Annotated in this window: 95 protein-coding genes and 1 riboswitch (2 of these 96 running past the window's edge); of the genes, 47 read left to right on the top strand and 48 right to left on the bottom strand. The window is 73.3% G+C overall.

All coding sequences use genetic code 11. The features are described 5' to 3' along the window. Positions 1–1,099: the 5' portion of an NERD domain-containing protein gene (locus tag MNY60_RS01350; protein WP_308197108.1), read on the bottom strand. 527 nt of this gene lie to the left of the window's left edge; only the first 1,099 of its 1,626 coding nucleotides appear in the window; it begins with the start codon at positions 1,097–1,099; the stop codon falls past the left edge of the window. A 156-nt stretch (positions 1,100–1,255) separates the two neighbouring features. Between MNY60_RS01350 and MNY60_RS01355 the strand changes: the two genes are divergently transcribed. Both MNY60_RS01355 and MNY60_RS01360 read left to right on the top strand, forming a co-directional pair. Beyond that, a complete protein-coding gene (locus tag MNY60_RS01355) occupies positions 1,256–1,684 on the top strand; it encodes a hypothetical protein (protein ID WP_242359877.1) in 429 nt (142 codons plus the stop codon). A 26-nt stretch (positions 1,685–1,710) separates the two neighbouring features. Further along, positions 1,711–2,019, top strand: a complete 309-nt coding sequence (locus MNY60_RS01360) for a hypothetical protein (protein ID WP_242359878.1) — start codon at positions 1,711–1,713, stop codon at positions 2,017–2,019. Positions 2,020–2,086: 67 nt separating this feature from the next. Here MNY60_RS01360 and MNY60_RS01365 read toward each other — a convergent pair whose 3' ends face one another. Then, positions 2,087–3,004, bottom strand: a complete 918-nt coding sequence (locus MNY60_RS01365; RefSeq protein WP_242359879.1) for a YihY/virulence factor BrkB family protein — start codon at positions 3,002–3,004, stop codon at positions 2,087–2,089. An 89-nt stretch (positions 3,005–3,093) separates the two neighbouring features. After that, positions 3,094–3,711, bottom strand: a complete 618-nt coding sequence (locus tag MNY60_RS01370; protein WP_242359880.1) for a TetR/AcrR family transcriptional regulator — start codon at positions 3,709–3,711, stop codon at positions 3,094–3,096. Positions 3,712–4,021: 310 nt separating this feature from the next. On the opposite strand from MNY60_RS01370, the gene MNY60_RS01375 reads away from it, so the two are divergent. After that, on the top strand, positions 4,022–5,113 hold the full coding sequence (locus MNY60_RS01375; RefSeq protein ID WP_242359881.1) for a nitronate monooxygenase family protein: 1,092 nt from the start codon (positions 4,022–4,024) through the stop codon (positions 5,111–5,113). Positions 5,114–5,155: 42 nt separating this feature from the next. Here MNY60_RS01375 and MNY60_RS01380 read toward each other — a convergent pair whose 3' ends face one another. Then, positions 5,156–6,598, bottom strand: a complete 1,443-nt coding sequence (locus MNY60_RS01380) for a GAF domain-containing protein (protein WP_242359882.1) — start codon at positions 6,596–6,598, stop codon at positions 5,156–5,158. 187 nt (positions 6,599–6,785) lie between these two features. On the opposite strand from MNY60_RS01380, the gene MNY60_RS01385 reads away from it, so the two are divergent. The 5 genes from MNY60_RS01385 (at position 6,786) to MNY60_RS01405 (ending at position 19,260) form a co-directional block, all read left to right on the top strand. Beyond that, on the top strand, positions 6,786–8,444 hold the full coding sequence (locus tag MNY60_RS01385; RefSeq protein WP_242359883.1) for a B12-binding domain-containing radical SAM protein: 1,659 nt from the start codon (positions 6,786–6,788) through the stop codon (positions 8,442–8,444). Between the two features lie 167 nt (positions 8,445–8,611). Further along, positions 8,612–16,924, top strand: a complete 8,313-nt coding sequence (locus MNY60_RS01390; protein ID WP_242359884.1) for a GH36-type glycosyl hydrolase domain-containing protein — start codon at positions 8,612–8,614, stop codon at positions 16,922–16,924. Positions 16,925–17,005: 81 nt separating this feature from the next. Then, positions 17,006–17,097, top strand: a riboswitch (SAM riboswitch). A 481-nt stretch (positions 17,098–17,578) separates the two neighbouring features. After that, a complete protein-coding gene (locus MNY60_RS01395; RefSeq protein ID WP_242359885.1) occupies positions 17,579–18,190 on the top strand; it encodes a tetratricopeptide repeat protein in 612 nt (203 codons plus the stop codon). A gap of 51 nt (positions 18,191–18,241) precedes the next feature. Next, entirely contained in the window at positions 18,242–18,775 is a 534-nt protein-coding gene (locus tag MNY60_RS01400; protein ID WP_242359886.1) for a cyclin-dependent kinase inhibitor 3 family protein, read from the top strand. 53 nt (positions 18,776–18,828) lie between these two features. Then, on the top strand, positions 18,829–19,260 hold the full coding sequence (locus tag MNY60_RS01405; protein ID WP_242333291.1) for a GTP pyrophosphokinase: 432 nt from the start codon (positions 18,829–18,831) through the stop codon (positions 19,258–19,260). Between the two features lie 211 nt (positions 19,261–19,471). On the opposite strand, the gene MNY60_RS01410 is transcribed toward MNY60_RS01405, so the two are convergent. Continuing rightward, positions 19,472–19,774, bottom strand: a complete 303-nt coding sequence (locus MNY60_RS01410) for a DUF86 domain-containing protein (RefSeq protein WP_242359887.1) — start codon at positions 19,772–19,774, stop codon at positions 19,472–19,474. A 22-nt stretch (positions 19,775–19,796) separates the two neighbouring features. Then, positions 19,797–20,096 (bottom strand): nucleotidyltransferase family protein, encoded by a 300-nt coding sequence (locus MNY60_RS01415; protein WP_242352085.1) that lies wholly within the window; start codon positions 20,094–20,096, stop codon positions 19,797–19,799. Between the two features lie 199 nt (positions 20,097–20,295). On the opposite strand from MNY60_RS01415, the gene MNY60_RS01420 reads away from it, so the two are divergent. After that, positions 20,296–20,841: an SEC-C metal-binding domain-containing protein gene (locus MNY60_RS01420; protein ID WP_242352083.1), complete on the top strand. Its 546-nt coding sequence runs from the start codon at positions 20,296–20,298 to the stop codon at positions 20,839–20,841. Between the two features lie 110 nt (positions 20,842–20,951). Here MNY60_RS01420 and MNY60_RS01425 read toward each other — a convergent pair whose 3' ends face one another. From MNY60_RS01425 to MNY60_RS01440, 4 genes are all read right to left on the bottom strand, one after another. Next, positions 20,952–21,755, bottom strand: a complete 804-nt coding sequence (locus MNY60_RS01425; protein ID WP_242359888.1) for a hypothetical protein — start codon at positions 21,753–21,755, stop codon at positions 20,952–20,954. A 184-nt stretch (positions 21,756–21,939) separates the two neighbouring features. Continuing rightward, positions 21,940–23,124 (bottom strand): efflux RND transporter periplasmic adaptor subunit, encoded by a 1,185-nt coding sequence (locus MNY60_RS01430; protein WP_242359889.1) that lies wholly within the window; start codon positions 23,122–23,124, stop codon positions 21,940–21,942. A 152-nt stretch (positions 23,125–23,276) separates the two neighbouring features. Beyond that, on the bottom strand, positions 23,277–25,646 hold the full coding sequence (locus MNY60_RS01435; protein ID WP_242359890.1) for an ABC transporter permease: 2,370 nt from the start codon (positions 25,644–25,646) through the stop codon (positions 23,277–23,279). 4 nt (positions 25,647–25,650) lie between these two features. Continuing rightward, positions 25,651–26,310 carry an ABC transporter ATP-binding protein gene (locus MNY60_RS01440; RefSeq protein WP_242333278.1) on the bottom strand — a complete coding sequence of 220 codons (660 nt, stop codon included), beginning with the start codon at positions 26,308–26,310 and terminating at the stop codon, positions 25,651–25,653. Between the two features lie 326 nt (positions 26,311–26,636). On the opposite strand from MNY60_RS01440, the gene MNY60_RS01445 reads away from it, so the two are divergent. Beyond that, positions 26,637–27,773 carry a beta-propeller fold lactonase family protein gene (locus MNY60_RS01445; RefSeq protein WP_242359891.1) on the top strand — a complete coding sequence of 379 codons (1,137 nt, stop codon included), beginning with the start codon at positions 26,637–26,639 and terminating at the stop codon, positions 27,771–27,773. A 35-nt stretch (positions 27,774–27,808) separates the two neighbouring features. Then, positions 27,809–28,687: a DMT family transporter gene (locus MNY60_RS01450; RefSeq protein ID WP_242359892.1), complete on the top strand. Its 879-nt coding sequence runs from the start codon at positions 27,809–27,811 to the stop codon at positions 28,685–28,687. Positions 28,688–28,753: 66 nt separating this feature from the next. Here the strand turns inward: MNY60_RS01450 and MNY60_RS01455 are convergent, their stop codons facing one another. After that, a complete protein-coding gene (locus MNY60_RS01455) occupies positions 28,754–30,259 on the bottom strand; it encodes a PLP-dependent aminotransferase family protein (RefSeq protein ID WP_242359893.1) in 1,506 nt (501 codons plus the stop codon). An 84-nt stretch (positions 30,260–30,343) separates the two neighbouring features. Here MNY60_RS01455 and MNY60_RS01460 point away from each other — a divergent pair, with 84 nt between their 5' ends. From MNY60_RS01460 to MNY60_RS01470, 3 genes are all read left to right on the top strand, one after another. After that, the gene (locus tag MNY60_RS01460; RefSeq protein WP_242333271.1) at positions 30,344–30,727 is read left to right on the top strand and encodes a hypothetical protein; all 384 of its coding nucleotides are present in this window, start codon (positions 30,344–30,346) and stop codon (positions 30,725–30,727) included. Between the two features lie 77 nt (positions 30,728–30,804). Next, the gene (locus MNY60_RS01465; protein WP_242359894.1) at positions 30,805–32,169 is read left to right on the top strand and encodes a TAXI family TRAP transporter solute-binding subunit; all 1,365 of its coding nucleotides are present in this window, start codon (positions 30,805–30,807) and stop codon (positions 32,167–32,169) included. Positions 32,170–32,398: 229 nt separating this feature from the next. After that, positions 32,399–32,803 carry a DoxX family protein gene (locus MNY60_RS01470; protein ID WP_242359895.1) on the top strand — a complete coding sequence of 135 codons (405 nt, stop codon included), beginning with the start codon at positions 32,399–32,401 and terminating at the stop codon, positions 32,801–32,803. A 48-nt stretch (positions 32,804–32,851) separates the two neighbouring features. Here the strand turns inward: MNY60_RS01470 and MNY60_RS01475 are convergent, their stop codons facing one another. Then, positions 32,852–34,360: a nitrilase-related carbon-nitrogen hydrolase gene (locus MNY60_RS01475; RefSeq protein ID WP_242359896.1), complete on the bottom strand. Its 1,509-nt coding sequence runs from the start codon at positions 34,358–34,360 to the stop codon at positions 32,852–32,854. Between the two features lie 133 nt (positions 34,361–34,493). On the opposite strand from MNY60_RS01475, the gene MNY60_RS01480 reads away from it, so the two are divergent. After that, complete coding sequence (locus MNY60_RS01480) at positions 34,494–35,516, top strand: AraC family transcriptional regulator (protein ID WP_242359897.1); 1,023 nt, start codon at positions 34,494–34,496, stop codon at positions 35,514–35,516. 148 nt (positions 35,517–35,664) lie between these two features. Continuing rightward, positions 35,665–36,828 carry a triacylglycerol lipase gene (locus MNY60_RS01485; RefSeq protein ID WP_242359898.1) on the top strand — a complete coding sequence of 388 codons (1,164 nt, stop codon included), beginning with the start codon at positions 35,665–35,667 and terminating at the stop codon, positions 36,826–36,828. A 43-nt stretch (positions 36,829–36,871) separates the two neighbouring features. Here MNY60_RS01485 and MNY60_RS01490 read toward each other — a convergent pair whose 3' ends face one another. From MNY60_RS01490 to MNY60_RS01520, 7 genes are all read right to left on the bottom strand, one after another. Next, positions 36,872–37,582 carry an SDR family oxidoreductase gene (locus MNY60_RS01490; RefSeq protein WP_242359934.1) on the bottom strand — a complete coding sequence of 237 codons (711 nt, stop codon included), beginning with the start codon at positions 37,580–37,582 and terminating at the stop codon, positions 36,872–36,874. After that, complete coding sequence (locus tag MNY60_RS01495) at positions 37,582–37,986, bottom strand: VOC family protein (RefSeq protein ID WP_242359899.1); 405 nt, start codon at positions 37,984–37,986, stop codon at positions 37,582–37,584. The genes MNY60_RS01490 and MNY60_RS01495 overlap by 1 nt, the downstream gene beginning before the upstream one ends. Before the next feature lie 69 nt (positions 37,987–38,055). Then, positions 38,056–38,724 (bottom strand): NADPH-dependent F420 reductase, encoded by a 669-nt coding sequence (locus MNY60_RS01500; protein ID WP_242359900.1) that lies wholly within the window; start codon positions 38,722–38,724, stop codon positions 38,056–38,058. A 938-nt stretch (positions 38,725–39,662) separates the two neighbouring features. Continuing rightward, positions 39,663–40,136: a VOC family protein gene (locus MNY60_RS01505; protein WP_242359901.1), complete on the bottom strand. Its 474-nt coding sequence runs from the start codon at positions 40,134–40,136 to the stop codon at positions 39,663–39,665. A gap of 16 nt (positions 40,137–40,152) precedes the next feature. Then, on the bottom strand, positions 40,153–40,569 hold the full coding sequence (locus MNY60_RS01510) for a VOC family protein (RefSeq protein WP_242333254.1): 417 nt from the start codon (positions 40,567–40,569) through the stop codon (positions 40,153–40,155). 217 nt (positions 40,570–40,786) lie between these two features. Continuing rightward, on the bottom strand, positions 40,787–41,737 hold the full coding sequence (locus MNY60_RS01515; protein WP_242333252.1) for a sigma-70 family RNA polymerase sigma factor: 951 nt from the start codon (positions 41,735–41,737) through the stop codon (positions 40,787–40,789). A 63-nt stretch (positions 41,738–41,800) separates the two neighbouring features. Beyond that, positions 41,801–42,001 carry a hypothetical protein gene (locus MNY60_RS01520; RefSeq protein ID WP_242333250.1) on the bottom strand — a complete coding sequence of 67 codons (201 nt, stop codon included), beginning with the start codon at positions 41,999–42,001 and terminating at the stop codon, positions 41,801–41,803. Between the two features lie 422 nt (positions 42,002–42,423). On the opposite strand from MNY60_RS01520, the gene MNY60_RS01525 reads away from it, so the two are divergent. After that, a complete protein-coding gene (locus tag MNY60_RS01525) occupies positions 42,424–42,612 on the top strand; it encodes a hypothetical protein (protein WP_242333248.1) in 189 nt (62 codons plus the stop codon). A gap of 27 nt (positions 42,613–42,639) precedes the next feature. On the opposite strand, the gene ppk1 is transcribed toward MNY60_RS01525, so the two are convergent. Next, positions 42,640–44,877 (bottom strand): polyphosphate kinase 1, encoded by a 2,238-nt coding sequence (gene ppk1 / locus MNY60_RS01530; protein WP_242359902.1) that lies wholly within the window; start codon positions 44,875–44,877, stop codon positions 42,640–42,642. A gap of 287 nt (positions 44,878–45,164) precedes the next feature. Beyond that, entirely contained in the window at positions 45,165–46,415 is a 1,251-nt protein-coding gene (locus MNY60_RS01535) for a DNA polymerase domain-containing protein (protein ID WP_242333244.1), read from the bottom strand. Between the two features lie 91 nt (positions 46,416–46,506). Between MNY60_RS01535 and MNY60_RS01540 the strand changes: the two genes are divergently transcribed. The 5 genes from MNY60_RS01540 (at position 46,507) to MNY60_RS01560 (ending at position 51,112) form a co-directional block, all read left to right on the top strand. After that, positions 46,507–47,607 carry an ATP-dependent DNA ligase gene (locus tag MNY60_RS01540; protein WP_242359903.1) on the top strand — a complete coding sequence of 367 codons (1,101 nt, stop codon included), beginning with the start codon at positions 46,507–46,509 and terminating at the stop codon, positions 47,605–47,607. A 99-nt stretch (positions 47,608–47,706) separates the two neighbouring features. After that, positions 47,707–47,913: a hypothetical protein gene (locus MNY60_RS01545; protein ID WP_242333241.1), complete on the top strand. Its 207-nt coding sequence runs from the start codon at positions 47,707–47,709 to the stop codon at positions 47,911–47,913. Positions 47,914–48,179: 266 nt separating this feature from the next. Continuing rightward, a complete protein-coding gene (locus MNY60_RS01550; protein WP_242333239.1) occupies positions 48,180–48,728 on the top strand; it encodes a rhodanese-like domain-containing protein in 549 nt (182 codons plus the stop codon). 91 nt (positions 48,729–48,819) lie between these two features. Beyond that, positions 48,820–49,545 carry a rhodanese-like domain-containing protein gene (locus MNY60_RS01555; RefSeq protein ID WP_242333237.1) on the top strand — a complete coding sequence of 242 codons (726 nt, stop codon included), beginning with the start codon at positions 48,820–48,822 and terminating at the stop codon, positions 49,543–49,545. A 13-nt stretch (positions 49,546–49,558) separates the two neighbouring features. Continuing rightward, the gene (locus MNY60_RS01560) at positions 49,559–51,112 is read left to right on the top strand and encodes a methyl-accepting chemotaxis protein (RefSeq protein ID WP_242359904.1); all 1,554 of its coding nucleotides are present in this window, start codon (positions 49,559–49,561) and stop codon (positions 51,110–51,112) included. A gap of 136 nt (positions 51,113–51,248) precedes the next feature. Here MNY60_RS01560 and MNY60_RS01565 read toward each other — a convergent pair whose 3' ends face one another. The 3 genes from MNY60_RS01565 to MNY60_RS01575 all read right to left on the bottom strand — a co-directional run bounded on the left by MNY60_RS01565 (position 51,249) and on the right by MNY60_RS01575 (position 52,332). Then, entirely contained in the window at positions 51,249–51,464 is a 216-nt protein-coding gene (locus MNY60_RS01565) for a hypothetical protein (RefSeq protein WP_242352057.1), read from the bottom strand. A 68-nt stretch (positions 51,465–51,532) separates the two neighbouring features. Then, positions 51,533–51,970, bottom strand: a complete 438-nt coding sequence (locus tag MNY60_RS01570) for a co-chaperone YbbN (protein WP_242333231.1) — start codon at positions 51,968–51,970, stop codon at positions 51,533–51,535. Positions 51,971–52,074: 104 nt separating this feature from the next. Further along, positions 52,075–52,332: a hypothetical protein gene (locus tag MNY60_RS01575; RefSeq protein WP_242333229.1), complete on the bottom strand. Its 258-nt coding sequence runs from the start codon at positions 52,330–52,332 to the stop codon at positions 52,075–52,077. Between the two features lie 102 nt (positions 52,333–52,434). Between MNY60_RS01575 and MNY60_RS01580 the strand changes: the two genes are divergently transcribed. Further along, the gene (locus MNY60_RS01580) at positions 52,435–53,073 is read left to right on the top strand and encodes a DNA-3-methyladenine glycosylase I (protein WP_242333228.1); all 639 of its coding nucleotides are present in this window, start codon (positions 52,435–52,437) and stop codon (positions 53,071–53,073) included. A gap of 54 nt (positions 53,074–53,127) precedes the next feature. Here MNY60_RS01580 and MNY60_RS01585 read toward each other — a convergent pair whose 3' ends face one another. After that, complete coding sequence (locus tag MNY60_RS01585) at positions 53,128–53,610, bottom strand: VOC family protein (RefSeq protein ID WP_242333226.1); 483 nt, start codon at positions 53,608–53,610, stop codon at positions 53,128–53,130. Next, positions 53,598–54,899, bottom strand: coding sequence for a phosphatidylserine/phosphatidylglycerophosphate/cardiolipin synthase family protein (locus MNY60_RS01590; RefSeq protein WP_242333224.1), 1,302 nt, complete (start codon positions 54,897–54,899; stop codon positions 53,598–53,600). The genes MNY60_RS01585 and MNY60_RS01590 overlap by 13 nt, the downstream gene beginning before the upstream one ends. Positions 54,900–55,197: 298 nt before the next feature. Here MNY60_RS01590 and MNY60_RS01595 point away from each other — a divergent pair, with 298 nt between their 5' ends. From MNY60_RS01595 to ureG, 6 genes are read left to right on the top strand one after another with little or no spacing between them, the layout of a single operon-like run. Continuing rightward, entirely contained in the window at positions 55,198–56,805 is a 1,608-nt protein-coding gene (locus MNY60_RS01595; protein ID WP_242333222.1) for a PocR ligand-binding domain-containing protein, read from the top strand. A 57-nt stretch (positions 56,806–56,862) separates the two neighbouring features. After that, complete coding sequence (locus tag MNY60_RS01600) at positions 56,863–57,756, top strand: urease accessory protein UreD (protein ID WP_242359905.1); 894 nt, start codon at positions 56,863–56,865, stop codon at positions 57,754–57,756. A gap of 13 nt (positions 57,757–57,769) precedes the next feature. Further along, positions 57,770–58,543, top strand: a complete 774-nt coding sequence (locus MNY60_RS01605; RefSeq protein WP_242333218.1) for an urease subunit gamma — start codon at positions 57,770–57,772, stop codon at positions 58,541–58,543. A gap of 1 nt (position 58,544) precedes the next feature. Beyond that, entirely contained in the window at positions 58,545–60,260 is a 1,716-nt protein-coding gene (ureC, locus tag MNY60_RS01610; protein ID WP_242359906.1) for an urease subunit alpha, read from the top strand. Further along, positions 60,260–60,916 (top strand): urease accessory protein UreF, encoded by a 657-nt coding sequence (locus MNY60_RS01615; protein WP_242333214.1) that lies wholly within the window; start codon positions 60,260–60,262, stop codon positions 60,914–60,916. Before ureC ends, MNY60_RS01615 begins: the two co-directional genes overlap by 1 nt. A 2-nt stretch (positions 60,917–60,918) precedes the next feature. Further along, the gene (gene ureG, locus MNY60_RS01620; RefSeq protein WP_242352051.1) at positions 60,919–61,623 is read left to right on the top strand and encodes an urease accessory protein UreG; all 705 of its coding nucleotides are present in this window, start codon (positions 60,919–60,921) and stop codon (positions 61,621–61,623) included. A 70-nt stretch (positions 61,624–61,693) separates the two neighbouring features. On the opposite strand, the gene MNY60_RS01625 is transcribed toward ureG, so the two are convergent. Both MNY60_RS01625 and MNY60_RS01630 read right to left on the bottom strand, forming a co-directional pair. Beyond that, positions 61,694–62,410, bottom strand: coding sequence for a PolC-type DNA polymerase III (locus tag MNY60_RS01625; RefSeq protein WP_242352050.1), 717 nt, complete (start codon positions 62,408–62,410; stop codon positions 61,694–61,696). 11 nt (positions 62,411–62,421) lie between these two features. Beyond that, positions 62,422–64,347, bottom strand: a complete 1,926-nt coding sequence (locus MNY60_RS01630) for a DUF294 nucleotidyltransferase-like domain-containing protein (RefSeq protein ID WP_242352049.1) — start codon at positions 64,345–64,347, stop codon at positions 62,422–62,424. Between the two features lie 203 nt (positions 64,348–64,550). Here MNY60_RS01630 and MNY60_RS01635 point away from each other — a divergent pair, with 203 nt between their 5' ends. Next, positions 64,551–66,284 (top strand): cache domain-containing protein, encoded by a 1,734-nt coding sequence (locus MNY60_RS01635; RefSeq protein WP_242352048.1) that lies wholly within the window; start codon positions 64,551–64,553, stop codon positions 66,282–66,284. Between the two features lie 25 nt (positions 66,285–66,309). On the opposite strand, the gene MNY60_RS01640 is transcribed toward MNY60_RS01635, so the two are convergent. From MNY60_RS01640 to MNY60_RS01650, 3 genes are all read right to left on the bottom strand, one after another. Beyond that, entirely contained in the window at positions 66,310–66,792 is a 483-nt protein-coding gene (locus MNY60_RS01640) for a hypothetical protein (RefSeq protein ID WP_242333204.1), read from the bottom strand. After that, a complete protein-coding gene (locus MNY60_RS01645) occupies positions 66,789–68,639 on the bottom strand; it encodes a glycoside hydrolase family 15 protein (protein ID WP_242359907.1) in 1,851 nt (616 codons plus the stop codon). The genes MNY60_RS01640 and MNY60_RS01645 overlap by 4 nt, the downstream gene beginning before the upstream one ends. A gap of 142 nt (positions 68,640–68,781) precedes the next feature. Next, positions 68,782–69,996 carry a pectin acetylesterase-family hydrolase gene (locus MNY60_RS01650; RefSeq protein ID WP_242359908.1) on the bottom strand — a complete coding sequence of 405 codons (1,215 nt, stop codon included), beginning with the start codon at positions 69,994–69,996 and terminating at the stop codon, positions 68,782–68,784. Positions 69,997–70,089: 93 nt separating this feature from the next. On the opposite strand from MNY60_RS01650, the gene MNY60_RS01655 reads away from it, so the two are divergent. Next, the gene (locus MNY60_RS01655; protein WP_242359909.1) at positions 70,090–72,837 is read left to right on the top strand and encodes a DEAD/DEAH box helicase; all 2,748 of its coding nucleotides are present in this window, start codon (positions 70,090–70,092) and stop codon (positions 72,835–72,837) included. An 81-nt stretch (positions 72,838–72,918) separates the two neighbouring features. Next, entirely contained in the window at positions 72,919–73,731 is an 813-nt protein-coding gene (locus MNY60_RS24110; RefSeq protein ID WP_242352044.1) for an SWIM zinc finger family protein, read from the top strand. A gap of 19 nt (positions 73,732–73,750) precedes the next feature. On the opposite strand, the gene MNY60_RS01665 is transcribed toward MNY60_RS24110, so the two are convergent. After that, entirely contained in the window at positions 73,751–74,467 is a 717-nt protein-coding gene (locus tag MNY60_RS01665; protein ID WP_242359910.1) for a succinate dehydrogenase, read from the bottom strand. Between the two features lie 259 nt (positions 74,468–74,726). On the opposite strand from MNY60_RS01665, the gene MNY60_RS01670 reads away from it, so the two are divergent. Beyond that, positions 74,727–75,677, top strand: coding sequence for an NAD(P)-dependent oxidoreductase (locus MNY60_RS01670; protein ID WP_242333192.1), 951 nt, complete (start codon positions 74,727–74,729; stop codon positions 75,675–75,677). Here MNY60_RS01670 and MNY60_RS01675 read toward each other — a convergent pair. After that, positions 75,631–76,593, bottom strand: a complete 963-nt coding sequence (locus MNY60_RS01675; RefSeq protein WP_242333190.1) for a sigma-70 family RNA polymerase sigma factor — start codon at positions 76,591–76,593, stop codon at positions 75,631–75,633. The genes MNY60_RS01670 and MNY60_RS01675 overlap by 47 nt on opposite strands. 264 nt (positions 76,594–76,857) lie before the next feature. On the opposite strand from MNY60_RS01675, the gene MNY60_RS01680 reads away from it, so the two are divergent. After that, positions 76,858–79,197, top strand: a complete 2,340-nt coding sequence (locus tag MNY60_RS01680) for a malate synthase (protein ID WP_242359911.1) — start codon at positions 76,858–76,860, stop codon at positions 79,195–79,197. Positions 79,198–79,336: 139 nt separating this feature from the next. Further along, positions 79,337–79,753, top strand: coding sequence for a hypothetical protein (locus MNY60_RS01685; protein ID WP_242352039.1), 417 nt, complete (start codon positions 79,337–79,339; stop codon positions 79,751–79,753). 69 nt (positions 79,754–79,822) lie between these two features. Here MNY60_RS01685 and ettA read toward each other — a convergent pair whose 3' ends face one another. Further along, positions 79,823–81,487, bottom strand: coding sequence for an energy-dependent translational throttle protein EttA (gene ettA, locus MNY60_RS01690; protein WP_242333184.1), 1,665 nt, complete (start codon positions 81,485–81,487; stop codon positions 79,823–79,825). A 105-nt stretch (positions 81,488–81,592) separates the two neighbouring features. Next, complete coding sequence (locus MNY60_RS01695; protein WP_242359912.1) at positions 81,593–82,447, bottom strand: NmrA/HSCARG family protein; 855 nt, start codon at positions 82,445–82,447, stop codon at positions 81,593–81,595. A 221-nt stretch (positions 82,448–82,668) separates the two neighbouring features. On the opposite strand from MNY60_RS01695, the gene MNY60_RS01700 reads away from it, so the two are divergent. Next, a complete protein-coding gene (locus tag MNY60_RS01700; protein ID WP_242333179.1) occupies positions 82,669–82,869 on the top strand; it encodes a hypothetical protein in 201 nt (66 codons plus the stop codon). Positions 82,870–83,079: 210 nt separating this feature from the next. Here MNY60_RS01700 and MNY60_RS01705 read toward each other — a convergent pair whose 3' ends face one another. Beyond that, positions 83,080–83,316 carry a hypothetical protein gene (locus tag MNY60_RS01705; protein ID WP_242341555.1) on the bottom strand — a complete coding sequence of 79 codons (237 nt, stop codon included), beginning with the start codon at positions 83,314–83,316 and terminating at the stop codon, positions 83,080–83,082. A gap of 32 nt (positions 83,317–83,348) precedes the next feature. Then, complete coding sequence (locus tag MNY60_RS01710; RefSeq protein ID WP_242359913.1) at positions 83,349–83,774, bottom strand: universal stress protein; 426 nt, start codon at positions 83,772–83,774, stop codon at positions 83,349–83,351. Between the two features lie 287 nt (positions 83,775–84,061). On the opposite strand from MNY60_RS01710, the gene MNY60_RS01715 reads away from it, so the two are divergent. From MNY60_RS01715 to MNY60_RS01745, 7 genes are all read left to right on the top strand, one after another. Next, positions 84,062–84,766: a hypothetical protein gene (locus MNY60_RS01715; RefSeq protein ID WP_242359914.1), complete on the top strand. Its 705-nt coding sequence runs from the start codon at positions 84,062–84,064 to the stop codon at positions 84,764–84,766. Continuing rightward, a complete protein-coding gene (gene groL, locus MNY60_RS01720; RefSeq protein ID WP_242359915.1) occupies positions 84,763–86,373 on the top strand; it encodes a chaperonin GroEL in 1,611 nt (536 codons plus the stop codon). Before MNY60_RS01715 ends, groL begins: the two co-directional genes overlap by 4 nt. A 90-nt stretch (positions 86,374–86,463) precedes the next feature. Next, on the top strand, positions 86,464–86,847 hold the full coding sequence (locus tag MNY60_RS01725; RefSeq protein WP_242359916.1) for an RtcB family protein: 384 nt from the start codon (positions 86,464–86,466) through the stop codon (positions 86,845–86,847). Continuing rightward, complete coding sequence (locus tag MNY60_RS01730; RefSeq protein WP_242359917.1) at positions 86,844–87,299, top strand: MarR family winged helix-turn-helix transcriptional regulator; 456 nt, start codon at positions 86,844–86,846, stop codon at positions 87,297–87,299. Before MNY60_RS01725 ends, MNY60_RS01730 begins: the two co-directional genes overlap by 4 nt. A gap of 111 nt (positions 87,300–87,410) precedes the next feature. Continuing rightward, positions 87,411–88,160 (top strand): hypothetical protein, encoded by a 750-nt coding sequence (locus MNY60_RS01735; protein ID WP_242359918.1) that lies wholly within the window; start codon positions 87,411–87,413, stop codon positions 88,158–88,160. Between the two features lie 151 nt (positions 88,161–88,311). Beyond that, positions 88,312–90,690, top strand: coding sequence for an alpha-amylase family glycosyl hydrolase (locus MNY60_RS01740; protein WP_242359919.1), 2,379 nt, complete (start codon positions 88,312–88,314; stop codon positions 90,688–90,690). Between the two features lie 119 nt (positions 90,691–90,809). Then, positions 90,810–92,828 (top strand): PAS domain-containing protein, encoded by a 2,019-nt coding sequence (locus tag MNY60_RS01745; RefSeq protein ID WP_242359920.1) that lies wholly within the window; start codon positions 90,810–90,812, stop codon positions 92,826–92,828. A gap of 6 nt (positions 92,829–92,834) precedes the next feature. Here MNY60_RS01745 and MNY60_RS01750 read toward each other — a convergent pair whose 3' ends face one another. From MNY60_RS01750 to MNY60_RS01770, 5 genes are all read right to left on the bottom strand, one after another. Next, positions 92,835–94,127, bottom strand: coding sequence for an acetyl-CoA hydrolase/transferase family protein (locus MNY60_RS01750; protein ID WP_242359921.1), 1,293 nt, complete (start codon positions 94,125–94,127; stop codon positions 92,835–92,837). A gap of 42 nt (positions 94,128–94,169) precedes the next feature. Then, positions 94,170–96,173: an acetyl-CoA carboxylase biotin carboxylase subunit gene (locus tag MNY60_RS01755; protein ID WP_242359922.1), complete on the bottom strand. Its 2,004-nt coding sequence runs from the start codon at positions 96,171–96,173 to the stop codon at positions 94,170–94,172. A gap of 17 nt (positions 96,174–96,190) precedes the next feature. Beyond that, on the bottom strand, positions 96,191–97,798 hold the full coding sequence (locus tag MNY60_RS01760) for a carboxyl transferase domain-containing protein (RefSeq protein ID WP_242359923.1): 1,608 nt from the start codon (positions 97,796–97,798) through the stop codon (positions 96,191–96,193). 136 nt (positions 97,799–97,934) lie between these two features. After that, positions 97,935–99,104, bottom strand: coding sequence for an isovaleryl-CoA dehydrogenase (locus tag MNY60_RS01765; protein WP_242337755.1), 1,170 nt, complete (start codon positions 99,102–99,104; stop codon positions 97,935–97,937). Positions 99,105–99,171: 67 nt separating this feature from the next. Then, a complete protein-coding gene (locus MNY60_RS01770) occupies positions 99,172–100,329 on the bottom strand; it encodes an acyl-CoA dehydrogenase family protein (protein WP_242337753.1) in 1,158 nt (385 codons plus the stop codon). Between the two features lie 298 nt (positions 100,330–100,627). Between MNY60_RS01770 and prpR the strand changes: the two genes are divergently transcribed. The 4 genes from prpR to MNY60_RS01790 all read left to right on the top strand — a co-directional run bounded on the left by prpR (position 100,628) and on the right by MNY60_RS01790 (position 104,460). Beyond that, the gene (prpR, locus tag MNY60_RS01775; protein ID WP_242355135.1) at positions 100,628–102,607 is read left to right on the top strand and encodes a propionate catabolism operon regulatory protein PrpR; all 1,980 of its coding nucleotides are present in this window, start codon (positions 100,628–100,630) and stop codon (positions 102,605–102,607) included. A 163-nt stretch (positions 102,608–102,770) separates the two neighbouring features. Next, positions 102,771–103,511, top strand: a complete 741-nt coding sequence (locus MNY60_RS01780; protein WP_242337749.1) for a sigma-70 family RNA polymerase sigma factor — start codon at positions 102,771–102,773, stop codon at positions 103,509–103,511. 29 nt (positions 103,512–103,540) lie between these two features. Next, positions 103,541–104,017: a type II TA system antitoxin MqsA family protein gene (locus tag MNY60_RS01785; protein WP_242337746.1), complete on the top strand. Its 477-nt coding sequence runs from the start codon at positions 103,541–103,543 to the stop codon at positions 104,015–104,017. Between the two features lie 158 nt (positions 104,018–104,175). Next, positions 104,176–104,460 (top strand): hypothetical protein, encoded by a 285-nt coding sequence (locus MNY60_RS01790; protein ID WP_242355132.1) that lies wholly within the window; start codon positions 104,176–104,178, stop codon positions 104,458–104,460. 37 nt (positions 104,461–104,497) lie between these two features. Here the strand turns inward: MNY60_RS01790 and MNY60_RS01795 are convergent, their stop codons facing one another. The 6 genes in view from MNY60_RS01795 to hpnH are tightly spaced (at most 11 nt apart) and all read right to left on the bottom strand, a layout consistent with a single transcriptional unit that may run on beyond the window. Further along, positions 104,498–105,991: a carotenoid biosynthesis protein gene (locus tag MNY60_RS01795; protein ID WP_242359924.1), complete on the bottom strand. Its 1,494-nt coding sequence runs from the start codon at positions 105,989–105,991 to the stop codon at positions 104,498–104,500. 7 nt (positions 105,992–105,998) lie between these two features. Next, entirely contained in the window at positions 105,999–107,963 is a 1,965-nt protein-coding gene (gene shc, locus MNY60_RS01800) for a squalene--hopene cyclase (RefSeq protein ID WP_242359925.1), read from the bottom strand. Continuing rightward, positions 107,960–108,895 carry a phytoene/squalene synthase family protein gene (locus MNY60_RS01805; protein ID WP_242337738.1) on the bottom strand — a complete coding sequence of 312 codons (936 nt, stop codon included), beginning with the start codon at positions 108,893–108,895 and terminating at the stop codon, positions 107,960–107,962. The genes shc and MNY60_RS01805 overlap by 4 nt, the downstream gene beginning before the upstream one ends. Further along, complete coding sequence (locus MNY60_RS01810; RefSeq protein WP_242337736.1) at positions 108,883–110,607, bottom strand: NAD(P)/FAD-dependent oxidoreductase; 1,725 nt, start codon at positions 110,605–110,607, stop codon at positions 108,883–108,885. The genes MNY60_RS01805 and MNY60_RS01810 overlap by 13 nt, the downstream gene beginning before the upstream one ends. After that, positions 110,604–111,656: a type 2 isopentenyl-diphosphate Delta-isomerase gene (gene fni / locus MNY60_RS01815; protein WP_242359926.1), complete on the bottom strand. Its 1,053-nt coding sequence runs from the start codon at positions 111,654–111,656 to the stop codon at positions 110,604–110,606. The genes MNY60_RS01810 and fni overlap by 4 nt, the downstream gene beginning before the upstream one ends. An 11-nt stretch (positions 111,657–111,667) precedes the next feature. Continuing rightward, positions 111,668–111,901 carry the end of an adenosyl-hopene transferase HpnH gene (gene hpnH, locus MNY60_RS01820; protein ID WP_242359927.1) on the bottom strand. Its footprint extends 777 nt past the window's final position, so 234 of the gene's 1,011 nt are visible here — the last part of the coding sequence; its start codon lies beyond the right edge, outside the window; it ends in the stop codon at positions 111,668–111,670.

A 111,901-nucleotide genomic window follows, 5' to 3' on the forward strand; every position in this document is an offset into this window, starting at 1 on the left:
CGAACAGGTCGGGGACCGGCGCACGATCGGGCCAGAATCCCTGGCCGGGATCGTGGAAGGCCCACAGCCGCGCGCCCTCGGCGAGCCCGCGGACGAGATACCAGGCCTCGAAGGTGAGGTCCTGCCCCTCGTCCACGACGACGGCGTCCCAGCGCGCCTCGCAGAGATCCGCCGCGCGCTCGTAGGTCGCCTGCCAGTACTCGTTCGCGGTGAGATCTCCCTGCCGGTTCGGACCGTCCGCCGCGTCGGCGATGGACTTGGCGAGCCCGCTCACCGTCTGGACCTCGACGCCGCTGCCGGCGAGCCGCACCTCGAGCCACTTGCGCAGCGGCTGCGTGAAACACAGGAGGAGCACGCGCTTCCCCTCCCCCGCGTGGCGCCGCGCCGCCTCGACGGCGAGGAGCGTCTTGCCCGAGCCGGCGCCGCCGCGGACGAGAACGCGATCGTTGTCGAGGAGGCCGTCGAGCGCAGCCAGCTGGACGTCGTCGAGCGCGAACTGCCGCTCGCCCAGGGAGCGGAGCCTGGTGCCGAGCGAGAGCGCCGGGACCCACGTCTCGCCCCACATCTGATGGAGCCGGTCCATCCAGCCGGACGTGCCCGGCTGCGGCGGCGGCAGGGCGCGCTCGACGACGCCGGGGAGCGCCTCCCCGAGCCAGCGCAGCTGCATCCGTCCCAGGACGACGCCGCGCAGCACGTCTTCCTGCGGTTGCTCGTCGAAGTCGGTGTCCGGCAGAGCCAGCGCGGCGCCGAATGCTGGCGGATAGCACTTCCAGTCCTTCAGGCGCTGCTCGAGCTTGTGCATGAACCCGTGCGCCTGATCGAGGGGAGTCGTGTCGAACGGGATCCCATTCGTGAACCAGCGCCCGTCGCGCTGCTCGATGCGGCCGCCCTTCACCTCCAGGATCAGGAACCCCCGCTGCGGGTGAGCGAGGACGAAATCCCCCTCTCCCAGGTAGTTCCTGCCGTCGCGGATGCGGAGCGAGTGCCAGGCGGTCCAGCCGGACGGCAGCCCGTTCTTCAACGCCTTCCAGACGGTTCGCTCTGCTTCGGACTTGGCGGGGCGCGGCGCTTCGGCGGGGTTCAGGCGCGGGGGCGGCACCGGGACAGGGTGCCAGAAGGCGGAAGCGAGTCAAACGGTGCTGGCCGAGAGTGCAATCAGGCGGAAGAGCGTCGTAGCGAACCCAAACCGCCGCGAACGTTCTCGGCACCGTGTTCGTCGACTCGGCCGTGTCCGTCGCTCGGGTATGCTTGTGCCATGGCAGCAGGCAAAGCACTCCTCTTCGCCCTCTTCGCCTCCGCAGCGGCCCCCGTCGCCGCTCGCGCCGAGCTCGACGTACGCGTTGACGGCCGCGCCTGGGCGACCATCGAGGACGACGGCACGGTTCGCGTGAACGGTCGCGGCGTCGGGCGCATCCAGCCGGACGGAACGGTGCAACGCGACGGGAGGAGCGTCGGGGACGTCGAGGACGACGGGACGATCCGCGCTTCCGGGAAGTTCATCGGTCGCGTGGAGCAGGACGGCACCGTGCGCCGGGGCGGCCGGGCCATGGGCGCCATCGAGGACGACGGAACGCTGCGCCTCGACGGCCGCGCGTGGGGGAGCGTCCGGAACTGCTGCGGCGACCCGGCGTCGAAGCGGACCATTGCTGCGTTGCTCGCGTTCTTCGCGGAGGGATGGTTCTGACATCCCGCACAGGAGGCTCAACGGTGTTGAACGATCCCGACTCCACGAAGAAGCTCGAGCTGGTGCGTGTTCAAGGACCGACCGCGATAAATGTCGACGCAGCTATCGATGACAAGGGCGATCTGGTCCTGTCCGGGCAGGACATCGGACGGGCGCCCCGGGAGGTCTTCGGGAGGGGCGACCTCGAGTATTTCCTGAAGGTCCGCCACGAGCACAAGGACGCCCTTCTCCTCGCGTTGCTCGAGCGGCTCTACCGAGACGACGCTTGCGCCGTGAGCCGGCTCAGGGAACTGCTCGAGGCGAAGGGGATACCGGGCGAGTTCTTCAGCTTCTAGGTCTGCACCGAAAAGCCACGCCACCCTGACGCAATGACCGGGCTCTCGAGGAGGTGCGTCGCCGTCGTCAGCGGCGGGCGCCGGCCCGGCCCGTCTCCTCGCGTGCCTTCTCGTACCAGCGCACTCCCGCGGCGGAGCTGGCCTCGAGCTCGGCGATGACCTGCGCGCCGAGGAGCAGGATGACGAAGACGATCTCGAGTGAGACCAGGACGACGACGACGGTCGCGAGCGATCCGTAGAGCACGTTCACCATCGAGAGGTTGGTGAAGAAGTAGACCATGAACAACGCGGTGAGCCGCCATAGCGCCGCCGCGGCCAGGCCTCCGACGAACGCGCGCCGAGCGGAGATCCTGACCACCGGCAGGACGCGGTAGATGCCGGCGAAGACGGCGACCAGCCCCAGGAACCCCGACGCCCGCAGGAGCAGCTTGATCCCGGACGCGAGCGGGCGCTGCAGGCCGAACATCCGCAGGTGGTGCTCGCCGAGGGCGTCGACGGCGGCGGTGAGCACGGTGACGCCCAGGAGCGCGACCATCAGCACCAGCATGAACAGATAGGGAAGCAGGGCCGAGACCCAGAAGCTCCGGTGCGCGGCGTGGCCCGACGAGTGGAAGATCGCGGCGACTGCCTGCTCCAGCATTCGAAACGCGATCGAGCTGAAGAAGAGCATGCTCACCACGCTGAGCGCGCGGGTCGGCGCCTCGGTCTCGAGGAACGTCCGCGCAGCCTGCAGGACGGCGTCCGCGTGCTGAGGAACGAGGGCCGTGAGCTCCGGGCGCAAGATGTCGATGATGCGAGCCTCGTCGAACAGGATCGAGAGCGCGGCCACCACCAGCGTCAGGAAGGGCACGAGCGAGAGCAGCGCGTTGTAGCCAACCCCGCCGGCGAGCAGGATGCCGCGGTTGCGCGAGAACGCGCGCAGGGTTCGCCCTGCGAAGCGCAGCAGCCGCGTGACCCATCTCGACGCGTCACCCACCGGGCTCATGGCCTCACCTCGCCGTCGTCTCCTACTCGCAGCGCCGGGAGCAGGCTCGCGACCTCGCGCCGGTTGGCCACGAAGTCGTCGTCCACGAATCAGGTCCTCACGGCGAGCGTCGGCTTCTTGGGCAGGTGACGCAGGCCCATCCACGCGAGCGCCGCGAGGTGATTCGCGACCTCGTCGACGCTGGGCTCGCGGGTCTCGGTCCACCACTGGCCGACCGACGTCACCATCCCGATGAGCGCGTGCGCGTAGATGGGCGCGGCCTTCGGGTCGTACCCCGCGTCCTTGAACGTCGCGCTGAAGATGTCGCCGACGCGTTCCGCCACGTCGTTGAGGAGGCTCGACATGCCACCCGTCGCCGAGGCGGCGGGCGCACCGTGAGCCAGGACGGCGAATCCGTCGGGGTGATCCCTCACGTACGTGAGGAAAGCCAGCGCCGAGCGCTCGACGCGCTGACGTGGCGAGCCCGTCGCGATGGCCTCGGCGATCCGCCGCACCACGTACTCCATCTCGCGATCGACCACGACCGCGTAGAGCCCCTCCTTCCCCCCGAAGTGCTCGTAGATGATGGGTTTGGAGATCTTCGCGTGCTCCGCGATCTCCTCGACCGACGTCGCCTCGTACCCGCGCTTCGCGAACACCGCGCGCCCCACGTCGATGAGCTGGGCGCGACGGGCCGCCGCGGTGAGTCGTCGACCCCGTTCAGACATGGGAGGATCGTATTACCACTAAGTAACCTACTCAATCGTAAGGGCGCCTGGACGCTCGCACCCTCGCATCGGTGTGCCCCTTGCGCCGGGCGGGCTGCGCTTGTTACGGTATGGTAACCTACTGGACAGTAACCCGTTCGCGCCGCGGCGCCTCCGGCCTGCGCCGGGCGCTCCGAGCCGCCGCGGCATCGACTCGCCTCACCAGCACGGAGCGGACATGCGAATCGAAGACGCAACCCCGGGGACGAAGCCTCGCCCGGGATCCCGGCCCGCCCTTCCGCCACTCTTCGTGAAGGGCAAGAAGCTCAGCGTGCCCATCGTGCAGGGGGGCATGGGCGTCGGCGTGTCGCTTCACCCCCTCGCCGGCGCGGTCGCCCGCGAGGGCGGGCTCGGCGTCGTGTCGAGCGCGGCCATCGATCGGGTGGTCTCGAAGCGGCTGGGCAGGAAGGTCGGCACGTACGAGGCGGTGCGCGAGGAGATCGCCGCGTCCAGGTCCCAGGGCGGCCTCGCGGGCATCAACATCATGGTCGCCCTGCAGCGCGACTTCGCCGACTCGGTCCGGGGCGCCATCGACGCCGGCGCGGACGCCATCATCTCGGGCGCCGGTTTGCCGACGTCGCTGCCCGCCATCCAGGCGCCGCGCGACACCGCCCTCATCCCGATCGTCTCCTCGGCTCGCGCCCTCGAGATCATCATCAAGAAGTGGGAGAAGCTCGGCTACCGCCCGGACGCCGTCGTGCTCGAGGGCCCGCTGGCGGGCGGCCACCTCGGCTTCAAGTTCGACGAGATCGGCCTGCCCTCGAATACGCTCGAGGCCCTGCTCCCGCCCGTGAAGGACATGGCGCGCCGGCACGGTGACTTCCCGGTGATCGCCGCCGGCGGCATCTTCACGCACGAGGACATCGTCAGCATCCTCCGGCAAGGCGCCGACGGGGTGCAGATGGGGACGCGCTTCCTCGCGACGGAGGAGAGCACCGCCGACGACGCCTACAAGCAGGCGGTCGTGAACGCGACCCAGGACGACATCGTGGTGACCCGCGATCCCGGGTCGCCGTGCGGCCTACCGTTCAGGGTCCTGAAGCAGTCGCCGATGTTCCGCGCCACGCTGGAGGGGAGGCGCAAGCCGGCCTGCAACAAGGGGTACGTGCTGCTCAAGGACGGCGACGGCAAGTTCAATCGCTGCCTCGCGAAGGAAGACGGCGACCACTACTTCTGCATCTGCAACGGGCTGCTCAGCTCGGCGGGCTACAACCCCGAGGACGAGGAGCCGCTCTACACCGTCGGCAGCAACGCCTATCGCGTCGAGGGCGTCGTGCCGGTCAAGGCGCTCATGGACGAGCTGCGCGGCGTCGCGACGTCGCGCGCCCGCGCTGGCGACGCCTGCTTCGCGCCCGGGAATTGAGCTCCGCTGCGGCAGGTGGTCCCCGCCGATGCGTGCACGCCGTCACCCCGGCAGGTCGATCTCGACCGAGGTCAGGGGACGGGTCACGTCGAGGCTCCACGAGGTGATCGACGCGTGACACACGAGGGAACGCGCGCGGTCGAGCTCCCGCAATGCCTCGCGCGCGGTCGCCTCGGAGGAGAAGACCCCCAGCACGCGCGTCACCGGCCCCGTGGCGCCGTCCTCCTCGTACTGCACCACGAACGCGCTCGCAGGCTTAGCGATGTCAGCCTGGGTCGCAGCGGCTTCGCGCGCGGCGCATCGCGCAAGCACCGACGCGCTCTCGCTCGCGAGGAGGAGGAGGCGCGTGCGATCGCCTGGAGTGAACGCGCGCTCTTTCGGAAACGCGATCGACAGCACCGCGTGGGCCGAGTCCTCGTCCGGAACAGGTACTCCCAGCCAGGCGCCGGCGCCGCGGGCGAGCAACGCCGCGGAGGTCTCCGGAAAGCGCACGGCCAGCTCCTTCGGATCGAGCCAGAGCGGCTCCTCGAGTCGTGCCACCTCCGCCTCGGCGGCCTGCGGCCCCGCTCCGTCTCGGCCTTCGCCGGCAACGTCACGAGGCGTCAACTCCACGCCGAGAGCGCCGAATGCGTCAGGACCGAAGTCCACGAGCGCAGCGACGACGTCCTTCGCGGTCTCTGCACCGAACAGCGCGCTGGTGAATGGCTGGACCCGCTCGAGATCGTCCGCCGCGTGCACCGCGGTCACCGCCTCCGCCTCGGCGCGCGCTCGCGCGAAGCGCTCCCGCTCGTACAGGTGAGTGCGATCCTCGAACTGCTTGTCGCTGCGGCGCTGCCGGACCCCACACGCAGCGAGCGCCTTCTCCGAGGCGTTCGCGCGTGCGCGCTCCTGGGTGAAGAGACTTCCTCGCGCGAGCGCGTTTCCGCATGCTGCCGCGACCTCGCCAAGAAATGCGCGCGCGTGGGGGTCGAACTCCTGCTCTGCGTCGAACGCGAGCGTCAGGACTCCGTTCGTCTCATCGTCCGCGACGAGAGGCAGGAATGCCCACGACGCGCCGAAGGGTCCCCCGGTGAGTGCGTCGAACTCGATGCCCGGGTAGTGCTGGGGTGCTTCCGCCAGCGAGCTGATCCAGAGCGGCGCGCCGGCGCGGGCGGCATGCTGCTCTGGCCCCGTTGAGCCGATCGAGGCCTCTTCCTCGTCGCGACGGGTCGCCGCAGCTCCCGTCGCCTCGGCAACCAATGCGAGCGTGGCGTCATCGCGCAGCTCCATGACCTGCGTGACGGACGCGCCGGTGAGCGCACCCGCTCGTTCGGCCGCGATGACCGCGATGTCCGCGTGCTCGCAGGCAACGGCGAGCGCTCGAGACAGGTCGAGCAGCCGAGCGAGGTCGTCTGGGGTGAGCACCACCCCGTTCTTCTGTGTGGCGTCCTCGGCGACGTGCGCAGCCGAGCTCGCGCGATCGCGCTGAGCGTGAGTCGTCGCCATGTGCTGGCTCCGGGAGCCGCCACGGCGCGAGCGAGATGCGGGTGAGGGGCGACTGCTGGGTGGATGTATATGCGTCCGCGTGCCGCGCCGCTGGATCTTCTGTCTCACCCGCGCGGAAGTCCCCTCCACCGAGGGCTCGCCCTCCAGGGGCCGTCCCCTCTCTCGACCCGCGTGGCGTGACGGACGCATGGCTTGGCTCGTCTACGATCGATCCGTGCGCGCCCTCCTCGTCCAAGCCCGCAGCCCGGAAACCTACTGGAGCTTCGAGCACGCCCTGCCGATCATCCGGAAGGACGCCACCTTTCCCCCGCTGGCCATCGCGACGCTCGCCGCGCTCCTGCCGGACGGCTGGGAGCTGCGCCTCCGCGACCTCAACGTCGGCCCGCTCGACGACGCCGATCTGGCGTGGGCCGATGCCGTGCTCGTCTCTGGCCTGCTGGTGCAGGCGCCATCGGTGCGGGAGGTCCTCCGCCGTGCGCGCGCCATGGGCCGTCGCACGGTGGTGGGCGGCGCCGCCGTGAGCAGCGCGCCCGAGCTCTTCGAGGAGGCCGACCACGTGTTCTGCGGAGAGGCGGAGGGGAGGCTCGACCTGCTCGTGCGCGTGCTCGAGTCGCCCGCGCCCGATTCGCCGCGCCTGCTGTCGCCCGAACGTGACGATCGCCCCGACCTGCGCCTCGCTCGCGTGCCGCGCTTCGATCTGCTCGACCTCTCCCGCTACGGCAGCCACGCGCTTCAGTTCTCGCGCGGCTGCCCTTACAGGTGCGAGTTCTGCGACATCATCGAGATCTTCGGCCGCGTACCCAGGGTCAAACCGCCGGATCAGGTCCTCGCCGAGCTCGACGCCCTGCGCGCGCTGGGTGCCCGCGGCACGCTGTTCTTCGTGGATGACAACTTCGCCGGGAACCGGCGCGCGATCGCGCGCCTGCTCCCTGCGCTCCGAGCGTGGCAGGAGCGGAACGGCTTTCCGTTCGCGTTCTGCACCGAGGCGTCCGTCGACCTGGCGATGCACCCCGAGCTGGTGAAGGCCATGGTCGACGCGGGATTCGGGCAGGTCTTCCTCGGTCTGGAGACACCCTCTCGCACGGCGCTCGCGCAGGCGGGAAAGACGCAGAACCTGCGCATGCCGCAGGAGCAGGCCGTCGAGGAGCTGACACGGGCGGGGCTCGAGGTTTACGCGGGGTTCATCATCGGCTTCGACACCGATGGCCCGGACATGTTCGATCGGCAGCTCGCGTTCATCTCGGGCCTGCCGATCCCGCGGGCCATGGTGAACCTGCTGATCGCCCTCCCGGGAACGCGGCTGTGGCGGCGCCTCGAGGAGGAGGGTCGCTTGCGAGGCGTGCCGTCCGGCGACTCATTCGAACGTCCGAACTTCGTGCCCGCGCTCGACGAGCGGGCGCTGCTCGCGGGGTACCGTCGCCTCCTCGCGTCGCTGTATTCACCCGCCGCATATTACCGGCGCTGCGCGCTCCACCTGGACCAGGCGCCGCAGCCGCGCCGTGCCGTCGCGCACAGCATCAGCAACGGATCGCTCGGGACGCTGGGCCGGGCGATCTGGCGGCTCGGCATCCGCGGCCGTCGCAGGCAGCTCTTCTGGAGGCTCATGGCGCACGCGCTGCGCCGCGGCACGGCCGCATTGCCGCGCGCGGTGATGTTCGCGATCGTCGGGGAGAGCCTCATCCGCTACACGGAAGAGGTCGTGCTCCCGCGCATCGATGCATCGCTCTCGGAGCTGAACGCGAGCAGCGCATCGCTTCCGAAAAAGGAGGAAGCGAGCAGCGCCTTGCGCGCCCCGCGCCCTCGGCACGTCGACGGCAGCAGCACCCTGCTCACGAACGGGCCGTAGGGGTTCCGCACCAGCCCGCTCTTCCCCGGACGGGGCAACCCTCGGCGCTGTTCCGGATGCGCTGGAGCGAATATCGCAGGGGCGCCGCGACGAACGTCCCGTTAGACTGATGTCATCAGCCCCGCCGCATCGTCCCGATGACGCGCCGCTGCCGGTCGGGAGGGGCGTTGTTCGGTTCGTCCAGGTTCGAGTCGTCCTTCTTCCGCAGGACTCGCGGCGGCGCGTTCGCCGCTCCCCTGCTGCCGTTTCGCGACGAGCTGCTCAGCCTCGAGCGCCTCGACGAGCGCGCCCGTTCGCTCGCCGCGCGCTTCACGGTGGACCCGTCGGGCCGTTCGGCGCGGACCGTCTTGCCGCGCTTCGAGGACAACGTCCGGGTCCTGCGGGATGGTTACCGCTCGCTCGCCGGCGACGTGCGCCGCGCCGAGTTCGTGACCCCCGCCGCCGAGTGGCTCCTCGACAACTATCACCTCGTCGCGTCGGAGATCCGCGACGTGCGGCAGAACCTCCCGCGGCGCTACTACCGCGAGCTGCCCAAGCTCGCCGCCCGCGAGCAGGCAGGGAGCGCCCGCGTCTACGCGCTCGCGGTCGAGCTCATCCGCCACAGCGACAGCCGCCTCGATCGCGCCCAGCTCCAGCGCTGGCTCGACGCGTTCCAGACGGTGGCGCCGCTCACCCTCGGCGAGCTCTGGGCCTGGCCGAGCATGCTGAAGCTGGCGCTCGTCGAGAACCTCCGCCGGCTCGCGGACGAGACGCTCGTCGCCCGCGCGGCCCGCCGCCAGGCGGACGCGTACGTGGCGCGCTTCGAGACCGAGGGGAAGGGCTCCGCGACGCCGCTGCCGCGCGTCCTCCACCCCGCGTTCGTCGTGCAGCTCCTCCAGCGCCTGCGCGAGTACGGGCCGCGCCTCTCTCCCGTCCGAAGCGACCTCGACGCACACCTCGCCTTCGACCGACAGACCGCGGAGGAGGCCATCCGGAGCGAGCACCAGCGCGAGGCCGTCGCCCAGGTGTCCGTCGCGAACGTCATCACGAGCCTGCGGCTCTGCTCCACCCTCGACTGGACCGAGTTCGTCGAGAGCGTCAGCCTGGTGGAGCGGGTGCTGCAGCGGGATCCCGCCGCCGTCCACGCGCGGATGGAGTTCCTCTCCCGCGATCGCTACCGGCAGGCGGTCGAGGAGCTCGCCGGGGGCACCGCGGAGGCCGAGGTTCGCGTCGCGCTGCGCGCGGTCGAGAGCGCGCGGGAGGCCGCCGAGGTCGAGGGTCCCGGCGCGCGCGCCGCGCACGTCGGGTATCACCTCATCGGGAAGGGGCGCCGCGAGCTCGAGGCCGACGTGGCCTGGCGGCCCGGTCCGCGGAAGTCCCTGCGGCGGCTCGCGTTCGCGCACGCGACCGCGGCGTACCTCGGCGCCATCGCGCTCGCGACGGCGGCGCTCGCCCTGGCCGGAGCCGCGTACGCGCGGCACGCGGGCGGCTCGCCGTGGGCGCAGCTCGGGGTGGCGCTGCTCCTCGTCCTGCCCGCGAGCGACGTGGCCATCGCGCTCGTCCAGCGCCTCGCCGCGCGCTTCGCTCCGCCCCGACGGCTCCCACGCCTGGACCTCACCGCGGGGATCCCCGAGGACGCCCGGACGCTCGTGGTCGTCCCGACGCTGCTCACGAGCGTCGCGGGCGTCGAGCGGCAGCTCGAGCACCTCGAGGTCCTCGCGCTCGGGAACCTCGATCCCCGCGTGCACTTCGCGATCCTCGGGGACTTCACCGACGCCGCAAGCCGCGACGAGCCCGGGGACGCCGCCATCCTCGCCGCCGCCCGGAACGGGATCGAGGCGCTGAACGCCCGGCTGGGAGAGGGAAGGAACGATCGGTTCTTCCTCTTCCACCGCACGCGCCAGTGGAACCCCGCAGAGGACGTGTGGATGGGCTGGGAGCGGAAGCGTGGAAAGCTCGAGGAGCTGAACCGCCTCCTCCGCGGCATGACCGACACGAGCTACGACGTGCAGGTCGGCGACGTCGGCGTATTGCCCAGCGTGCGCTACTGCATCACGCTCGACTCGGACACCCGCCTCCCCCGGGACGGCGCGAAGAAGCTCGTCGGCGTCATCGCCCACCCCCTCAACCGCCCCGTGCTCGACCGCCGCTCCGGCCGCGTCACCGAGGGCTACGGGATCCTGCAGCCGCGCGTCAGCGTCACGACCTCGAGCGCAGCCGGCTCGCGCTTCGCCCGGATCTTCGCCGGCCACACCGGCCTGGACCCGTACACGACCGCGGTCTCGGACACCTACCAGGACCTCTTCGGCGAGGGCAGCTTCACGGGCAAGGGGCTCTACGACGTGGACGCCTTCACGGCGGCGCTCGCGGGGCGCGTCCCGGACAACACCCTCCTCTCGCACGATCTGTTCGAGGGCCTCCACGCCCGCACCGGGCTCGTGACGGACGTCGAGGTCGTCGACGACTACCCCTCGAGCGTGCTCGCCCACGCCCGCCGCCAGCACCGCTGGACGCGCGGTGACTGGCAGATCCTCGGCTGGCTCCTGCCGTTCGTGCGGACGACGCAGGGCCTCGCCCGGAACCGCCTCCCGCTCATCGCGCGCTGGAAGATCTTCGACAACCTGAGGCGCGCGCTGCTCGCGCCCGCGACGCTCGTCCTCCTCCTCGCCGCGTGGACCGTGCTCCCGGGCAGCGCCGTGCTCTGGACCGCCGCCATCGTGACGTCCCTCGCGTTCCCGCTCTTCCCGCTCGCGCTCGAGGCCCTCGGCGGACCGAGGCGACACCAGCCGATGCGGGCGTTCGTGCGCGGGCTCTACGAGGACGGGGCGGCCACGGCGGCGCGGGTCCTGCTCCAGGTCACCTTCCTCGCGAACCAGGCCTGCGAGATGGTGCACGCCATCGTCGTCACGCTGGTCCGCCTCGCGATCACGAGGCGTGGCCTGCTGGAGTGGGAGACCGCCGCCGCGAGCGCCGCGCGAGGGACGGGGCTCGGAAGGCGATCGTTCCTCGTCGCCATGGCGGCGAGCCCCGCGATCGCGCTCGCGAGCGCGGTCCTCGTCGCGGTGTGGCGTCCGGAGGCGCTCCTCGCCGCCGCGCCGCTGCTCGTCCTGTGGGCGGCCGCGCCGCTCGTCGCGCATCGGCTGTCGCAGCCGATCGGGGAGCGGGACCGCGGGCTCGGCGAGGAGGACCGGCGCTTCCTCCTCGGCGTCGCGCGCACGACCTGGAAGTACTTCGAGGCGTTCATGGGGCCGGAGGATCACCACCTGCCCGCGGACAACTTCCAGGAGGTGCCCGAGCGGATCGCGCACCGCACCTCGCCCACGAACATCGGCATGGGGCTCCTCTCCACCCTCGCCGCGCACGATCTCGGCCTCGTCCCCACCGGCGAGCTCATCGAGCGGATCGACGCCACCCTCACGACCATGGAGGGCCTGGAGCGGCTCGAGGGGCATCTCTTCAACTGGTACGACACGAAGACGCTCGCGCCGCTCCCGCCCCGCTACGTCTCGACGGTGGACAGCGGCAACCTCGCCGGCGCGCTCATCGCGGTGTCCGAGGGGCTGCGCGCGCTCGGTCGCGGCCCCGCACCGCGCGAGGCGGGCCCGAGCGATCCGCTGCAGCGGCTGGAGACCCTGGCGCAGCGCGCGGCCGCCTTCGCCGACGGCATGAGCTTCGGCTTCCTCTACGACCCGCGCCGGAACCTGCTCGCGATCGGTTACCGCGCCGCGGACGCGGAGGGGCCTGGTCGGCTCGATCCCGCCCACTACGATCTCCTCGCCTCGGAGGCCCGCCTCGCGAGCTTCATCGCGATCGCGAAGGGCGATCTGCCGGAGAAGCACTGGTTCCATCTGGGCCGCGCGGTGACGAGCGTGCACGGCAGCCCGACGCTCCTGTCCTGGAGCGCGACGATGTTCGAGTACCTGATGCCGCTGCTCCTCATGCGCAGCTTCCCGGAGACCCTGCTCGACGAGAGCTGCCGGATGGCGGTGCGGCGGCAGCGGGACTACGCGGCGACTCGCGGAGCACCGTGGGGGATCTCCGAGTCCGCCTACGACCTCGTCGATCACCACGGCAACTACCAGTACAAGGCGTTCGGCGTCCCCGGGCTCGGCCTGAAGCGGGGCCTCGCCGACGAGCTCGTGATCGCGCCCTATGCGACCGCGCTCGCCGCGCTCGTCCACCCCACCGCGGCCGCGGAGAACCTGCGCCGCCTCGAGCGCGAAGGCCTCCTCGGCGAGTACGGCTTTTTCGACGCGGTGGACTACACGCCACGGCATCCCGAGGAGTCCGACGCGGTTCCGGAGCGCGCCCGCCCTTCGGGCACCATCGTCCGGACGTACCTCGCCCACCACCAGGGGATGACGCTCGCGGCCATCGCGGGGGCGCTCCAGGGAAACCGCATGGTGGAGCGCTTCCACGCCGATCGCCGCGTGCAGGCGACGGAGCTGCTCCTCCAGGAGCGCGTGCCGCGCCAGGCGGCGGTCATCCTGCCCCGTCCGGACGAGACGGCGCGCGTCGCCGCGCCGGTGCCGCCGGCGGCCGCTCGCCGCTTCCGCTCGCCGGACACCACGTTCCCGCACGCGCAGTTCCTCTCGAACGGCAGCTACACCGCCGTCGTCACGAACGCGGGCGGCGGCGCGAGCTTCTGCGGCGAGCGCGCCGTCACGCGCTGGCGCCGGGACGCGACGCGCGACCTCGGAGGCCAGTACCTCTACCTCCGCGACGTCCGGAGCGGTCGGGTGTGGTCCGCGACGCACCAGCCGACCGCGCGGGCCGGCGGGGACGATGTCGTCACGTTCACGATCGACAAGGCGACGTTCCAGCGGAGGGACGATGACCTCGCGACCCGGCTCGACGTCGCGGTCTCGCCCGAGGACGACGTCGAGGTGCGCCGCCTCGAGGTGACGAACCTCGGCGATCGCCCTCGCGAGCTCGAGGTGACGAGCTACGCCGAGATCGTCCTCGCGCCGACCGCCGACGACCTCGCCCACCCCGCCTTCGGCAAGCTCTTCGTCGAGTCGGAGTACGTCCCGGAGTGCAACGCGCTCGTCTGCCGGCGTCGGCGGCGCGCCCCGGACGACGCCGAGGTCTTCGCGGTGCACGTGATCGGCCAGGAGGGCCGGACGCAGGGACCGGTGGAGTGGGAGAGCGACCGCGAACGCTTCCTCGGCCGCGGTCGCGGCCCGGAGGATCCGCAGGCGCTCGACGGCCGCGCGCTCTCCGGCACGACCGGCATCCTGCTCGATCCCATCGTGAGCCTGCGGCAGCGCGTGCGGCTCGCGCCCGGCGGCGTGGTGAGGCTGTCGTTCGCGACCGGGATGGCGACGAGCCGGGAGACGGCCCTCGCGCTGGCGCAGCGCTACCACGACCCCACCGCCGCAGCGCGCACGTTCGCGCTCGCGTTCGCGCACGCGCGCAGCAGGCTCCACCACCTCGGCATCTCGAGCGAGGAGGCCCTCCTCTTCGAGCGCCTCGCCTCGCGCGTGCTCTACGCCGACGCGTCGCTGCGGCCGGGCCCGGAGATCCTCGCCCGGAACGAGCTCGGCCAGGAGGGGCTCTGGGGACACGGCGTCTCCGGCGACCTCCCGGTCCTGCTCGTGCGGATCGTCTCGGAGGCGGATCTCCCCCTCGTCCGCCAGGTCCTCCAGGCCCAGGAGTACTGGCGCCTCAAGGGACTCCGCGCGGACGTGGTGCTCCTGAACGAGCACCCGGTGAGCTACCTCGACGAGATGCACGCGCGGCTCGCGGCGCTCCTCGACGAGGGGCCCTGGCGGACGTGGAAGCACAAGCCGGGCGGCGCGTACCTCCTGCGCGGAGACCGGATGAGCGAGGCCGAGCGCCTCCTGCTCTCGTCGGTGGCCCGCGCGATCCTCCTGGGAGGAGCCGGATCGCTCGCGCAGCAGCTCGAGCGCCACGCGCCCCAGCCGGCGGAGCCTGCAGCGCTCGCGCCCGCCCCGCCTGCGAGGCGCGGCTCGGCGCCCGAGCACGGCGCGCCTCCCGAGGTGCCGCCGCTCGCCCTCTGGAACGGCACAGGGGGCTTCGCCGATGCCGGGCGGGAGTACGTCATCGTCCTCGAGGGGGCCGAGGAGACGCCGCTTCCGTGGGCGAACGTCATCGCGAGCCCGGTGTTCGGGACGGTCGTCACGGCGTCGGGGTCGTCCTTCACCTGGTCCGAGAACAGCCGCGAGAACCGTCTCACGCCGTTCGCCAACGATCCGGTGAGCGATCCGACCTCCGAGGCCATCCTCCTCCGCGATGACGAGAGCGGCGAGGCGTGGTCGCCCACGCCGGGGCCGCTGCCCCGCACCGGCGCGTCGGGCCGGTTCGTGATCCGCCACGCGGCGGGCGTGACCCGCTTCGAGCGGGCGACGAACGGCGTGCGCCACGCCCTCGACGTGTTCGTGGACGGCGCGGATCCGGTGAAGCTCTCGCTCCTCACGCTCACGAACGAGAGCGGCGCGCCGCGACGCCTCTCCGTCTTCGGGTACAGCGAGTGGGTCCTCGGCCCCCCGCAGGCCGGTCAAAACCAGCACGTCGTCACGCGGCAGGACGCGCAGACCGGCGCGGTCCTCGCGACGAACGCCTGGAACCACGAGTTCGCCGGCCGGGTCGCGTTCGCCCACGCGAGCGAGGCGCTCCGCTCCGCGACCGGCGACCGCACCGCCTTCCTCGGCCGGAACGGCTCGCTGGCACGGCCCGCCGCCCTCGGCCTCGTGGAGCTCCCCGCTCGCTTCGGCGCGGGGCTCGATCCCTGCGCGGCGCTGCACGTCGCCATCGAGCTCGAGCCGGGCGAGACCCGGCGGGTCGTGTTTCTCCTCGGCGAGGGGAGAGACGTGGCGCAGGTTCGGGAGCTCATCGGACGCCACGGCCGCGCCGAGGCCGCGGAGGCCGCGCTCGCCGCCGTGAGGCGGACGTGGGAGGACACGCTCGGTGCGGTGCAGGTCCGGACGCCCGACGACTCCTTCGACGTCCTCATGAACCGGTGGCTCCTGCAGCAGGACCTCTCCTGCCGGATGTGGGCGCGGACCGGCTACCATCAGCCCGGCGGCGCGTTCGGGTTCAGGGATCAGCTCCAGGACGCGATGGCGCTCGCGATGGCGCGGCCGACGCTCGTCCGCGAGCACCTCCTCCGCGCCGCGGCGCGGCAGTTCCGCGAGGGAGACGTGCAGCACTGGTGGCATCCGCCGAGCGGGCGCGGGACGCGCACCCGTTGCTCGGACGATCTCGTCTGGCTGCCGTACGCGGTGGCGCACTACGTCCGCACGACGGGCGACGCCGGCGTGCTCGACGAGCGCGTCCCGTTCCTCGAAGGTGAGCCGCTCGCGCCGGGCGCTCACGACGCGTACGCCCAGCCCCGCGTCTCGGAAGAGGACGCCTCGCTCTTCGAGCACTGCGTGCGCGCCCTCGAGCGCGGGCTCACCTCGGGCGTCCACGGCCTGCCGCTCATGGGGAGCGGCGACTGGAACGACGGGATGAACCGCGTGGGCAGGGAGGGACGCGGCGAGAGCGTCTGGCTCGGCTTCTTCCTTCACGCGGTCCTCAAGGACTTCGCCACGCTCTGCGCGGCGCGTGGCGAGGCCGATCGCGCGGGGCGCTACCGCGCCGAGGCAGCCCGGCTCGCCGAGGCGCTCGAGCGGAGCTGGGACGGGGAGTGGTACCGGCGCGGCTACTACGACGACGGCTCACCGCTCGGCTCGGCCCAGAACGACGAGTGCTCGATCGACTCGATCGCCCAGTCCTGGGCGGTGCTCTCCGGAGCCGCCCCGGCGCGTCTCGCCGACCGCGCGATGGATTCGGTCCGAACTCACCTGGTGCGTCGAGGGGCCCAGGTCGTCGTGCTGCTCACGCCGCCCTTCGATCGGTCGAGGCAGGAGCCCGGCTACATCAAGGGCTACCCGCCCGGCGTGCGCGAGAACGGCGGTCAGTACACGCACGCCGCCGCGTGGATCGTGATGGCGCTCGCGAAGCTCGGGAGCGGCGACGAGGCGGCGGAGCTGTTCCACATGCTGAACCCGGTGAACCACACCCGCACCGGCGCGGACGTCGCGCACTATCGGGGAGAGCCCTACGTCGTCGCGGGCGACGTCTGCGCCCACCCCGAGCACGCGGGGCGCGCGGGGTGGACCTGGTACACGGGATCGGCCGGCTGGATGTACCGCGCCGGGCTCGAGAGCATCCTCGGGCTCCGGAGGCAAGGCGAGACCTTCGAGCTCGATCCCTGCATCCCGGCGTCCTGGCCCGGCTACGGGATCACCTGGCGGCTCGGGTCGACGCGGTACGAGATCACGGTCGACAACTTCGAGCGGCGGTGCCGCGGGATCGCCCTCGCGGAGCTGGACGGCGTGGCGGTCGATCCGCGGGCGATCCCGCTCGTCGACGATGGCGGGACGCACGAGGTGCGGGTCGTGATGGGAGTCGCCGGGCAGCCGGACCTCACCGGCCGGGAAGCGGCTGGCTCTGCAGCTCGTCCCGGGAGGGCGGGACACCGGGATGAACGGTGAGCTCCCTATTGGGCACGATTGGTCCGCAGATTGACATTTCTCCACGAATGGTATAAATACGTGCCTCCGATGTTCGATGTCATTCCATCAAGACGAGGCGAGGGCGGCGGCCCGATGACCCTCGGCCAGCTCCCGGTATCCCGGGGATGTGGCAATGCCGCCTGCGATGGAGGCCCCATGACCCACGAGAGAGCGACGTAACCGGGACCCCGGGCGTGATCCTCGCGGCGCCCCACGGGCGCAGCGATGCCACGTCGGCCGTACGGGTCGCCCGGGCAGCCTGCGCCCGGTTCGGCCTGTCCGTGCGCCGTGTAGGGTGTTCCTGCCGGCGCCCCTGTCCTCGCCCAGACCATCGAACCCGCTGCCCGGCAGCGGGACGGGACCCGTGCGTCCCGGGAAAGACGATTGCGCAATGATCTGCTATCCGCTCGGCGTCGCCTCGCACCTCGCCATCGCCTGCGATTGCATTCGACGTGGCGACCTCGACGGCGCGCAGGCGGCGCTCGCGCGCGCGACCGCCCTCGCTCGCGACGAGCGCTCCGGGCACGCGGCGGCTTCCCCCGCGCGTCCGGCACGGCAGTCCTGAAGCGTTCACCGGCCCGGGATCGACCGGTCCGCAACCGACGACGCCGCGACGGCGCAGGAGGAGACGAGATGCCCCCCAGGAAGACGACGGACCGACTGCTGGGAGAGATGCGCCGCGCCTACGACCTCGTGGAGCAGCGGCGGGCGGACGAGGCGGTGAGCGTGTACCGCGAGGTCCTCGCCGAGGCCCGCAAGGTGGGGCTCGACTCCGCCCACCTGCACTGGGCCTTCGCGGTGGCCTGCGACTACTCGGGAGAGATGGAGATGGCCTTCGAGCAGATCAGCATCGCCATCGGGAAGGACCCGCTGGTGCCCCCGTTCCGCCACTCGTTCGAGGTGATCACCGGTCGCATCCAGGCGGCGCTCGCCGACCTGGAGCGCGCCGCGGACGATGCGTCGACGCCTCGGCTCTACGCGCTGCTGCAGCGGGGTGGGACCGTCGACGTGCCGTCGCACCTCGCGATGGTGCGCTACCACCTCGCCACCGGGAAGCCGGCCGAGGCGCGCGCGCTCGCCGACGCCGTCACGCTGCTCCACCCCGCCTCGCGCGAGGCATGGGAGGCGAAGGCGGCGGTCGCCAAGGCGACCGGAGACGCGGCCGGCGCCGAGCAGGCGCGCCTCGAGGCGGCGGCGCTCCAGGAGGAGCCCGCGTTCGCGATCCCCGGGCCGGCGTCGGCCTGAGCCGTGTGTCGGCTCGGGCCTCGCCCCACTCTCGACGAGAAAGGAGACCTCATGGAACCGTACGCGCTTCGCGTCGACTACCTCCCCGCGTCCGCGCTCGCTCTTCCGGGCCGGCTCGGCCTGACGCGCGCGCCCGGCCGCTGGGTGGCGGGACGAGACCCCGACTCCGACGTCCGGCTGCGCGAGGACGTGGAGGCGATCGCGCGGGTGCACGGTGCGAAGGTGCTCGTGACCCTGCTCGAGCGGTTCGAGATCGCGGAGCTCGGCGACCTCGACGGCGAGGCGCGCCGGGAACGGCTCAGGTGGATTCACTATCCCATCGCGGACATGTGGGCGCCCACGGATCTCGCCTCTGCCCGCCGGCTCGTGGGCCGCATCCTGCACGCGCTCGAGCGGGGGCAGGACGTGGTCGTGCACTGCTGGGGCGGCGTCGGGCGAGCGGGCACCATCGCCGCGTCCTGCCTCGTCGCGCGCGGCACGCCTCCCGCGGAGGCCATTGCCGTCGTGCGCGCAGCCCGCGGTCGCGCGATCGAGAACGCCGCGCAGGAGCGTTTCGTCCACGAGTTCCGAGGTGACGTGGAATGAGCCCGTGGATTGCCGGCAGCCGAGACTTGACCCGCACACAGGAGAGACTCGCCATGCAGACCCCCACCGTCGCGGACGCAGTCGCGCTCGCGGCCGGGAAGCACCGGAACGCCGTCGACAAGGGCGGCGCCCCGTACATCCTCCACCCGCTCCGCGTCATGCTCGCGATGACCACCGACGAGGCGCGGCGCGTCGCCGTGCTCCACGACGTGCTCGAGGACACGGACATCACGCCCGACGAACTGCGACGGCGCGGGTACCCAGAGCGAGAGGTGACCGCGATCGTTGCGCTGACGAAGCGGCCCGGAGAGGACTACGCAGCGTTCATCGAGCGCGTTTCCCTCGATGAGCTCGCCGCGACGGTGAAGCGCGCAGATCTCCTCGACAACATGGACGTTCGCAGGCTCGCGACGTTCGGGGACGCGGACGCGGAGCGGATGGCGCGGTACCTGGCTGCGTGGAAGCGGCTTTCGGGCGGGAAGTAGGACGCACCACACGACACGCGGCTCACGTTGACAATGGCGGCGATCGAGCGTGTCCGTACTGCCGCTAGCCTCGACGCATGCACGATGAGAGCGCAGCCGAAGGTTACGCGGGCTTCCCGGACGACCAGGACTCGTCGCTTCGGCGGGCGGGTCGTCCGTGACGGCACCCGTGAATGAAGTCGCTCAGCGCGGGTTCTCGCACCTTGCCGCATTACGACGGCACGAAAGGCTCCAGCAGACGGACGAGCTGCGGGAGGTCATCCGTCACCGTGTCCCAGACGACCTGAAGGTCCACGTCGAAGTACGCATGAATCAGACGGTTGCGCGTCGCGATGATCTGCGCCCACGGGATCTCCGGGTGTGATGCCTGCATCGCAGGGCTGACCCGCGCGGCAGCCTCGCCGATGATCTCGACGTCTTTGACTATCGCCAAGACCAGCATGCGATCGCGCTCGAGATCGCCCCGCGAGCGTCCAGCCGCGAACGACATCGCCTCGCGCGCGGCGTCCAGCATGTGCCGCAGCCGGATGACGTCGTCAGGTCGCAAACTGGACCTCGGCGTTCGCTAGAACTTCGTCGCGGAAGTACCGGCTCAGCTCTCCCGGTGTCCTCAGATCGACCTTCCGGCCGAGCATGGCGCCGAGCTCGAGCTCCATCTCGGCGAGCTTCAGGAACCCGGCCCGGGCCCCTGGCTGGAACTCGACGAGAACGTCCACGTCGCTGTCTGGCCGGAAGTCGTCTCGTAGAACGGATCCAAACAGCGCGAGCCTGCTGACGCGATGTTTCCGGCAAAACGTCGCCAGCGCCTCTTCCGGCATGTGGATCCGTACGGTCATCCCTTTGAATCATAACCGCAGTTCGCGAGGTCAGCACAGTCCTGTCGTTTGCCGACGGCACGCGAATTGCTCATGCACCCGCCGTCCGAGTCGCTTCGCGTTCCAGGACCGGAATGGCGGCGGACACGCCGTCGGGACCGCGGACCCTTCGTCCGCAGACTGGACGACGCGGGAGGCTCACCTCTTCGCCGGAGATCTCATGCCGACTCGCCCGAAGCCATCGCTGGATTCCCTCCTCGCCTCCTTCCACGCGGCGCGAGATGTCGCGGAGCGCACCCGGCTCGCGATGGCGCTGGTCCGAACGCAGGCTCGCGACGATCGGATTCTTGCTGCTCTCGTTCGAGTGCTCGACGAGAGTCCCGTCGGTGGCGCTGCCTTCCTCGCGAGGTACGGCGACGCCCGGGCGATTCCACACCTCGTTCGCGCGCTCGAGTCCGATGACCTGGTCGCGAAGGCCGACTGTGCCATCTGCGCGGCGGAGCAGCTGAGCGCGATCGCGCACGCGATCGAGGAGCTCGGTGGGGCGCTGACCGATGCACAGCGCGCGCATATCGACCGGATCGAGCGCGAGACAGCTCGATTGTGGCAGCCCGGCCCCGACGCGCTTCCCTCGGCGAAGTCCGCGCGGCGGCCCGCGACGCGCGAGGCACGCCCGGGCCGAAATGCATCGTGTCCCTGCGGTAGCGGCCAGAAGTACAAGCGGTGCTGCGCCCTCGGAGCCGATGCCACGCGTCAGCTTCACTGAACATAGGCGGACGACGCTCCCGCCTCGTCCGGCATCCCCGATCACGAAACGACAGCGGGGAGCCCCGTGCCCCGGGCTCCCCGCCGCGTGAAGCTCACTCCAGTTGCGCGTCAGTCCCTGTGACCGCGCCCGCGCCCCTCGTCCTCGTGCCGCCGGCCGTGGTCGTGGCGCCCACGGTCGTCCCGACGATCGTCGTCGTGCCGTCCACGGAAGTCCCCGCGATCATCGTTCTGCGGCGGCGGAGCCGACCAGCGCTGGTGATCGGACGGCTGCGGATACGGCTGCGCCCGCTCGGGCCCCCGGTCCCGGCCGTACGGCTCGAAGCGCGTCCGCGTCACCTCCTCGCGCGGCCGGTAGCGATACTGCTCGGAGCGAATCGAGTGCTGCATCTCGGGCGCGCGGGGATAGCGGTCACCCACGTAGCCCCGCTGGTAGACGGGCAGCGGCGCGGGGCGCGGGGCGGCGCGGCGGTCCCATCGATCCCACCCGCGGTGACCCCGCTCCCAGTCGTGGCCGAAGCGGTGTCCCCAGCGAGGCGGCGCGTCGGCGCGCCACCCGCGGAAGTACGGGGGAGGCTGCCGGTAGTAGCGCACCGGGACGCGCAGCACGTAGAGCGGGACGTGCGCGGGCTCCACGACGTACCACGGCCCGTCGTACCAGCTGCTCACGTACCACTCGTCGCCCTGGAACGCCCAGTAAGCGCCGTCATAGAAGAAGTAGTTCGAGCTCGCTCGAGGGGCGTAATAGACGGGATACCCCGGCACGGGGACGAGCTCCGGATAGGCCGGCACGTTGATGCCGATCTGGATGCTGGGGATCGCGATGCCGACGCCGACGGAGACCTGCGCCTGGGCCGAGGTGGCCAAGGTCACCGATCCGAGCAGCAGCGACGATGCAACGAGCAGGTAGCGCATTCTGTCCTCCTGAGATCCGACGAGCTGCCACCGGGGCGTATTCTCTCCGGGCAGGCTCAGCAGCTTTCGAGCCAGCGAGCCTACCCGAGCAAGATCGCGCACTTGGAGCGGCAACGCGTGCTGCGCGTGTGCCTCGCGGCAACAGGTACTTGGAGGGGGGTGTAGGTCCGGTGCGCTCTCGCCTCTACCGGCGCACCTCCACCCTGCCGCCGTCCTTCACCCGATCGCCGGGATGCACCGCCACCACCGCGCCGGCGTCGACGCCGCCGAGCACCTCGACCTCCGTCTCGCCGCGGTGTCCGATCTGCACCGACGTCAATCGCGCCTTGCCGCCGTCCACGCGGAACACCGCCCACCCATCGCCCTGGCGGAACGCGGCGCCCTGCGGGACCTTCAGCACGTCATCGCCTCGCCACAGCACGAACCGCGCCTCGACGCGGAACCCGTCGCCCAGCGCGCTCCAGGCTTCTCGCGGATCGGTGAAGACGGCGATGACGTTGACCCGCTGCTCCTCCACCCCGAGCGCCGAGAGCTTGGTGAACGCGGACGGCTCGACCCTGCGCACACGGGCCGCGAGCGCGCGGTCGCCACCCCATCCCAGGATCGTCACGAGCGTCCCGGGCTGGACGCGGACGGCGTCGGTGGTCAGCAGATCGACGACGAGCTCGAGCGCCCCCGGATCGCCGACCTCGAGCAGCGGCGTGCCGGCCTGCACGACGCCCTCGCTCTCTTGCAGCACCCGCAGCACGCGGCCGGAGGCGGGGGCGAGCACGTCCACGTGCCGCTCGCGCCAGGCACCCTCCCCCCCCAGCGACGCGCGCGCGACGCGCACCTGCTCGGCCGCGACCTTCACCGCGAACACCGCCGAGGAGAGCTCCTGCGTGCGCATCCGCGCCTCGAACTCGGCGCGGTCGAGGCCCTGGCTCGGCAGCGATCCCCCGGCCGCCAGGGACCGGGCGCGAGCGAGATCCTCCCGGGCGAGCCCCTCCGCCGCCCTCGCGCGTCCCTCCTGCGCCTGCGCCTGCCCCAGCGCCGACACGGCGGCGCTCAGCCTCGCCTGCGCCTCGGAGCGCGTCCGCGCGTCGAGTAGGGGCGAGGGAACCGCCGCGATCTCCGCCACCACGTCCCGCTCGCCGACCATGTCTCCGGGCTCGAGGAGCTGGCGCGAGACGGTGCCCGTGACGGGCGCGGAGACGACGTAACGGTCCTTGACCCGGGCGATGCCGGTCTCCTCGATCGCCACCACGAGGCTGCCGCGCGCCGCGGTGGCGACGTCCACCGGCACGGGGCTCGGCCGCAGCGCCCGCACCGTGGCGAGGGCGGCAGCGAGGACGAGGACGAGGAGAAGCCCTTGCCGGGCCCCGCGCATGAGCTTCCGTCGATGCTCGCGGGCGTGTCGTGCCTCGTCCCCGGGCGCGCCGCGTAGCCCCGATGGCGCTGGCGCGGGCGGCGCACCCGCCGGCTCGTCGGCCGGGAGCGGCTGGGTGGGCTGCGTGCTCTGCTCGCCGATGGCGCCCATGCTCACTCCCTCGTCTTGAGGACGCCGATCAGATCCAGCCGATCGACGTTGCGGCGCACCCACAGCGCGCTCGCCGCGGCCGCGAGTAGTCCGACGGCCGCCGCCATGAGGTACGTGCTGGGCGCGACGAACACCTCCCAGCGGAACTGCTCCTGGTCGACGGACCGCATGAAGAGCCGCCCCCACGCGAGGCCCAGATAGAGGCCGATGGGGATGGCGATGGCCAGCTCGATCGCCATGCTGCCGATGAGGATCCAGGAGATCTCGTGCCGGGAGAACCCCAGCACGCGCAGGCTGGCGAGGTCGCGGGCCCGCGTCGCGAGGGCGATGCGCGCGTTGTTGTAGACGACCCCGAAGATGACCGTGGCCGCGAGCACGATGGCGACGGTGGTCCAGACGTTCATCATCGAGGCGTTCATGTCGCGCAGGCGGCGGGTGTCTTCGCGCACCTCGGAGACGTCGATGACCCGGGGCACCCGACGGAGCCGCTCCTGCAGCGCAGCAGCCTCGAGCGGATCGACCGTGAGCAGGGCCGAGCCGAGCGCCCCGAGATCGCCCTCCAGCCGCGCGACGAGCTCCTCGCGCGCGTAGAGCTGCAGGCCCACCGACTCGTCCACGAACCCCGCGATGACGGGCCGGACCACCGGCCGGGCGCCTTCGCGGATCTCCACCTCGGCCCGGTCGCCGACGCGCAGCCCCAGCACCTCGCCGAGCTTGCTCGTGACGAGGATGCCCTCCGGCGGCAGCCCGACCTCCCGGCCGCCCCGCTCGACGAGGCGGCGCAGCGTCGCGCCGGCCGGCAGCCCGATGAGGACGGTGTCGCGCGTGCGATGGAGGTGACGGATCCGCACCGGCATGGCGCGGACGCCCTCCACCTGGCGCACTCCCGGCATCGCGGCGAGCTCCCGCAGCGCCCGCGGCGAGACGGGCCGATCGAAGGAGACCGCCAGGTCCTGGCGCTGCTCGCGCCGCAGCGTCGACTCGAGGTAGCTGTCGAGGGAGTCGATGCCGAAGCGGCCCAGCACGACCAGCGCGAGCGCGCCGGCGATGCCGAGGGACGAGAGGAGCGTGCGCAGCGGGCGGCGCTCGACCTCGCGCACGATCATCATGCCCGCCGGCCCGACGAGCGCCGAGAGCCTGAGGCGCTCGACGAGGCTCTTGCGATAGAGGGCGGGCGAGGGCGGCCGCATCGCCTCCGCGGGCGGAAGCCGCACCGCCGCGCGGACCGCCGCGAGCGCGCCGGCGAGCGCCGCGACGCCGCTCATCAGGATGCCCGTGGCGACGAGCGAGAAGCTCGGTTGGAAGGCCGCCTCGGGGAACCGGAACACGCTCGTGTAGAGGCCCAGCACGGCGTCCCCCATCCACCAGCCGCCGGCGAGGCCGAGCAGGGTGCCGGGCACGAGCACCACCGCGACCAGACCCGCGTAGTGAGCGCGCAGGGCGTGGTTGCCGTACCCGATGGCCTTGAGCGTCGCGATCTCCGGGCGTTGCAGCGTGACGAGCCGGCCGAGCACCATGTTCACCAGGAAGGCGGCGACGCCGAGGAAGATCATCGGCACCATGCCCGCCAGCGCCTCCAGCTGCGCGAGCTCGCCGGTGAGGATCTTGTTCGACTGCTGGTCCTTGCGGCCGATGGCCCCGTCGCCGCCGTACGGCAGGAGCAGCCGATCCAGCGCGGCGCACACGGCAGGCTCGGAGGCGCCCGGCTGCAGGAGGAGGCTCGCCTCGTTGAACGCGCCCTCCAGCTCGTAGGCGGCCGCGAGCGGCGCTCGGTTCATCCACAGGATGGCGTAGCCAGCCGCGTCCTCCGCGATCGACCCAGGCTTGAGCGCGTAGATGAACTCCGGCGAGAGCGCCACGCCGACCACCCGGAGCTTGCGCAGCTTGCCATTGATCACGGCGGGGACGTGGTGACCCGGCTCGAGCCCGTGCGCCGTCGCGAAGGCCTCGAGCACCACCACCTCGTCGTCGCGGTCGCGCTCGGGGAGGCGCCCGCTGCGCAGGTGGATGGCGTTGGTGGCGGGTTCGCCCGCGGCGGGGAGCGAGAGCAGCCGGCCCGACGCCGGTCGCGACCTCCCCTCGATCGGCAGCAACACCTCCTTGGAGATGCGCGTCTGGACCGAGGCGACGCCCGGCAGGACCTCGATGCGCCGGGCGATGGACTCGGGCGCCCGCTCGAGCAGCACGAACACGTGCGCGAACCGCTCCCGATCGTAGTAGGAGTCGCGCGCGCGCAGGAGCGCGGCGTAGGTGCCGCGGAGCCCGATGAAGCTGGTGATGCCCCCCGCGAGCACGAGCGCGATCGTCAGGACCTGTCCCCTCAGGCGGCCGACGTCGCGGAGCAGCTTGCGGTTGAGCGCCGAGATCAGCATCGCGTCACCAGCGCAGGTCGCGCGCCCGGGCGACACGGCCGGAGCTGCGCTCGCTCTGCACGCGTCCGTCTCCGAGCGTCACCACGCGGTCCGCGATGTCGGCGATGGGTGCGTTGTGGGTGATGAGCGCGGTCGCCGTCCCGAGCTCGCGGTTGACCTGCTCGATCACCTCCAGGACCAGGATGCCGGTGCGGAAGTCGAGCGCGCCGGTCGGCTCGTCGCAGAGCAGGACGGACGGCCGCTTGGACACGGCCCGCGCGATCGCCACGCGCTGCTGCTCGCCCCCCGAGAGCTGCGCCGGGAAATGGTCGAGCCGGTTGCCCAGCCCGACCAGCGCCAGCGCCTCCTCCGGCTCGAGGGGGTCCTCGGCGATCTCGGTCACGAGCGCGACGTTCTCTCGCGCGGTGAGGCTCGGGACCAGGTTGTAGAACTGGAAGACGAACCCGACGTGGCGCCGCCGGTACTGCGTCAGCGCCTCCTCGTCGGCGGCGGTCATGTCCTCTCCGGCGAAGAAGACGCGCCCGGAGGTGGGGACGTCGAGGCCACCGAGGATGTTGAGCAGCGTGGACTTGCCGCTGCCGGAGGGGCCGAGCAGCACGAGGAGCTCGCGCTCGTGCAGCCGGAAGTCCACGCCGTCGAGCGCGCGGACGTCGACCTCGCCCATTCGATAGACCTTGCGCAGCTGCTCGCAGGAGAGAATCGCTTCCGCAGGTCTCGCGAGCTGCGCACGGGTCTGTGCGGCAGCGAAGGACACGACGAAGCGTAGCGCATCCGGGTTGCACGCCCGGGAGCACATCGGGGGTCCCCGCACGGAGCGGCTCCGGTTCGTGCACTCACGCGGCGTCTCGCCCCGCGTCAACCCGCCATCGTCTCGCACCCACGTCGTCGGGTGGGCGGCTCGCTCGGCCCGTCCCTCGCCGCGCAGCGTCCTGTAACGCGCCACCCCGGGGACACACTGCTCAGCCGAACCCCGAACTGGAGGTCGGTACCATGCACCCACGAAGCTCCCTCTTCGCAGCCCTCGTCGTCTCCACCCTCATCGCGTCGGGCGGCAAGGCGGAAGCCGCCGCAGCCGTTCTTTCCACGACCGGGGAGGCGCCCGGCACCGCATCCGCCAGCGACGCTGGCACGGTCTACGCGCTCTCGAACGATCCCGCCGGCAATGCGGTGGTGGCGTTCGCGCGCGCGCCCGACGGCACGCTCGCCCCTGCCGGCTCGTTCTCGACGGGCGGGACCGGCACCGGCGCGGGCCTCGGCTCGCAAGGTGCGCTCACCTTCTCGCGCGACGGCCGCTGGGCCCTCGCGGTCAACGCCGGCAGCGACGACGTCTCGATCTTCGCGGTGTCCGACAGCGGTTCGCTCCGGCTCGTCGACCGCGCTCCGTCGGGCGGCGACATGCCCATCAGCGTCACCGTGTCGAACGGGCTCGTGTTCGTGGTGAACGCGGGCGTGCCGAACAGCGTGACGGGGCTGCGGATCGGCCAGGACGGCGACCTCCACCCCATCCCGAGCTCCACCCGGCCGCTCAGCGCAGCCGACAGCGCACCCGCCGAGATCGCGTTCGATCCGGGGGGCGACTTCCTCGTGGTGACCGAGAAGAGCACGAACCGGCTCAGCGTCTACGCCGTCGGCGAGGGCGGCGATCTCGACGGCCCGCGGGTGGTCGAGTCGAGCGGCCAGACGCCCTTCGGCTTCGCGTTCACGCGGAGGGGTCTGCTCGTCGTCTCCGAGGCGGGAGGGAGCACCGTCTCGTCCTACCGGCTGAGCGACGACGTCCTCGACGTGGTCACTGCGTCCGCTCCCAACTTCCAGAGCGCCGCCTGCTGGATCGCGATCACCGGCGACGGTCGCTTCGCGTACTCGGCCAACACGGGCGCCGACGACATCTCCGCCTTCGCCATCGCTCCGGACGGTACGCTCGCGCTCCTCGAGGCGAGCGGCGTGGCGGCCTCGGCCGGCGACGCCCCGGCCGACCTGGCCATGAGCCGCGGGAGCGGGTACCTCTACGTGCGCAACGGGCGCGACGGCTCCATCTCGGGTTACGCGGTCCAGAGCGACGGCGCGCTCGAGCAGGTCGAGCTCGTGAGAGGGCTCCCCGCCGGCTCGGCAGGGCTCGCCGCGCGGTAGCGCATCGTACGCTCCGGCGACCTCGAGCCGAACGCATGGCCACGAAGCGCATGGCTCGCCCTCACCTGCTGCTCGCGCTGCTCGTCCTCGCCTGGGCGATCAGCTGGCCCGTGATCAAGATCGGCGTCACGACCGTGCCGCCGATCTGGTTCGGGGTCCTGCGCTACGTGCTCGCCGCTTCCTGCCTGTTCGGCCTCGTCGCGCTCCGCCGCGAGCTCGCCGTTCCACCGCGGTCGGATTGGCCGCTCATCGCGGTCTCCGCCGTGTTCCAGATGGGCGCGTACTCGGCGCTGACCGGGCTCGCCCTGACGGTGCTGCCCCCGGGTCGCGCGTCGGTCCTGGCGTTCTCGACACCGATCTGGGTCCTGCCGCTGTCCGCGTGGTGGCTTCACGAGCGGCCCGCGCGCTCGGGGCTGCTCGGCGTGTGCGCGGGGCTGCTGGGGGTCGTCGCGATCGCCGCTCCCTCGCTGCGTCCCGCCGGGAGCCGCCAGCTCCTGGCCTACGGCATGCTCATGGGTGCGGCCGCCGCCTGGGCGATCTCGATCGTCTTCGTCCGCCGGCACCGCTTCACCGCGACCGCGCTCGCGCTCGCGCCCTGGCAGGCGCTCGCCGCCGCCATCCTGCTCCTCCCCATCGCGGCATTGAGTGAAGGCGCGCTGCCGCCCATCGGCTGGGGCGGCGCGGCGTCGCTCGCCTATGTCGGGCCGGTCGCGACCGCCTTCGGCTACTGGGCGGTCGTGGAGGCGGGTCGTCACCTTCGGGCGAGCACGATGTCCACGGCGCTCCTGGCGGCTCCGAGCCTCGGCATCCTGTTCTCCGCCGTGACCCTCGGCGAGGTCATCGGGCCGTCGCTCGTCGCGGGCGTCGCGCTGATCGGCGCCGGCATCCGGCTCGCGACGACTGCCGCCGCCTAGCGCGGCCCCGGCGCCGTCGTGCCGGACGCGCGGCGCGGCAGCGGAATCGACCGGCCGACCTCCGTGTCAGGCCCGCCGCCCCTTTGTGCGACCGCCGCTCTCCGCCGGTCCCGGCCTGCCCGCCGCCTCGAGCGCGACCGCCATCCGTCGCACCGCCTCGCCGAGCTCTCGCTCCTCCAGCAGCGCGAACCCGAGCTGCAGCGCGGGATAGGGCTCGCGCTCGAACGTGAAGTCGCTCCCGGCGTGGAACAGCACGCCCGCGCGCGGGCCCTCCTCGGCCCAGCGATCGGCGTCGAGGTCCGGCGCCGTCCTGCACCACAGCGCCATGCCGCCGGCGGGCACCGCGAACTCGAGCGCGCCGGCGAGCCGCGCGCGCAGCGCCTCGGCGAGCGCGTCGCGGCGCGCGGCGTAGCGGCGGCGCATCCGCCAGACGTGCTGCTGCAGCTCCCCGTCCTCGATCAGCTCGGCGACGGCGACCTCGAGCGCCCGGTCGCCCTGGCGGTCGACGTAGCGGCGGTGCTCGGCGAGGCACCGGATCACCTCGGGCGCCGCGTGCACGTAGCCGATGCGCAGGCCGGGCGCGAGGATCTTGGATAGCGTCCCGACGTGCACGACGACGCCGGCCGGGTCGTTCGCGGCGAGCGGCAGCACCGGCGCGCCGTCGTAGTGGAACTCGCTGTCGTAGTCGTCCTCTAGGACGGCGAGGCGCTCCACGGCCGCGAGGCGGAGGAGCGCGATGCGGCGCGCGGCGGGGAGCGTCACCGTGGTCGGGTACTGGTGGTGCGGCGTCAGGTAGACGGCGCGCACCTTCCCGCGCCGGGTCAGCGCCTCGAGCGCGTCCACCCGGAGCCCCTCCTCGTCCACCGGGAGCGGCACCACGTGCGCGCCCGCGGCCCGGAAGACGTCCCACGCCGCGGCGTACCCGGGCGCCTCCACCGCGACGACGTCCCCGGGGCGGAAGAGCGCCCGCGCCGTCACGGTGAGCGCAAGCTGGCTCCCGCGCGTCACCATGAGCCCGGCGGGATCCGGCTCGAGGCCGCGGGTCGAGCGGAGCATCTGGCCGATCGCCGTCCGGAGCCGCTCCTCGCCGGCGGGGTCGCCGTAGCCGAGGATCCCGGGGCGCCGCAGGGCCCGGCGGTAGGCGCGCGCGATCGCGTCCACCGGCACGAGCCGCAGATCCGGGATGCCGCTCACGAGGCTGAGCACGCCGGGCTGCGCCGCGATCGCGCTCCGCGGCGAGGGCGCCGGCCCGAGCGCGAAGCCGGGATTCCGATGTCCAGCTCCCGAGCCGCCAGCCCGCCGCCGGAGCGCGGCCGGGATCTCGGGCGAGACGAAGGTTCCGCGGCCGCCGGACGACTGCACCCATCCCTCCGCGAGCAGCTCGGCGTAGGCGGCCACCACCGTGTTGCGGTGCACGCCGAGGATGCGCGCGAGCTCGCGCGAGCCGGGGAGTCGCTCGCCGGGGCGGAGCCGCCCCGCGGCGACGTGCGAGGCGATCCCGCGCGCGACCTGACGCACCACCGGCGCGGGGTCGGCGCGGTCGACCGCGAGGGCGAGAGACCAGGTGCGCACTGGCACATCGATAATGTCGGATCCGGTCCTTTTTCAACGACCAGTCGCCGAGCATCCTCACGTCGTACCGAGGAGGATGCGACCATGGCGACACGGGTGCTGGTGGATCGGGGCAGCTGGGGTGAGGCGGACGGGATGTGCCCCCCGACGGGGGTGGACGGTTGCACGCCGTGGGTGGAGCTCGTGGCGAGCACCGCGGGTCCCACGGTTGACGGAGCCGGCGTGGCGCCGACGGGGGTGCTCGGCGGAGCCGGGACTTTCGCTCGAACGCGGCCGGCGCTCGGCACGGCTCGGGAGCGGAGCCCGGGCGCGCTCCAGTGCCTCCGGTGCCAGCTCCTCGGCAGGCGGCAGCTCACCTGCGCCCGCCGCGATCTCTGCCTGGAGATCCCGCACGTCTACCCGCTCGGCCCGATCCTGCTCCTGGGCTGGCTCGCCACCGCCGCCGCGTTCGTCGTCTCGGTATGGTGAGCGGGAGCCCGGGGCGCGCTTTGCGCCCCCGGGCTTGCGGGCGGCCCGCGGCTCTGAGAAAACGCGCGAGAGCCGCCATGGACAAGATCGAGAAGCCTCACCGCTGGGCCCGCTTCCGGCGCGTCTCGTCGCGCGACCTGTTCGTCACCGTGGTACCGGTCGCGCTCGCGCTCTCGGCGGCGATCTGGGCGGTGCTGCACTTCGTCCGCCCGGCGGCGCCGTCCACGATCACCATCTCGACCGGGCCCGACGGCTCGAGCTTCCAGCGCGCGGCAGAACGCTACTCGAAGGCGTTCGCCGCGAACGGCGTCACCCTGAAGGTCAGGCCGTCGAACGGCTCGCTCGAGAACCTCAGGCGGCTCGCCGATCCGGACGCCGGCGTGGACGTGGGCTTCGTCCAGGTGGGGGTGAAGCTGCCCGACCCGCAGCCCGGAGAGCGGCGACGCGAGCTCGCCTCGCTCGGCACCATCTCGCGCCAGCCGCTCTACATCCTCGTGCACGGCGCGGCGCCGCCCGACCGGCTCTCGGCGCTCGCCGGGAAGCGGCTCGTCATCGGGCCGGAGGGCAGCGGCACCCGGGTGCTCGCGCTCGCGCTGCTCAAGGCCAACGGCATCGAGCCCGGAGGGCCCACCACGATGCTCGACCTCGACGACGACCTCGTCGGAGACGCGCTCGAGCAGGGCTACGTCGACGCCGCCTTCCTCATGGGCGACTCGGCGTCGCCGCGGGTGATCCGCAGCATCATCGAGCGTCCGGGCGTGCACGTGCTGCAGCTCTCGCAGGTCGAGGCGTACCTGAGGAAGTTCCAGGACCTCGATCGCGTCGTCATCCCGATGGGCGCCTACGATCTCGCCCACAACATGCCCGCCACGGACCTCGATCTGGTCGCGTCGTCGGTGGAGCTGGTCGCGCGCGCCGACCTGCACCCGGCCATCTCGGACCTGCTGATCGAGACGATGCGCGAGGTCCACGGCCGTCCGTTCCTGCTGCAGAGAGCGGGCGAGTTCCCGGTGGCCCGCGAGCACGATCTGCCGCTCAGCGCCGATGCCCGGCGCTACTACGAGTCCGGCAAGCGCTGGCTCTACCGCATGCTGCCGTTCTGGGCGGCGAGCCTCGCCGATCGTTTCCTGATGGTGCTGGTGCCGCTCGTGCTCCTCCTCGTCCCGGTGTTCCGGCTCGTGCCCCAGGTCTACGCCTGGCGCGTGCGGGCCCGCCTGTACCGGATCTACGGCTCGCTCCTGGAGCTCGAGCGCGACGTGCTGGACCACGCGGCCGAGCACCAGGCCGGGCTCCTCGACCGGCTCGACGCGATCGAGCGTCGTGCCGACGCGCTCAAGCTCCCCGTCGCCTTCGCCGACCAGTTCTACGTGCTGCGGGAGCACATCGGCTTCGTCCGGCGGCGGCTCACCACGCTCGCGGGCGAGCGGCGCCGAGCGCTCTGAGAACGCCATCGGCGACCGTGTTGGCGAGCGTGTGATCCACGTTCTCGGCGCGTAGGGATTCTTTACGTCCCTGTCGGAAAGGCGACGTTCCCGACCCCCGACGCCGGTAGGCCAGCCCCTCATCCACGCCTGGTGCGAGGAGGTGGACCGGCACGCCCAATGCTCCCCTTGCGCCCAGGGCGGCGCGGACGCCGAGCGAAGCGTTCATCCGCCTGACGTCGGAGGAGTCATGCCGGACCTCGACAGCCGCGCCGCCTCGCGACGGCGCGCCATCGCGTATTGGGTCACGACCCTGCTCGTCGCCATGGAGCTGGCGTTGGCAGGAGTGTGGGACATCCTGCGAATACCGTACGTCCGCGGCGTCATCGAGCACCTGGGCTACCCGGCCTATTTCCTGGTCATCCTCGGAGTCTGGAAGGTTCTCGGCGCGGTGGCGCTGCTCGTCCCGCGCTTTCCCCGGCTCAAGGAGTGGGCATACGCCGGCGCGGTCTTCAACTACACGGGAGCAGTCGTCTCCCACCTGGCCGTCGGCGATGGCGCCGTCGCTCTCGTCTACCCGATCATCCAGCTCGGCCTCGTCGGCGGGTCTTGGGCCCTGCGTCCGCCGGCTCGCCGCGACCTCGTGCCGAGTTGAGCGCCAATCGAGAAGCCGTCGGATACCCGCTGCCGTCACCATTGACCTCTAGCTCGATCGGGTTGCGTGACGGCCGAGTCGGCGGCGCACGCCCGCCGCCGCCGCTCCGCCCAGGAGCGCGAGCGCCGCGAACACCACCGGCGCATCCCCGAGCGACGCGTAAACGGTCCTGACCTGCGCAGTGGGAACCGTCGCGAGCATGACGCGCTCGTTCCGCTCCCAGGCCGACAGACTCGCGCGCACGCGGCCGTACGGGTCGAAGGCCATCGACGTGGCCGCGCGTACGGCGCGGACCACCGACATCCCGCCCTCGATGGCGCGCACGCGCGCCATGAGCGTGTGCTGCGGGTCGATGCCGCGCCAATCCGAGGACGGCAGGGCGACCACGCCGGCGCCTCCGCGGGCGTGGGCGCGCGCGAGCGCCGGGAAGTCATAGTCGTAGCAGATCGCGCCGGCGGCCCGGCCCCACGAACGATCCAGGACGCGCAGCGGCTCCTCGCCGCGCAGCGACGGCTCGCCGGGTGGGAGGACATGCTTGCGGTACCGCTCGAGGGTCTCGCCCTTCGTGCCGAGCCACACGTAGGCGTTGTCGATGACGAACGGCGCGCTCGACACGACGACGCCGTAGGCGAGGACCAGGTCGACGCCTTCCCTGCGGGCGAAGTCGGCGCCGCGCGCGAGGAGCGCCGCCTCCTGGCTCGGTTCCACGAGCGTCGCGACCTCGTTCCAGACGACGAGCTCGGCGCCGCGGCGGGCGGCGAGCTCGGAGCGGGCGAAGAGCACGTCCACGTTCCCGCGAAGGTCCTCCATGCTCGTGAGCGGCTCGGGGAAGTCGACCGTGACTGCGGCGACGCGCACCGTCGGCCCTGCGTCCGCGGCATCGAGGCGCAGCGATCCCCAGACATGCGCCGCGACGACGATCGTGGCGGCGGCGATGGAGGTCCGCCAGGGTCGGTCCGGCGCGGAAGAGGCGAGGAGCGCCGCGGCGGCGCCGGCGGGCAGGGCCATGACGAAACCGACGAAACCGAGGCCGCCGAGTGAGGCGAGCTGAAGGAGCGGCAGGTTGTCGGACTGGCTCGCCGCGAAGGCCGCCCAGTGGCCCGCGGGCGACAGCGCGAAGCCGATGACGTCCCCGAGGGCGGTCAGCGCGGCGAACGCGAGGATCGACCACGCCGCCCCGGCATGCCGGCGGATCGCGTCCCAGAGGACGAGGGTGAGCCAGACGAGGGCGCCGAGCGGCACGCCGAAGAGGAGCGCGAACGGCGCGGCGACGGGAGGCGTCACCATCTTCAGCGATTGCAGCGAGAGGGCCGCGGCGCATACCGCGAGGAGCACGAGTCGGCGGCGCCAGCCGCGGAGGCGCACTGCGGCGAGAGCGAGCGGGACCGGAGCGACCCAGGCGAGGAGCGCCGTCCCCCCGCGATTTCCGGCGAGGAAGACGAGGACGATGCCCGCGAGGGACAGCGCCCAGGCGGGGACGCGGTCGGCGAGCGAGTCGCCATCGCGCTCGGCAGGCGACGCGATGGCGATGGGGCCGGAGGCGGCGAGGCTGGTCACGGGGTTTCTCCTTTCTCGCGGCGGTTGCCGCGGCTTCATGGGCGGAACCTACGCGCGAGGGGCGCCGACCGTCTCGACCGAGGGCGCCAACCGTTCGGCCGTGCGCGCCAGGCGCGGTGCTAGGCTCGGCGCCGTGAGCGTCACCGTCCTCCCTGTCGCGACCCGCGCGCTCGTGGAGGCATGCGCGCGGCTCGGGCTCGATACCGACGCCCTCCTCGCGCGCGCCGGGGTGGGCCGCGCGCTCCTCGACGACCCGGACGCGCGGATCCCCGCCGCGCGCGCGGACGCCGTCTGGCGGGAGGCGTACGGCGCAGCCGCGGACCCGGCCCTGTCGCTCCACGCCGCCGAGCAGACGCCGTTCGGCGCCTTCCGCGTCCTCGACTACCTTGGGGCGAGCGGCGCGACGGTGGGCGAGGGGCTTCGCCGCGTCGCCGCGTACTTCCCGCTCGTGGATCCGCGCGCCTCGCTCGCCGTCGACGAGGAGGAGGACGCGGTCGCGCTCGTCTTCCGCGGCACCCGCGTGGCGCTGCCGCCGCAGGCGGAGGAATACACGCTCGCGATCCTGGCCTCGCGCGTTCGCCACGTGGCGCCCGGTGCGGTCGTGGCGGTGCGCCTTGCGTTCCCGCGCCCGCCGGACACGCGCGAGCACGCGCGCGTCTTCGGCGCCGAGCCCGCTTTCGGCGCCGCCGCCCCGGCGCTCTCGCTGCCGCGAGCGGCTTGGGACGCGCCGACGCGCACGGGCGACCGTACGCTGTTCGCCGCCCTGGACGAGCACGCGCGCGCCCTCCTCGCCCGCGCGTCGCCACCGGAGAGCGCAGCGGCCCGGGCGCGGGACGCCATCGCCGCCGACCTGCCCGGGAAGGAGCCGTCGCTCTCCCGCGTGGCGCGCTCGCTGGGCACTTCGTCCCGGACCCTGCAGCGGAGGCTCGGCGCCGAGGGGACGAGCTTCGCGGCCGTGGTCGACGAGGTGAGGCGCGAGCGCGCCCGGGTCTACCTCGAGGCGCGCGACGTCTCGATGGCGGAGGTGAGCTGGCTCCTCGGCTTCGCCGAGCAGAGCGCCTTCGCCCGCGCGTTCAGGCGCTGGACGGGCGAGACCCCGACGCGCTGGCGCGGCACCCGGGCCGAAGCCGCGGGACGGCGGCGCCCCGCCCGCTGAGGCATCCGCCGCTTCGTGGGGGGCCTTCGTAGGGCCGCTCCACGCAGCCTCTCGGTCTGGCGTTATCGTCTTTGCGATGCCGCCGCGCGAACGATCCCCGAAGGCACCGCGCAGCCCGATCCTCGACCTGCGGGGCGCGAGTCGTCTCGTGATCGAGGCGACGAACCGCATCGCGGACGTCGTCGAGGCGATGCACCTCGGAATCGGCGCCGGCCCGGCCGTCCTCGGCCGCCCGCTCGAGCGCCCCGTCCAGCTCCTCACCCGCCCGGTCTACGGGAGCGTGCGCGGGGTGACACGGCTCGTCGGCGACGGGATCGACGCGGCCCTCGCCCGGCTCGAACCCCTCGCCGCGCCGCTGCTCGGCGACCGCCCGCCGGGGCTCGGACGTGAAGCGGTGGTGGCCGCGCTGAACGGTGTCCTCGGCGACTACCTGGCGGCGAGCGGGAACCCGCTCGCGATCGAGATGCGGCTCCGCAGCGACGGTCGCCCGCTGGAGCTCCACCAGGACGCGCTGCGGCTCGCGTTCCCGCGGGCGACCGGCAAGCTCCTCGTCCTCGTGCACGGCTCGTGCGTGAACGATCGCCAGTGGACCCGGCGCGGGCACGATCACGGCGCGGCGCTCGCCCGCGATCTCGGGTTCACGCCGATCTACCTCCACTACAACTCCGGCCTGCACGTGTCGGTGAATGGGCGCGCCTTCGCCGGGCTGCTCGAGCAGCTCGTCGCGGCCTGGCCCACGGCGGTCGACGACCTCGTCCTCCTGGCGCACAGCATGGGCGGGCTCGTGGCGCGCAGCGCGTGCCACTTCGGCGAGGCGGAGGGCCACGCGTGGCGACGAAAGCTGCGCGCGCTCGTCTGCCTCGGCACGCCTCATCACGGCGCACCGCTCGAGCGCGGCGGCCACTGGATCGATCTGTTGCTCGGCGTCAGCCGGTACAGCGCGCCGCTCGCGCGGCTCGGCAAGCTCCGGAGCGCCGGCGTCACCGACATGCGCCACGGCAACGTCCTCGACGCGCACTGGGAAGGCCGCGACCGCTTCGCGCACGGTCGCGACGACCGCGTCCCGCTCCCGCTGCCGCAGGGCGCGCGGTGCTACGCGATCGCCGGGAGCGCGGCCGTGCAGGGCGCCGCGAGGAAGCGCCCGACCGACGGACTCGTCCCCGTCGACAGCGCGCTCGGCGTGCACGAGAGACCGGAGCTGACGCTCGGGTTCCCGGAGGCGCACCGGTGGATCGCCCACGGGACGAAGCACCTCGACCTCCTGAGCCGACCCGAGGTGTACGCGAAGCTCCGCTCCTGGCTGTCCTCCTGACGGCGCTCTCGCGCTGCCTCCCGGCGGCGTGCTCGTCGACTTCTCAGGCGCGCCCGTAGACCGGCACGACCGCGCCGCTCACGTCCCGTGCCGCGTCCGAGAGCAAAAACTCGATGACCGCGGCGACCGACTCCGGCTCCACCCAGCGCGACGCGTCGGCGTCCGGCATCGCGCCGCGGTTCGCGGCCGTGTCGATCGTGCTGGGGAGGACGGCGTTCACCCGAACGCCGGCGTCCAGGACCTCCGCGGCGATCACGCGTGCGAGCGCGACGACGGCGCTCTTCGCGACGGTGTAGGCGGCGGCGCCGGCGCCCGACCACGGCCGCTCGACGTTGCGGGACCCGATCACGACCACGCTGCCCGCGCGCTGCGCGACCAGCCGCGGCAGCAGCGCGCGAAGCGCCCGCTGGGCCGACTCGAGGTTCTCGTCCAGCATGCTTCGCCAGGTGTCCTCGTCGCCTTCCTCGTGGAAGCGCCGGCCACCGCGCCAGCCGCCCGCGACCAGCGCCGCGCCGGAGATCGGGCCGAGGCGCGCGCTCACCGCGCCGAGGGCCGCGTCCCAGGCCGCGGTCGAGTCCTCCTGGAGCGGGAAGCCGGCGAAACCCGCCCCGAGCTCCTGCTCGAGCTTGCGGAGGCGCTCCGCGTGACGGGCGAGCCCGACGCCGGCCACCCGGTACCCGCGCTCCACGAGGTAGCGACAGAGAGCGGTCCCGAGCGCTCCGACCGCTCCGCTGATCACGATCACGCGCGGCATCATCGAGCAGGCTCGAAGAGCTCGATGGGATTCCCATCTGCGTCCTCGATCTGGATTTGTCGTCCGCCAGGGCCTGTTTCCATCTCGTTGCGAAAGTGAACCCCTGCTTTCTTCAGTTCAGTGATGAATCCGGGAAGATCCGCGACCTTCAGCACTACCCGGTTCCAGCCGCCCGGCTCCTGCTGCTGCCCATTCGGCATCGGCCGCGAGCCTGACGCGCCTGGACCGCTGAGCAGAAGCTGCGCGTCACCCAGAGAGACGCTCGCAAACGCGGGGAGCTGCTGGTGCTCCAGCTCGAACCCGAGATGTTGCGTATAGAACGCTACAGAGCGAGCGACGTCTTTCACCTGATAGCGAACGCCGTGAATGCTCTTGACGAATGACTTCGTGGCGGCCTGGACCACGTGCGTCTCCTTCCTGGTCCGTCTCCATGATTACTGTGCTCAGCTCCCGCAACACTGACGAGTCCAGACCTAGTGCTGCCGCTCGGCTCCCGACGTGCTCCCGCTGCGCGCCTCGTCTCCGCGCCGGAGCGCCGCCTGGGCGTCGGTGCCGGACACGATGCGGCCATAGAGTGGGCTGCCCGGCTCCTGGAGGCGACCGCCGTAGCGGAGGGAGCCCGTGTCCACCGGAGCAAACCCGATCTCCTCGACGAGGTTCGCGACCGCCCGCTTCGCGTCCGGGTCGTCCCCGGCGATGAGCAGCGCGACCCGCTCCTCGGGCGGAAGGTCGCGCCTGCCACGGGTTGCGAGGTCGTTCGCGTACAGGTGGTTGAGCGCCTTGACGAGCCGCGCGCCGGGGATGACCCGCGCGACCTCCTCGCTCGACGTCGAGTCCCCCAGCTCGTAGAGCTTGAAGTCGGGACGATACGGGTTCATCGCGTCGATGACGATCTTGCCCCGCAGCCGCTCGGCGGGGAGCTCCCGCCGGTTGCGCCATGGGATGGCGATGAGCACGACCTCGCCGAACTCCGCCGCCTCATCGACGGTCGTGGCCCTCGCCCTTGGTCCGGGCGCGGCGACCTGGTCGCGCAGCGAGTGGGGACCGCTCGCATGACTGAGCGCGACCTCGTGGCCCGCCTCCGTGAACAGCCTCGCAGCCGTCCCGCCGATGTTCCCCGAGCCGATGATCCCGATCCGCATGGCACGCCCTCCCGGAGCGGAGAGATGCGAAGCGCGCGCCCTGCCCGCAACAGCCAACTTGGCCACGGCTCTCGCGGCCCACGCCCGCCGCGGTGACGCCCTCTCATCGGACAAACGAGACTGCATGGAGGAGAGCTGCCCGCTATGCTTTCAGGCGGGGAGGTCATGACGAAGCACCCTCGAGCTGTCGTCTTCAGCGCGGCGCTCGCGCTGTTACCCGGCCTCGCCAGTGGGAACGACGAAGGCGCGGATCTCGCAGCACGCGCGGGTCCGCTCATCACCACGGTCCCCGAGCTGGCGCAGGCTGGGGAGTCCGGCCTGCAGACGGAGCAGGAATCGCCCTCTCCTCCGACCGCCCCGCTCGAAGAGGCTCCTCCGCCCGCTCCGTCGAAGCTTCCGCCACCGCCCTCCTCGGTTCCGGAAGGCCAATGGGTCTACACGGCGCAGTACGGCTGGATCTGGATGCCGTACGCGGACGCCTTCACCTATGTGCCGCCTTCCGGTTACGGCGCGCCGTACATGTACGTTTACTATCCGTCATACGGCTGGTCATGGGTCGTCGCACCGTGGGTCTGGGGCTTCGGACCGTGGCCGTACTTCGGGTTCTACGGCGCGGCGCGCTTCGGCTGGTACGGGCATGGCTGGTGGCGGTACCCGGGGCAGTGGCACTACGGGCCTGGGCCACATCGCGGCGTCTGGCCCTCGTACGGTGGCCGTCCCGGCCCCTACTTCGGTGCGCGCCCCGCCCCGCCCCCGTCCGGCGGCAGCTTCCCCTCGCGCGGTATCGCGCCCGCGCCGCACCGCGGGGGCGGTGTCGCCGCGGGCCCTCACGCCGCACCGCCACGTCACCGTTAGTCAGCGCTCGTGCGGCTCGGGCTCGAGTGCGCCGTTGCTCGGAGAGCTCCCACTCTCCGAGCAACGGCGTGAGCCGGGCTCGACTATCCCTGCCGGTAAGCCCGCTCCAGACCCGCGATGTCGAGCTTCGTCATCTGGAGCATCGCCTTCATCACGCGGTTCGCCTTCGCCGGATCCGGGTCCGACATGAGCCGCTCCATCGCGGTCGGCACGATCTGCCAGGACACCCCGTACCTGTCGGTGAGCCAGCCGCACTGGTTCGTCGAGCCGCCCGCGGAGAGCTTCTCCCAGTACTCGTCCACCTCCTGCTGCGTCTCGCAGTTCACGACGAACGAGATGGCCGGCGTGAACTTGAAGATCGGTTCGCCGTTCAAGGCGATGAACTCCTGCCCCGCGACCTCGAACATCGCGGTCATCACCGACCCCTTGGGCCCGGGGCCTGCCTCTCCGTAGCGCGTGATCGCTCCGAGCTTCGAGCCCTTGAAGACGGACGTGTAGAACCTCGCGGCCTCCTCGGCCTTACCGTCGAACCACAGGAACGGGGTGATTCCCTTCATCGCATCCGTCCTTTCCTCAGCGCTCGAGCGCCTTGGGGTCCATCCACAGCACTTCCCAGTGGTGGCCGTCGGGGTCGTAGAAGCTCCAGCCGTACATGAAGCCGTGATCCTGCGGCTCCATCGCGTGCTTGCCTCCCGCCGCGACCGCCTTCTTCACGAGCTCGTCCACCTCGGCGCGGCTCTCGCACGAGAGCGCGCAGAGCGCCTCGTTCTGCAGGAGCGTGTCGCAGAGGCCCTTCTTCGTGAACGTCTTGAAGAACGGCTCGGTGAGGAGCATCACGTACGCGTCCTCGCCGACGAGCATGCAGGTGGCCTTCTCGTCCGTGAACCTCGGGTCGAACTCGAAGCCGAGCTTGGTGAAGAACTCCTTCGAGCGGTCCAGGTCGCGCACGGCCAGGTTCACGAAGAGCTTGCGGGGACGCCTCGTTGCCATGTCTGCCTCCAGGGGTTCGTCGGAGTCGCGCGTCGCGTCGAGCTCGACCCCGATGTCGTCTGATCCCTGGACCGCGTGCGCGCCGCCGACTCATCGGTGCACCCCGATCGGCACCTCCGGCAGACATCGGCCTTCATGCCGTCGGCCAGGGCAGGAGCCGGTGCGCGAAGCTACCGGCGAGCGCCCGCCGCACCGAGCCGCCCTTCCGCGCCGCTTCCTACGGAGGGAGCACGAGCGGAAGCCCGAACCTCGGGAAGAGCGTCGCGGTGTCGAGGAACGAGGTCCAGGCAGAGACGCGATCGCCCTCGAGCTCGAGCACGATGAGCCCCCACGCCTCGTGGCCCCCGTGCTCGGCGGGACGGTACTGCGCGAACGCGGGCGAGCCGGAGGCCGCCGTCGGGACGAGCCGCGACCCGCGGCAGCCACAGCCCCGGCCGAGGAGCCAGTCGCGGATCGCCGCCGGGCCGCGGAGCCACAGCGTGTAGGGCGGCATGGACAGGGTCGCGTCCTCGTGCAGGAGCGCGGTGAGCGCGTTCACGTCGTAGCGCTCGAATGCCTCGACGTAGCGAGCGAGCAGCGCGGACTGCGCTGCGGAGAGCGAGCCGCTCGACTCGCCGAGGTCGCGCGCGGCGAGCGTGGCGCGCGCCCGCTGCAGCGCGCTGTTCACCGCCGGGATCGAGGTGTCGAGGCTCTCGGCCACCTCCGCGGCGGACCAGCCGAGCACCTCCGTGAGCAGGAGCGCGGCGCGCTGCCTCGGGGGAAGGTGCTGGAGCGCCGCCACGAACGCGAGCCGGATGCTCTGGCGGAGCACCGCCCGCTCCGCCGGGCCGGCGTCCGACGGCACGACGTGCGCGTCGGGGACCGGCTCGAGCCAGTGCGTGCGAGGGTGCTCGACGAGCGGGTCGTCCACCGTTCCGGCGGGACCCTCCTCGACGGGACGCTCTCGCCGGGAGCGATCGGCGAGCGCGTCGAGGCAGACGTTCGTCGCGATGCGATAGAGCCAGGTGCGCAGCGAGGAGCGCCCGTCGAAGCGCTCGAGGCCTCTCCACGCCCGGACCATCGTCTCCTGGACCGCGTCGTCGGCGTCCACGGCCGAGCCCAGCATCCGGTAGCAGTGCCCGGTGACGGCCGCGCGGTGCTCCTCGAGCTCGGTGACGCTCTCTGGCATCGCCCGGACATAACGAGGGGAGCGCGTCCCCGCTCTCCCCCGCTCGCCTCGCGCGCCCTTGCGCTACCGCCGCGAGCCCGACGCCTCGTGGGCGACGAAGTCGAGCCGCCGCGCCTCGAGCCGGCCCGCCGCCCGCGCGCGGCTCTCGGAGCAGAAGCTCGCGAACCGCTGCCCGTCGACCGTGACGACGTAGCGATTCTTCTCGATCTGCTCGATGCCTACGACGTGCGCTCGAACGGCGAAGCTGGCGCGCGGGGGATTCATCTATGAAGTGTAGCGCGATCCTCGCGAATAAGCCCGACACATCACGCGCGCCGGCCGATCGCAGAGGATCATCGCGGGTGGCCCGCACGCGCGACGCGGTCCGCGGCGCGCCGCGACCTCCTCGGCGGTCTCACGCCGGGCACGGCGCCGCTTCGCTGCGATCGGCGGAGCGGGGCGCTCGATGGTCGGACGGCGCGGAGCACGGCCGGCGGTCGGCACGGGAACCCGGCCGGGCGATGACCCAATCGTTGCTCCGAGAACGGGGGAGCCCACGCTCGCCCGTGGCCAACGGCCCGCTGGCACGGCAACGATGCGACGGACGCGTGACGAACTCGTGACGGTCGGCGCGGACACCTCGAGGGCTGGCGCGCCCGGAGCGACGCGGATTAGAACCGGGCCTCGTTCTCGCCCGAGGAGCTCGCATGCTGCGCGAATCCGTCTTCGTCTGCTCGTATGGCGCCGAAGGCGCAGAGCACGTCGGTCACGTCCTGGCCTGGGATGATCGCGAGGCGGCCGAGCTCTTCGCGCGCGAGCTCGAGCCGGACGTGGGGGAAGTGCGCGTGGCGGACATCCGCGTGGAGTCCGTGGACGGCGCCGCGCTGGGTGAGTGATCCGGCGCCGCGCAGCGCCGGGACGCATCAGCCCTCGCGAGCGTCCGGCGCGGCCGGGGCCGACGGGGAGGCGAGCAGCCGCGCCTGCGCGTCCACCTGCGGCTCGCCCTCGGCCGGACGGAGCCGCTCGTACTCACCGTCCGGCCGCATGCGACGCGCCCGGCAGTTGTCGGCGAGGTAGAGGGCCAGCACGCCGTCGCGCAGGTGGCGCACGAGCGCGGGATCCCTGACCGGGAACAGCACCTCGACCCGCCTCGACAGGTTCCGGCGCATGAGATCTGCGCTGCCGAGGTAGACCTCCTCCGCCCCGGCGTTGCGGAACCAGAAGATCCGGCTGTGCTCGAGGAACCTTCCCACGATGCTCGTGACGCGCACGTTCTCGGTGTAGCCCGGGACCTCCGGGCGCAGGCAGCAGATCCCGCGCACGAGCAGGTCCACCTTGACGCCCGCCTGGGCCGCGCGGACGAGCGGCTCCGCCATCTGCTCGTCGGCGAGCGCGTTCACCTTGAACACGAGGTGCCCGCCGCGGCCGGCGCGCGCGTGGGCGATCTCGCGGTCGATGAGCTCGACGAGCCGCTCGCGCAGGTTCACCGGCGCGACGAGCAGGCGCTGGAACACCTTCGGGTGCGCGTAGCCCGTGAGGTAGTTGAAGAGCTGCGTCGCGTCCTCGCCGATCTCGGGGTCCGCCGTGAAGAGCCCGAGGTCCGTGTACGCGGTGGCGGTGACCGCGTTGTAGTTCCCGGTGGACAGGTGGACGTAGCGCGCGAGCCGGTCGCCCTCGCGCCGGACGACGAGCGCGATCTTGGAGTGCGTCTTCAGCCCGAGGAGCCCGTAGATGACGTGGACGCCGTCGGCCTCGAGCGCCCGCGCCCACCCGATGTTGCTCTCCTCGTCGAAGCGCGCCTTCAGCTCCACGAGCACCGCCACCTGCTTGCGGTTCTGGTTCGCCTCGAGGAGCGCCTCCACGACCGGCGAGTTCCGCCCGACGCGGTACAGCGTCATCTTGATGGCGAGCACGTCGGGATCCCGCGCGGCGGCCCTCAGGAACTCGACGACGGGCCCGAACGACTCGAACGGATGGTGGATGAGCACGTCCCGGCGCCGGATCGCGGCGAACACGTCCTCGTCGCCTCGCGCGAAGGCGGGCGGGACGGCGGGGGACAGCGGCGGGAACTTGAGATCGCTGCGCTCCACGGCGGCGAGCGCGCCCACCCCGGACAGCCCCAGTGGCCCCTCGAGGACGTGCACGTTCCGCGGCTGGATCTCGAGGTTCTGGACGAGGAGGTCGCGGACGGGCTCGGGCATGCCGGGCGTCACGACGAGCCGCACCACCGAGCCGAAGCGGCGCTCGCGCACCCCGTGCTCGACCGAGGCGAGCAGGTCCGCTGCCTCCAGCTCCTGCAGCTCCATCTCCGCGTCGCGGGTGACGCGGAACGGGTGCACGCTCTTGACGCGCACCCCGGGGAACAGCCGGTCCACGTGCGCGGCGACGAGCTGCTCGAGCCAGACGAACGCGTGGTGCCGGCGGGCCGTCCCCGACGCGTCGAAGCCCGCGCTGGAGCGGCCGATCGGCACGAGCCGCGGGAGCGTGTCCGGAACCTTGATGCGCGCGAACCGGGCGACGCCCTCGTCCTCCACGACCACGGCGAGGTTGAGGCTCAGGTTCGAGATGTGGGGGAACGGACGGCCAGGGTCGAAGGCGAGCGGCGTCAGGACCGGCATCACCATCTCGTCGAAGTAGGCGCGCGCCCACGCGGCCTGCTTCGGGTCGAGCTGGGAATGATCGAGGACGTGGAGGCCGGCCGCGTCGAGGGCGGGCAGGAGCTCGTCCTGCCACGCCACGCCGAGCTCGCGGTTGAGCCGCAAGGTCTCGCGGCGCAGCTCGGCGAGCTGCTGCAACGGCGTCAGCCCGTCGGACGAAGGCTCCGTCACCCCGGAGGCCACCTGCTGCTCGAGGCCGGCGACGCGGATCATGAAGAGCTCGTCGAGGTTCGACGACACGATGGAGAGGAAGCGCACCCGCTCGAGCAGCGGGTTCGCGGGGTCGCGGATCTCGTCGAAGACGCGCCACTGGAACGCGACGAGCGAGAGCTCGCGGTTGACGAGCAGCGCAGGGTCGAGCTTCGCGGTGGGGGCCGCGAGCTCGCGCGCGACCGCCGCGGCGGCGTCGGCGGCCACACCCGCGGCTCCGCCGGCCGGCGCCACGTCGGCGCCGGTGCGCGGGGTGAGCACCTCCTTGGGCACGGCGTGCGCCGGGCTCTCCATCCGTCCTCCGCGATGACCTCGCGCCTCGACGGGCGAGCGTAGCGCCGCGCCGGCGGGAGTGCACGCGACCGCAGGTGACGAACGCGTGAAGGCGTGCGCGAGCGCACGGGGACCTCCCGGCGAGCCCGTGCGCTCGGCGCCTCGGACGCCGCGCGGGGGGTTCGGCGCAGGCCGGCGCGCTCCGCAAGGGGGAGCTCGCCCCGGGCAGGTGAGACGACCGCGGCCTCAGGGCGCGGGCGATCTCGAGGACGCGTCTTGAGGCACGGCTCGCGAGGATCGCCCGGGCCTCACTGGCGCGGATCCCACATCGCCTGGTCGAAGTCCGGGTCGGGCGGCTCGTCGCGAGGCCGCTCGCCCTCCGGCACGTTCCTCAGATTCACGCGCACGCGGGTCCAGGTCGTGTACCGGCCGCGCATCGCGTCCACGAGCACGTCCTCGGGCGCGAGGCGCGCGGCGGCCTCGGGGTGGCGCGCCTTCCAGCGCTCGAGACCTTCGAGCGCGTCCTCCTTCCTCGCCGCGCGCGCGACGACGGCGAGCGGATGGCTCGGGCGGCGCGGCGCCCCCTTGCGCCGGGACGGCGCGACGCGCGCGGGCTCCTCGGCTCCCTTCGCGTAGTGCGGCGGCCACGGCGCGTCGCCGAGGCCGTCCGCACGCTGGCGCGCCGCGAGCTCGAGCAGCGGCTCGAGCGAGCCTGCCGCGTCGTCGATGCCGGCCCCCACGTCCCCGAGCCGCGCGAAGCGCGCCGGGACCGTGCGCAGCGTGAAGTCGGCCGGGTCGCAGGCGGGCAGCTCGGCCCAGGTGATGGGCGCGGACACCCGCGCGTCGGCCGTGGGCCGCACCGAGTACGCGGAGGCGACGGTGCGGTCCTTCGCGTTCTGGTTGTAGTCGATGAAGACGCCGTGCCGTTCCTCCTTCCACCACTTGCTCGTCGCGAGCTCCGGCGCGCGCCGCTCCACCTCGCGGGCGAGCGCCAGCGCCGCCTGGCGAACGTCGGTGAAGGTCCAGCGCGGCTCGAGGCGCGCGTTCACGTGGATGCCGCGCGAGCCGCTCGTCTTCGGCCAGCCCACGAGGCCGTGCTCGCGCAGCACCTCGTCCACGAGCAGCGCGACGCGCCGGAGCTGGTCCCACTCCACGCCCGGCATCGGGTCGAGGTCCACGCGCAGCTCGTCGGGGTGCTCGAGATCGGCGGCGCGCACCGGATGCGGGTTGAGGTCGATGCAGCCCAGGTTCACCACCCAGGCGAGCTGCGCCGCGTCCCGGACCACGATCTCCTCGGCGCTGCGACCCGAGGGGAACCTGAGCTCGACGACCTCGACCCAGGGCGGCCGCGACTCCGGCGCGCGCTTCTGGAAGAAGAACTCGCCCTCGGCCCCGTCGACGTAGCGCTTCAGCGCCATCGGCCGGCCCCGCACGCCGCGCAGCGCGCCCTCGGCCACGCTCAGGTAGTACTGCACGAGCTCGAGCTTGGTGACGCCCGCCTCGCGGAAGTAGAGCTTGTCCGGATTGGAGATGGCGACCTCCCGTCCGGCGATCTGCAAGTGTTCTTTCTTGCGCGGTGACATGGCTCTGGCGGGTGTTCTTGCTCGAGCGGCTCGCGCTTCGCCACGCCCATGGCGTTATCTCCCCGCGATGGCCTATCCGATCGCGCCCCCCGTCGAGCCGATGCTGGCGAAGGCCGCGGAGAGCCTGCCCGAGGGGGACCGCTGGCTCTTCGAGCCGAAGTGGGACGGCTTCCGCGCGCTGGTCTTTCGCGACGGTCCCGAGGTGTACCTCCAGTCCCGCGAGCTGAAGCCGCTGAACCGGTACTTCCCCGAGCTCGCCGAGCCGCTCCTCGCGAGCCTCCCCGAGCGGTGCGTGGTGGACGGCGAGATCGTCATCGCCGGCCCGGCGGGCCTCGACTTCGAGGCGCTCCTCCTCCGCATCCACCCCGCGGCGTCCCGGGTGAAGCTCCTCTCGCAGGAGAGCCCCGCGGGCATCGTGCTGTTCGACCTGCTCGCCCTGGGCGACCGCGACCTGCGCGCGTCCCCGCTCTCCGAGCGGCGCGCGCTGCTCGAGCAGCGCCTCGCCGGCGCGGCGCCCCAGGTGCACCTGACGCCCGCCACGCGGGATCGCGCCGTGGCGCAGGACTGGTTCGCGCGCTTCGAGGGGGCCGGGCTCGACGGCGTCGTCGCGAAGCGGCTCGACTCGACGTACCAGCCCGGCGTCCGCGCGATGGTGAAGGTGAAGCACGCGCGCACCGCCGACTGCGCGGTGGCCGGCTTCCGCTGGCACAAGAACGGGCCCGGCACGATGGTGGGCTCGCTCCTGCTCGGGCTCTACGACGAGGCCGGCAAGCTGCACCACGTCGGCATCTGCAGCAGCTTCACCACCGCGCGCCGCAAGGAGCTCGTGGAGGAGCTCTCGCCCCTGCGCGAGAACGCGATGGAGGGCCACCCCTGGCGCGACTGGGCGGAGTGGTCCGACGCGGACGCCGAGCCCGCGCAGCGCATGCCTGGCGCGAGCAGCCGCTGGAACCGCGGCAAGGACCTCTCCTGGGAGCCGCTGCGGGTGGAGCGCGTCTGCGAGGTCGCCTACGACCACCTGCAGGGCGATCGCTTCCGGCACGCGACCCACTTCCTGCGCTGGCGTCCGGACCGCTCGCCGCGCGAGTGCCGCTACGACCAGCTCGAGGAGACCCCGGCGTTCGAGCTCTCCCGCATCTTCGGGGTGCGGCCGCAGGCGCCGCGATAGATCCCGAGGCGGACGGGTCTCGCGCCCGCGAACCTCGCGGCGCGCCGAGACGAGGCAGGAGCCGGCGGCGGTCGGAGCGCCGGCTCGCGGAGGTGAGCGATGGCTGGGGCGCCGGAGAACGACAGGGCCACTCCGAGCCGGCAGGAGCCGGAGCCGGAGCGCGAGCGGGAGCAGCGCCGCGGAGCGAGCGACCGCCCCGCGAGCGAGCGCGCGGAGGGGTGGGAGGACATCGATCCCCGCGAGGAAGAGGGCTGGAGCCAGCCCGAGTCCTCCGCGCAGAAGGGAGCCCTCCCCGACGAGGGCTGAGGCGCGGCCGGCGCGTCCCCGCGCCCTCTACGCCGATTGCACGCTGAGTGAGGCGCCCGAGCCCGCGCGGGCGCCGCTCCTGCTGCGCGCGTTAACGTTAACGAACCGTTAACCCGTTAACGCTGCGCAGATTTCGGGGTCTTTCACCGTCCGAAAATGAACACTCCGGCGCGCATTCCAACCCACACGCGACGTGTGCACTACTCCCGCGCGAACCGCGGCTCATCCCCGCCGTCGCGGCGAGCCGCGCCCAGGAGATCGACCCCATGAGAAAGCTCGTCGCCGTCCTCGCCGCCCTCGCGTTCGCCGCTCCCGTGCTCGCCCAGGAGGTGGGGGCGGGCGAGTACGCGTCCTCCGTGTCCGCGGGCCGCCCGCTCGACGTCCCGCCCGGCATCTACGCGAACACCGCCGCGCGCCTGGCCGAGTTCTTCGCGGCCACGGGCGGCGCCCGCACCGTCTTCGCCACCGACCTCAAGGCGCGGATCGACGCCGGCGCGAACCAGCTCGTCATCGACGTCCGGCCGGCCACCGACTACGCGGCCGGCCACATCCCAGGCGCGATCAGCATGCCGCTCGCGGCGCTCTTCCGGTCGGAGAACCTGGCGCAGCTTCCCACCGACGGCACGCCGCTCATCCTCGTCTGCCACACCGGCCACACCGCCTCCATGGCGCTCGGCGGCCTCGTGTCGCTCGGCTACAACGCCTACGTGCTGCGCTTCTCGATGATGGGCTGGAACGCGAGCTCCAACCAGAAGATCTACTCGCCGTCGCAGGTCCAGACGATCTTCGGGCTCGCCGGTCCGCTCGTCCGGTAGCCCTCGCCGTCCTCGCCGCACCCGCGCCGCGGCCGCCCCGTGGGACGGCCGCGGCGCCTCGTTCCGCCTCCCCTCCCCACGGAGCCGCACCATGCGCATCGCAATCCTCGCCGCCGTCCTCGCCGCGCTCGCCTCCGGTGCGCGCGCGGAGGAGCACCGCGTGATCTCCACCGAGGCGCTCGCCGCCCGGATGAAGGGCGCCCCCGCGAGCTGGGACTTCACGCTCGTCGACGCGCGGACCCGCGTCGAGTTCTCGGAGTCGCGCATCCCGGGCGCGGTGCTCGTGCCCGCGCGCGCGGTGGAGGCCGAGCTACCGCGCCTCGTGAAGGACCGCGCGCGGCTCGTGGTCTTCTACTGCAACGGCCCGAACTGCACGAAGACCGTGGTGGCGGCGAAGGCCGCGGCCGCCGCGGGGTACACCAACGTCGCCGAGTACAGGGATGGGTTGCCGGGCTGGGGGAAGTCCGGCCGACCGACGGCGGGGAAGCGCATGCGGGCGTTCGACGCCCCCGCGATCGCGCCCGCCGCGCTCCAGGCGGCGCTCGCGTCGAGCCGCCCGCCGTTCGCGATGGACATCCGCGACGCGCAGGAGTTCGGCGCGTTCCACCTCGAGGGCGCCGTGAGCATCCCGCTCGACGACATCGAGGCGCGCCTGAAGCAGGTCGAGCCAGGCCGCGCCATCGTCATCGTCGATCACGCCGGGCACCAGGCGCCGATCGCCGCCCGCCTGCTCCGGCAGCTCGGGCGCACCGAGGTGAAGCGGCTCGACGGCGGGATGCTGCGCTGGCAGGCGGACGGCCTGCCGGTCGCGCGCTGAACGGGAGGACGCCTTGCGACTCACCCTCGGCAGACGCGTCGCCGCCACCTTCGCCGGGCTCCTGCTCGTCGTCGCGGGGCTCGGCACGTTCGGGCTCGCCTCGAACCAGGCCACCGCCACGCAGCTCGGCGCGGCCGTCCCCGCCGCCGTGGAGCGCGCCGTCGCGGCGAGCGAGCTGGAGCTGTTCGCGCGGACCGCGCTCCAGCTCCTCGCCGGCCAGGCCGCGGCCGGCACCTCGGACCTCGCGGACCTCGGCCCCGCGCGCGACGGCTTCGGGAAGGCGCTCTCCCGGTTCGAGGCGGCGGGCGGCGCGACGGCCGCCTCCGCCGAGGCGAAGCGGCTGTTCGGCGCCGTCGTCGAGGACGGCGAGCGCATGGTGCGCGCCACCGCCGACCAGGAGTGGCTCGAGGCGGGGCAGCGGACGAAGGCGTTCAAGGCGGCGTCCGCCGCGGCCGTCGCGGGCCTGGAGCGGCTCCGCACGGACGAGGCGGCGGCGGTCCAGGAGACGCTCGCGGCGACGCGAGACACGGCGCACCGGCGCGGCGCGCTGTTCACCGCCGCGCTCGCGGCGGCGCTCGCCGTCGGGGCGGCGCTCGCGTTCCTGCTGCACCGCCGCGTCGCGACGCCGGTGGTCGAGCTCTCGAGGCTCGCCCGGCGCGTCGCGGACGGCGACCTCGCGAGCGACGCCGCCGCGGGCCACGCGCCGCGGTCGGACGACGAGATCGCGGACCTCCAGCGCGCCATGCAGGGGATGACCGAGAACCTGGGGCGCGTCCTCGGGCAGCTGCGCGCCGGCGCCGACGGGCTGCTCGCGGCCTCCGGGCAGGTCGCCGCGACGTCGCAGGCGCTCTCGCACGGCACGGGAGAGCAGGCGGCGTCCGTCGAGGAGACGACCGCGAGCCTCGAGGAGATGAGCGCCTCCATCGCGCAGAACGCGGACGGGAGCCGCGAGACGGAGCGGGTGGCGCTCGACGCCGCGCGCGACGCCCGCGAGAGCGGCGACGCGGTGCGCGACAGCGTCGCGGCGATGCGCTCCATCGCCGAGCGGATCGGCGTCGTCGAGGAGATCGCCTACCAGACGAACCTGCTCGCGCTGAACGCCGCGATCGAGGCCGCCCGTGCCGGCGATCACGGCAGGGGGTTCAGCGTGGTCGCGAGCGAGGTGCGCAAGCTCGCGGAGCGCGCCCAGAAGGCCGCGAAGGAGATCGGCGGGGTGGCCACGACCAGCCTGGAGGTGGCGGAGCGCTCGGGCGAGCGGCTCGCGCGCCTCGTGCCCGCGATCCAGCGGACGGCCGCGCTGGTGCAGGACGTGGCGGCCGCCTCAACCCAGCAGACCTCGGCGGTCGGGCAGATCAACCGCGCGATGGCCTCGGTGGACCAGGTGACGCAGCGCAACGCCTCCGCGGCAGAGGAGCTCGCCACGACCGCCGAGCAGATGGCGGCGCAGGCCGAGGCGCTCCGCGAGCTCGTCGGGTTCTTCCGCACCGACGGCCGCGACGGGCCGGTGCAGCCCGGTCTCGCGCTCGCGCCGGAGCGGACGGGAGCTTTGCGGGTCGCGGAGGGGTAGCTCGCGGCGACGCGAGCCCCGGGGCTCCGGTCGCGCTCGTCCGGGACGAAGCGCGCCGAGGCCTCCGGTCCCTCGCGAGCGCGAGAGCCGCCGGCCCCGAGTCCCCGCGCCTCGCGGTGGCGAGGCGCTCGCCGCGCTACGTGCGCGTCGGCCCGCCCTTCGCCTCGTTCGCGGCGGGGGCCGGCTTCGCGGCGGCCTCCTGCGCCCTGGCCTCACGCTGGGTGGCGTTCTTCGCGGCCTTGGCATCCGCCCTGGTCTTCTGGTCGGCGGCGGCCTGGGCCCTCGCCTCGGCCTGGGCCGGCGTGTCCACGTGCGGCGAGACGCTCTTGTTCGACAGATCCTTGAAGCTCATGGTTCACCTCGATGGTGCGCGGGTTTCGTTGCAGAGGGACTCGAAGCAGGCGGCGGACGGATCGTCCGTCACTTCGCCGCCGGGGTCCCCAGCATCGCCTCGACGCGCGCCTTGAGCGCCGTCCGCTGGATGTCCTCGCCGCTCAACCGCTCCCCCTTCTCCTTCCCGCCCTGGAGGAAGACGAGCGTCGGGCTGACGGTGACGCCGAGCGTCGCCGCGAGCCGCGGGTTCGCCTCCCGCTTGACCTTCAGGAAGCGGACCTTGCCGGCGTAACGCTCCGCCACCGCCGCGAACCTGGGGGCGAGCGTCTCGCAGGCCTTGGACTCCTTGCCGCCGTGGAAGTCGAGCACCACCGGCAGCGCCGTCGCGACCACCTCGGTTTCGTAGTCCTTCTCGGCGATCTCCTTCACGTGCAGCGCCTCGGTCTCCTTGCCGTTCGGGTCCTCGGTCACGGGGAGCTTCACGTTGAAGCGATTTCCCTTTCCGCTGCTGAATCGGCTTCCCATTCGACGTCCTCTCGGCGCGGACGGGTCCAGGCCGGGCGCAGAGGCGCCCACGCTCGTCGCGCGTGCTGCGGTGATCCAGGAACGGCCGCGGATCGCGACCGCTTTCAGCTCGTCGCGAGCGGCGCTTCGACCGCCGCCGCCACCGCTCGCAGGTACGCCAGCCGGCCCGCCCACTCGAGCTCGAAGAAGCCGTGGTCCACGCCCCAGAGCGCCCACGGCATCTTCTCGCCGTCGTGCACCCACACGATCTTCCGATCGGGCGAGCGCAGGCGGCTTCGCTGCTTCGTGCACCAGGAACGGCGCGACAGCTCGCGCCAGCCGGGGATCGCGTTCATCAGCAGGGCTGCGATGAACGCGGTCATCTCCCTTTCGTAACACCTTTCGACGAGCGGCGCCGGGAACCGACCCATGATGCCGCCGGGCCGTGCCCGTCCGTTCCCTCCGCGCTAGGACTCATGCCCGCGATGCCCACCCCTCCCGAAGGCCTGACCCCCGGCCCCGATCGAAAGCTCCGCTGCGTGTGGGGCGCCTCCGCTCCGGAGTACCTGGCCTACCACGACGAGGAGTGGGGCCAGCCCACCGCGGACGACGTGCGCCTCTTCGAGAAGGTCTGCCTCGAGGGCTTCCAGGCCGGCCTCTCCTGGCTCACCATCCTGCGCAAGCGCGAGGCCTTCCGGCGCGGCTTCGCCGGGTTCGACCTCGAGGCGGTGGCGCGCTTCGGGGCGCGCGACGTGGCGCGGCTCCTCGCCGACGCCGGCATCGTGCGCCACCGCGGCAAGATCGAGTCCACCGTGAACAACGCCCGCCGCGCCTGCGCGCTCCGGGACGAGCTCGGCTCCCTCGCCGCCTACTTCTGGCGCTTCGAGCCCGCTCCCGCCTCGCGGCCGAAGCGGCTCGCCTGGGCGGACCTCCGCGCGATGACGACGACGCCCGAGTCCGTGGCGATGTCGAAGGACCTCCGGAAGCGGGGCTGGACCTTCGTCGGGCCGACCACCCTCTACGCCTTCATGCAGGCGGTCGGGATCGTGAACGATCACCTCGACGGCTGCGCCTTCCGCGCGCGGGCGGAGCGGGCGCGTCGCGCCTTCGAGCGGCCGCGCTGACGTCCCGTCACGGCGCGAGCGCCCCTCCCGGCGGCGCCCGCGCCGCGCCGAGCCTCAGCGGTTCGCGCCCATCGACCTCGCGAACTCCTCGCCCGCCCGCCGCATCTCCTCCGGCGTGAGGTCCTTCTGGTGCGTCGCGAACGACCACATGTAGCCGAACGGGTCGGCGACGCCCGCGCAGCGGTCGCCCCAGAACATGTCGGCGGGCGGCATCGTCGGCTTCCCGCCGGCGTCGACGGCGCGCTTGAACGCCGCGTCCGTGTCGGGCACGTAGAGCCACATCGTCACCGGCACCGGCGCGGCGGCGCTCGGCGCCCCGGTGCCCATGCCCGGCATCTCGTCGTTCAGGAAGAACATCGAGTCGCCGATGCGCAGCTCGGCGTGCCAGATGCTCTTCCCGTCCGGCGCCGGCATCCGCGCCACCTCCTGCGCCCCGAGCGCGCGCTTGTAGAACTCGATCGCCTGCGCCGCTCCCCGGATGACGAGGTTCGGCGTGAGCGTGTGCATCCCCTCCGGGATGGGTCTCACCGTGGCCATGGCGCTCCTCCTTGGTTCGAGTTGGTCGAGCTAACGAGCGCGCGCGGCGAGGTCGAGGTCTCGGCGGGTCGCAAGCGGCCGTTCGCGTCCTCCGCGCCCAGCCCGGTCACCTGCCGCGAGCGCGACATGTCCTCCTGCCACCGCTCCTCGAACGCGCGCGCGAACGCGCGGTCGTCCACCACCAGGGCGCCCTCCTCGAGCCACTCCATCGACATGAAGTCGAGGTTCATGGAGCCGACCAGGGAGAGCCGGTCGTCGACGAGCATGGTCTTCGCGTGCATCATCGCGGGGAGGTACTCGTAGACCGTCACCCCGCTCGCCTCGAGCCGCGGGTAATGGCGGCGCTGGATGAACGTCACGCTGCGATGATCCTGGTACGGCCCGGGCAGGAGCAGCCGCACGTCGATCCCCATCTCGCGCCGTGCGCACAGCGTGCCGAGCACCGCCGGCGGCGGGACGAAGTAGGCGTTCGCGATCCACACCCGCCGCTCCGCCGCCGCGAGCGCGATGTGCGTGACCCAGCGCGCGTGGGAGAGGCCGATGACGTCGGTGCTCGTCACGTACGCGGCGCGCGCCTCCCCCGCCGGCCTCGGCCGCTCGAGCTCGACCGCGGGGAGCATCCAGCCCCCCGTCTCGATCCAGTGGTTCGCGAACGCCACCTGCATCTGCTGCACGACGGGCCCCTCGATCTCCGCGTTCGAGTCTCGCCACACGGGCGAGCCGGGCGCGCCGCTGCTCCACTCGGGCGCGATGCCGAAACCCCCGGTGAAGCCCACCCGCCCGTCGACCACGACGAGCTTGCGGTGGTTCCGTCCCGTCAGGGAGAAGGGCCGCTTCTTGAGCGGCCTGAAGTAGCGCACCTCGCAGCCGGCCTCGCTCAGCCGGGGGCGAAGCTCCTCGTCGAAGCCGGTGCTCCCCATGGGGTCGACGAGGATCCGCATCCGCACGCCCTCGCGCGCCTTGCGGCACGCGAGGTCCGCCAGGCGATCTCCCGCGCCCCCCGGCTTCCAGATGTACACGTCCACGTGGACGCTGCGGCGCGCGTCGCCGATCGCCTCCTCCAGCGCGTCGAACACCTCGGCGTCGTCCCTCCACGCGACGCGGTTCCCGTCGACGAGCGACGTCGCGGTCGTCTGCGTCAGGGCGAGGCCGACCCCGTCCACCCCTCCGGGCAGGCCGAGCCCGAGCGAGCCCCAGGGGCCGTAGCGGGTCCGGCGGTCCCAGAAGCGACGCGCCAGCACGCCCAACCCCGTCCCGACCACGAGCCCCGCCGCGAGCGCGCGCTTCATGTCTGCAAGCTAGGCCGCGCCCGCAGCTCCCGATGCGCCCGGGTCGAGGCTCCGCCCCAGCCTACAAGGGGCTTCACTCCGAGCGCGCGCTTCTACCCCCGGACGTGCGCGGCAACCCCCATGACGCTGCGCGTCGTGACCCGCGTCCGCAGGACCTTCCCCGCTTGCCCGTGACCCGCCTGCTTGCACGGACGGAGATTACATGTCGCAATGTAGGAATATCACCGCACCTTTTTTGATTGATGCTCCGATGGCGCCAACCTCAATACCCTCCGTCCGGCTGGCCGAGCTCCTGGACATGTCCGTCGTCCAGCGACTCGCGGAGGCGAACTACAACGCCACGGGGATGCCCATCGGCATCATCGACGCCTTCGACGGCTCCGTCCTCGTCGGCTGCGGCTGGCAGGACATCTGCGTCCACTTCCACCGGGCGGATCCCCGCTCGCTCGAGCGCTGCCGGGAGAGCGACGACTACATCAAGGGCCACCTCGCGGAGGGCTCCTCCTGCGAGTACCTGTGCAAGAACGGGCTGCGGGACATCGGCGTCCCCATCGTCGTCGCGGGCGAGCACCTCGCGACGCTCTTCCTGGGCCAGTTCTTCTACGTGGAGGAGTCGGCGGACCGCGGCTTCTTCGTCCAGCAGGCGAAGCAGTTCGGGTACGACGAGGCGGCGTACCTCGCCGCGCTCGATCGCGTGCCGGTCTTCGACCACGCCGCCGTCGAGAACATCGTCGCCTATGACCGGGCGCTCGTGCGATTCATCGGCGAGCTCGCCGAGGGAGCGCTCCGCCAGCGGAAGGCGGAGGAGGCGCTGCGCGACGTGGACCGGCGCAAGGACGCCTTCCTGAGCGTGCTGTCGCACGAGCTGCGGAACCCCCTCGCCCCCATCCGCAACTCGATCTACATCCTCGAGCACGCCGACCCCGCCGGAGAGCAGGCGCGCCGGGCGCGGGCGGTCATCGAGCGGCAGACCGAGCACCTCACGAGGCTCGTGGACGACCTGCTCGACGTGACCCGCATCGCGAAGGGCAAGATCGAGCTGCGCTGCGCTCGGGTGGACGTCGTCGGGATCGCGCGCCGGACGGCCGAGGATCTTCGCTCCGTCCTCGCGGGCCGAGGCCTCGAGCTCGCGCTGGAGCTCCCCGCCGGACCGGTCCTCGTGAGCGGCGACGCGACGCGGCTCGGGCAGGTGCTCGGGAACCTCCTCCAGAACGCGGCCAAGTTCACGCCCCGCGGCGGCGCCGTCACCGTCTCGGTTCGCGCGAGCGCGGACGCGACGGAGCTCCGCGTCCGCGACACCGGCGTCGGCATCGCGCCGGACCAGCTCGAGCGGATCTTCGAGCCGTTCGTGCAGGCGGAGCGCTCGCTCGCGCGGACCGACGGCGGGCTCGGGCTCGGCCTCGCGCTCGTCAAGGGCATCACCGAGCTGCACGGTGGGACGGTCCGCGCCGAGAGCGCCGGGCCGGGACGAGGCGCCGAGCTCGTCGTCCGCCTCCCGCTCGCCGCGGAGGCCAGCGTGCCCGTCGCGGTGGCCGCCGGGATCACTCCGGTGCCCCACGGCCTCCGCGTCCTCGTGGTGGACGACAACCCGGACGCCGCGGACTCGCTCGCGGAGATCGTGCAGCTGTTCGGCCACACCACCGAGGTGGCCTACGACGGCCCGACCGCCCTCGCGAGGGCGCTGGCGAGCCCCCCGGACGTCGTGCTGTGCGACCTCGGGCTCCCCGGGATGAGCGGCTACGACGTCGCGCGCGCGCTCCGCGCCGCCGGCCCGGACGGCGTGCGGCTCATCGCCGTCAGCGGCTACGCGCAGCCGGACGACCTGCGGCGCGCCGCGGACGCCGGCTTCGACGGGCACGTGGCGAAGCCGCCCGACCCGGCGGTGATCGAGCGGCTCCTGGCGTGAGCCCGCCTGGCGAGGCCGGGGACTGGCGCGCGCCCTGCACGATGCCGCCCGTGTCCGATGCGTTGCCTGGATTCCGAGCCGATCCTCGATCTCCCCGAGGCACGCTGCACGTCCATCGGGCAGCCGCGCCCGGAACACGGGCTCCGCGCCGGCGCGGGACGGGTCGCGACGGCGCGCGTGGGCGGCGCGAGCGCCATCGTCGCGTGCATGGCGTCGAGCCCTCTCCAGCTCCTCTCGCCCTCTCCGCGGGGGCGCTGCGCCTGGATCATCTCCGCGAGCCATGGCGGCGGGCTCCTCGCGGGAGACGAGGTGTCGCTCGAGGTCGAGGTCGGAGGGGACTCTACCGCGCTCCTCTCCACGCAGGCGGGGACCAAGATCTACCGCTCGCGCGGGGCGATCGCGACGCAGCGGCTCGGGGCGCGCGTCGGCCCGGGCGCCGTCCTCGCGGTCCTGCCGCAGCCGGTGAGCTGCTTCGCGAGCGCGCGGTACCGCCAGGAGCAACGGCTCGAGCTCGCGCCCGGCGCGAGCCTTCTCTGGCTCGACGCCCTGGTCGCGGGCCGCGTCGCTCGCGGCGAGCGCTGGGCCTTCGACGAGTACCGCTCGCGCGTCGAGGTCGTGATGGGCGGCCGGACGATCCTGGCGGATGGGCTCCGCCTCGTGCCCGGCGAAGGTCCTCCCCTCGGCGAGCGGCTCTCCGGCATCGACTTCCTCGCGACCGTGGTCGCGCTCGGACCGGCGAGCGCGCGCCACGCCCGCGCGCTCCAGGAGCGGCTCGCGGCGTCGCCGGCCACCCCGGACTCGCCCGTTTTCGCGGCGGCGAGCCCGCTCGGCGACGGCGTCCTCGTGCGCATCGCGAGCCGGAGCATCGAGGACGGGCTCGCGTTCGTGCGCGAGCGCCTCGCCTTCGTCGCGGCCGTCACCGGCGTGGATCCGTTTACGCACATTCCGTGAACCCGGAGGCACGATGCACCTGACCCCACGAGAGATCGACAAGCTCACGCTCCACCAGGCCGGCGTCCTCGCGCAGAAACGGCTCGCGCGAGGCCTGCGCCTCAACCACCCCGAGGCGGTCGCGCTCGTCGCCACCCAGCTCCTCGAGCTCGCGCGCGACGGGCGGCGCGTCGCCGAGCTGATGGCGCTCGGCCGGCGGATGCTCGGGCGGCGGCAGGTGCTGCCGGGCGTGCCCGAGCTCGTCGCGGAGGTGCAGGTGGAGGGGACGTTCCCCGACGGCACGAAGCTCGTCACGGTCCACCACCCCATCGCGGCGGAGGACGGCGACCTCGCGCTGGCGCTCTACGGATCCTTCCTCCCGGTCCCGCCCCTGTCGGCCTTCGCGGAGGAAGCTCCCGGCGGACCGGAGGAGGCGAGCCCGGGCGAGGTGCTGCCGGCGCCCGGCGAGGTGGTGCTGAACGAGGGACGCGAGGCGATCCAGCTCGCCGTGACGAACCTCGCCGACCGCCCGGTGCAGGTGGGGAGCCACTACCACTTCGCCGAGGTGAACCCGCTCCTGCGCTTCGACCGGGCGCGCGCGTACGGCCGCCGGCTCGACGTGCCCGCCGGGATGGCGGTCCGCTTCGAGCCCGGCGAGACGCGCACGGTCGCGCTCGTGGAGATCGGCGGGCGCCGCGTGGTCCGCGGCGGCAACGCCCTCGCGCCGGGGCCGGTCACGGAGGAGGGCCGGGAGCGCGTCGTGGCGGAGGCCCGCCGGCGCGGCTTCGCCCACGCGGAGGAGCGCTGAGATGACGCGGCGAATGGATCGGCGACAGTACGCCCAGGTGTACGGCCCGACGACCGGCGATCGCGTCCGCCTGGGCGACACGACGCTCGTGCTGGAGGTCGAGCGGGACCTCACGGTGTACGGCGACGAGTGCGTCTTCGGCGGCGGCAAGGTCCTGCGCGACGGCATGGGCCAGGCGGCCGGCGCGCCGCCGGACGAGGTGCTCGACCTCGTGGTGACGAACGCGCTCGTGCTCGACCACGGCGGCGTCTTCAAGGCCGACGTGGGCGTCCGGGGCGGCCGGATCTGGGCCATCGGCAAGGCGGGCAACCCCGACGCGATGGCGGGGGTGACGCCGGGGATGACCATCGGCCCGGGCACCGAGTGCATCGCCGGCGAGGGGCTCATCCTCACCGCCGGCGGCATCGACACGCACATCCACTTCGTCTCGCCGCAGCAGGCGTACGAGGCGATCGCGAGCGGCGTCACGACCCTGCTCGGCGGCGGCACCGGTCCGGCGACGGGAACGAACGCCACGACGTGCACGCCGGGCGCCCGCCACGTCGGCCTCATGCTCCAGGCCACGGACGCGCTCCCCGTCAACATCGGGCTCCTCGGCAAGGGCAACGCCGCGTCGCCCGAGGGGCTCGCGGAGCAGATCCGCGCCGGGGCCGTGGGCCTGAAGCTGCACGAGGACTGGGGGACCACCCCGGCCGCCATCGACACCTGTCTGCGCGTCGCCGACGCGCTCGACGTGCAGGTCGCCATCCACACCGACACCCTCAACGAGTCCGGCTGCGCCGAGCACTCGATCGCGGCGTTCGCGGGCCGCACGATCCACACCTTCCACACCGAGGGCGCGGGCGGCGGCCACGCGCCGGACATCATCCGCGTCTGCGGCGAGCCGAACGTCCTCCCCTCCTCCACGAACCCGACCCGGCCGTACACGGTGAACACCGTCGACGAGCACCTCGACATGCTCATGGTCTGCCACCACCTCGACCCCACGCTCCCCGAGGATCTCGCCTTCGCGGAGAGCCGGATCCGGGGCGAGACGATCGCGGCCGAGGACGTCCTGCACGACCTCGGGGCGATCTCGATGATGAGCTCGGACTCGCAGGCGATGGGCCGGGTGGGCGAGGTCGTCACCCGCACCTGGCAGACCGCCGACAAGCTGCGCCGGCAGCGCGGCCGGCTGGCGGAGGAGCGCGGCGACAACGACAACCTCCGCATCCGCCGCTACGTCGCGAAGTACACCATCAACCCCGCCATCGCGCACGGCCTCGCGGAAGAGGTCGGCTCGGTCGAGCCCGGGAAGCTCGCGGACCTGGTCCTGTGGCGGCCCGCGTTCTTCGGCGCGAAGCCCGAGCTGGTGCTCAAGGGAGGGCTCATCGCCTGGGCCCAGATGGGCGACCCGAACGCCTCGATCCCGACTCCGCAGCCGGTCCTCGCGCGCCCGATGTTCGGCGCGCTGGGGCGCGCGCTCGGGGCGACGAGCGTGGCGTTCGTGTCGCGGGCGGCGCTTCAGGCGGGCGAGGTGCAAGGCCTCGGGCTCGCGAAGCGGCTCGTCGCCGTGCACGGCTGCCGCGCCCTCGGCAAGAAGGACATGAAGCTCAACGACGCGCTGCCGCGGATGGAGGTAGATCCGGAGACGTACGAGGTGCGCGCGGACGGCGTGCTCCTCCGCTGCGAGCCTGCCGCCCGCCTCCCGCTCGCCCAGCGCTACTTCCTCTTCTGATGACCCCCTGGCTCTCCTGGCAGCTCGCCGACTCGGCGTTCCCCACCGGCGGCTTCGCCCACTCCGGCGGGCTCGAGGCGGCCGTGCAGCTCGGGCGCTGCGCCGGCGTCGCGGGGCTCGACGCCTTCGTGGTCGAGTCGCTCTGGCAGGCGGGCTCGCTCGCGGTCCCCTTCGTCGTCGCGGCGCTGCGCGCGCCGGAGCGGCTCGCCGAGCTCGACGCCCGCTGCGACGCCGCCATTCCCGGGCACGTCGCCAACCGCGCGAGCCGCGCGCAGGGGCGTGCGCTGCTCCGGGCCGCGGTCTCCCTCGGGCCCGCCGCGCGGGAGCTCGAGGAGGAGGTGCGGCACGCCGGCCTCGCGGGGCACCTCGCCCCGGTGTCGGGGGTGGTCCTCGGCCGCCTCGGCGCGTCCGAGGAGGAGGCCGCGCGGCTGCACCTGTTCCTCGCGGCGCGGGGGATCGTCTCCGCCGGCGTGCGGCTCGGCCTCTGCGGTCCGCTCGAGGCCCAGGCCGCCCTCGTCCGCGCCGGCGCGGTCGCGGACGCGGTCCTCGCCGCGACGGCCGGTCGGCCACCCGAGGAGGCCGCGGCGGCCTCGCCGCTCCTCGAGCTCCTGCAGTCCCACCAGGACCGCCTCTACTCGAGGCTCTTCCAGAGCTGACCATGAACGCGCTCTCGCTCCACTCCGGTCACGATCACGCCCCCGGGCCCGGCTCGTTCCGGGACCGCGGCGCCCCTCACGCGCGCGGCGACCTCCGGCGGCGCGCCTTCACGGTCGGAGTGGGAGGTCCGGTCGGGAGCGGGAAGACCGCGCTCGTCCTCGCGCTCTGCCGCGCGCTGCGCCACTCACGCTCCCTCGCGGTCGTGACGAACGACATCTTCACCCGCGAGGACGCCGAGTTCCTGGTCCGGAACCAGGCGCTGCCCGCCGAGCGCATCCGCGCCGTCGAGACCGGAGGGTGCCCGCACGCGGCCATCCGCGAGGACGTGACCGCGAACCTGCTCGCGCTCGAGGAGCTCACCCTGGCGCACGACCCCGAGATCCTGTTCTGCGAGTCGGGGGGCGACAACCTCGCCGCGCACTTCAGCCGCGAGCTCGCCGACTACACCATCTACGTCATCGACGTCGCGGGCGGGGACAAGGTGCCGCGCAAGGGCGGCCCCGGCATCACGCAGGCCGATCTCCTCGTGGTGAACAAGACGGATCTCGCCGAGGCGGTCGGCGCCGACCTCGGCCTCATGGCCCGCGACGCCGCGCGGATGCGCGGCGACGGCCCGGTGGTCTTCGCGCAGGTCACCCGGGGCGTGGGCGTCGCGGAGATCGCCGAGCACGTCCTCCACGCATACCGGCACGCGATCGGCGGATGATCTCGCCGGGGACCGCGCTGGCTGCGCCCCGCCCCTGCTCGCCAGCACGTGATCGTTCCCCGCTCGCGCGTCAGTACACCCCCGCCTCCCGGTACAGCGTCCGGAACTGAACGGCGCCCGAGGCCTCGAAGTCGCCCAGCAGCTTCAGGAACACCATGCCGGTGGTGAGCGCGTCGTAGAAGGCGTGGTGCGCCGGGTAGCGCGGCAGCCCCATCTCGATGACGATGTCCTCGAGGGCGGCGTCGGTCGAGGCCTGGCTCGCAGGCGACGTCCGCCGGCGCCACCAGCCGTACAGGAGGCGCGTGTCGAGCGCGGGGTTCTTGATCGATCGCTCCTTCCGCGACGCGAGCGCCGCGTTCAGGAAGCCGAGATCGACCGCCGTGAAGTGGCCGATCACGACGCTGTCGCCGATGAAGGCGAGCAGGCGGTCGAGCGCGTCGAGGAGCGGCATGCCGCGGCTGACCTCGTCGGGGCCGAGGCCGTGGATGAGGATGACCTCCTTCGGCGAGACCGCCTCGGTCGGCTTGAACACCTGGTAGAAGCGCTCGCTCATCACGATCCGGCCGTTGCGGATCCGCACCGCGCCGATGGAGAGGATCTCGTCCTTGGCGGGGTCGAGCCCGGTCATCTCGCAGTCGAGCACCGTGAACGTCATCGTCCGGATCGGCTGCGTCCACTCCTCCGCGCCGAGCGTCTTGCGCCGCGCGTAGCGGACCTCCGCGGCCGCGCCGGTGGCCTTGCGCCGGACGAGCCGGAGGAGCGCCGCGATCCCGGTGGTTCGGCTCATTGCGCTCCCTTTCACGCCTGGCGCAGGAACTTCCTGCGCGCGCTCGCCTGGGCACGTCCGATGAGCCCGAAGGTCTCCTCGAGGAACCGCTGCTCGAGGGTGGAGATCTCGTGCGTGCTGATGAGGTTGTCGGCCGGCACGCCCCCGCTCCCGAGCGCCGCCACCTGCCGGGCGAGCCGCAGCTGCATGAGGAAGGAGTACGCGTGCTTCATGTCGAGGCAGACCCGCGCGTCCACCTCGCCCTGCTGCGAGAGCTTCCGCAGCCGCTCGAGCGTGCTCGTCGCGCCGATGCCGTTCCAGAGGCCCTGCAGCCGCGTCAGCTCGCAGATGCGCGCGATGGGCTGCTTGATGTCGAACACGTCCTCCCGGCTCCCGCGCGTCTCCACCGAGATCCGCCCGAAGAGGCCGACGGGCAGCTCCTTGTCCACCACCGCCTGCGCGAGGAGGTTGAAGAACATCCCGGGCCTTGGCGCGAGCAGCTGGGTCACGTGGCCGCGGAGCTCCTCGGCGAGCGCGAGGTCTCCGTGCACCTCCCGGAAGTCGAAGAAGATGCTGGAGTTGAGCACCGCCTCCGGCTCCGGGACCCTCACCCACTTGCGGAAGTACTCCTTCCAGACGGACAGCGGCTGGCACCACTCCCGGTTGCTCGCCATCACCTCCCCGTCGCAGTACTCGACCCCGACCTCCTTCAGCCAGGTGCAGACGCGCTCGCCGAGCCGCGGGAAGTACTCCGCCGCCTCCGCCTCGCGCCCGGGGACGTCGGCGAACACCAGGGCGTTGTCCTGGTCGGTCACGAGGGTCTGCTCTCGCCGCCCCTCGCTGCCGAGGGCGAGGAACACGAACGGCGCGGGGGGCGGGCCCATCTCGGCGAGCGCCAGGTCGAGCACGCGCCTCACCGTGGCGTCGGACACGGCGCTGATGAGCCAGGTGAGGCTGTCCACCCGCGCCCCCTCGAGCATGAGCGCGCGGACCAGCCGGGGCAGGCGCGCCCGCTTCTCGGCGAGGTCCTTGCGGAGCCGGGTCTGCGCGATGTCCCGCAGGTACTCGAGCGGAGAGCTCCCGTGCGCGACGAGCAGATCGTCGTCCGCGAGCAGCCCGACGATCTCCCCACCCTCTCCGGCGACCGGCAGCGAGCGAACGCCGGAGCGCACCATCACCTCCATCGCCGCGGCGAGCGGCAACCCGGCCGCCATCGCCTCGCCGGCGGGGGTCATGACCTCCGAGACGGGCCGCGCCGCGTCGAGGCCGCTCGCCAGCGCCCGCGTGACGAGGTCCCGCTCGCTCACGAGCCCCACGAGCGCGCCGCCCGCGTCGCGCACGAGCAGCGTGTGGCAGCGCCGCACGGCCATCCGCTGCGCGACCTCCCGCACCGACTCCTCTCGCGAGCACCAGGCCACCTCCCGATCGCAGATCTCCCCGACCGTGCGGCTGAAGCCGACGGAGTCCGGATCGGGCGAGGTGAGGAGCCACTTCTGGCGCAGCCGCGCCCCCACGCGCTCGAGCATGCGGGGCCCGAGGCTCTCGGCGAAGAAGTCGTGGAACTCGCGGTGCCTCGCGCACGCCTCGAGGAACAGCGCCCCCGGCACCGCGTAGAGGAACGTGTCCTCCACCGCACGCACCGTGAACAGGGCGATCCCGCCGTTCGTCAGGACGCACGCGCCGCCGTAGGTCTGGCCGAGGCCGGCGGCGCGCCCCTGGGAGCCGGGCGCGGCCGCGTCGTCGAGGAGCTCGAGCGAGCCCTTCATGACGACGTAGACGTCGGTCACCGCCGACTGCCCCTGGGCGAACAGCGTGCTCCCCCTCGGGTGGTACTCGATGGAGAGCGCGTCGCTGATGCGCTCGAGGTCGGCGTCCGGGAGGAAGTCGAACGGCGTGACCGAGCGCAAGAACTGGAACGCCGGGCTTCCCGTCACGAAGTGGAGGAGGCGATCGAGCATCGGCGGTCCCCGGCGCCCGTGAACGAATCGGCTCCCCGATTCCTTCGAGCTCTGCCTGCCCCCGTCCTTCGTGGCGTGCGTGGCCTGCGACGATCTGTCGAGCGCCCGCGATTATCCCAGCCCACGACGCGCCTCCACAACCCCTCGTTGATCCGCCTTCGCGGGTCGGCCAGAATCCCGCCACCGCCGGTCCCGGAGCACTCTTGACCCTGAAGCTCAAGCTGCAGCTGGCCATCTCCGTCGCGGTGCTGGTCACCGCGGGTGTCCTCGCGGGCTACGCCGTCGGGAGCATCCGCTCGCGGGCCGCTGAGGACATCGCGCGCATCCGGGCCGAGAAGACCGCGCAGGTGAAGCAGGACCTCACCGACAAGGTGAACACCGTCTACGCGCTCATCGACGCGCAGTACCGGGAGGCCGCGGACGAGCGCTACCTCGAGCAGAAGTACGGGCAGCGGCTCGAGGCGATCCTCGACGTCGCGGGCGCGACCCTCCGCGAGCACCTCGCGCGGGCGCGCCGGGGCGAGGTGTCGGTCGCGCGCGCGCAGGCGGACGCGCTCGAGACGCTCCGCGCGATGCGGTTCGACGGCGGCAAGGGGTACCTGTGGATCAACACCGTCGGCCGGCCCTACCCGACGATGCTCATGCACCCGCTCGTCCCGAGGCTCGAGGGGACGGTCCTCGACGCGCCCGAGTTCGACTGCGCGGGCGACGACGACCGTAACCTGTTCCAGCTCGCCGTCGAGCTCACCGCCGCGCGCGGGGCGGGCTTCATCCGCTACAGCTGGCCCGAGCCGGACGGGAACGCGCTCCTGCCGCGCATGCCCAAGTTCTCCTATGTCCGCCTGTTCAAGGAGTGGGGCTGGGTGGTGGGGACCGGCATCTACGTGGACGAGGCGGTGCGGGAGAAGCTCGCCGAGATCACCTCGGGCATCCGCAAGATCCGCTACGGCTCGGAGTACTTCTGGATCAGCACCGCCGAGACGCCGGTCCCGCGCATGGTGATGCATCCGATCCGGCCCGAGCTCGACGGCCGGACGATGGACGCGAAGGAGTTCGAGCTCGCGGTGAACGGCCGCGCCCAGAACCTGTTCTCGGCGTTCCGGGACATCTCCTGGAAGACCGGCGAGGGCTTCGTGGAGTACTCCTGGCCGAAGCCGACGGCGGAGGGGACCCCGGGCGCCGCGGCGCCGAAGCTCTCGTTCGTGAAGCGCTACCGGCCGCTCGACTGGATCATCGGCACGGGCCGGTACGTGGACGACATCGAGGTCGCCATCGCCGAGAAGACCGCGGCCGCCGAGGCGCAGGTCGGCGCCCTCGTCCGGCGCATCATGCTGGCGTCGCTCGTGGTGGTGATCCTGGCGGTGGCCGGGGTGAGCTTCCTCGCCGCCACCCTCACGCGGCCCCTCGCCACGCTGGTCGGCCTGTCCCGGGACATCGCGGACGACGAGAAGCACCTGTCGCGCCGCATCGGCCTGCGCTCGAAGGACGAGATCGGTCAGCTCGCCACCGAGTTCGATCACATGGCCGAGCGGGTCGAGGCGAGCTTCCGCAACGTCCGCGAGCAGCGCGAGCTGCTCCAGAGCGTCCTGTCGAACGTCCCGCACTCCATCTACTGGAAGGACCGGCGCTCCGTTTACCTCGGGTGCAACGACCGCTTCGCGCAGCGGTTCGGCCTCCCCTCCGCCGAGGCGATCGTCGGGAAGACCGACGCGCAGCTCGGCTGGAGCGACGAGCAGCGCGCGCGCCTCCTGGAGCGGGACCGGGGCGTCATGGACGCCGGAGCGCCGCTGCTCGACGCGCGCGAGACCCTGCGCGACGCGTCGGGCGGGGACATCGACTGCCTGGCGAGCCGGGTGCCGCTGCGCGACCAGGCCGGGAACCTCATCGGCGTGCTCGGCGTGTTCGTCGCGCTCCCGCCGGAGGCGCCCGCGCGCTGAGCGTCCCCGCGCGCTCAGCGGGCGCTCACCCGCCGGCGAGCCGGTAGAACGCCCCGAGGATCGCGCCGAACACCGCGTGCGCCGCGAGCGCACCGAGCGGCGTCCGGACCCCGTAGTTGAGCGCGAGGAAGCCGGGCGGCTCGAGCTGCCGCGTCACCGTGGGGCCGTGCGTCTCGCTCGCCATCCTGGGGTGCAGGCCGGGCAGGATCCGCATGCCGGCGGTGAGGACGAAGGCGGCGTGCACGACGCCGATGGCCGCGCCGAGCCACCAGGTGGCCCGGCCCCAGGCCTCGAAGGCGGCCACGTACAGGAGCGAGAAGAGCCAGCCGTTCACGAGGTGGACGGCGAACCCGAGGAGCTTCGCGCGATCGCGGCTCGGGGTGAACATGGTGCCGAGCATGTAGGGGAGGTTCATGCGCGTGAGGCGCAGCCCCTGGGTGCCCGCCAGGATCGTCGTGAGCACGATCGTCGCGACGAAGCCCCACAACAGCCAGCTCCCGACGCTCATGCGTCCGCCTCCTCGAGCGCCGCGCGCGGCGGGACCGCGTGCGTGAGCGGCGCCTCGCCCCGGAGCCGCTGCTCGAGCGAGAGCGCCGCGTTGATGAGCCCCACGTGCGTGAACGCCTGGGGGAAGTTGCCGAGCGCCTCGCCCGTCCCGGGGTCGAGCTCCTCCGCGAAGAGCCCCACGTCGTTCGAGAGCCGGCAGAGCCGCTCGAAGGTCTCGCGCGCCTCCGCTGCGCTGCCCGCGCCGAGCGCCAGCACCTCGGCGCCCCAGAAGCTGCAGATCCCGAACGCGCCCTCGCCGGGAGAGTCGCCGCTCCGGTAGCGGTAGAGGAGGCCGTCGCGCGCGCCGAGCCGCTCCCGGATCCGCGCGAACGTCGCGCGCATGCGCGCCGAGCGCGCGTCCTCGAACCCGTACCAGGCGAGGAGCAGCAGCGCCGCGTCGAGCTCCTCCCCGCCGAGCCGTGCGGTGTAGCTCCCGAGCCGCGCGTTCCAGGCGTGCTCCTCCACGTCGCGCCTGATGGCGGCGCGGTTCCGCTCGAACAGCTCGACCGGCGCGCTGCAGAGGTGCCCCTTCGCGTGCAGCTCGAGGAGCCGGTCGAGCGCGGTCCAGCACAGCACGCGCGAGTGGGTGTTGTGCCCCTTCCCGGAGCGCGGCTCCCAGATCCCCTCGTCGGCGCCCTGCCAGCTCCGGCACACCTCGTCCCCGAGCGCGCAGAGCATCCGCTGCGTCTCCCGGTCGAGCGTCCCGCCGCTCCGGACGAAGTGGGTCACCGCGTCGATCACCTCGCCGTAGACGTCGAGCTGGAGCTGATCCGCGGCGCCGTTCCCGACCCGCACCGGTCGCGACCCGCGGTGGCCCGCGAGGTGCTCGAGCGTGCGCTCGCGCGGGGGCGCGTTGCCGTGCACGTCGTAGAGGACCCGCAGCTCGGGCTGGGTGAGCCGCGTCGAGTGGAGGAGCCAGCTCACGAAGGCGTCGGCCTCGTCGCGGAAGCCGAGCCCGAAGAGCGCGCGCACGGTGAGCGCCGCGTCGCGCAGCCAGCAGAAGCGGTAGTCCCAGTTGAGATCGCCGCCCACGCGCTCGGGGAGCGACGTCGTCGCCGCCGCGACGACCGCGCCCGACGGCGCGTACACGAGGAGCTTCAGCGCGAGCGCGCTCCGCACCACCGCGTCGCGCCCGGGCCCGTCGTAGCGGAGCTGCCCGACCCAGGCGCGCCACCAGCGGACGGTGCGCGCGAGCGCCTCGCGCGTGGGCGCTCCGAGCGGCGGCAGGATCGCGGGCCACTCGTCGGCGTAGGAGAGCGACAGGTGCCGCGTCTCGCCGGCCTGCAGGACCGCTCTCCCGGTCGCACGCCCGGCGGGCTCGATCGCGAGCGGGAGATCCGCGCGGAGCGTGAGGAGGCCCGCCCGTGTCTCGGCCCGGAGGCCGAGCCCGCCGGCGTCGCGCAGCCGCGGCCGCACGCGGCCGTAGTCGGGCCGTGGCTCGAAGACGGTCTCGAGCTCCACCGTCCCGCGCTCGCACGTGGCCATCCGCACGAGCTCGTGGTCCGGGAGGAGCAGCCGCCGCTGCTCCTCCTGCGAGGCGACCGGCATGAAGTCCGTCACCGCCAGCGCGCCCGTCGCCGTGATGAACCGCGTCACGAGGACGTTCGTCTCCGGGAGGTAGTGGCGCTCCGAGCGGAACGGCGCGGCCGGGGCGAGCGTCCAGCGCCCGGCGGCGTCGTCGACGAGCGCGGCGAAGATCGAAGGGCTGTCGAATCGCGGCCAGCACAGCCAGTCGACCGTGCCGCCGCGCGACACGAGCGCGGCCGCCCGGCCGTTCCCCACGACCGCGTGATCGCCGATCCGCTCCACCGCCTCGCCCTCCTCCGGAGAGACGCACGGCGCCGGGGTCGGGTGACGCGCGAGCGAGCCCGGTCCAGGCGAGCTTGAGCACGCGGCCCCGGACCGGCACGCCGTCGGCTGCGCAGCACGGCGTCGCGCCCCCCATTGAGCCCTAGTCCGTCTCGCTCTCCCAGGCCGCCGAGTCCGCGAGCATGAGCTCGAGCCAGGCCTCGAGCCCCGGGGCCGGCGTCGTGACGACGGTCGGATCCTCGAGCGTGGGGTGCGCCTCTCCCGCGGTGAAGAAGTACTTCGCGTTCGAGGTCGCCGGATCCATGACGCTCGTGCCGATCAGGCGGAGCTCCGCCTCGAAGCGGTCCGCGGGCATCGGCGTGAACGCCGGGCTCGGCAGGAGCGTGAACGTCCCGAAGAAGCCCCGGATGGTGAGGTCCTGGAGGTGCGAGAGGAGCGCGATGCGGTCCCCCGGGTAGCGCTCGGCGAGCTCGCGCAGGCCCTGCGACAGGTCCGTCCGGCACCCCGGGCAGAAGCCGTCGAGCGACGCGCCCATGCCCCAGCGCGCGTACCAGGTGTCGCGCGTGCTCGCGGGGATCGCGTCGCCGGCGAGGGGCGGGCCGGAGTCGTCCACGAGATAACCCTTGGCGTGCGGCCAGTAGCGTCGAGCGGCGGAGTAGCTCGACAGCGAGCCGAAGCCGCCCGCCGAGGAGCCGGACACGACGAGCTTCGCGGGGCTCGGGAACGTGGCCCCGAGCCGCTTCAGGAACGCGAGCACGTTCGCGTGCCCGACGTGGTGCCACGTGACCGAGGGCCGGCCTTGGATGGGTGAGGCGTACGTCGCGACCGCGTCGCCGCTGTGAACGTCGCCCGTGCAGTACGGCACGAACACGATCGTCGCGTCGCGCAGGGCGGCCGGGAGGTTCTCCCGTCTCACCCACGAGCGCGGGTACTTCGCGTAGATGTCGCGCGCGAACTCGTCCGGCCCGAACGGACCGCTGCTCGCGGTCTTGGGCACGAGCTCCGGCGCACCCCCGCAGGTGAAGAAGTCCCAGCACGCGCCGCCGCCCTGGAGGAACACGACGAGGTCGGTGCTCGCCGGCGAGCCCCAGCTCAGCGCGAGTCCGGTCGTGCTCGTCCCGAACTGGTACTCCCCCGACGGCTGCAGCACCGCGTCGGTGCAGAACGCGTCCTCGAACGGGATCCAGGTCCACCCCGCGGCCCCCGCGATCGCAGCGCCCTCGGTGCGCGAGATCGGCGCGCCCAGCGGCGGCGGCGTGGCGTCGCCGCCCGGAGCCGGGTCGTTTCCGCCTCCGCAGGCAGCCGCGGTGAGGAGCGCGACGGCGAGGAGGCGGCGCACGGCGTCCGGGATCCGCATGCGCTGCATCGTACCTCCGCGCTCGGGAGCGAGCAGCGCTCGCGTGCGCGGCGAAGGCGCGAGCGGCCCCCGAGCGCGCTATCTTCCGCGGCCGTGGAGCCCTTCACCGTCGCGCTGACCCCGTCAGGTCATCTCGTCCTGCGCCCGGGCGAGCCGGTGGACGCCCTGGGCGAGGCCGTCGCCCGCCGCATCCGGGCCGCGCTCGAGCGGGGCCACGGCCCCGGCCTCCTCCACCTCGGCGCCCGCGAGGCGCGCACCGCGCTGCCGCCGGCGCTCGCGTTCTGGCGCGACTTCGCGCGCGCGTTCGTCGCCGCGCTCTGCGCCGTCCCGGACCTCGAGGAGCGGCGGGAGGACGCCGATCCGGAGCCGAGCCCGGGCGAGCTCGAGCAGCTCGCCGCGTCCGCGCCTCCGCTGCTCGGGGGCGAGTACCTCTCCCCCGCCGTGCTGCGCTCGCTCTGGGCGGACACGCTCGCCGCCTGGCGCGAGGAGATCGCCCGCGCGGCGGGGACGGTGCAGGCCTGGCTCGCGGAGCGTGACCCGGCCTGGAGCGTCGTCGGCCGCGTGCACCTGCACCTCGCCGAGAACCGCCAGGACCCCGAGCGTCCCTTCGCGTTCCTCGCGACGTACACGACCGGCCTCGCCCCGAGCGGCAGGCCCCGTCACCGCCGCCTCGGCGACGCCGTCCGCGAGGCGTCCTCCGCCGCCGACCGGCGCCGTCTCCTCGCGCTGCTCCAGCCCGTCCACCGCGCGTCCGAGCGGAGCCCGCTCGTGAAGGCCCTCGCCGACTCCGGCGCGCTCTTCCAGCCCCTCGCCTGGACCCCCGCCGAGGCGCACCTCTTCCTGCGCGAGGTGCCCGCCCTGGAGGAGAGCGGCGTCCTCGTGCGCGTCCCTGCGTGGTGGAGCGGACGGCACGCGCCGCGGCCTCGCGTGACGATGCGCGTCGGCGAGACGAAGCCCGCCGCGCTGGGGCTCGACGCCCTCCTCGACTTCGACGTCCGCCTGACGCTCGGAGAGGCCGAGCTCACGGAGGCGGAGCTGCGCGCGCTGCGGGCCGCCGGCAGCGGGCTCGTCCTGTTCAAGGGGCGCTGGGTCGAGATCGATCGCGAGCAGCTCGACCTGGTCCTAAAGCGCTTCCAGGACGCGCAGCGGACCGCGGCCGAGGGCGTCTCCTTCGTGGAGGCGATGCGCCTCGTGGCCGGCGCCGAGCTCGGCGCGGAGGTGGTCCTCCTCGACCCGAACCGGCAGTGGACGGGGGTCCGCGCGGGCACGTGGCTCGAGGAGACGCTCGCGTCGCTCCGGGGCGCCCGCGGCACCGAGGAGGCCGACCCCGGCGCCGCGCTCCACGCCACGCTCCGCCCCTACCAGCGCGAGGGCGTCCGCTGGCTCTGGACGCTCGCGCGGCTCGGCCTCGGCGGTTGCCTCGCCGACGACATGGGGCTCGGCAAGACCGTCCAGATCCTGGCGCTGCTCCTGCTCCTGAAGCGGCGCCGCCTCCTCGAAGGGCCCCACCTCCTCGTCGTGCCCGCGTCGCTGCTCGCGAACTGGAAGGCGGAGGCCGAGCGGTTCGCCCCGTCGCTCCGGGTGCTCGTCGCGCATCCCTCCGCCACGCCGCGCGAGACGCTCGCCGCCCTCGACGCCGACGCCCTCGCCGCGCACGACCTCGTGGTCGTGACGTACGGCGCGGTCGCCCGTCTGCCGTGGGCGACGCAGGCCGACTTCGGCCTCGCGGTGCTCGACGAGGCGCAGGCGGTGAAGAACCCGGCGGCGCGGCAGTCGCGCGCCGTGAAGGCGATCCGCGCGCGCGTCCGCTTCGCCCTGACCGGCACGCCCGTCGAGAACCGCCCGGGCGACCTGTGGTCCATCTTCGACTTCGTGAACCCGGGGCTCCTCGGCTCGGCGAAGGAGTTCGCGGCGTTCCTGAAGCGCACCGCGTCGGCCGCCGCCGCGCCCCCGCCCCCGCCTCCGGCGCCGGCCCTGGACGGCGCCGCGCAGCCCTCGCCGTACGCCGCGGTCAGGGCCCTCGTCCGCCCGTACCTCCTGCGCCGCCTCAAGACGGACCGCGCGGTCATCGCCGACCTGCCCGCCAAGACGGAGGTGAAGGCCTTCTGCGCCCTCTCGCGGGCGCAGGCCGCGCTCTACGCCGAGTCGGTCGAGGCGCTCGCGCGCGAGCTCGCGGCCGTGTCCTCCGGCGACAGGGCGCGCCGGCGCGGCGTCGTCCTCGCGTACCTCCTCAGGCTGAAGCAGATCTGCAATCACCCCTCGCAGTGGCTCGGGGACGGCGAGTACGCCCCCGGAGCGAGCGGGAAGTTCGCGCGGCTCGCCGAGATCGCGGAGACCGTCGCTTCTCGCCAGGAGAAGGCGCTCGTCTTCACGCAGTTCCGCGAGATGACCGCTCCGCTCGCGCGCTTCCTCGCGAGCGCCTTCGGGCGCCCCGGGCTCGTGCTGCACGGGCAGACGCCCGTGAAGGACCGCGCGGCGCTCGTGCGGCGGTTCCAGGAGGACGAGACCGTCTCGTTCTTCGTCCTCTCGCTCAAGGCCGGCGGCACGGGCCTGAACCTCACGGCGGCCTCGCACGTCGTCCACTTCGACAGGTGGTGGAACCCCGCCGTCGAGACCCAGGCGACCGACCGCGCGTTCCGCATCGGCCAGAGGAAGGCCGTGCTCGTGCACAAGCTCGTCTGCCGGGGCACGATCGAGGAGCGCATCGACGCGATGCTCGAGGACAAGCGGAGGCTCTCGCAGGAGCTCCTCGAGGGGACGGACGAGATCCGCCTGACGGAGCTCGACGACCGGGAGCTCCTCCGCCTCGTGTCGCTCGATCTGCGCAGCGCGGAGTTCTGATCGTGAGGGGAGCCGCCCCGGGCTGCGCCCCCCGCCCCGGCGGACTCGCCTCGCGCGCCGGTCGCCGCTTAAGATCGCACGGTGGCGTTCGAGGACGGCGATCGGTTCCCCGAGTACGTGACGGCGGCCGAGCGCCGGCTGCGCGCCGAGCTCGCGCGCAAGCGCCTCGTGCGCAAGGGCATCGTGCCGCAGCCCGTCGCCATCGAGGGGCGCGACCTCGCCACCACGTTCTGGGGCAGGGCCTGGTGCGACCAGCTCGAGTCTCTCGCCGATCTCGCGACGCGCCTGCCGCGCGGCCGCGCCTACGCGCGGAACGGCTCGGTCGTGCACCTCGCGATCTCGCGCGGGCTCGTCAGCGCGTTCGTGAGCGGCACCGAGCTCTACGAGGCCGAGGTGCGGATCCGCCCGCTGTCGCCGGCGCGCTGGCGCGCCGTGAGGCGGGCCTGCGCGGGCCGCATCGCCACGGTCGTGGAGCTCCTCTCCGGGCGGCTCTCCTCCGCCGTGATGGAGGTGCTGTGCGACCGCGAGCGCGGGCTGTTCCCGACGAGCGCAGAGCTCGACCTGCGCTGCTCGTGTCCCGACGAGGCCCGGCTCTGCAAGCACCTCGCGGCCGTGCTCTACGGCGTCGGCGCGCGCCTCGACCAGGCCCCGGAGCTGCTCTTCACGCTGCGCGGCGTGGAGATGGCCGAGCTCGTCGAGGAAGCCGGCGCCGCCGGGACGGTCGCGTCCGAGGCGCCGCCCGGCGCCGCGCTCGTCGCGGACGATCGGCTGGCGGAGATCTTCGGCATCGAGCTCGAGCTCTCCCGGCCCGCGCGCCCCCGCGGGCGAGGCGCGAGGCCCGCGGCGCCGGCCCCGCGGCGCCGGCGTGCGAGGGGCTCGCGGCGAGGCCGGTGAGGCGGGCACGGCGGGAGCGTCACCCTCCCCCCGCCCGCCACAGGGCCCAGACTGCGGTCCACCCCATCGCGAGGAGCACGACGAAGGCCGCCCCCGACGTGAGGCTCAGGCGCGACATCGTCCCGCGCCCGAAGCGGAGTCCCCACCCGACCCCGACCGCCTGCAGGCCGTTCGCGAGGTGGTACGCCGTCCCGAGCACCCCGAGCACGTACACGATGAGTGTCGGCAGGTGGAACCGCATCTGGTGAGCCAGGTGCTCGAACGGCTCGGGCCCGCCCTCGAGGAGGCGCGGCCGGATGAGCGCGAGCCACAGGTGAGCTCCCAGGAACAGGAGGAGGCCCAGCGCCGAGAGCCGGTGCAGGCCATGCCGCAGGCTCGCGAACCGGCCCACGTGGCGCGGCACGCGCGTCCGCGGGAGCCGCGCGAGGCCCCAGCCCGAGTGGAGCAGGAGCGGCACGAGCACGACCGCGAGCGTCACCGCCTGCGTTGCCGGGCTCGAGTGCTCGGTGACCGCGCGCTCCCACGCCGCCCCCCCGCGCAGCGCGGCGAGGTTGTCCCACAGGTGGTTCACGGTCCAGACGCCCACCGGCAGGAGCCCGAGGAGCGACGCGAGCTTCGAGCCCAGGAACGTGCCCGCCACGACGCCGGCGCGAACCGGACGCGCGCCGGCAGCGGACCGCTGCCCGTGCCGCTCGCCGGCTCCGACCGGCCGCTCCGCCTCGATCGTGCTCGCCATGCCGTGTCCACGCGCGAGCGGCCCCGGAGGTTACGGCCGCCCGCGGCGCTCGCGCGGCCCCGCCCGCGTCACCTTCCTCCGTGTACGCGCCCGCGGCCCTCGCGGCGCGCTCGCCGGAGGTCGAGCACGCGGACGCGTCGGTCCCGCGACCCGGGGCTCTCATCCCGCACGGCCTCGAGGCCGGTCGGATCGGGGGCTCGGCCGGGGCCCCACGTAACCTTCGCGCCTCCTCGCTCGTGAGGTGGCGCAAGGAGGCAGGATGAGGATCTTCATCACGGGTTCCACGGGAGTCATCGGCCGGCGGGTGGTCCCCGCGCTGCTCGCGGCCGGCCACGAGGTCACCGCGGTGGCGCGGGCGCCGGAGGCGCGCGAGCGGCTCGTCCGCGCCGGGGCCAACGCCATCGCGCTCGATCTGCTCGACCCAGCCGCCGTTCGGCGCGCCGTCGCGGGCCACGAGATCGTCGTGAACCTCGCGACGCACATCCCGTCGCCGGGGCGGATGCTCCTGCCCTTCGCGTGGCGCGAGAACGACCGCCTCCGCCGCGAGGCCTCCGCGAACCTCTGCGAGGCGGCGCTCGCCGGCGGGGCGTCTCGCTTCGTCCAGGAGTCCTTCGCGCTCGTCTACGAGGACGCCGGGGACGCGTGGGTGGCCGAACGCTCCCGCATCCGGCCGGTCCGCTACAACCGCTCGGTCCTGGACGCCGAGCGCGCCGCGGCCCGCTTCGCGAGCCATGGGGGAGCGGGCGTGGTGCTCCGCTTCGCCGCGTTCTACGGCCCGGACGCCTCCCACCTGCGGCCGCTCCTGGCCGCGGCGCGGCGGGGCTTCGCCGCCCTGCCGGGCGCCGGCGACGCCTTCATCTCGTCGATCTCCCACGACGACGCGGCGTCGGCGGTCGTGGCGGCGCTGAGGGTCCCCCCCGGCGTCTACGACGTCGCCGACGACGAGCCCGTCCGCCGCCGCGAGTACTTCGACCTGCTCGCGGCCGCCCTGGGCGTCCCGCCGCCGCGCCTGCTTCCGCCCTGGGTGAAGCTCGTCTCCGGCTCGCTCGGCGAGCTCCTGGCGCGCTCGCTCAGGATCTCCAACTGGAAGCTGCGCGAGGCCGCGGGGTGGGCGCCCCGTTATCCCAGCGTGCGCGAGGGCTGGGCGGCGACGATCGGCGCGCTCAGCGAGCAGCCGGCTGCGCCGGCGGAGCTGGAGGCAGCGCCGTGAGCTTGCGCGGCGCGGCGATGGCGTGGATGCGCGCGATGCGGCCCTCGGCGTCGAGATCGACGCGCAGCACGATGCGGGGCGCGACCCGCGGCCCGCCCGCCGGCAGGTCCACGACGAGCGCGGGGAGGCCGTTGAGCCGGACCCAGGTCGCTCTCCGCTCGCCGCCGCCTCGCGGCGTGACCCCGACGAAGAACCGCGCGACGTTGCGCGCGCCCTCGAGCACCCGCGGCGCCGCCAGGTACTCGCCGCCACCGTCCGAGACGGCGCGCGCGTCCGCGGCGAGGAGCGCCTCCGCCCGGGCCAGGTCGCCCGCAAGGATCGCCCCGACGAACGCCTCCAGCGCCGCCCGCGTGCGCGCCTCCAGCGCCGGAGACGCGGGCAGGCGCGCCGCGTCGTAGCCCTCCATCGCGCGCCGCGCGCGGAGGTGCGCGACCTTCACCGCCCCCTCCGTGGTGGAGAGCACCGCCGCCGCCTCGCGCACCGAGTGGCCGAGCACGTCGCGGAGGAGGAGCACCGCGCGCTGCAGCGGCGTCAGCCGCTCGAGCGCGACGAGGAACGCGTAGGAGGCCGACTCCGCGGCGTCGTAGCGCGCGTCCGGCGTCGGCTCCAGGTCCGGCGTGTCCGTCGGGACCGGGGCGGGCAGCCACTGGCCCGTGTACCCGCGGACGCGGCGGCGGCGCAGGTGATCGATCGCGAGCCGGACGGCGACCCGCGCGAGCCAGGGCCGCAGCGGCTCGCCCGACCGATCGGGGCGCGCCGTGAGCGCGCGCGTGAACGTCTCCTGGACGAGGTCGTCCGCGTCCGCCGCGACCCCGGTCATGCGGTAGCAGATGCCCCACACCGCACGCCGGTGCCCGTCGAGCGCCTGTCCGAGCGCGCGGTTCTTCGGTTCGAGAGCTGGGGCCTTCGCAGCCATGGTGGTCATGGGGGGCGATCACGCCCGACGGTGGCAGAAGGTAACGAGGCCATCGCCGCGCGCAGCGCGCAATGGGGCGGCGGGCGGGCGGAGTCCACCTCGTTGGCAGCCCGGCGCCTCCGGCCGGTGGGCCCGGAAGGGTCTCGCCGGATTCCGCCGCGGGTGGCGCGAGGGACCCAACCTTCCTGGTCCATGCCCATGGCGCGCGTGTGTGCCACTACACCTGATCGCGCAGGCGCGCCTGCAGAGAGAGGACCAGAGCCCATGATCCGTCCGGACATCCTCCAGCAGTTCCCGCAGCTCTTCGGGACCCAGCGCGTGAACGGCCGCGAGATCGACGTCGAGCAGACGATCGCGACGCTGACCCGCGAGCTGCGCCCCGCGATCGCCGCCGCCCTCACCGCGCGCCGGGCCCTCCTGCAGGACCCTGCGCCGGCCCGCACGAAGTACGCGTGGCCGCGCTGGGACGAGACGTTCGAGGATCCGGTGAGCGGCAAGGCCTGGACGTACCGCGAGATCGTCCAGGGCCTCGTGGACAACTTCCTCGGCCGCGAGAGCGAGCGGCACTGGCGCCTCAACGACGAGGTGCCCATCCCCGACCACGTCCACCCGACGAAGAACCCGGGGCTCGAGCTCACCGGGCCGTGGCACCCGCTCGACATGGCGTTCAACGCGCTCAACTCGCCGGCGCCGATGAACATGCCGGACTTCGAGGACGCGTCGCCGCCGCACTTCCAGCCCGACGGCACCCCCACGAACCAGCCGGTGGGCGTCTTCGCCGCGATGGCGAACGCGAAGGAGATCCACGAGGGCCGCTGGACCGGCCGCCCGTACGAGGTGGTGAAGAAGGGCAAGAAGCGCGCGTACCAGATCACGAAGCCGCCGGCGCAGTGGCCGACGCGGCTCGCCCGGCCGCCGAGCCTGCACCTGCGCTACGACCACGTCCTCGTGGACGGCGAGCCGGCGCCCGGGCTCGTGGTCATCACGACGCTGTGGGCCCTCAACAACTACGACGCCCTCACCCGCGCCGGCAGCGGCGTCTACTACTACATCCCGAAGCTCCAGACGCCGCGCGAGGCGCTCATCGTCGAGCGGCTGCTCTCGCGCCTGGAGGGGCTCATCGGCGTCCCCGCGGGCACGCTCAAGGTGAAGATGCTGTACGAGGAGGGGAACGCGGGCCGCTACCTCCCCGGCATCGCGTGGGTGCTGCGCCGCCGGCTGCTCGGCATGAACGTCGGCCGCTGGGACTACCTCGGCAGCATGATCGAGCTCTGGAAGGACGATCCCGCCGGGATCTTCCCGGACCCGCAGAGCATCGGGATGGCGACGCCGATCATGATCGCCTACCAGCGCTACGCCGCGCTCATGATGCTCATGGCCGGAATGAAGGGCGGCGCGCTCACGAACGCGGCGCCCATCGGCGGGATGGCCGCCGTCATGATCTACCAGGGCGGCGATCCGTACGGGCGCTCCCGCTACAACCCGGTGGCGCTGCGCGCCATCACGATCGACAAGCTCCGCGAGCGCATCCTGGGCCTCATGTTCATGCCCGAGGCGCCGCTCGCGGCGGACGCGCAGCCGACGCTCGCCGACATCCTCGCCGGCAAGGTGAAGGGCACGCTCCACGACGCCTTCCGGCAGAGCTGGGTGGCGAGCCCGGAGGCGGAGTACGTCGCCGCGGGCAACGGCCCGCTCCGCGCCGAGCTGTCCGGCCTCCAGGCGCTCGTCGAGGCGAAGCTCGAGACCATCGACGTGAAGGGGAAGGCGGTGCCGACGGTGGCGAGCGGCCTCGACGCGGCCGAGCGGCAGCTCTTCCAGTCGCGCGGGCTCCTCGACGCGCAGGGCAGGATCACGCCGTCGATCGTCCGCAAGGAGCAGCTCGACGCGCCGGAGAAGATCTTCTCGGCCGAGCGCTGGGAGGCGATCTACGCGCCGCCCAGGGGCGACGTGACGATCGAGCACGTGCAGCACTCGTTCTACATGGCCGCGAACTACGGCTTCCAGATCCTGAACGGCAACTTCGCCGCGGCCATCGACGACTACGAGCTCCGGCAGCGGTTCATGAACGACCTCGCCACGTACCGGATCTACGTGTCGTGGCTGTGGACGCTGGTCCAGCACCAGGCGCCGATCACGAAGGACGGCCACCTGCAGCGGCAGACCCTCACCGAGGACGGCGTCGTCATCGGCGCGAACGCGGAGCCGATCAAGGCCGGGACGCGCTTCACCCGCGACCTGTTCCAGAAGGTCTGGGACTACCACTTCGAGTGGACGCGGGAGTTCTTCGCGGAGCAGGACCGTCGGGGCGACCCGCCGCGCTTCGACCGCTCCAAGGCCGACGTGATCATGGAGCTCCTGAAGCGCCAGCTCCTCTCGCCCCGCTACGTCCAGCACAGCGCGCGCGTGCTGTTCGTGGTCGGGCAGGCGAACGCGCGGGAGCGCGGGCAGATCCTGGACGCGATCTTCGACCTCGAGCGCCCGGAGATCGTCGAGGGCGTCCGCACGGGCGCGCTCGCTCCGGCCGCGCTCTCGTCGCACGACTACGTGCACGACGTCTTCGGAGGGGACTCCGCGTCGCAGCCGGCCGGTCCGGCGCGGAGCTGAGCGGCCGCGCGGGGCGCCCCGCGGGACGCGACGTCACGGGGCGCGGGTGGCGCCGGCGAGGTGCGCTCTCCGCGCACCTCCGCTCCCTTGATGCCCGTCAATCGAGCCGCTAGCGTGGGACCTCCACTGGAGGTCACTCATGCGCCTGCGCCTGCCGTCCGTCGCCCTCGCCACGATCCTCGCGGTCTCGCTCGCGGCCTGCGGCGGGTCGGACTCCGGCTCGGCGCCGGTCCAGCCTCAGTACCAGCCGCAGATCACGAACGTCGCCGACAGCTTCGGCTTCCAGCTCACGGGCGTGGCGAACGGCGACGGGACGCTCTCGTACACGTGGCACAACACCGGCACGATTGCCTCCGTCGACCGCTCGAGCGCCATCAGCGCCGGCAGCGTGACGCTCACGCTGCGTGACGCCGCCGGCGCGCAGGTCTACCAGGGCGCGCTCGACGGCGCGACCGGCTCGGTGTCGACCGTGGCCGGCGCCGCGGGCGACTGGACCATCGTCGTGGACTTCACGCACACCACCGGGACGATCAACTTCCGGGCGCAGAAGCAGTAGCGGCTCGCCCCGGCCGCCGGCCCGGCGCTGCGCGGCCGCCCGCGCGGTGAGGCGCGCCGCGCCGCGCGCCTACCGGCTGATCGGCTTGTACCGGATGCGCCGCGGCTTCGCCCCCTCCTCGCCGAGCCGCCGCCGCTTGTCGGCCTCGTACTCCTGGTAGTTGCCGGTGAAGAACGTCCACCTCGACTCGCCCTCGGCGGCGAGGATGTGCGTCGCGATCCGGTCCAGGAACCAGCGGTCGTGGGAGATGACCATGACGCTGCCCGCGTACTCGAGCAGGGCGTCCTCGAGCGCGCGCAGGGTCTCGACGTCGAGGTCGTTCGACGGCTCGTCGAGGAGCAGCACGTTGCCGCCGGTCATGAGCGTCTTCGCGAGGTGGAGCCTGCCGCGCTCCCCGCCGGAGAGCGCGCCGACGATCTTCTGCTGGTCGGCGCCCTTGAAGTTGAAGCGCCCGATGTAGGCGCGGCTCGGCATCTCGAAGCGGCCGACCTGGATGACGTCGCGCCCGCCCGAGAGCTCGTCGAAGACGGTCTTGTCGCTCGCGAGGTTCTCGCGGCTCTGGTCGACGAACGCGAGCTTCACGGACTGGCCGAGGGCGACCTCGCCCGCGTCGGGCTTCTCGGCGCCGGTGATCATCTTGAACAGCGTGGACTTGCCCGCGCCGTTCGGTCCGATGATCCCGACGATCGCGCCCGGGGGGACGATGAACGACAGGTCGTCCATGAGCAGCCGGTCGCCGAAGCCCTTCGTGACGCCCTTGAACTCGATGACCTTGTCGCCGAGCCGCTCGGCCACCGGGATGAAGATCTCCTGCGTCTCGTTGCGCTTCTGGTACTCGACGCTGGAGAGCTCCTCGAAGCGGGCGAGGCGCGCCTTGCTCTTCGCCTGCCGCGCCTTCGGGTTCTGCCGCACCCACTCGAGCTCGAGCTTCATCGCCTTGATGCGCGCGCTCTCCTGCTTGGCCTCGACCTCGAGCCGCTGCTCCTTCTGATCGAGCCAGGAGGAGTAGTTGCCCTTCCACGGGATGCCGCGGCCGCGGTCGAGCTCGAGGATCCACTCGGCGGCGTTGTCGAGGAAGTAGCGGTCGTGCGTGACCGCCACGACCGTCCCCGGGAAGCGGGTGAGGAACTGCTCGAGCCACTCGACCGACTCCGCGTCGAGGTGGTTCGTCGGCTCGTCGAGGAGCAGCATGTCCGGCTTCGAGAGCAGGAGCTTGCAGAGCGCCACGCGCCGCTTCTCGCCGCCGGAGAGGTGCTTGATGGTCGCGTCCCAGGGCGGCAGGCGCAGCGCGTCGGCGGCGATCTCGAGCGCGTTGCCGGTGTCGGCGCCCGCGCTCTCGATGATCGCCTCGAGCCGCGCCTGCTCCTCGGCGAGCTTCTCCATGTCGGCGTCGGGCTCGCTGTAGGCGGCGTAGACCGCCTCGAGCCGCTTCTGCGCCTCCGCCACCTCGCCCTGGGCGGACTCGACCTCCTCGCGCACGCTCCGGTCGCCGTCGAGCCTCGGCTCCTGGGGCAGGTAGCCGATCTTGATGCCGTTCTGGCGCTGCAGCTCGCCGTCGAACTCCTCGTCCACGCCGGCCATGATCCGCAGCACGGTGGACTTGCCGGCGCCGTTGAGGCCGAGGAGGCCGATCTTGGCGCCGTGGAAGAAGGAGAGGGAGATGTCCTTGATGATCTGCCGCTTGGGCGGGACGACCTTGCTCACGCGGAGCATCGACATCACGTACTGGGCCATGGCGCTCGGGGGTGAAGGTGGAGTGGAAGGCGCGAGAGCCTAATCGAAAACCCGCCGCCTTGCCCGGGCGCGATGGCCCCACGCTCCGGGGATCGGCCTCTCGCCTCAGCGGCGGCGCTGCCGGCTTGCCCACTCCCGCAGCGTCAGGGGCCGGATGCCCCAGCGCGCCTCGAGGGCCGGGATGTCGGCCGAGTAGCCGACCCGCTCGAACCACTCCAGCATGAGCGCGAAGTCCTCGCTGTTCGCCCGCACGGCCTCCATCGGGATCTGCCGGTAGGCGACCTTCCGCCCGACGAACCCGCTCACCGCCTCCGCCGCCTCCGGCAGGGTCACGGCGTCGCCCGCGAGGTCCGTCTCGGAGCCGCTCCACTTCTCCGCCTCGACGAACGCCTGCGCCGCGAACCGCCCGATGTCGTCGGAGGCGATCATCTGAAGCTTCGTCGCCGGGCTGAGCGCGCTCACGAGCGCGTCTCCCTGCAGGAACCCGGGCGAGACGAGGTTATCCATGAAGAAGACCGGCCGCAGGATCACGTGCGACGGGAACCTGAGCGACCGCACGGACTCCTCCACCCGCGCCTTGCTGTCGAAGTGCGGGATCCCGGTCGCGAGGTGCGCCGAGCCCACCGAGCTGTAGACGAAGTGCTGCACGCCCTGGCGCCGCGCCAGCTCCGCGAGGCGCTTCCCCTGCTGCTCCTCCCGCTCGACGCCCGCCTCCCAGGTGTTCTGCACCGCGAACACCCCCCACGCGCCTGTGAGCGCGCGCGCGAGCGGCGCGGCGTCGTCGAGGTCGCCCCGGACCACCTCCGCCCCGAGCGCCGCGACCGCCTTCGCAGCGTCCCCCTCCGGCTTGCGCGTCATCGCCCGGAGCGCGAAGCCGCCGCGCTCCGCGAGGTGACGGAGCGTGGCGCCGCCCTGCCTCCCGGTGGCGCCCGTGACGAGCACGATCCTCTCCTCGGCCATGCGCTGTCCCTCCTCGACGAGCCTCGGCGGCGAGGCCCACTCCATTTCCTGTCGAGGCCGGCGCCGCCACGCACCGCGAGGGACTCACCGGGCGCTCGCCAGGACGGCGGCATGCCCGTGCAGGCGATCCCATCCTCCCCCCCGCGACGCCCACCTTGTTCGAGCGTCGCCTGCCCGCACGGCGCAATTGAGCAGTGACCAGGAAACGAAGAGGAGCTCCCATGGCGAACCCAGCAGAGCCGCAGCAAACGCCGTCCGCCTCGTCGCAACCCCGGGCCGCGCGCCTCGCGGCGCTCCGAGACGAGCTCGATCACCGCATCGACGAGATCGTCGACGCGGGCGCCGACCGCCAGCCGACGCTGAAGAAGGAGTTCGACGCCGCCTGGAACGAGCTGAAGAGCGAGGCCGACAAGCTGCACTGAACGTCGAACGGGGGCTGCGCCCCCGCCCCGCCGAGCAAAGCTCGTCGGGGGCCCACCCCTGCTCGCCGGGTCCCGTGCGACGCCGCGAGCGGCTTTGCCGCTTCCGCGGCGTCGCTTCGCTCGCCTGTTCGCGAATCGTAACGGCCAGCACGCCGGCGGGGCGCTCCATGAGTGCCCGGCCGGCGCCGGCGTGGTGCGCCGCCCTGAGGTCTAGGCGCGGTCCCGGATCTCCTTCGCCCCCGCGGTGTGCGCGCAGTGGGCGCCGCAGAAGAACTTCCCGCCGGCCTCCACCCCGTGCCCGATCACGTGGCACCCGCAGCGCTCGCAGTGCGGCGCGAGCGCCTGGATCGCGCACTCGAAGCTGTCGAAGACGTGGTGCGCTCCGGCGGCGACCACCTCGAACGCCTTGTCGTACTGGTTCCCGCAGACCTCGCAGCTTCCGGTCATGGCAGCTCCTCCTTCGCCTCCTACGTCCCGGGTCACGCCTTCCAGCCCGGGTGAACCGTGAGCACCGGGCATGGAGCGTTGCGGACGACGCCCTCCGCGACGGAGCCGGTCAGCATGTGCTCCCGATCGACGCGCCCGTGCGTCCCCATCACGATGAGATCGACCTTCCCCGAGGTCGCGAACTCCACGATGGCGACCTCCGGCGATCCGCCGGCGCGCGCGACGGTGACCTTCGGGGCGCCCAGACGCTCCGCGGTCTCCTTCCACGCGGAGAGCTCTCCGTCGAGCCCTCCCGCGGGGGGCAGCTCCGTCGCCACCCGCGCGGCGGAGTCGGCGTAGAGGAGGACGAGCTCCGCGCCGAGCCTCCGGCACAGGTCCGCCGCCACGCGCAGGCCGGCCTGCGCCGGCTCCGAGAAATCGACCGGACAGCAGATCCTGCTCCACTCCAGCGGCGCCATGCGCTCCTCCGGACCGCGAGCCTCGACCCACTCGAAGCGCGCTCCCAGGAGAGCGTAAGGAGTCAGCGCGCCCGCGGCGCTCGTCATGCAGGGTCGTCCGGCGGCGCGCAGCGTGGGCTCGAGGGAGACGCCCCCTACCCTGCCGTGCAGGCGCCCGCCGTCCCCGAATCGTCACTTCGAGTCCCGCAGCCGCGCGGAGCGGGGCGGCGTACGCTTCGCTCGCGACCATCCGGGACACGCCCTTGGCGAGGCGACGGAAACGCACGAAGCCACTCGAGCCGCTCGAGATGCGCGCCTATCACGAGGCCGGCCACGCCGTTATCGCGATGCTCCGGGGCTTCGGGGTGACGCGGCTCACCGTCTCGCGTCGCGGGCGGATCGGGGGCGCGTGCGAGTTCTTCTTCAGCGCGCCGCGCCGCGGCGGCTCGGCCGGCGCCGCGAAGCGCGTGGCGCGCGCGGCCGGCGCGGTGGCGCTCGCCGGCAGCGTGGCCCAGGACCGGGCGGCCCTCGAGCGCGGCTACCTCTCCGTCGACCTGAGGTCCGGCCTGCCATTCCCGCTGTTCGCGCCAGGCGCCGAGGAAGACCGGCGCGTCGCGCTGCGATTCGCGGCGCAGCTCCATTCCGGTGGCGCGGCGAGGCACGCCTTCCTGCGCCGGATGCGCGCGAGCGCGGAGCGGCAGCTCGAGGATCCCCGCGTCTGGGCCGCCGTGGAGCGGCTCGCCCACCGACTCGTGCGCGCGCGCGTGCTCACGGGCGATCGGGCCGCGAGGACGGTGGTGCGGGCGATCGCGGCGGCGTCGTCCCCGCTGCCGAGCCGGGGCGCGCACCTCCCTCAACCGGGCGGATTTGCGCCTCCTCTCCCGTGCCACCCCGCTCGCCTCGCGAGCGACCGTCAGGGCTCGACGAACCCGCTACCCCGGCGCTCACGCCAACGCGGGCCCCCGGTCTCACGCGCCGCGCCTCCTCCGTGGAGGCCTAAGCTCGGACCATGAAGAAGCAGATCCTGTTCGACGCGATCGCGCGCGACGGCGTGCTCCGTGGCGCCACGCTCCTCGCGAACGCCGTGCGCGTGACCCTGGGCCCGAAGTCGAAGTGCGTCCTCATCGACCGGCGCTGGGGCGAGCCCATCGTCTGCAACGACGGGGTGACGATCGCGAAGGAGCTCGAGATCGAGGACCCCACCGAGAACCTCGGCGTGCGGATGATCCGCGAGGCGGCCGAGCGCACGGGACAGGCGGTCGGCGACGGAACGACGACCGCGACCCTCCTCGCGCACGCCATCTTCGCCGAGGGGGTTCGGAACGTGGAGGCGGGCGCGAGCGCCATCGAGCTGAAGCACGGCCTCGATCGCGGCGTGCAGGTGGCGGTCGCGTGCCTGAAGGCGCTGTCGCGCCCGGTGACCACGCGCCGGGAGAAGGCGCAGGTCGCGACCATCTCCGCGCACAACGACGCGGCGATGGGAGAGCTCGTCGCCGAGGCGGTCGAGCGCGTCGGCGGGGACGGCGTCATCTCCGTGGAGGAGGCGAAGGGCATCGAGACCACGCTCGAGGTGGTGGAGGGGCTGCAGTTCGACCGCGGCTACCTGTCCCCCTACTTCGTGACCGACCCGGACCGCATGGAGTGCGTGTTCGAGAACGCGCTCGTGCTGCTCACGGACCGGCGCCTGAGCCTCATGAAGGATCTCATCCCGCTCCTCGAGGAGGTGGTGAAGGCGGGGCGCCCCGTCCTCATCGTGGCCGAGGACGTCGACGGCGAGGCGCTCGCGACGCTGGTGGTGAACAAGATGCGGGGCGCTCTCCTGTGCGCCGCGGTGAAGGCGCCCGGCTTCGGCGATCGCCGCAAGGACCTCCTGCAGGACCTCGCCATCCTCACCGGCGCGCGCGTCGCGTCGGAGGAGCTGGGCGTCAGGCTCGAGCACCTCGCCTTCCCGGACCTCGGGAGCGCCCGCCGCGTCGTCGTCGCGCGCGAGACCACCACCCTCATCGGCGGCGCGGGCGAGAAGGCCGCCATCATGGCGCGCACCGAGCAGCTCCGCCGCCAGATCCGCGAGGCGAAGAGCGACTACGACCGCGAGAAGCTCCAGGAGCGGCTCGGGAAGCTCGCCGGCGGCGTGGCGGTCATCCACGTCGGAGCGCCCACCGAGGCCGAGCTGAAGAGCCGCAAGGAGGCCTTCGAGGACGCCATCAACGCGACCAAGGCGGCGGTCGCGGAGGGGATCGTGCCGGGCGCCGGCCTCGCGCTCCTGCGCGCCATCGACGCGGTCCAGAAGGAGGAGGCGTCCTGCCAGGGCGACGAGCGCACCGGGCTCGAGATCCTCGCGCACGCGCTCTCCGTCCCGACCCGCCAGATCGCCATGAACTCCGACGTCGAGGGGGCGCTCGTGGTCGAGCGCATGCGCCTCGGCTCCGGGAGCTTCGGCTTCGACGCCGCGCGCGGCACGTACGTGGACCTCGTCGAGGCGGGCATCGTGGACCCGACCAAGGTCGTCCGCGTGGCGCTCGAGAACGCCGTGTCCGTCGCGAGCGTGCTGCTCCTCACGCAGGCGACGCTGGCCGAGGTGCCGCCGGCGAAGCCCGAGGCGGCGGCGCCCGAGGTGTGACGTGACACCGGAAGAGATCCATCGTCGAGCGAAACGGCGGGCTCTCCGCCACGGTCTTCCTCGATGTCTGACGCGCGCAGCGAGGTGCGAGTGAAGGTGACGGACACGGCGCGGCACCGTTACGGGATCAGCGTGCCCGATCGGCAGCTCGCGTGCGTCCCCCTCTCGTCGCCCGAGGGACGCCGCTACTTCGGCGCGATGTGCGCCGCGGTGAACTTCGCCTTCTGCAACCGGGAGGTGATCGGCCATCGCGCCCGCGAGGTGTTCCGTCGCGTGCTGCGCGGCGACTCCGCGGCGGAGCTGCGGCTCGGCTACGACGTGGCCCACAACACCGCCAAGATCGAGCGCCACGATCCCGCGCGCGAGCAGCTCCTTGCGGAGGACGTGTCCCTGCACGCGGCGCTTGGCGGCGCCCCGGGTCGGGTCCACTCCCGTTGCGAGTTGCGCGGAGGTTGCTTATACAACCTCTCATGAGCCGGACCCCCGCCGCCCGCGCCTCCGAGGAGATCGCCGCCGAGTGCCTGGCGAGCCGCGCCCGCTTCCTCGACCGCCGCCTCGCCTCGATCTACGAGCGCGCCCTGCGCCCGCTCGGCCTGCGCCGCACCCAGCTCACGCTCCTCGTCGCCATCGCGCGGGCGGGCGAGCGGGCGACGCCCACGGTGGTGGGTCGGGCGCTGCAGCTCGAGAAGTCCACCGTCAGCCGGGAGCTGGCCCGGCTGCAGGCGCTGGGCTGGGTCCGCGTCGAGCCGCCCTCCGACGGCCGGACGCAGCGCCTCTCGCTCACGGCCGCCGGCGCCCGGACGCTCGAGGCCGCCCTCCCCCTCTGGCGAAAGGCGCAGCGGGAGGCGCGTGCGCTCCTCGGCGATCGCGGCGCCGAGGCGCTCGCCGCGGTGACCGTGAGGCTCCATCCACGCTTCGCGGGGTAGAGGCCCCGCGCTCGCGTTCTCCCCTGGCCAGGGCGCCCGGCCCGGGGTGGCGGTGGTCTCGGGCGCCAGGTTGTACGTACAACGCGAGCTGTCGGCTCGCGGGAGGTTCACATGGCAGCGCTCGTTCCCGGGTTCGTGTGGCCGATCGTCATCGGCGTGGACGTCCTCCTCATCGCCTTCGTGGTCCTCGCCCTCCGCCGGTACGCCGGACGTGGCGCGGCGGCGGCGGGGGTGCTCCTCGGGGCCTGGCTCTCCCTGGTGGCTATCCTCGCGGCGACGGGGGCGTTCGCCGGCGCGCCGGATCGCCCGCCGCGGATCGGCCTCGCCGTCGCCGCACCCATCCTCGCCGGCGGCCTCGCCCTCCTCGTGTCACGCACGGCGCGCGCGCGGGCGCTCGCGATCCCGCAGGCCTGGGTGGTCGGGATCCAGTCGCTGCGCCTCGTCGGCTTCGTCTTCCTGGTGCTGTACGCGCGCGGTGGGCTCCCCGGCGCGTTCGCGCTCCCGGCGGGCCTCGGCGACGTGGCGGTCGGCGCCGCCGCGCCCCTCGTCGCGTACGCGCTCGCGACGGGCAGGCGCCACGCGCCGCGCCTCGCGGTCGCCTGGAACGTCGCCGGGCTCCTCGACCTCGTGGTGGCGGTCGGCGCGGGCGCGCTCTCCGCCCCGAGCTCGATCCAGGTCTTCACGAGCGGCCCCTCGTCGGCCGCCATGGCGGAGCTCCCCCTCTCCCTCGTCCCCACGTTCGGCGTGCCGCTGTTCGTGCTCCTGCACGCCGTCTCGCTGCTCGGCCTTCGGGCCAGGGGACGCGCGCGCGCCGAGCGCGCTGGCACCGCTCGCGAGGCCACGCCCGCGCTCGCGCGGTGAGGCCCGCCCCGCGGCGGCCGTCCCGGGACCCCCCCGCCGGCCGCCGCGGGCGGAGGCCCGCGCTCGCCCGGCGAGCCGGCGCCTCCTGCGCCTTTCGTGCGCGTCCGCGCGGGCCCTCGACGCACGCCGGTGGCGCGCGTAGACGCTCCGTATGCCGGACGTACGCTTCGTGTACTCGAGCGGCCTCCTGAGGTCGCGCTTCGCGAACGCGCTACTGCGCGGGAGCTGGGACGCGCTCGGGCGCGCCGGCGGCGCGTGGAGCGAGCGGCCGATGGCCGAGGCCACCTGCGAGGACGGCTGCCCGGGATTCGAGGCGACGGTGTCCTTCCCTGCGACCGAGGTCGGCAAGCGCTTCGAGTGGGACGTCCTCGGGGACGGTCCCTGGGGCCGCCGGTGCCTCGTCGCGACGGAGGAGGACGACTCGCTCTCGCGCCGGACCGTGCGGTCGTTCACGCTGCGGGAGGGCGGTCAGGTGGAGCGCTACCACCTCGCCCTCGGCCGCAGCCTGGGCGCGAACCCGATCCCCCGCGAGGGCGGCGCTCGCGCGCTGCGCTTCGCCCTGTGGGCGCCGAACGCCCGCGCCGTGGAGGTGGTGCTCGGCGACGGGACGAACGGCTACGTCTCCGACGACGGCGCGGGGAGCGCCCCGCTGCCGCCGCTGCCGCTCGCGCCCGCCGGCGGGGGAATCTGGGAGACCCGCGCCGGCGACCCCGCGCTCCTCGAGTACGGCCGCTGCGAGTTCACGCCCTACGTGTTCCGGGTGACGCGCGACGACGGGTCGGTGTCCTACCGCACGGACCTCTACTCGCGCTGGCAGGTGGGCCAGGGAAGCTTCGACCCGCGGGGCAGCATCTACGGCGGCACGGCCGCCGGGCTCGACGGGGCGGTGAGCTGCTCGGCGGTGGTGGACCCGGAGACGGTGCCGGCGCCCAGGCGCGGCGAAGAGGCGTTCATCGGCTGCGCTGACTTCTGGTGCGACGAGTACGACCCCGCGCGTCCGGTGCCCTCCCGGCTCGAGGACCTCGTCATCTACGAGCTCCACGTGGGCGCGCTCGGCGTCGGCCGTCCCGACGCCGGGAACCTCGAGGACGCTGAGGCGCTGCTCGACGCGCACCTCGTCCCCCTCGGCGTGAACGCGGTCGAGCTCCTGCCGATGGCGGAGTTCAGCGGCGACGCCGCGTGGGGCTACGGCAACTCGCACCACCTCGCCATCGAGGTCACCGCCGGCGGGCGCGACGCCCTCATGCGGTTCGTGCGCGCCTGTCACCGCCGCGGCGTCGCCGTCATCCAGGACGTCGTCTACAACCACTGGGACCTGAACGCCGCGCGGGCCGAGTGGCAGGTGGACTCGGCCGCGCCGGAGCGGAACCTCTACTACTGGTACGAGGGCGTGCCCGGGGAGCACTCGCGGCCCGAGGGCGGCTACGTGAACAACGGCTCCTCCGGGTGGGCGCCGCGCTACTGCGAGGAGCAGGTGCGCCGGCTGTTCGCCTCGAGCGCCGCCATGCTCGTGGACGAGTTCCACATGGACGGCTTCCGGGTGGACCTCCTCGACGCCATCCACCGCGACAACCGCCTGAACGAGCCGGGCGGCGCCCCCGTGCCGCGCGCCAACGTTTACGGCGCGAAGATGCTCCGCGAGTGGTCGCGGACCCTGCGCCTCATCCGCCCTTCCGTGATGCTCGTCGCCGAGGATCACACCGGCTGGGCCGAGGTGACCCGGCCGCTCGACGAGGGAGGCCTCGGCTTCGACGCCGCCTGGTACGTGGACTTCTTCCACCACCTCGCCGGACCGCGCGCCGAGGGCGGCTGGGCCGCGCTCCTCGCCGAGGCGGGATACGGCGACGACCGTCCGCTCGGGATCGACCGCTTCGACGGCGCGCTGCACGGCGCGGCGGACCGCAAGGTCGTCTACCACGAGTCCCACGACGAGGCGGGGAACTCCTCCGGCTCCGCCCGCACGATCGTCCTCGCGGTGCAGGGTGCGCCCCTCGCCGGCGCGACGCGCGACTTCGCCGAGGCGCGCTGCCGGGTCGTCGCGGGGCTCTCGCTGCTCTCGCCGGGGACGCCGATGTTCCTCATGGGCGAGGAGGTGGGGGCGGCGAACCCCTACCGCCACGACGACTTCCTCGAGCACCGGGAGGACCTCCTCGGCCTGCGCCGCGGCCTCGGCGCACGGCTCTTCCGCTGGTACCAGGAGCTCATCCGCCTCAGGCTCGGCCGGCCGGCGCTGCGCTCGCGCCGGCTCACGACGGTGCACCGCCACGAGGCGAACCGCGTGATCGCGTTCCTCCGCGGGGACGCCGAGCTGCTCGTCGTCGCGAGCCTCGCGAACCGTCCCTTCGCGGCGGGGTACCTGCTCGAGAGCGCCGGCCTCCCCGACGCGGAGTGGCACGTGATCCTCAACAGCGACGCCGCGGTCTACGGCGGCGCCGGCGTCGGAGACGGCGCCTCGCCGCGGCGATCCTCCTCCGGCGTGCTGGAGGTCGTCCTCCCCGCCTGCGGGCTCGTCGTGCTGGAGGCGCGCTGACGGAGCGCGGGGCGGCGGACCGGCCGCCCGGGCACGACGGATGCGCGAGACGTTGAAGAACCCGGCCGCCCCGGTAAAGGAAGCGGGATCGCCGGGCACGCCGTCCGGCTGGAGCCTGCATGCCCGAGCACCCGAGCCCTCGATCGATCCCGTCCATCCCGCGCGAGCCGGGCGCGGAGGAGGATCGCGCCCGCGCCCGCACCGAGGAGCTGGAGCGAACGGTCGACGAGCTGACGCGGGCGGAGCAGGCGCTGCGGGAGAGCGAGGCGAAGTACCGCGAGCTGTTCCAGCACATGACGAGCGGGTTCACGCTCTGCCGCGTGATCTTCGACGGCGATCGCCCGGTCGACTACGTCCACGAGGAGGCGAACCTCGCGTTCGAGACCCAGACCGGCCTGTCCCGCGACGCGGTGCTCGGGCGCCGCATCACGGAGGTCCTGCCCGGCCTGCGCGAGGACCCCGCCGGCTGGATCGAGCTCCTCGGGAACGTCGCCCGGACCGGAGCGCCGGTCCACTACGAGCGGCACTTCGCGGATCTCGACCGCTGGTACGAGGCGACGGCGTACCGGCCGAAGCCGGGGTACTTCGCCGTCTTCTTCTCCGACGTGACCGAGCGCAAGCGCACCGAGGAGCGGCTGCGCGAGAGCACGACCCTGCTGCGCGCGATCAGCGACACCTCGGGCGACGTCATCTTCGCGAAGGACCGCGACGGGCGGATGCGCTTCGCGAACCCCGGCGCCGTCGCGCTCGTCGGCAAGCCCGCCGCCGAGCTCCTCGGCAAGACGGACCTCGAGTTCCTCGCAGATCCCGCGGTCGCCCGGCAGATCATGGAGACCGACGGGCGCATCATGGCGACCGGAGCGCCGGCCGAGGTCGAGGAGCACGTCCCCGATTCCGAGGGCCGCCCGCGCGTCTGGCTCTCCCGCAAGACGCCCTACCGCGACGCCGACGGCAACGTCATCGGCCTGCTCGGCATCTCGCGCGACATCACCGAACGCAAGCGGGTCGGGGACGCGCTGCGCGAGGCGAACGACCGGCTGCGCGAGGCGGACCGCCGCAAGGACGAGTTCATCAGCGTCCTCTCCCACGAGCTGCGCAACCCCCTCGCGCCGATCCTGAGCAGCATCCAGCTCCTCGCCCGCGCCGCGCCGGACAGCCCCCAGGCCGCGCGCGCGCGGGAGGTCATCCATCGCCAGACGGAGCACCTCACCCGCCTCGTGGACGACCTGCTCGACGTGACCCGCGTCACGCGGGGGAAGATCCAGCTCCAGCCGCGCCGCCTCGACCTGCGCGACGTCGCGCGCCGCACGTGTGACGACCACCGCGCCATCTTCGACGCCCGCGGCATCGCGCTGCACCTCGACACGGTGCCCGGCGCCATCTGGGTGGACGGGGATCCGACCCGCCTCTCGCAGATCGTGGGGAACCTGCTCCAGAACGCGGCGAAGTTCACGCCCGAGGGCGGCACCGTCACCGTCCACACCGGCGTGGCGCGGGGCCAGGCGGAGCTCCGGGTGCGCGACGACGGCGTCGGGATGGAGGCCGGCGAGCTCGAGCGCATGTTCGAGCCCTTCGCGCAGGCGGAGCGCAGCCTCGCGCGCACGCGCGGCGGGCTCGGGCTGGGGCTCGCGCTGGTGCGCGGGCTCGCCGAGCTGCACGGCGGCACGGCGCACGCACGCAGCGAGGGCCCCGGCCGTGGCGCGGAGCTCGTCGTCACCCTGCCGCTCGCGCCGACCCCCGAGGCGGAGGCGGGCCCCGCGCGGGAGCGCGACGCGCCCACGGGCCGGAGCGTGCTCATCGTCGAGGACAACCTCGACGCCGGGCAGTCGCTCGCGGACCTGCTCGAGCTCTCGGGCCACCGGGTCGCGCTCGCGCGCGACGGACGGACCGGGATCGCGCTCGCCGGCGAGCTGCGGCCGGACGTGGTCCTGTGCGACATCGGCCTGCCGGACATGAGCGGGTTCGACGTCGCGCGCGCCCTGCGCGCGGACGAGCGGCTGCGCCGCACGCGCCTCGTCGCCCTGAGCGGCTACGCGCAGCGAGAGGATCTGGAGAAGGCCCGGGAGGCGGGCTTCGACGCCCACCTGCCGAAGCCGCCGCCGCTCGAGCGCCTCGAGGCGCTGCTCGAGGCCTCGTGACGAGGCTCAGATCCGGTTCAGGCGCCGCGCGGCGAGGGTGAGCTCGCGCCGGAAGTCCGGGTGGGCGATGGCGATGAGCGCGAGCGCCCGCTCCCGCGCCGTCCGCCCGCGCAGCCGCGCCACCCCGTACTCGGTCACCACGTGGTCCACGTCGTTCTTGCCGGTGGTGACCACCGCGCCGGGCTCGAGCGTCGCCACGATGCGCGACACGGTCCCCTTCCTCGCGGTGGACGGCGCCGCGATGAAGCTCTTGCCGCCGCGCGACAGGTTCGCGCCCCGCACGAAGTCCACCTGCCCGCCGCTCCCGCTCCACTGCGCGGGGCCGATCGCCTCCGAGCAGCACTGGCCGAGGAGATCCACCTCGAGGGTGGAGTTGATCGCCACCACGCGGTCGTTCCGGCCGATCTCCCGAGGATCGTTCGTGTGGTCGACCGGGTGCATCTCGACGGCCGGGTTCTCGTGCATGAAGTCGTAGAGCCGGCGCGTCCCGAGCGCGAACGTCGCGACCGACGTCCCCGGGTGCGTGGTCTTGCGCGAGTTGTCCACGGCCCCGCAGCGCACGAGGTCCACCACGCCGTCGGTGAGCATCTCGGTGTGGATCCCGAGGCCCCGCTTGCCGGTGAGGGCGGCGCAGACCGCGTTCGGGATCCCGCCGATCCCGAGCTGGAGCGTGGAGCCGTCCTCGATGAGCTCGGCGATGCAGCCGCCGATGGCCCGCTCCACCTCGGTCACCGGCGCGGGCGCGAGCTCGAAGAGCGGGTCCTCGCACTCGATGATGCGGTCCACCTGGGACACGTGGATGCGGCAGTCCCCGCGGGTGCGCGGCGCTGCGGGGTTCACCTGCACCACGACCGCCCTCGCCTTGCCGAGCGCCGCCATCGTGTAGGCCACGGAGAGGCCGCAGGTGAAGAAGCCGTCCTCGTCCATCGGCGAGACGACCGTCCCGACCACGTCCACCGGCCAGTGCTCGCGGAGGAGCCGCGGCACCTCGTGGAAGTGGTTCGGGACGAAGTCCGCCCAGCCCTCCTGCACCGCCGTCCGCGAGGCGGCGCTCGTGAACCAGGAGCAGAGCCTCACGTGCGGCGCCGACTCCCGGTCGAGGTACGCGCCGGTGAGGGTGTGCTGCTGGTGCACCACGACGCCCGAGAGCTCGTGCCTGCGCGCGCCGAGCGCCTTCACGAACAGCGTCGGCTCCGCCGCGCAGATCGGCAGGACGAGCTGATCGCCGGACCGCACGATCGCGGCCGCCTCCTCGGGCGTGCAGCGCCTCTGCCGGTACAGCTCCTCCGCGCTCGCCATTCGCTCTCCCTCCGGGCCGGGTGCGCCGGCGCGAGGACCCCGTCAGGCCTCGTGGACCTCGAGCGCGAGGAGCTGCGCGCCCTCCTCCACGATCGCCCCCACGCCGTAGTGCAGCTCCGCCACCTTGCCGTCGCGCGGGGAGGTGATGGTGTGCTCCATCTTCATCGCCTCGAGCACCACGAGCGGCGCGCCCTTCTTCACCTCCGCGCCCGGCTCCACCATCACCGCCACGATCTTCCCCGGCATCGGGGCGGTGAGCCGCCCCGCGTCCGCGTCGCGGTCCGCCGCCGCGGCGCCCGGGTCGAAGAGGCCGAGCCGGTGCGCGTGGCCGGGGGTCAGGATCGTGATCGCGTCGCCGCCCCGGACGACGGTCGCGCGCGTCCGCGCGCCGCCGAGGTCCGCGAGGAGGTCGCCCGCCGGGTCCCGCTCGGCGCGCGCGAGGATCGTGCCGCCGGGGAGCTCGAGGAGGTGGCCGCCGGGCCGGTAGTGCGCGACGACCCGGGCGCGCCGCTCGCCGTCGTCGAAGGTGAGCACGTGGTGGGCGTCGGCGTTGAGCCGCCACCCGTCGGTCCGGTGCCACGGCGAGTGGGGATCGTGCGACTCGCGCGCCGCCGCCGCCGCCTCCTCGCTCCGCGCGAGGAGCACGTCGAGCGCGGCGAGCGCGAGCACGGTGTCGGGCACCGGCGCCGCCTCCGCCACGAGCCCGGCGCGGTGCCGCTCGACGAAGCGGGTGTCGAGGTCCGCCGCGGCGTACGCCGGGTGCGCGGCCACGGCGGACAGGAACGCGAGGTTCGTCGCCACGCCGACGATCTGGTACTCGGCGAGCGCGGCGCGGAGCCGGCGCAGGGCCGCGGGCCGGTCGACGTCCCAGACCACGAGCTTCGCGATCATCGGATCGTAGTGGACGCTGACCACGTCCCCCTGCCGGACGCCCGTCTCGACGCGGACGTGGGCGTTCTCGGCGGGCGCGCGCAGGTGCGTGAGGGTCCCGGTGGCGGGGAGGAAGTCGCGCGCCGGGTCCTCCGCGTAGACGCGCGCCTCGATGGCGTGGCCGGCGGTGACGAGGTCCTCCTGCGTGCACGGGAGCGGCTCGCCGGCCGCGACGCGGAGCTGCCACTCGACGAGGTCCTGGGCGGTGACGAGCTCGGTGACCGGGTGCTCCACCTGCAGGCGGGTGTTCATCTCCATGAAGTAGAACTGGCCGTCCTCGTCGAGGAGGAACTCGACCGTGCCCGCGCCGACGTAGCCGATCGCGCGCGCGGCCGTGACGGCCGCCCTGCCCATCCGCTCGCGCAGGCCCGCGCCGAGCCCCGGCGCCGGCGCCTCCTCGAGCACCTTCTGGTGGCGGCGCTGGATGGAGCAGTCGCGCTCGAACAGGTGCACGACGGCGCCGAGCGTGTCGCCGAACACCTGGATCTCGACGTGGCGCGGCTTCGCGAGGTAGCGCTCGAGGAGGACGCGGTCGTCGCCGAACGCCGCGAGCGCCTCGCGCCGCGCGCCCGCGAGCGCGGCCTCGAGCTCGCCGGGCCCCGCCACCGCGCGCATGCCCTTCCCGCCGCCCCCCGCGGTCGCCTTGACGAGCACCGGGTAGCCGATGCGCTCCGCCTGCGCGGCGAGCGTCTCGGGGCGCTGGTCGTCGCCGTGGTAGCCCGGGACGAGCGGGACGCCCGCCTCTCCCATGATCTTCTTGGCGGCGCTCTTCGAGCCCATGGCGCGGATGGCCGCCGCCGACGGGCCGATGAAGGTGAGGCCCGCGGCGGCGCACGCCTCCGCGAAGTCGGCGTTCTCGGAGAGGAAGCCGTAGCCGGGGTGGATCGCGCGCGCGCCGCTCCTCCGCGCCGCGTCCAGGATGGCGGCGGCGTCGAGGTAGCTCTCGCGCGCCGGCGCCGGGCCGATGCGGTACGCCTCGTCGGCCATCGCGACGTGCAGCGCCCGCGCGTCGGCGTCGGAGTAGACGGCGACGGTCCGCACGCTGAGCCGCCGGGCCGTGCGCATCACGCGGCAGGCGATCTCCCCGCGGTTGGCCACCAGGATCTTCTCGAACATGCCGTGGGTCTCCGAGGTCACATCCGGAAGACGCCGAACGTGGTCGCCTCGACGGGCGCGTTCAGCGCGGTGGAGAGGCCGAGCCCGAGGACGGTGCGGGTCTCGGCCGGATCGATGATCCCGTCGTCCCAGAGCCGGGCGCTCGCGTAGTAGGGGTGCCCCTGCGTCTCGTACTGCTCGCGGATGGGGGCCTTGAACGCCTCCTCCTCCTCCGCGCTCCACCGCTCGCCGCGCGCCTCCAGCGCGTCGCGCTTCACCTGGGCGAGGACGCTCGCCGCCTGCTCCCCGCCCATCACCGAGATGCGCGCGTTCGGCCAGCTCCACAGGAAGCGCGGGGAGTACGCGCGCCCGCACATCCCGTAGTTGCCGGCGCCGAAGCTGCCGCCGATGAGCACGGTGAACTTCGGCACCCGGGCGCACGCGACGGCGGTCACCATCTTGGCGCCGTCCTTGGCGATGCCGCCCGCCTCGTACTTGCTGCCCACCATGAAGCCCGAGATGTTCTGCAGGAACACGAGGGGCACGCCCCGCTGCGCGCACAGCTCGATGAAGTGTGCGCCCTTCAGGGCCGACTCGGAGAACAGGATCCCGTTGTTCGCGACGACGCCCACCGGGTAGCCGAAGACGTGGGCGAACCCGCAGACGAGCGTCGTCCCGTAGAGCCGCTTGAACTCGTCGAGCTCGGAGCCGTCCACGATGCGCGCGATCACCTCGCGGACGTCGTAGGGCTTGCGGGTGTCGGTGGGGACCACCCCGTAGAGCTCCTCCGGATCGTGGCGCGGCTCCGCCGGGCGACGCAGCGCGAGCCCGGGGCGCTTCACGAGGTTCAGGTTCCCGACGATCCCGCGGGCGATGCGCAGCGCGTGCGCGTCGTCCATCGCGTAGTGGTCGGTGACGCCGGAGGTGCGGCAGTGGACGTCGGCGCCCCCGAGCTCCTCCGCGCTCACCACCTCGCCGGTGGCCGCCTTCACGAGCGGCGGCCCGGCGAGGAAGATGGTCCCCTGCTTGCGCACGATGACGCTCTCGTCGGACATGGCCGGCACGTACGCGCCGCCCGCCGTGCACGAGCCCATCACCACCGCGATCTGCGGGATCCCCGCCGCCGACAGGTTCGCCTGGTTGTAGAAGATGCGCCCGAAGTGGTCGCGATCCGGGAACACCTCGTCCTGCTGCGGGAGGTTCGCGCCGCCGGAGTCCACGAGGTACACGCAGGGCAGCCGGTTCTCGCGGGCGATCTCCTGCGCGCGGAGGTGCTTCTTCACGGTGACGGGGTAGTAGGTGCCGCCCTTCACGGTGGCGTCGTTCGCGACCACCACGCACTCGCGCCCGCTCACCCGCCCGACGCCGGCGATGATCCCCGCCGAGGCGACCTCGCCGCCGTACATCCCAAAGGCCGCGAGCTGCGACAGCTCGAGGAAGGGGGAGCCGACGTCGAGGAGCTGGCGGATCCGCTCGCGCGGCAGGAGCTTGCCGCGCTCCACATGGCGCGCGCGCGCCCGCTCGCCGCCGCCCTGCTCGACCGCCGCGACCTTCTCGCGCAGGTCGGCCACGAGCCCGCGCATCGCCTCGGCGTTGCGCCGGAACTCCGCGGACCTCGGATCCACCGCGCTCTCGAGCACGCTCATGCGAACCGTCTCCCGATGGTGTTGCGCGCCGGTGCCCCGACGGGGGCCGGGCCCCCGCCCCGGAGGCGCCTCGTCGCCGCCGCCCGGGCCGGGCTCGCCTCGCTCGCCGGCGGGTCTCGCATCGTCTCTCGGTCGCTCAAGCGGCGGTCTCGTCGAAGAGCTCGCGGCCGATGAGCATACGGCGGATCTCGCTCGTGCCCGCCCCGATCTCGTAGAGCTTCGCGTCCCGCAGGAGCCGCCCGGTGGGGAACTCGTTGATGTACCCGTTCCCGCCCAGGCACTGGATCGCGTCGAGCGCCATCCGGGTCGCCCGCTCCGACGCGTAGAGGATCGCGCCGGCGGCGTCCTTGCGGCTCGTCCGGCCGGCGCCGCACGCCCGCGCGACCGCGTAGACGTAGGCGCGGCACGCGGAGAGGGTCGTGTACATGTCGGCGAGCTTCCCCTGGATGAGCTGGAACGTGCCGATGGGCTGGCCGAACTGCTCGCGCTCGTGCACGTAGGGGAGGACCACGTCGAGGCAGGCCTGCATGATCCCGAGCGGCCCGCCCGCGAGCACCGCCCGCTCGTAGTCGAGCCCGCTCATGAGGACGTTCACCCCTCGTCCTACCTCGCCGAGCACGTTCTCCGCCGGCACCTCGCAGTCGGCGAAGAGCAGCTCGCAGGTGTCGGAGCCGCGCATGCCCAGCTTGTCGAGCTTCTGCGCGGTGGAGTAGCCGGGGAAGCCCTTCTCCACGAGGAAGGCGGTGATCCCGCGCGGCCCGGCGGCGGGGTCGGTCTTCGCGTACACGACGACGACGTCGGCGTGCGGACCGTTCGTGATCCACATCTTGCTGCCGTTCAGGACGTAGCGATCGCCCCTGCGCTCGGCGCGGAGCCGCATGCTCACCACGTCCGAGCCGGCGTTGGGCTCGCTCATCGCGAGCGCCCCGACGTGCTCGCCGGAGACGAGCTTCGGCAGGTACCGCCGCCGCTGCGCGTCGCTCCCGTTCCGGAAGATCTGGTTCACGCACAGGTTCGAGTGGGCGCCGTAGGCGAGCCCCACCGAGGCCGAGGCGCGGCTCACCTCCTCCATCGCGACCACGTGCTCGAGGTAGCCCATGCCGGCGCCGCCGTACTCGGGGGAGACCGTGATGCCGAGGAGCCCGAGCGCGCCCATCTTGGGCCACAGGTCCATCGGGAAGTGGTTCGCGCGGTCGATCTCCGCGGCGCGCGGCGCGAGCTCGCGCGCGGCGAAGTCGCGGACCGACTGGCGCAGGAGGTCGGCGGTCTCGCCGAGGCCGAGGTCGAGGGCGGGATGGGTCTTCATGGTCGGGTCTCCTCCGCGGGGTGCGCGGGCGATCCCGCCTCGCGCGAGGCGGCGGGCAGGCCGCGCCTCACGCGAGCTCCTTCAGGATCTCTCCCGCGATGATCACGCGCTGGAGCTCGTTCGCCCCCGCGTAGATCGAGGTGAGCCGCGCGTCGCGCGCGTAGCGCTCGACGGGGTACGCGCGCGTGTAGCCGGCGCCGCCCATCAGCTGCATGGCGGTGTAGCAGGCGCGGTTCGCCGCGTCGGTCGCGAAGAGCTTCGCCATCGAGGCCGCCTTCACGAACGGCTGGCCGCGCTCCTTCCGCCAGGCGGCGCTCAGGAGCAGGAGCCGCGCCGCCTCGAGGTCGGTGTACGCGTCGGCGATCATCCACTGGACGCCCTGCAGCGCGGTGAGGCTGTCGTCGAACTGCACCCGCCGCGAGGCGTAGCGCGTGGCGAAGTCCATCGCCGAGAGGCCGATGCCGAGCGCGAGCGAGCCGATGCCGATGCGGGCCCGGGCGAGCTCGGTCACCGCCATGCGGAACCCGTCGTTGAGCCGGCCGACGAGCGCGCCGCGCGGGACGCGGCAGTCGTGGAACGCGAGCTCGGTGGTGGCGGTGGCGCGCTGGCCGAGCTTGTCCTCGGTCCGGCCGACGCGGAGCCCTCGCGTCCCCGCCTCCACGAGGAAGCAGCTCATCCCCTTCCCCTTCGGTGCGGCGCGGTCGGTGACCGCCCAGACGAGGAAGACGCCCGCGAACGGCGCGTTCATTGTGAAGCGCTTCGCGCCGTTCAGGATCCAGCCGTCGCCGTCCGGCACGGCGGTGGTCGCCACCGCGGCGGCGTCCGAGCCGGCGCCGGCCTCCGTGAGGGCGAAGCTCGCGGCGGGGTACTCGCCGGCGCAGAGCCTCGGCAGGTGGAGCGCCTTCTGCTCCGGGGTGCCGATGTCCTGGATGACCTCCGCGACCATGTCGTTCAGGACGAGGGTGGTGGCGGTCGAGGCGCAGACCCGCCCGATCTCGGTCATCGCCACGCTGAAGGCGATGGCCCCCGCCTCCGAGCCGCCGTGCTCGCGCTTCACCTCGAGGCCGGTGAGGCCGAGGTCGGCGAGCTTCTTGAGGTTCGCGACGAAGACGCGGCGGTCGAACTCCCGATCGAGCTGCGCGGCGACCGGCTCCAGCTCGGCCTGCGCGAACTCCCGCGCGGTCGTCTGGATCGCCTTCTGCGCCTCGGTCAGCTCGAGGTTCATGCGAGGACGGTGTGCATCGAGCGGACCGCGGCCGCGTCCCGGGGCAAGCCCGAACGCATCCCCCCGCCGTCACGAAGGTTTCCGGCGGATCGCGCTTCCCGACCGGCGGCGGGATGAACGAGGGGCTGCCTCATCGCTGAAACACCTCCGGCGCTGGCCTCGCAGGCCCCCGCCGCTCCAGTTCGCGCGGCGGGAGCGCCCGCCGCGACTCCTGGACGCACTTCGCGCCCCGTCGGGCCTCCCTGTTCCACGCTGACACAGATATGCTTCATCTCTGCAACAGCACCACGGAGACGCGATGCCCGACCCGAGTCGCCGGCCGATCATCTGGGTGTTCAGCACGAGCCGCCTGAGGCAGGTGTTCGAGGGCGTGGCGCCGAGCTACGCGGGCGCGGCCGACGTCCGCGTGTTCGACAAGGTCTTCGAGGAGGCGCTCGAGATCGCGCGCGCGCGGGTGGAGTCGGGCGAGGAGGTGGACGTCTTCGTCGCGGCGGGCTGGAACGCGGCCTACCTCCGCGACCACGCGCCGGTGCCGGTGGTGCTCGTCTCCCCCTCCGCGAGCGACGTCCTCCAGGCGCTCGCCGAGGCCTGCCGCCTCGCGCGGCGCGTCGCGGCCATCCCGTTCCGCAAGGCGCTCGCAGGCGTGGAGGCCTTCGCGGAGAGCCTGGGCGTCGTCCTCGAGCAGCGACCGTACGAGACGCTGGAGGACGCGCGCGCCGCCGTGGCGGACTTCGCCGCGCGCGGCTTCGAGGTCGTCGTCGGCCCGGGGCCGGTCTGCGACGTCGCCGAGAGGGCCGGGCTCCGCACCGTGCTCCTCTACGCGCGCGACTCGGTCTGCGAGGCCATCGAGCAGGCCATCGAGGTCGCCCGCGCCGTGCACGCGGAGGACGCCGAGCGCGAGCGGCTCCGCGGCATCCTCGATCACCTCGTGGAGGGCGTCGTCGCGGTGGACCCCGAGGAGCGGATCCAGTCCGTGAACCCCGCCATGGAGCGGCTCCTCGCCGCCTCCGCGGCCGAGGTCCTCGGCAGGAAGCTCTCGCAGCTCGCGCCCGACCTCTCGCTCGCGCGGGTGCTCGAGACCGGGAACGCCGAGCTCGACGACGTGCAGCGGATCGGGAACCGCACCCTCGTCGTGCACCGGATCCCGCTCAGGCAGCGCGGCGGCCCGCGCGGCGCGGTGCTCACCTGCCAGGACGCGAGCACGATCCAGCGGCTCGACCGGAACCTGCGCTCCCGCTACCGGCCCCGGCGCTTCGTCGCGCGTCACCTCCTCTCGAGCATCGCCGGCAGCTCGCCCGCGATGCAGGAGGTGCGCGCCCTCGCCGAGCGCTACGCGCGCACGGACGCGACGGTGCTCGTCACGGGCGAGAGCGGCACGGGCAAGGAGCTCGTCGCGCAGGGCATCCACAACGCGAGCACCCGCCGCGACCACCCCTTCGTCGCCATCAACTGCGCCGCCTTCCCGGAGGCGCTCCTCGAGTCGGAGCTGTTCGGCTACGACGAGGGCGCGTTCACCGGGTCGCGCCGCGGCGGGCGGCCGGGCCTCTTCGAGGCGGCGCACACGGGGACCATCTTCCTCGACGAGATCGGCGACATGCCGATGACCCTCCAGACCCGGCTCCTCCGCGTGCTCCAGGAGCGGCAGGTGCTGCGGCTCGGCTCGAACGACCCGACGCCGGTGGACGTGCGCGTCATCGCCGCGACCAACAAGGATCTCAAGCAGGCGGTCGCCGCGCGCGAGTTCCGAGACGACCTCTACTACCGGCTCAACATCCTGAAGCTGCACCTGCCGCCCCTGCGCGACCGCGAGGAGGACCTCGCCGCGATCGCGGCGGACCTCCTGCAGCGCGCGCTCCTCCGCCACGGCGCGCCCGGCGCGCACGCGCGGGCGCTCGCCCTGCTGCTGCCGCGGCTCGACGGCTACTCCTGGCCGGGCAACGTGCGAGAGCTCGAGAACGTGGTCGAGCGCGTCGCGGTGCTGTTCGCGGACCGCGAGCCGGACGCGGCCGTGGCGGAGGGTGCGCTGCGCCGGATCGTGCCGGAGCTCTTCGCGGAGGAGGGGCCGGGAGAGGCTGCCCCGCCCGCGCGCCGCAGGGAGCCCGCCTCCGGCAGCGCGGCCGGCGCACGGCCGACGGACCTGCGCAGCGCCCGCGACGAGCAGGAGCGGGAGCTCATCCGGCGCGTGCTCGACGAGGTGGGCGGCAACCAGTCGGAGGCCGCGCGTCGGCTCGGCATCGGCCGCTCCACGCTGTGGCGGAAGCTCAAGGCGGGCGCCTGAGCCGTCCACGCTCGACGCCTTCCCGGCGCCGCACACCCGACCCTCACTGGCGGCCGCTCGCTCGACCGTCCGTGCTCCTTCCGGCCGAGCGGTCTCCGGCCCCGGAGAGGTCAAATGCGAGGCGACTTGAATTTTCTTCAAACCACATGTGTTCCAGTGAGCGATGAAGGGAACGACCAAGAATCTGGAGCTGGATACGCTGACGCCGTACCTCGAGGCGGCGCGCCGTCAGGGCCCGCTGTCGCGCGAGGAGGAGCGCGAGCTCGCGCTCCGCGCACGGCGCGGGGAGGCGCGGGCGAAGGAGGAGCTCGTGCGCAGGAACCTCGCGCTCGTGGTGATGATCGCGCGCAAGCAGATGCGCGGGACGCTGCGCCTCGAGGAGCTCGTGCAGGAGGGCAACCTCGGCCTCCTGCGCGCCATCGAGAAGTTCGACCCGAACGCCGGGACGCGGTTCTCGACGTACGCGGTGTGGTGGATCCGGGCGTACGTCTGGAAGTACCTGAAGCAGGCGCGCTCGTCGGTGAGGCCGAAGAGCGGGACGGTGGCGGCGGCCGACCTGTCGCTCGACCGCACGGTCGACGAGGAGGGAGACGTCTCGCACCTCGATCGCCTGGAGGACGAGGGGCCCGGCCCGCACGAGCAGTACGCATCGGCCGAGCACGACCGCCACCTCCGCGCCGCGCTCGAGCGCGTGCGCGGGCGGATCGGCGAGGTCGGCTGGGACATCGTCCAGACGCGCCTCAAGCAGGACCCGCCCGACACGCTCGAGACCATCGGCAAGCGCTGGGGCGTGTCGCGCGAGCGCGTGCGGCAGCTCGAGCTGCAGACGAAGCGCTTCCTGCACGGTTACCTGACGTCGATCCGCGACGCCGAGGGCGGCGAAGGCGACCGCGAGGCCGCCTAGCACCAACCAGGGAGCGCAGGAGGTCGGGGATGGCGGGCGACGGCGAGGGGCGCTGCAGGCGGTGCGGAGACGGCGAGCTGCAGGAGCAGACCGAGACGCTCTCGGTCGAGCTCCCGCGCTCCGCGGTGACCGCCTCGGTCGCCGTGCCGGCCCGGCGCTGCGCGGCGTGCGACGCCGTCCAGGTGGACGGCGAGCTCCGCGACCGGGTCCGCCTCGCCACCTGCTGCGAGCTCGCCGACGCCGGCGTGGACACGGGAGAGGCGCTCCGGCACATGCGCAAGGCCCTCGGCCTGCGCGCCGCGGAGCTCGCGCGGCTGCTCGACCTCACGCCGGAGACCATCTCGCACTGGGAGACCGGCCGCGCCGCCCCCAACCGCGCCGCGTTCATCGCCGTGTGCGCGATGGTGCAGGACGCGCTCGACGGGCGGAGCACCACCCGCGACCGGCTCGCGCGCCTCGCGCAGCACCAGGGTTACCCGCACGCGCTCGCCGTGAAGCTCCGCTGACGCCGCGGGCCGCCTCGCCTCTCGCCATCGCGCCCGCCCGGCCGGCGGGTGTCTCACGAAGGGGCGACGGGTCCCCCGCCCGTCGCGACGCGCGAAGTTCACGCAGACTTCGCCGCCGCGCCGCCCGCCGAGATACGCGCCGAGGCACGATCCCGGGCATGAACGACCAGCGAACCATCTACTGCGGAAAGCGGCACCGCCGCGCCGACGGCGTCCCCGTCGGGCACTCCTGCCGGATCCTCGCGCCCGAGTACCTGCGCGCGGAGCGGCTCGAGGAGTACGGATGGGCCGCCACCTTGCTCGAGCGCATGCCCATCGTGCTCCATGCGGGGGCGGCCGACCTCGGGCAGGGTCGCGGCTGCGCGCCCGAGCATCCGAGGACCGCGGCGCTGAGGCCGCTCGACGGCTCGTCGGGCCCCGGGGCGGGACGTTGCAGTCAGTGAAGCGTGGGGCTCCTGCTCGCCGGACCGCCGCCTGGCCTCACGAGGCCGAGCGCGTCGGCTCGGCCTCCCGCGCGGTGGCGGCGAGGAGCGGCGCGAAGGTCCGCCACGTCTCGCGCAGCCGGCGGCACCAGCCGAGCGAGGCACGGACGAAGGCGATCGTCTCGCGCGGCCTGCCGAGCGCGTCCGAGAGCGTCCGGACGAGGTGCCCGCCGCGGGAGAGGCCCCGCGCCGCGAGGGCGGCCGCGACGCTGCGGGCCACGGGAGGCAGCGGCGCCGCGGGCGTGTCGGTGACGACGCGGAGCACCGAGAACGCGATCCCGGCCTCGGCGGCGGTCCGCGCGAGCGCGGCGGATTCCATGTCGCCGGCGGCGGGCGCGCGGAGGCCGTGGCCGGCGGCGGCGAGCACCTCGGCCGCGGACGAGAGCTCGACCGGGCGGGCGCCGGGCGCGAGCCGCAGGAGCGCCGGGGGCAGCTCCAGCGCGGCCCGCTCTCCGTCCGCGAGCCGGTGCACCGACCGCGCGGTCACGACCGCGCCCACCTCGAGCCCCGGCGAGAGCGCGCCGGCGAACCCCGAGGACACCACGAGCGAAGGCCGCGGCCCGCGCGCGAGCCGCGCCGCGAGCGCCGCCCGCGCGCGCTCCGGCCCGACGCCGGTGCGGAGCACCTCGAGCCCCGTCGCGTCCGCGTCCGAGATCCCGCGGCGGCAGGCGGCCGCCTCGGCGAAGGTCGCGGCGCAGACCACGATGCCCGCCGCCCGGCGGGGCGCGCGGAGCCGCACCGCCAGCGCCGCGAGCGTGAGGGCGGACACCGCCGCGCTCGCCGCCGCGAGCGCGTGATCGCCGATCGCGATCGTGACCGCGAGGTTGAAGGCGAGGACGCCCGCGTACACGGCGTAGATCCCGGGGACGAAGCGCGGGTGCAGCCGCCGGAACGGCCCGCGGCAGCCCGGGAGGCTCGCGCCGCAGCGCTGGAACACCCACGCGCTCACGGCGCCGACGAGGAACCAGCCCGCGAAGTTGGCGGCGGTCACGCCGAAGTAGAACCCGCGGTAGGGGTAGTCGTAGATGCGCCCCAGGAACCACTTCTCCCCCTGCAGCGTCACCGGGTCGATGACGACGTCGAGGAGCGTCATGAGCACGCCGGCGAGGAGCGGCGCCAGCGGGTGGAGGAGGCCCGGGGCGCGCCCGCGGGCGCGCTCCTCCGGCCGCGACAGGAGCGCGCCGGCCAGCGCGAGCGAGAAGTAGGAGAGGAACACGAAGGACAGCGAGTCCCAGAACGGCACGTTCGCGATCCAGAGCTCGCGCGTGCGCGTCTCGTCGAAGTAGCGGTACGGCCCGAAGGGGAAGCCGTTGCGGGTGGAGCTGTACTCCGCGCCGAAGGCGAGGAGCCAGGTCGTCACCCCGAAGACGAGCGTCCGGCGCGGACCGAGCTGGTGGAGCGCGAACACGAGGAAGCACGCGAAGAACGCGTACACGTACGGACGGTGGACGACCGTGCCCCAGAGCAGCGCCGCCGTGTCCGCGAGCGCCATGGGCGGCCTAGCCGCTCCGCGCGAACCGCCCGAGCGCCATGAGCGGGAAGTAGTGCCGGTAGAGGTGGTAGCGGAGGTAGAAGTGGCGCGGGAAGCCGGTGCCGGTGAACGCCTCCTCGCTCCACGACCCGGCCTCCTCCCCGTCCGTCAGCTGCCGCTCGACGAGCCACGCCACGCCGCGCCGGATCGCGTCGTCCCCCCCGGAGCCGTAGGCGAGGAGCCCGATGAGCCCCCACGCCGTCTGCGAGGCGGTGGAGGGGCCGCGCCCCATCGCGGCGCGGTCGGCGTAGGACTCGAGCCCCTCTCCCCAGCCGCCGTCGGCGTTCTGCACCGACTCGAGCCAGCGGAGCGCGCGCCCGACCATCGCGTCCGACCGAGGGACGCGCTGGCGCGCGAGGCCGGCGAGGACGTTCGAGGTGCCGTACACGTAGTTCACCCCCCAGCGCCCGTAGAAGCTCCCCTCCGGCTCCTGCGCGCGGCGGAGGTAGGCGACACCGCGCCGGCAGGCGCCTCGGAGGCGCGGGTCGTCGAGGAGCCCGAAGGCCTCGAGCACGCGCCCGGTCACGTCGGGGCTCGACGGGTCGCAGAGCGAGTCCATGTCCGAGAACGGGATGTCGTTCAGGAACCGCTTGTCGTTGTCGCGGTCGAACGCGGCCCAGCCGCCGTCCCGGTTCTGCATGCTCGCGACCCAGGCCGCCGCCCGGCGGACCGCGTCGCCCTCCCGCGAGGCGGGGTCCTGCTTCAGGAGGCCGATGATCACCGCGGCGGTGTCGTCCACGTCCGGGTACCAGCTGTTCGCGTACTCGAAGGCCCAGCCGCCGGGCGGGCCCCGCGGATCGTAGACGCGCCAGTCGCCCCAGTCGTTCGTGAGCTGCATCCCCTCGATCCAGCGGCGCGCCGCGAGGAGGCGCGGATCGGCGGGATCGGCGCCCGCGTCGACGAGGCCGGTGAGCGCCAGGATCGTGTCCCAGACCGGCGACTGGCAGGCCTCCACCCGGAAGCCCTCCGCGTCGCTCAGGGTGAATCGCTCGATCGCCTCGAGCCCGCGCCGGACCGGGTCCGAGTCGAGCCCGCGGCCGGCCGCGTGGAGCGCGAGGACGCCGTTCAGCATGGGCGGGAAGATCCCGGCCCAGTCGCCGCTCGCCTCCTGCCGCGCCAGGATCCACTCCTCGCAGGCGCGGAGCGCCTCCGCCCGCAGCCGCGTGAGCGGCGGCACGCGCCGGACCCGCTCGTGCGCGCGGAGGGCCACGTCCGCGGCGTTGAAGAACGCCTTCCAGCCGAGCCCGTGCCGACGCACCGTCGCGAGGACCGACTCGCGGTACGGCACGCGCTTCTCGGCGGGATCGAGCCAGAGGTGGTCGAGCCAGGGGTTCGCGTCGGAGCGGCCGTTCGGGAGCGCGAAGACCGGCCGGTGGTGGAAGAGCACGAAGAGCGGGACCATCGTCGAGCGCGCCCAGCTCGCGAGCCGGTACGCGTTCACCGGCGCCCAGCGCGGCAGGAAGATGACCTCCGCCGGGACGATGGGGACGGCGTCCCAGGGGAAGAGCCCGAAGAGCGCGAGGTTGATGCGCGTGAACACGCGCACCCGCGCGAGGCCTCCCGCGGCGCGGATGGCCCGCTCCGCGGCGAGGAGCCGCTCGTCCTCCCGGGCGACCCCGAGCAGGCGCAGCGCGAGGTACGCCTCGGCGGTCGTGGAGACGTCCCCGGGGAGCGTCGAGGCGATGCCGAAGCTGCCGTCCGGCTTCTGGCGGGAGCAGAGGTAGCGGACGAGCGAACCGCGGCGCGCGGTGAGGTCGAGCCCGAGCGCCTGGCGCAGGAGCACGTACTCGGCGGTCACCGTGACGTTCGACTCGAGCTCGCCGCGCCAGTGGTCGCGCCGCTGGGTGCGGTAGAGGAAGTCCTGCGCGGCGAGGGCCGCGCGGCGCGCCGCGCGCGCGAGGGGGTCCTCCGCGAGGCGGACGTGGCCGCTCATTGCGCGTGGCCGTTGGCGGCGAGCGAGGCCCTCCACAGGGCGCCCGGCACGAGCGCCAGCTTCTCGCTCGCCGAGAGGCTCGCGCGGCGGCGGAAGACGTCGTAGCCGTTCGCGCGGATCTTGCCGAGGATGGCGGAGTAGGCGTCCACGGCGAACTGGAACGCCAGGCGCCCGCGCGCGTCCGCGAGGAGCGGGATGAGCGCCAGGCCGCGCTCGTACAGCCCGCGCGCCCGCGCGATCTCGAAGTCCATCAGCGCCCGGAAGCGGCCGTCCACCCGCCGCGCCGAGAGGTGGCCCTCGCCGAGGCCGAAGAGCGCCAGGTCCTCCTCCGGCAGGTACACGCGCCCGAGCGCGAGGTCCTCACCGACGTCGCGCAGGATGTTCGTGAGCTGCATGGCGGTGCCGAGCGTCTTCGCGTGCTCGAGCGCCTCGGTGCCGGCGCGGTAGCCCGCGACCGGGGTGATCATGAGCCCGACTGTCCCGGCGACCCGGTAGCAGTAGCGCTCGAGGTCGGCGAAGGTCCGGTAGCGCGCGCCGTCCAGGTCCATGAGCAGCCCGGCCACGAGGTCGTCGAACGGCTCGAGGGGGATGCCGTGGCGGCGCACCGTCTCGCCGAGCGCGACGAAGCGCGGCTGCACGCTCTGCCCGAGCACGGCCCGGCGCAGCTCCTCGAGCATCGCGGCGAGCTTCCCCCGGATGGCGTCGGGCGTGTCGTCCGGCCCGGGGACGTCCACCGCGTCGTCGGCCACCCGCGCGAACCCGTACAGCGCGGCGATGTCGCTCCCGCGCTCGGGCCCGAGCAGCTTCGCCATCATGTGGAACGTCTTCCCGTGCACGCGGAGGATGTCCCAGCACTCGGCGAGCCCCCGTCGCCCCAGCTCCGCCAGGGCGGGCGTGCGCCCGCGCTCGGCGCCCACTGTCACGGTGTCCATTCGGTCCCCCCTTCGACGAGCTGCTCGGACGGCGCGGCCGGCCGCGCGCGGGCGCGCCCCCTCCGGCGGGCGAGCCGCGCGTGGGCGCGGCGCGCGGCGATCTTCCCGGAGAGCGCCGCAGTCGGCACGGTGCCCGGCCAGACGGTGAAGTGCCCGGCGGTGTGGAAGTTCTCGAGCGGCGTCTCGACGTGCGCGAGCGGGTTCGAGAACGGGAAGCTCCTGAGGTTGAGCTCGAACCCGCAGGAGCCGCCGAAGGCGTTGCGCGTGAAGCGCACGGTGGACGGCGGCGCGCCGACGTCGAGGTGGACGACGCGGTCGGCCACCCCGGGGACGAGCCCGTCGAGCTTCTCGAGGAGCTCCGCGGCGACCTGCCGCTTCAGGGCGCGGTACGCCGCCGGCCTGGGCGGCGGCCGCGCCGCCTCGCGGGCCGGATCACCCGAGAGGCCCGTGCGCCAGCCGTCCTGCCAGTCGTGGCGCGTGAACGCCTGCACGACGAGCGCGGACTTCCCCGCGGGAGCGAGCGACGGGTCGCGGAGGCCGTGGGCCGTCACCTCCAGGAAGGCGTGCCGGTGCGCGTCCGGATCGGCGGGATCCAGCGCGGTCTTGCACGCGAACGAGGGGAAGTAGAAGACGTGCGAGGTGCGGAGCCGCTCGCGGAGCGCCTCGGGCGCGAGGTCGAGGCCCAGGTACACGGAGACGAGCGCGTCGGACGTGCGCGCGCGGTCGAGGCGCGCGAGCGCGGCGGGCGAGAAGCGCTCGCGCCCCACGAGCCGGTGGACCGCGAAGCGGTAGTCCCCGGTGTAGACGACCTCCTCCGCCTCCAGCCGCTCGCCGCGCGCGGTCCGCACCGCGACCGCGCGGTCGCCGCTCACGTCGAGCGCCGCGACCGTGCGCCGGAAGAGGAACCGCACGCCGCGCTCCTCGAGCCGCGCCACCCAGCGGTCGAAGAACCCCTGCAGCCCGCCCTCCGGGTACCAGTAGTCGCTCGCCCACAGGTGCCAGAAGGCCGACGCGACGAACACGTTCATCCGCGTGTAGCCGCAGCTCGCGAGGAGGTCGCGCACGCCGGACGGCGGGAGCTCGCGCGCGTACCAGGCCGCGGAGTCGTCGAGGAGCAGCGTGCGGAGATCGCGGAGGCGCCGGAGGAGCACCGCCGGCGAGCGCACCGCCTCGCGCTCCAGCGCCCCGAGGGCCCAGCGCGCGGCGCTCGTCCCGCCCGCGTCGCGGACGTAGGGGACCCGCTCCGGGACGAACAGGCGCGAGAGCAGCGCGGAGGTCCGCTCGTGGAAGGCGAACACCCGGCCGAGCGACGCCGCGCTCTCCGGGAACGCCTGCTGGAGCGCCCGGCTCACCGCGCCGAGCGAGGTCACGTCCACGTCCACCCCCGGCATGACGAGCCGGTAGTGGGCGCGGCGGAAGCGCGCGAGGTCCGCGAGCCCGTACTGCTCGAGGAGCGGGAAGACGATGCCCATGTCCTCGAACGACTGGCAGCCGACGTCGAAGTAGAAGCCGCGGCGGCGGATGCCGCCCATGAGCCCGCCCGCCTGGTGGTCGTGCTCGAGGACGAGGACGCGGTGCCCGCGCTGGCAGAGGTCGGACGCGGCCACGAGCCCGGCGATCCCGGCGCCGACGACGATCGCGTCGAAGCGGCCCGCCGCCGCCTCCTCGCGCGCCTCCCGGCGCGAGCGCGCCTTGTCGTCGGGCTCGGTCATTTCGGGGGGAACGCGGTGAGGTCGCGGGCGCGGGAGAGCGGGCGGTCACGCAGCTCGGCGACGCGCGTGCAGCCGGTGAGGAACATGGCGAGGCGCAGCTCCTGGACGAGCCGCTCGAGCTCCTCGGCCGCCGCCTCGGAGGACCGCTCCGCCGCTCGCAGGAGCGGCAGGGCGAGCGCCACCGCGTCCGCCCCGAGCGCCAGCGCCTTCGCGATCTCGATCCCGTTCCGGATCCCCCCGGAGGCGACGACCACCCGCTCCGGGAGCGCCGCGCGGCAGGCGGCGATGCTCTCGACGGTGGGGATCCCCCAGCGCGCGAACGTCTCGCCGAGGTCGCGCCGCGCCGGGTCGCGCGCCCGCAGGCTCTCGACCCGGGCCCAGGAGGTCCCCCCGAGCCCCCCGGTCTCCACCCCCGCCACCGGCAGCGCGGCGATCTTCCGCGCGGTGGTGCGGGAGATGCCAGCGCCGACCTCCTTCAGCAGCACGGGGACGCCCAGCTCCGGGATCACCGCGGCGAGCCTCGGCAGGAGCGCCGCGAAGCGGGTGTCGCCCTCGGGCTGGATCGCCTCCTGGAGCGGGTTCAGGTGGAAGTTGAAGGCGTCGCAGCCGACCTCGGCCACGAGCCGCCTGACCTCCGGGACGCCCACGCCCAGGTTGAGCTGCACGGCGCCGAGGTTCCCGAAGAGGAGCGGCAGGCCCGGCGCGGCCTCGCGCACCGCGTAGCTGTCGCGGGTCGAAGGGTCCTGGAGCATGCGCCGCTGCGAGCCGAGCGCGAAGCCCACGCCGCAGCGCTCCGCGGCGCGCGCGAGGCGCCGGTTCACCTCGCCGGCGCGAGGTGTTCCGCCCGTCATCGCGCCGACCACGATGGGCGCGGCGAGCCGCTTGCCGAAGAGCTCCGTCTCGGTCCGCACCGCCGCGAGGTCCACCTCGGGCAGCGCGTCGTGGTCGAAGCGCAGCGCGGCGAACCCGGTGGCGTCGCCGCCCGGGAGCTCGACCTCCTCCGCGAGGCACAGGGCGAGGTGGCTGTCCTTCCGCTCGGCGATGGACATCCCTACCTCCCTCAGCGCATGAGCGACCGCACGGAGCGGACGACGTTCCCGACGGTGGCCATCGAGTCCTGCACCGCGGAGGGCTCGTAGCCCGAGTGCACCATGCAGTCGGCGCAGCGCGGGTGGCGCCCCGCCCCGAACTTCTCCCAGTCCGTCGTCTCCATGAGCTCGGCGAAGGTCTTCGCGTGGCCGCCCTCCGCGAAAAGGTAGCAGGGGCGCTGCCAGCCGAGGACGCTGTAGTTGGG

Origin of the sequence: Anaeromyxobacter sp. SG17 (assembly GCF_022690695.1) — a bacterium.
Lineage (GTDB): Bacteria > Myxococcota > Myxococcia > Myxococcales > Anaeromyxobacteraceae > Anaeromyxobacter > Anaeromyxobacter soli.

What these genes read in the sequence shown, in the direction of transcription:
- MNY60_RS01420 (WP_242352083.1), top strand. Translation starts at nt 20,296, where the DNA reads ATGCCGACTCGCCCGAAGCCATCGCTGGATTCCCTCCTCGCCTCCTTC.
- fni (WP_242359926.1), bottom strand. Translation starts at nt 111,656, where the DNA reads ATGTCCATCGCCGAGCGGAAGGACAGCCACCTCGCCCTGTGCCTCGCG.
- MNY60_RS01640 (WP_242333204.1), bottom strand. Translation starts at nt 66,792, where the DNA reads ATGAGCGTCGGGAGCTGGCTGTTGTGGGGCTTCGTCGCGACGATCGTG.
- MNY60_RS01700 (WP_242333179.1), top strand. Translation starts at nt 82,669, where the DNA reads ATGGCGAACCCAGCAGAGCCGCAGCAAACGCCGTCCGCCTCGTCGCAA.
- MNY60_RS01810 (WP_242337736.1), bottom strand. Translation starts at nt 110,607, where the DNA reads ATGACCGAGCCCGACGACAAGGCGCGCTCGCGCCGGGAGGCGCGCGAG.
- MNY60_RS01440 (WP_242333278.1), bottom strand. Translation starts at nt 26,310, where the DNA reads ATGGGCGAGGTCGACGTCCGCGCGCTCGACGGCGTGGACTTCCGGCTG.
- MNY60_RS01385 (WP_242359883.1), top strand. Translation starts at nt 6,786, where the DNA reads ATGGCTTGGCTCGTCTACGATCGATCCGTGCGCGCCCTCCTCGTCCAA.
- MNY60_RS01585 (WP_242333226.1), bottom strand. Translation starts at nt 53,610, where the DNA reads ATGGCCACGGTGAGACCCATCCCGGAGGGGATGCACACGCTCACGCCG.
- MNY60_RS01415 (WP_242352085.1), bottom strand. Translation starts at nt 20,096, where the DNA reads ATGACCGTACGGATCCACATGCCGGAAGAGGCGCTGGCGACGTTTTGC.
- MNY60_RS01755 (WP_242359922.1), bottom strand. Translation starts at nt 96,173, where the DNA reads ATGTTCGAGAAGATCCTGGTGGCCAACCGCGGGGAGATCGCCTGCCGC.
- MNY60_RS01545 (WP_242333241.1), top strand. Translation starts at nt 47,707, where the DNA reads ATGGCTGGGGCGCCGGAGAACGACAGGGCCACTCCGAGCCGGCAGGAG.
- MNY60_RS01680 (WP_242359911.1), top strand. Translation starts at nt 76,858, where the DNA reads ATGATCCGTCCGGACATCCTCCAGCAGTTCCCGCAGCTCTTCGGGACC.
- MNY60_RS01465 (WP_242359894.1), top strand. Translation starts at nt 30,805, where the DNA reads ATGGACAAGATCGAGAAGCCTCACCGCTGGGCCCGCTTCCGGCGCGTC.
- ureG (WP_242352051.1), top strand. Translation starts at nt 60,919, where the DNA reads ATGAACGCGCTCTCGCTCCACTCCGGTCACGATCACGCCCCCGGGCCC.
- MNY60_RS01565 (WP_242352057.1), bottom strand. Translation starts at nt 51,464, where the DNA reads ATGAGCTTCAAGGATCTGTCGAACAAGAGCGTCTCGCCGCACGTGGAC.
- ppk1 (WP_242359902.1), bottom strand. Translation starts at nt 44,877, where the DNA reads ATGGAGAGCCCGGCGCACGCCGTGCCCAAGGAGGTGCTCACCCCGCGC.
- MNY60_RS01795 (WP_242359924.1), bottom strand. Translation starts at nt 105,991, where the DNA reads ATGGCGCTCGCGGACACGGCGGCGCTGCTCTGGGGCACGGTCGTCCAC.
- MNY60_RS01745 (WP_242359920.1), top strand. Translation starts at nt 90,810, where the DNA reads ATGCCCGAGCACCCGAGCCCTCGATCGATCCCGTCCATCCCGCGCGAG.
- groL (WP_242359915.1), top strand. Translation starts at nt 84,763, where the DNA reads ATGAAGAAGCAGATCCTGTTCGACGCGATCGCGCGCGACGGCGTGCTC.
- MNY60_RS01505 (WP_242359901.1), bottom strand. Translation starts at nt 40,136, where the DNA reads ATGAAGGGAATCACCCCGTTCCTGTGGTTCGACGGTAAGGCCGAGGAG.
- MNY60_RS01435 (WP_242359890.1), bottom strand. Translation starts at nt 25,646, where the DNA reads ATGCTGATCTCGGCGCTCAACCGCAAGCTGCTCCGCGACGTCGGCCGC.
- MNY60_RS01685 (WP_242352039.1), top strand. Translation starts at nt 79,337, where the DNA reads ATGCGCCTGCGCCTGCCGTCCGTCGCCCTCGCCACGATCCTCGCGGTC.
- MNY60_RS01590 (WP_242333224.1), bottom strand. Translation starts at nt 54,899, where the DNA reads ATGAAGCGCGCGCTCGCGGCGGGGCTCGTGGTCGGGACGGGGTTGGGC.
- MNY60_RS01575 (WP_242333229.1), bottom strand. Translation starts at nt 52,332, where the DNA reads ATGACCGCGTTCATCGCAGCCCTGCTGATGAACGCGATCCCCGGCTGG.
- MNY60_RS01365 (WP_242359879.1), bottom strand. Translation starts at nt 3,004, where the DNA reads ATGAGCCCGGTGGGTGACGCGTCGAGATGGGTCACGCGGCTGCTGCGC.
- MNY60_RS01595 (WP_242333222.1), top strand. Translation starts at nt 55,198, where the DNA reads ATGTCCGTCGTCCAGCGACTCGCGGAGGCGAACTACAACGCCACGGGG.
- MNY60_RS01370 (WP_242359880.1), bottom strand. Translation starts at nt 3,711, where the DNA reads ATGTCTGAACGGGGTCGACGACTCACCGCGGCGGCCCGTCGCGCCCAG.
- MNY60_RS01650 (WP_242359908.1), bottom strand. Translation starts at nt 69,996, where the DNA reads ATGCGGATCCCGGACGCCGTGCGCCGCCTCCTCGCCGTCGCGCTCCTC.
- MNY60_RS01395 (WP_242359885.1), top strand. Translation starts at nt 17,579, where the DNA reads ATGCCCCCCAGGAAGACGACGGACCGACTGCTGGGAGAGATGCGCCGC.
- ettA (WP_242333184.1), bottom strand. Translation starts at nt 81,487, where the DNA reads ATGGCCCAGTACGTGATGTCGATGCTCCGCGTGAGCAAGGTCGTCCCG.
- MNY60_RS01405 (WP_242333291.1), top strand. Translation starts at nt 18,829, where the DNA reads ATGCAGACCCCCACCGTCGCGGACGCAGTCGCGCTCGCGGCCGGGAAG.
- MNY60_RS01785 (WP_242337746.1), top strand. Translation starts at nt 103,541, where the DNA reads ATGGCGGGCGACGGCGAGGGGCGCTGCAGGCGGTGCGGAGACGGCGAG.
- MNY60_RS01780 (WP_242337749.1), top strand. Translation starts at nt 102,771, where the DNA reads ATGAAGGGAACGACCAAGAATCTGGAGCTGGATACGCTGACGCCGTAC.
- MNY60_RS01805 (WP_242337738.1), bottom strand. Translation starts at nt 108,895, where the DNA reads ATGGACACCGTGACAGTGGGCGCCGAGCGCGGGCGCACGCCCGCCCTG.
- MNY60_RS01740 (WP_242359919.1), top strand. Translation starts at nt 88,312, where the DNA reads ATGCCGGACGTACGCTTCGTGTACTCGAGCGGCCTCCTGAGGTCGCGC.
- MNY60_RS01410 (WP_242359887.1), bottom strand. Translation starts at nt 19,774, where the DNA reads ATGCTGGACGCCGCGCGCGAGGCGATGTCGTTCGCGGCTGGACGCTCG.
- MNY60_RS01735 (WP_242359918.1), top strand. Translation starts at nt 87,411, where the DNA reads ATGGCAGCGCTCGTTCCCGGGTTCGTGTGGCCGATCGTCATCGGCGTG.
- MNY60_RS01715 (WP_242359914.1), top strand. Translation starts at nt 84,062, where the DNA reads ATGCGCGCCTATCACGAGGCCGGCCACGCCGTTATCGCGATGCTCCGG.
- MNY60_RS01670 (WP_242333192.1), top strand. Translation starts at nt 74,727, where the DNA reads ATGAGGATCTTCATCACGGGTTCCACGGGAGTCATCGGCCGGCGGGTG.
- MNY60_RS01615 (WP_242333214.1), top strand. Translation starts at nt 60,260, where the DNA reads ATGACCCCCTGGCTCTCCTGGCAGCTCGCCGACTCGGCGTTCCCCACC.
- MNY60_RS01695 (WP_242359912.1), bottom strand. Translation starts at nt 82,447, where the DNA reads ATGGCCGAGGAGAGGATCGTGCTCGTCACGGGCGCCACCGGGAGGCAG.
- MNY60_RS01555 (WP_242333237.1), top strand. Translation starts at nt 48,820, where the DNA reads ATGCGCATCGCAATCCTCGCCGCCGTCCTCGCCGCGCTCGCCTCCGGT.
- MNY60_RS01705 (WP_242341555.1), bottom strand. Translation starts at nt 83,316, where the DNA reads ATGACCGGAAGCTGCGAGGTCTGCGGGAACCAGTACGACAAGGCGTTC.
- MNY60_RS01605 (WP_242333218.1), top strand. Translation starts at nt 57,770, where the DNA reads ATGCACCTGACCCCACGAGAGATCGACAAGCTCACGCTCCACCAGGCC.
- MNY60_RS01490 (WP_242359934.1), bottom strand. Translation starts at nt 37,582, where the DNA reads ATGCCGCGCGTGATCGTGATCAGCGGAGCGGTCGGAGCGCTCGGGACC.
- MNY60_RS01450 (WP_242359892.1), top strand. Translation starts at nt 27,809, where the DNA reads ATGGCCACGAAGCGCATGGCTCGCCCTCACCTGCTGCTCGCGCTGCTC.
- MNY60_RS01515 (WP_242333252.1), bottom strand. Translation starts at nt 41,737, where the DNA reads ATGCCAGAGAGCGTCACCGAGCTCGAGGAGCACCGCGCGGCCGTCACC.
- MNY60_RS01710 (WP_242359913.1), bottom strand. Translation starts at nt 83,774, where the DNA reads ATGGCGCCGCTGGAGTGGAGCAGGATCTGCTGTCCGGTCGATTTCTCG.
- MNY60_RS01355 (WP_242359877.1), top strand. Translation starts at nt 1,256, where the DNA reads ATGGCAGCAGGCAAAGCACTCCTCTTCGCCCTCTTCGCCTCCGCAGCG.
- MNY60_RS01525 (WP_242333248.1), top strand. Translation starts at nt 42,424, where the DNA reads ATGCTGCGCGAATCCGTCTTCGTCTGCTCGTATGGCGCCGAAGGCGCA.
- MNY60_RS01730 (WP_242359917.1), top strand. Translation starts at nt 86,844, where the DNA reads ATGAGCCGGACCCCCGCCGCCCGCGCCTCCGAGGAGATCGCCGCCGAG.
- MNY60_RS01470 (WP_242359895.1), top strand. Translation starts at nt 32,399, where the DNA reads ATGCCGGACCTCGACAGCCGCGCCGCCTCGCGACGGCGCGCCATCGCG.
- MNY60_RS01510 (WP_242333254.1), bottom strand. Translation starts at nt 40,569, where the DNA reads ATGGCAACGAGGCGTCCCCGCAAGCTCTTCGTGAACCTGGCCGTGCGC.
- MNY60_RS01550 (WP_242333239.1), top strand. Translation starts at nt 48,180, where the DNA reads ATGAGAAAGCTCGTCGCCGTCCTCGCCGCCCTCGCGTTCGCCGCTCCC.
- MNY60_RS01770 (WP_242337753.1), bottom strand. Translation starts at nt 100,329, where the DNA reads ATGAACCTCGAGCTGACCGAGGCGCAGAAGGCGATCCAGACGACCGCG.
- MNY60_RS01600 (WP_242359905.1), top strand. Translation starts at nt 56,863, where the DNA reads ATGCGTTGCCTGGATTCCGAGCCGATCCTCGATCTCCCCGAGGCACGC.
- MNY60_RS01430 (WP_242359889.1), bottom strand. Translation starts at nt 23,124, where the DNA reads ATGCGCGGGGCCCGGCAAGGGCTTCTCCTCGTCCTCGTCCTCGCTGCC.
- MNY60_RS01460 (WP_242333271.1), top strand. Translation starts at nt 30,344, where the DNA reads ATGGCGACACGGGTGCTGGTGGATCGGGGCAGCTGGGGTGAGGCGGAC.
- MNY60_RS01540 (WP_242359903.1), top strand. Translation starts at nt 46,507, where the DNA reads ATGGCCTATCCGATCGCGCCCCCCGTCGAGCCGATGCTGGCGAAGGCC.
- MNY60_RS01570 (WP_242333231.1), bottom strand. Translation starts at nt 51,970, where the DNA reads ATGGGAAGCCGATTCAGCAGCGGAAAGGGAAATCGCTTCAACGTGAAG.
- MNY60_RS01675 (WP_242333190.1), bottom strand. Translation starts at nt 76,593, where the DNA reads ATGGCTGCGAAGGCCCCAGCTCTCGAACCGAAGAACCGCGCGCTCGGA.
- MNY60_RS01500 (WP_242359900.1), bottom strand. Translation starts at nt 38,724, where the DNA reads ATGCGGATCGGGATCATCGGCTCGGGGAACATCGGCGGGACGGCTGCG.
- MNY60_RS01630 (WP_242352049.1), bottom strand. Translation starts at nt 64,347, where the DNA reads ATGCTCGATCGCCTCCTCCACTTCGTGACGGGAAGCCCGGCGTTCCAG.
- ureC (WP_242359906.1), top strand. Translation starts at nt 58,545, where the DNA reads ATGACGCGGCGAATGGATCGGCGACAGTACGCCCAGGTGTACGGCCCG.
- MNY60_RS01665 (WP_242359910.1), bottom strand. Translation starts at nt 74,467, where the DNA reads ATGGCGAGCACGATCGAGGCGGAGCGGCCGGTCGGAGCCGGCGAGCGG.
- MNY60_RS01790 (WP_242355132.1), top strand. Translation starts at nt 104,176, where the DNA reads ATGAACGACCAGCGAACCATCTACTGCGGAAAGCGGCACCGCCGCGCC.
- MNY60_RS01520 (WP_242333250.1), bottom strand. Translation starts at nt 42,001, where the DNA reads ATGAATCCCCCGCGCGCCAGCTTCGCCGTTCGAGCGCACGTCGTAGGC.
- MNY60_RS01750 (WP_242359921.1), bottom strand. Translation starts at nt 94,127, where the DNA reads ATGGCGAGCGCGGAGGAGCTGTACCGGCAGAGGCGCTGCACGCCCGAG.
- MNY60_RS01765 (WP_242337755.1), bottom strand. Translation starts at nt 99,104, where the DNA reads ATGAAGACCCATCCCGCCCTCGACCTCGGCCTCGGCGAGACCGCCGAC.
- MNY60_RS01760 (WP_242359923.1), bottom strand. Translation starts at nt 97,798, where the DNA reads ATGAGCGTGCTCGAGAGCGCGGTGGATCCGAGGTCCGCGGAGTTCCGG.
- MNY60_RS01380 (WP_242359882.1), bottom strand. Translation starts at nt 6,598, where the DNA reads ATGGCGACGACTCACGCTCAGCGCGATCGCGCGAGCTCGGCTGCGCAC.
- MNY60_RS01580 (WP_242333228.1), top strand. Translation starts at nt 52,435, where the DNA reads ATGCCCACCCCTCCCGAAGGCCTGACCCCCGGCCCCGATCGAAAGCTC.
- MNY60_RS01625 (WP_242352050.1), bottom strand. Translation starts at nt 62,410, where the DNA reads ATGAGCCGAACCACCGGGATCGCGGCGCTCCTCCGGCTCGTCCGGCGC.
- prpR (WP_242355135.1), top strand. Translation starts at nt 100,628, where the DNA reads ATGCCCGACCCGAGTCGCCGGCCGATCATCTGGGTGTTCAGCACGAGC.
- shc (WP_242359925.1), bottom strand. Translation starts at nt 107,963, where the DNA reads ATGAGCGGCCACGTCCGCCTCGCGGAGGACCCCCTCGCGCGCGCGGCG.
- MNY60_RS01425 (WP_242359888.1), bottom strand. Translation starts at nt 21,755, where the DNA reads ATGCGCTACCTGCTCGTTGCATCGTCGCTGCTGCTCGGATCGGTGACC.
- MNY60_RS01445 (WP_242359891.1), top strand. Translation starts at nt 26,637, where the DNA reads ATGCACCCACGAAGCTCCCTCTTCGCAGCCCTCGTCGTCTCCACCCTC.
- MNY60_RS01400 (WP_242359886.1), top strand. Translation starts at nt 18,242, where the DNA reads ATGGAACCGTACGCGCTTCGCGTCGACTACCTCCCCGCGTCCGCGCTC.